Here is a 115,343-nt window from a genome sequence, read left to right as displayed (position 1 = left end):
CTTGCCAAGGCATTTAACAAATGCGGATTTGAAGTCCACGCACATGATATAAATCAAAATTCAATTGAAAAGGCAATAAAAGAAGGTATTGTAAAAGAGAAAATAGAGGATTTAGAAGATGTAGAAGATGAATATGCCTTTAGTTTCATATGTGTGCCTGTATTGGAAAGTATTGGTGTTTTAGAAAAACTATCGTCAAAGATAAAAAAAGGAATTATCACAGATGTTGGCAGCACAAAAGCTCAGATTTGTGAGTTTGCTTTGAAAAATAGAATTTCTAACTTTATTGGCGGTCATCCAATGGCTGGTACAGAAAAAATAGGATATGAGTACTCTTTTGAGACTCTCTTTAAAGGTGCTTACTATTTTATAACACCGCTTGATATAAATGAAAAAACCAATGTTCAGAAATTAAAAGATCTTTTGAACATAATCGGGTGCAGAGTTGAGGAAATTGACTATAGCCTTCATGATACAATAACAGGAGTAATTTCTCACCTTCCTCACATTGTGTCTGCTGCGCTTGTGAATATGTTAAATGAAAATAGCATCTTTTGCAAATTTGCTGGAGGGGGTTTTAAAGACATCACCCGTATCTCCTCCTCCAGCCCTAAGATGTGGGCAGATATATCCTTTTCAAACAAAAAGGTTTTGCTTGAACTGATAGATAAGTATATAGACTTATTGATAAACTTTAAATCAAATCTTGAAAGTGACAACTACAACGATATTTACTCATACTTTGAACAAGCAAAATCAATAAGAGATAAGATTGTGAGTGATAGTAAATGAATGTAAAAATTGAAGGCAGAAGAAAGATAAGAGCAAAAGTCGCTATACCATCTGACAAATCTATTTCACATAGAAGTATAATGATTGGAAGCTTAGCAAGAGGAACAACCGAGATAGAAAACTTTTTGTTTGCTGAGGACTGTTTAAGCACAATAAACTGCTTCAAAAAACTTGGCGCTGAGATAGAAATAAAAAATGACAAAGTTATTGTAAAAGGAAAAAATTATAGTTTATACGTCCCTCAACAGGTATTAGATTGCGGTAATTCTGGAACAACTACAAGATTGCTACTTGGGATTTTGTCAACTCAAGAGTTTGAGGCAGTTTTAGATGGCGACAGTTCTCTTCGAAAAAGACCTATGAAAAGAGTAACACAGCCCTTGAGCCAGATGGGTGCAAGCTTTGAATTTTTAGAAAAAGAGGATTGTCTTCCAATAAAGGTAAAAGGCAAAAAGAATTTAAAACCCATTGATTACACATTGCCAGTTTCAAGTGCACAGGTAAAATCAGCACTTATTTTTGCAGCTTTGAAAGCAGAAGGGAAAAGCGTTATAAAAGAGCTACCTATGTCAAGAGACCACACAGAACTTATGTTAAAATCTGCCGGAGCAGATATTGCTACTTGTTTTGAAAATGGTTTTTACAAGATAGAGGTTATGCCAAGCAATTTAGAGGCGCTTAAGATAAAAGTTCCTTCGGATATATCTTCTGCTGCATTTTTTATTGTGCTTGCTCTTATATGTGAAGATAGTGAAGTAATAATCGAGAATTGCATTTTAAACCCTACGCGGACAGGTATAATTGATATTCTAAAACAAATGGGTGCTGACATTGAAATTGGGAACGTTGAGATTCAAAACGGTGAGCTTGTTGGAACAATTGTTGCAAGAAGTAGCAATTTAAAAGGGGTTGTGGTTGACAAAAATGATATTCCCCGGATTATAGATGAGATACCAATCTTGGCTGTTGCTGCAGCTTTTGCTGATGGAAAGACCATTATAGACAATGCTTCAGAGCTCAGGGTCAAGGAAAGTGATAGGATAAAAACAACTCTTGAAATGTTAAGAAATTTTGGAGCTGAATGTTATGAGCTTGAAAATGGATTAGAAATTGTTGGTTCAAGAGATAATCTAAAAGCTGGCATTGTTAATTCATACAACGACCACAGAATTGCCATGGCAGCATCTATTTTGGCATGTGCAGTTGAGGGAGAAAGCACAATTTTAAATGCAGAGTGTGCATCAATATCCTTCCCCAACTTTTATGAGATTCTTCTTGGGCACAGCAAAAAGGTATAAAATGTTCTTTGCCTTTTCACTGTGCCCTTTTTCATTTTATTTATTTATTTTATTTAACAAGGCTTTTATTTTGTTTATAAACCCTAAAAACACAACGCCTGGCTCTTCAAGCTCAGAGAACCATCTTTTTACCCATTCCAGCGAAATATACCCTGTATAATTATCCTTGATTAACAAATTAATAGCTTTATCGATTGGAACATTACCTTCTCCAATCATCTTAAACACAAGTTTACCATTTTCTATTTTTGAATCTTTTACATGAACATGTTTTATATACTCCTTTAAATTACTATATGTGTACCCTACATCTTCATTAAAAAATCTATACGGATGATGAATATCCCAAACAACTCCAACATTCTGATATGGCACCTTTTCAAGCAAAGCTGCAAGCTTTTGAGAATTTGCCCAAATGCCATTTGTTTCAATCAAAACATCAACATCATAACTTTTTGCTATCTCACACAGCATGCATAGCATCTCTTTTACAAATTCCTCATCTACATTTTCCCCTGGTGTTATCCACTCATCTCCCAAGACTCTTATGTATTTGCAGCCAAGCTCTTTTGCTAACCTCATATGTTTTTCCGCTGCCTCAATCGTGGCATCTTTGGCTTTTTTGTCAAAGAGATAACAAGATGTTGATATACAAGAAATCTCCAGATTTAGGTCATCTAATCTCTTTTTTGTCAACCTCAAATTATCACCAGTAAAAGGAGATGCTCTATAAACCTCAAGCTCATCACATATCCCTCTAAGTTCAATTCCATCATATCCAAAGTCTTTAGCAGTTGCAATTATCTCATCCCAGGTAAAATTTGGGCACCCAACAGTTGAAAAACTAATCTTCATTTAAAGTTTAATCCTCCCCAAAAAAGTGCTGTTTTTAATATTCTACACTATTGTTATTGACATGAAAAGTAAAGCTAATTTTTCTTATTGACATTTGAATTTGAAGAAATTTATAATTAAACTAAAGTCATTTTTTAGGAGTGAAATATATTGAAGGACATCTTCATAGACGATTTCCAATATGTGGTAGATGAATTGCTAATAAGAAACAAAAGTATACTTGATAGCCTCACAAAATTTGCCGAATCCGCAGCGAGGGTCAACAGGAGTATAGTCAAGTCTGTCACAAACTGTGGATGTATAAGAATAAATGCTAAAAAACAAGAGATTCCAATAGATGTGAGCTTGAAAGAGGCAAAAAAGTATTTAAAGACTCATGTAGAAGGTCAGCTTTGTGAAAATTGCAGAGACTTGATTGAAAAAGAGATTGGAAGTACACTATTTTATTTAGCTTCCATTTGTAACACCTTGGATTTGAACTTATATGACATTGTATTAAAAGAAATCGAAAGAATGAAAACACTTGGTGAGTTCAATCTAAGATAACTTCGAGAAAAATTTCAGAAAAATACAAAAGCCGCCGTATTTTTTGTACAAAAATATGGCGGCTTTAAAAGTAAAAGGAGTGAAATAAAGAATGTCTGATGAGTACAATGAAATACACACCCTTGCCCAAAACAAGCTCATCATCCTATTTTTCCTAAATAAAATTAGCATTCCTATTTCAACTCAGCAGCTTGATGAGTTCATTCTCTCAACAAAGTACATGAACTTTTTTGAATACCAGCAATACCTTAAAGAACTGGAGGCTCAAAAGCTTATACATAGATACGATGATGAGCTCAGAACATACATTGAAATCTCACAAAGTGGTAAGGATGTATTAGAGATATTGTTAAACTTAATTCCAAAGCTTACACTTGAAGAAATAGAAGAATACATAAAGAAAAACTATAGGAAAATAAAACTAAATACTGAAATTTATTCAGACTACAAGATACTTAACCAAAACGAATACTTAGTTGTGTGCTCTTTGCGTGAAGGAAATAGTATACTATTTGAGGTAAAAGTAAATGTCCCTCATGTAGAAATCGCCAAGAGAATTTGCCGAAACTGGAACAAAAACGCTGAAACGGTTTATAGACTTCTTTTTGAGAATTTAGCTAAAAACCATGAAGAACCTTCCCAATAATACACAAAAAATAAAAGCGAGTCTTCTCTGACTCGCTTATTATTTTTGAAATTGGTGGGCCCTTAGGGATTCGAACCCCAGACCAACCGGTTATGAGCCGGCCGCTCTACCAGCTGAGCTAAAGGCCCTTAAAAAATTGGCTCCCCGGGTAGGATTCGAACCTACGACCCTCCGGTTAACAGCCGGATGCTCCACCGCTGAGCTACCGAGGAACCTCTTATTCATTTATTCTTCTTGTTTTCGGCACCTTTTCTCTTGCGCCGTCGACATTATTTATTATACCTATAAAAGATTTTTTGTCAATAGCCTTTTTAAAAAATTTTTTATTGGTATTATTTGGATTTTAACCTTACCTTTTAAAATCTTTGTTCACCTTTTTTAACTTCTTTGAAAGAAGTATAATTAAAATAACACATAGCAAAAATGTAAATACGGAAAGATATCTTGAACATAAAGGTGAAACTGCATGATAAGATGTGCAAAATTTTCTGACCTTCCGCAGATTGCCGAGATTTTCAGAGAAGCGTTCAGTGACAGCATAGAGTTTTATTTCAACAACAGAATTAAAAACTCTGCTATAGAGGACATATTCAAAGTGGTCCTTCTTGCCGAACCTCATGGTTTTTTAGTGTACGAAGACAAAGAAAATAAAAAGATTGCAGGATATATCTGTGTGGTAAAAGACATCAAAAAGGTGTGGTTAGCGGCTGTAGCGTCATTATCCATCTTCAAATGGGTTGTCAAGTGGATATTAGGCCTTTATGGATTTGGTATAAAACCAATCTGGAAGATTCTTTCTAACAAGCTTGACTTTTTTAAATTCCATACAAAACATGGAAGTGGAATATGCGCTCAAATTTTATCAATTGCTACACGCAAGTCATATAGAGGGAAAAACATTGGAACAAAGCTTGTTGAAGCAGGACTAAATTTTCTGAAATCAAAAGGAGTAAAACAAGTCAAGTTAGAGGTAAGACCAGATAACTTACCCGCTATAAAGCTTTATAAGAAATTTGGATTTTACCAGATAGGAATGTCACGAGATCCGCAAGGAAAATGGATTGTTATGAAAAAAGACTTTTAGAAACCAGCAAGGGGCCGCCGTTAAAATCTTTTCGGTCAGCCCCTTATCAGGTGTTAGATTCTTTTACATTGAAACCATCTGAACATTATTTTGAATTGTCTGAATATCTCTTTGTGCTTTTGTTATATCATCCTGTTTTGCCATCTCAACAGGATACCAACCTTTCTGAGATAAAAAATCAAATATTTGCTTTTGATGATCAAACATTCTGTTTAAGATTGACATAGTTTCTTTTCTAAGTGCATTGTTGGAACTTTCCAAAATCAAGTTTGTAAGTGCCATTGCCTGAAGCTTCATAGCATTCAAAAGTGAAAAAGCAATGTCTCTATCTGACAAGGTCTTCATACTAATTTCACTCCTTTCTCTGTTATTGAATGCTTGGATTTTCAATAAACCTTGACAAAATAGCTATGTCACTTTTGCAGTGGGTTACACACTGCTGGCAAAGGTTTTTGAGTGAGATGTCTGTAATTTGGTCAGAAACACCTGCGATGAAATTGATTGAATTTTGCATCATCTTAATATTGTCTTCTAAAAACATAAGCTCTTTTGAACTGATATTGGCCACGTATTCCTACCTCCTTTCTTTAATGAGAAGAATTTAAATTTTTATTAAGCTACATAATTTATTTTTGTTATAACGAGATTTTTTTATTCAAACAAGAAAAATCCCATTTTTTTTAATAAGTAAGGAGTTATCTTATTTGTCATTGGTAACCCATTTTTCTTTTGAAAAAGATTTATAGCTGCTTCCATTGCAAGACCATACTTTCCGTCAACTTCACCATGATAAAAGCCAAGTTCTTTAAGCCGCCTTTGGACAGCCATCACATCTTCGCCTGTGTCTCCTGGAAAAATTGTTCTAAAACCATTTCTAAATTCACCATATGCACCTTCTGAGATAATAACAGTAGTGCCAATAGGTATGTACGAAAATAATTCCTTTATATCATTATTTCGCATCCTCACACAACCATGGCTCACATGCGCACCAATATAGTTTTCGTATATAGTTCCATGAATACCATATTTTCCGTATCTAACATTCAAACCCATCCATCTTCCACCAAAACCGTCGCCCCAGTATGCTTTTGAGATTATTCTAAATGTGCCCACAGGAGTTGGTGTAGAAGGCTTTCCGGGAGAAATTGGATATGATTTATAGAGAATTCCATTTTTGAATACATATAGCTTACTATCATCAATTGAGACAAAGATTAAGTATGGATTTGAAAAATGCTGAGAAAATACTGAAATCAGGATAAAACAAATTGATATTACTATTATTGAAAGTATTACCATTAATTTTTTATTTACTATTTTTCTTTTCATCCTGCCTGCAAAAAACTTTATCATTTCAGTAAATATAGTATATGCTTATTGCCGTTATAATATTAAAAGGTGGAGCACAAAACTTCCTTGATTTTTTTTGCTTGTGCTCCACCTTTAAAATCTTTTGTTTTAGCACAGACACTCTGAGTGTTCTTCTTTGTTTGAAAGTTTTACAATCTTATTATTGTCATCTACAAATACAATCTTTGGCATGTGAGTTTTGTATTCCTCCATTGTAAGCAAACAATAAGCCATTATAATCACTTTGTCTCCAACCTGCACAAGACGAGCAGCTGCCCCATTTAAGCAAATTGTTCCACTTCCCCTCTCGCCTTTGATGACATATGTCTCAAACCTCTCACCATTGTTTATATTTACAACCTGAACTTTCTCATTTTCCAATATTCCAGCTGCTTCCATAAGTTCTTCATCAATTGTGATACTTCCAACATAATTTAAATTGGCCTCTGTAACAGTTGCTCTGTGTATCTTTGATTTTAAAACCTCAATCAGCATCCTTTCTATCATACCTCCATAACTATATTATCGATAAGTCTGGTTGTTCCAACAAACACTGCCAAGGTTATTAATACTTTACCTTCAACCTTTGAAATTGGTTCAAATGTATCATAATTGACAAATTCAATATAATCAATCCTTGTATACTTTTCCCTTAAAATCAAATCTTCCATTGCCTTTTTTAGCTTTGAAACATCCCTTTCGCCTTTTTCGATCAAATCTTTTGCTAAACTCAATGCTCTATATAAAACTGTTGCTGATTTTCTCTCATCATCAGAAAGATATGTGTTTCGTGAACTCATTGCAAGTCCATCCTCTTCACGCACAATTGGGCATGGAACAATCTCAACATCCAAATTCAGGTCCTTTACCATCTGCTTTATAACAGCAAGCTGCTGTGCATCCTTTTGCCCAAAATATGCTCTATCAGGATTTATAATGTTAAAAAGCTTTAGGACAACAGTTGCAACACCATCAAAATGCCCTGGTCTTGACTTGCCACACATAATATCTGTTATCTTCTTGACGGATACAACTGTTTTAAAGTCATCTGGATACATTTCTTTTACTGAGGGATAGAAGACATAATCTACCCCTTCTTTCTCAGCCAAATTTTTGTCTCTCTCAAAATCACGAGGATACCTGTCATAGTCCTCATTTGGTCCAAATTGAATTTGATTTACAAAAATGCTTATAATTGTTATGTCATTTTGGCTTTTTGATTTTCTAACCAAGCTCAAATGTCCTTCATGCAAATATCCCATTGTTGGAACAAATCCTATTGTCTTCCCTTCCTTTTTAAGTTTTTTGACAATATCTTTCATTTCTTGAATTTTCTCAACCACAACCATCAGTAGCTATGCTCCTTTCCTGGGAATTCTCCTCTTTTAACCTCATTAATATACTTAGAAACAGCATCCTTAATTATACTGCCAACTTCAGCATACCTTTTCACAAATTTAGGTTTGAAGTCTTCATACATTCCAAGCATGTCATAGCATACAAGCACCTGCCCATCGCAATAAGGGCCTGCACCAATGCCAATTATTGGTGCTTTCACACTTTCTTGAACCTGTTTTGCAACCATTGCAGGAACCTTTTCAAGCACAATTGCAAAAACACCCACCTCTTCAAGCTTTTTTGCATCTTCTATTAACTTTTTTGCTTCTTCTTCCTCTTTTGCACGAAGTTCATACCCACCAAATACATTTACAGACTGAGGAGTAAGTCCCAAGTGCCCCATAACAGGAATCTGAGCTTTAATAACAGCTTCTATCTTGTCAATAACGTCATCGCACCCTTCCATCTTAACTGCATATGCACCTGCTCTAATTAATCTTCCAGCGTTTTTTACAGCTTCCTCAGGTGTTGTATGATAGGACAAAAATGGCATATCTGCAACAACCATTGCGTACTTTGTTCCTCTTGCAACAGCCCTTACATGGTGTTCCACATCCTCCATAGTAACTGGAATTGTCGAATCATATCCAAGTATTACCATACCAAGTGAATCGCCAACAAGCAAGATGTCAACCATACAGCTGTCAAATAACTTTGCAAAGGTGTAGTCATAGGCTGTGAGCATGGTGATCTTTTCGCCCTTTTGTTTTTTTTCGAATAGTGTCTTTGTTGTAACCTTGTTCATAACTAATTCCCACCTTTCGATTTAATAAAATCTTGCAATTTCTCGCAAGTATCAAATTGACCTCTTTCTCTTATGAGTTCCAACGTCAGTTTCAACAGTTCCAAAAATGTACTCTTTTGGCTATCTGGAAGTACCATATAATGTTTTTCCAAAGTTGAGATATCTCCTCTTGAAGCAGGGCCAGTTAAAGAATTCAATCTATCTTTCAAAAAGTTTTCTAATGAGGCCTTTGCAAGAGGACCTATCATTGAGAATATAATGTCGTCAGATAGTTTTAGATCTTTATAAATGCTGTATGAAAAATTTAAAAGTCCAATTAAATAGTTCGAAGCAATCGTTGCGGCAAGATGATATTTTACTTTATCTTCTTTTTTAAGCTCTATATATTTATTCCCCATTTTTTGAAGTATTATCTTACCAACTTCTTTCCCTTTTTCATCACCTTCCAAAGAAAACATTGCATTGCTTAACTTTTGAACATCTTCTATCTGACCCCTTAATGTCTGCACCGGGTGCAGAGAAAATTTTCCTCTGCAAGACACTTTTATTGCACTCGACAACAGCGCCCCAGAAAGATGAGCAAAAACTTTGTTTTTAGAAAGTTCTTGAGGAAGATTTTTAGAAACTTCTTCAATAGCAGAGTCAGATATGCTAAGAAAAATTACATCACATGATTCAATCAATTCTTCTACAGTTTGAAAAACCCTTGTATTTGTCAAATTGGCAGCTTCTTTTGCTTTTTCATATGTGCGATTGTAAAATCCTGTAACCTCAATGCCCTTGCTCATAAGATAAAAACACATAGAAACTCCTGCTCTTGATGCTCCATAAAAACCGATTTTCATAAAAATTACCTCCTAAAAAATTAAAAAAGGCAGAACAGAGTCTGCCTTTCTTTGCAAAATGTTATTAAAACGTAGAACAAAGCCCTTTAGCAGTCCCTGTTCTTTTAAAAATCAGGGCAGCTTTCTATTTAATTTTTTAAACAGAAGATAACCTAAATGGATATAGTATGGCTCGACATTCTTGTCGATGCCACCTTATATTAATTATACCACAATATCCGAAAAAAAATAGTGTTAGTTTTTTTGTTTAGAGGGTAAGAATAACTATGAAAAAATATTTAAAAAAGAGGTGTAATTGTTCGATGAAAAATCAAAAGATAATCGACATGTTAAATGAACAGCTGAACAAAGAATTGTTTTCTGCTTATTTTTACACAGCCATGGAAGCTTATTTTTCTTCTCAGAATTTAGATGGTTTTGCTCACTTTTTCATGGTTCAAACAAAAGAGGAATTAGACCATGCAAGACTGATTTTTAACTATATTAACAAAATTGGTGGAAGGGTTATTCTAAAGGAATTAAAACAGCCAAAAATAGATTACACATCACCTACAGAAGTATTTGAACTGGCACTTGCTCACGAACAGTTCATAACATCTTCTATTCATGAAATAGCAAAAACTGCTCTTGAAGAAAAGGACCTCACAACTCACAGCTTCTTGCAATGGTTTATAAATGAACAGGCAGAAGAAGAGGAGACAATGGACAAGATCTTGAGAAAACTAAAATTTATCAAAGAAGACCCAAGCGGACTTTTGTTTTTGGACAAAGAGCTTTCAACAAGAGTTTACGCACCACCTTCGATAATGCAAGCAGAGTAATAAATTAGTATTTGAATTTGTATTATTTTCTGCTATACTATTTGAGTAGAAAAATAATAACCTACACGAAGGTGACCTGTGATGCTTTACACATATATCTGCAATAGCTGTGAAGAAGTCTTTGAAGTTAAAGCATCTATATCAGAGATTTCAAATGGTCTTAAAGTAAGCTGTCCAAAATGTGCATCAGAGGATGTAAGAAGAGATTACTCTCGAATAAACTTTGGAACATCAGCAGGAAATGGTTCAAAAGGTGAGAGTTGTAGTACCTGTTCAGGTAATAGAGGCTGTTGCGGGAGTTAAAATTCAAAAAAGGTTATTGACAAAGTTGAGAGAGCTTTTTATAATATATATTGCAACGTGAGTGAGGTGCCGAGATGGTGGAATTGGCAGACACGCTACTTTGAGGGGGTAGTGGGCGTCAAGCCCGTGCGAGTTCGAGTCTCGCTCTCGGCACCAATTAAAAAAGCAAATAAGGCCCTGGGAAAAAGGGCTTTATTTTTTATGCAAAAATAAAAATGATAAAAATTGCGCGCCCATAGCTCAATTGGATAGAGCATCAGACTACGGATCTGAGGGTTGGGGGTTCGAGTCCTCCTGGGCGCGCCATATGCTTTCAAGGATTTTGAGAGAGAGGAAAATTTGCAAATACCATTTATTATAGACTCTGTCGTCAGTTGTCGCATATTCAAAAACTGTACAATTATGGTCAAAGCAAGTAACAACACAATCCTCATCGAAAATTTTACATTTATTTTGAAAGTTTGAGCTACAATTCTGTTGCTCTTTCTTACTTTTACTATGTAGAAGCAAATTTTCTTTATTTACTTTTCTACAGAATTAAGAAAAAAATCTCATCTTTTAGAGTCACTCCATTCTATAAAATGAAAGGCGGTATTCACTACAGCTGAAAACAAAAGCATTAGCGGATGTTTGGCTACATTGAATAATCTTCTCAAGATAGGGGAAGTGGAATAGAATTTTCTGCGAAGCCAATCATGACCTGCCTGAAGCTCTTCAGGTGTCATACGTGCTGGTTGATATGTCACATGCTCTCCATCATATAGTTCCCAGTCATATGTAAGTATTCGCCCAGCCTGTTCCATTTCTTTGAAAAATTCTGTTCCAGGATATGGTGTGAGAATTTTAAAACTGACAAGATCCACTCCTATGTCCCTCAACATTTCAAATGTTTGAGGAAAAATAGAGGTATCTTCGTTATCAAATCCTGTTACCATTCCTGCTTCTACCAGAATCCCATGTTTATGAAAAGTAGAGATAACCCCTCGGTAACGTGCAACCTGATTTTGATATTTATTAGCTTCTTGAAGACTTGACTGAGATACAGACTCTATCCCAACAAACACCCCTTTGCACCCACTTTGTTGGGCAAGGCCAAGAAGCTCAGAATCATAAGCCATATTAATACTTGCCTATGCAATCCACCATTTTTTCAAGGGAATCATTGCTCGGAAGAGTTCTTGGGCGTACTCAGGATTACCGACTACATTGTCATCAGTGAAAAATATAATTTAGTTGGTGCATTCTTAATATCGGCAATTACTTCTTCTATAGGTTTGTGTCTCACCCCTCGGCCGTACATGTAACGTACCATACAGAAATTGCAAGCAAATGGACAGCCTCGTGATGTTTCCACAGCAGTTATTAGAAGGTACCTTTTGCCTTTAAGTAAATCTAAGCGAGGTGGAGGAAGATGCTCAAGAGAAGGTTTTGCTGGTGCTTGGTACACTCTCTTGAGTTGACCACGTCTGGCATCTTCAATTATCTGTCCAAAGATTTCTTCACATTCGCCTATGGCTACAGCATCTACATGCTGAAGAGTTTCTTTGGACATTAAGGTAGCATGAGACCTACCATGATAACAGGTATGCCTCGTCGTCAGAATTCAGTAGCAATCTCATAAGCTCTTGGTGCATGAGGTGTCTCTCCGGTAAGTCCTACAAGATCTACTGGTTCATCATAGGAAATATCCTCTATTTGGTCATCCACAATCTTGACTTCTATATTAGGTGGACACAATGCAGCCAGTCGAGGTAAGGTAAGAGCAAAGTTGAGAGTGGAAAAGTTAAGTATCCCTTTTTTCATCTGGCGCAACGCACGTCCTGCAGGAGCAATAAGAAGTAATCGCATTTTTCTTCATTTCCTTAAAATCTGGATATGAGTTAATAACCTTTAATCTTCTTTTTGGTTCTAAAAAGTTCAATTTTATTTTATCACAAATTTAAAAATGGGGTATTCAAAACTTGTCTGATTTAAATGTTGATTGAAAGGTCAAAATTATAAAGAATATTAGGAAATTTTACAACATTGCTAAAGATACTAATATGCAGCTAAACAAACAACGAACTTGTAATTTTGTTTCATTACTTAATAGATTACTCTGCGAAATGTTGAAAAAGTAAATAGCTTTTTCGTAAGTAATTCACAATAACTGACAATAAAAAGAAGAAATGCAGCTTTGAGACAAGTTTTCATAATAACAAAAAATGATAAAACTACATCATCAAGCTAAAGTTATGAAAATAAATGGTGGGGATAATAGGACTCGAACCTATGACCTCTTGCATGTGAAGCAAGCGCTCTAACCAACTGAGCTATATCCCCACCACTTAAGGTAACTATATTCCTTTTTTATTTTATTATACCACATGTCTTATAAGATGCAACACCAAGTGAAGATGAGGATAGTGTCAAGAATTTATAGGAAAATTTTTTATATAATGTATTTTCTTGAGGAATATAGAAAAAATGGAGTACATATTCTTAAAAAATGTAGTTACAATATATTACAGCTCTACAATATACGCTATGAAATGGAATCACAAAAATCTTGACAGGTCTCCTGCAAGCTTAAAAATTCTTTCACTTCTAAAAGTTTACTTTTCTACAGTACCTTGCTCTGGTTTTGTTACACACAGCTTGTCCTGTTGGTTCAAAATACTTTTCAAATGTACTCAAATCACTATTCATTTTAGTTGTGGTTCCTCGCTTTATTCTGCTGTGAAATAGTACTTGCATTTCTGCCTAATTTTCTTGCTATTTCTCTTATGCCCAGACTAACCTCTATCAGTTTTTCTATCGCTCCTCTTTCGAATCTACTTGTGTGTTTAAATTTCCTTCTCCTTTTGGTATTATTATCAATAGGGCATAATTTCAAATCTCCTGTTTATGTGTTTGGAATTTTCAACTAATATCATACGCAGTTTGAAGCTATGGCTTCAATATTTTTTTCACCTGTTGCATTTAATTTTACAACAAACAAATGGTTAGAGGAAAGAATAAAAGAAACTTTTTTTAAGAAATAAAAAAACAAAATTATTACTCTATATCACCATTCTAATTTTCTTTTTTCAGCCTCTTCATCTTCCCGTCTGGCTTCAAGCTCATAACTCTCCGCAATTCTTTTTAATATAGATGCCGTTTTCGGAAAAGCAGTATTCTGTTTTTCTGCATATTTCCTATATTGTTCTGCCAACGCACGTTCTTGAGTTCCTCCCTCAAATAGAGATTTAGTAATAATCCCCCTTTGATTATATATTCCGATTTTAAAACCACTTTCTAATTCTTTACTTCGTATCTCATCAATTATTCTGCACACTGCTTCTGGAGGCCAGTTACCATCTTCATCTGGCACTGCATATGCTAACACTTGACCAATATGTTTATCACAAGATTCCAATCTATTCAGCTTCATACATATATCCCGTGTTTTATCCACCCACGACTTTAGCTTTTTATAGTCTATCCTGCCGCTACTATCACTCCCAGGTACAGTTTTCCAGGTATTAAGCAATTGCCAAGCAAGATGTGCTCGCTGTTTTTTTAACTCTTGTGGTAATTCTTCTCTTTCTTCATCTATGCTTTCGTTTTTTGGTTTATATACGAACCTAATTACTTCTGCAAAAAATTCAGGATTGTTTGATAACTCTTGATGTAGCATTTTAGGAGGTCTTCCACTTCCCACCCTTGCAAGAATGGGTAAGTATAACCACTCTAACTCCGCGATTTTATCTTTCCCTATTTCTCTAGACAGATCGAGCGTTTCAAATAGTTCTTCAATATCCCAAGGATCAACAATACGAAAATCATCAATACTCTTTTCTAAAGCAGCTTTTTTAAGTAAGTCGGCTATCATCTTTGGAGGAATTTCTTTTGCAAACATAGCAGCAGTATCTAAAGCGGTGAAGTACCTTTTTACACTTATCAACTTTTCCAATGCATAAATTTTGTCCTCCATAGGTAGATCAAAAAACCTTGGCGGAATTTTCACCCAGTATTCTTGTTGTATTTGTGGATTAAATTTTTCCAATAAATTCCAGATACTTCTATTTTGTGGTAATGATAGAAAAAATTTGATTATCTTCTCAGAAGACTTTTGCCTTGACAATACTGTATTTATAACTTTTTTTAACCCATATATTTCCATATTTAAGCGATTTTTGCCGTACGTAACCTTGGACAAATGTAACTTGTTTATCCTCAGCATCGAGCAATGAAAGTAAGAATTCTTCCTCATTGTCTGTCAAAGGCAATTCTGCAGCTATAGTGCCTACAATTTGCGGATTTTTGCTCTGTTCAGCAAGTCTAATTAAGCCTTCAAGACCTAACTTAGCTTTAATATCTTGAATTGCTTTGATTCTCTTCTGAGTGACAATTTTTTTAAATTGTTCATAGTCACTCATTTTTTCTCCTTCTGGAAGATTAGGCCAGTAATCGTCAAAAAGCCAAACATAGCGCTGTATTATGTCATAAGGCTCAAGTTTATTATAAATCTTTTCAATTTTCTTTAATTCTTCTTCGGGCAGTGCCCATTCAGCTTCAGGAAATGATCGATGATGAGATAGTATTTCTCTAAGCTTATTCCAGAGATCAATCTGACCATCTTCAATTGGATCAATACAATTGGATAATTTCTTGAGAACCTTTTCTCTTTCCTGAGGTGGCAAAGAGGAGTAGTGTTCCATAATTTCTATCCATTTTTTACTACTTTTATCAACATTTGAAAGTATTCTATCTACTATCCCACTAATACTTTCTGCATACTCCTTAATTGTAATTTTGTTATCTGTTTTTTCTGAGAACTGACGCCATCGAGGCTTATTTGTAGGAATACAAAAATCATGATTTCGTGGCATTAAGCTAATTAATAATTTCCAGCCAATTTCTGGTTCTCGTTCAATCAGCACATCTAAAGCTTTTAATCTCTGCTCTAAAGTTGCAAAAGTGTGAGGGAGCCACAGAAGAAAAATAGTGCGCAAACTATCAATGGGTCTATTGGCTAGCTTCCCTCCTGGGTCCAACATTGCGAGTTTTCCTAGTATAATAGTTACTCTTCCAAGTAATTTAGGGTCCCATGCTAAACCTTCTAACGCCCAAAGTAAACTTGGATGAGCACTATGTGAAATTAAAGTATCGCCAGTTTCGGAAAATATACCCATGATTGGAGACAATTCCTGTGAAAGTGAATCTTCAACAGCATCGAGAAATGATGAAGGAGAAGCCTCGGCAATAAGAGGCAATACATCAGATAAAGAGTGCCAGAGTTTCCAATCAGCATTATCTAATAGTTCACGAATTACACAATCCACCCAAGTTTGTGGAGGGTAAGAATAAGGAAGGTCTAATTCTTTTACATAATCACCAAAAACAGCAATTAAGACAAGTGTTTGAGCAATTCCTTCTCTTAATGTTTTTGAATACTTGGCTTCTTTTCCATACACCGGAGCCATCCATCTTTTTTCAGGATCAAGGTCAAGTGAGGGATCTATTTCTCGCAGAACTTTAAGAGAAACTTCCTTCAACTTCTCAAAATCACCGCTTATCAGAAAAGGAGACAAGGCAAAAAACGCATCTAACGGAGAAGTAAGACGCCATATTTTACCGATTTTTAATATAGGAGGGTCTGGTTGATAAAGCCACTTTTTGAGATTACCAATAAACTCATTGTATGGAAGCCCTGCAATCTCATTTATTATCTCTTTATCTCCTGGTTTGCTTTCATCCCATTTTCCAACTAATAGAGCTGGAAGAATTTCTCTGGCTTTCTCTCGTTGTGCCCATTCAGGTTGGCTAATGACGGAACCTAAGCGTCTTCTGAGAACTGTTAAGCTTCTTGCTGTATCTCTTGAAAGCTTTTCAGCGTCTTCTTCACCTATTCCCATTTTTTTTAAGGCAGAAACAAATTCATCTCTTTCAAGCCTTGGAAGTACAATTTTATCTCTTGTGACAGTATTATCAGGATTTAATGGAACAAAAATATAATGATTGGGTTGGGAAGTTACATTTTCTATTCCTTCTTCAAATTTAGGTACTAATAATAATCCGTTTTTGCAAGTAGTCGTTATATGTCTAAAGGCTTCTATATCGGAAACAACAATGGCTTTAGATAAAAAGTACTCTCTTTCCTCTTCTGGTAATGTTAAAATAACTGCTGATAAGAATGCTAAAGCCTCATCTTTTGTAGAGGCCTGTACTTTTAAAAGTGAAGATTCAGAATTTAGCCAATTCTTGACTCTCTCTATCTGTTCTTTCCTACCTGCAAGCACTAATTCTGGGGTAAGAGGTGGGCGTGTTACTTGACTCCATTCATTCCACCAGCCCTCGAGTGATTGAACATTTTGTTGGGGATATTTACCTATATGCTTGGATAGCCAAATTCCAACTGCAGGGGCTTGTTCAAGCCATTCTTCTAAATCTCTTGCATCATAAACCCTTACATCATTCCAGAACTTTTCTTTCTTCCTTTCTTCTACCTATTCATCCTTTTTTGTCCATATCCTTGGAGTAACAAAAATAAATGTTGCCTCAGACGGATTTGGTATTAAAGGGTTTTCTTTTCGAGTCTGATAAACTCTCTTTGCTTTTTCCCCAATACTCTTTTCTGTGCTGAGCTCCCATAAAGATAAACCCCTTGGTATGTATTCTGTCTCCTCCTTGGATTCTAATATGCCATCCCACCCTGGATAGACGATGCTGTCTCCTGCAGGAAAAGAGATAGATTTAATTTGGTTTACTGTAGCCCGGATTAGCCGTCGAATAACCAACGGTAGATACTCTTCAGAATCTCGCCTTGAGGCCCAGTTTTTTAAATCTGTAGAGTTAATCCACTTCATAGTAACCTCCCTCTCTAATTACACAAATTGAAGTAACTTCAAGGATTGTTATTTTAAAAAAAACTTTTCCTCATAAGTAGTTTAACTCTTTCTTGTCCGCCAAAGATTATCAGAGTTTAACACTGTATGATTAATATTAAGCAAAACAAAGCAAAAAGTCAAGTAAGCTAAGAAAAGGGATAGTGTTAAGAGTTTTTAGGGAAATTTTTTTATTAAAATACCACTGCATTTAGGAAATCTCCAGAACTTGTGCTTCTCAATACTCTAAACAACAAATCAACTTTTCCTCTCTCCAGAATTGGTATATTACTCCTTGTCTCCTCAACCTGTTTCTTTACCCTCTAAATACTTTTTTTCATAATCTCTTTCACACTTTCGTTTCTCTTTTCTGCTTTCCGACAAATCTCATTTAAATATGCCTCTCTTAAGTTTATACCATTATACTTCAAGCTCAATAACTTTACCATTACCTCTGCTCCTTCTTTGCTCCATCCTCCTTGCCTTGAACCCATCCTATCAGTTAATACATGGGTTACATGCCCTTCAGTACTACATCCTTTTGTAATTCTATTATCTAACTCTAATACTATATTATCCTAGTGATTGGCTATATAGGAAGTTAAAATAAAATTGTGTCCACTGTATAATTAGTGTTGAAATAATCACCAAAGGGAGCTCACAATAATGGAGAAAAATGAAATTTTTGAAACCGCTAAAAATATGGCTATTGGACAAGTGTTAAACATGTATTGTTCAAAAGACAATCCTACTCGTCCAGCCTTAAAACAGCTCTTAGAAAATTTGCTCGAATCCTTAATGTTGTCAGAAAGAAATATTTACCTTGCTAAAAACTAAAATGACAAAGGTAATGAATTTTATGATAGTCTTTAGCCCCAAATGGTTACTCGGAAATCCTACTTCTTCAAACTTTGAAAACCATGAATCTACTTTGTTCTGAAAATGAAATCTTAAAAATCAAAGAGGACCTTAAAAACGAACTTCAGTTATTTAAACAAAGAAAACTACCTACAAGCACTTTTGCACTTATCATCGATGGCTATCATTGCGAAGTTAAAAGACAATTCTAAAGTTAAACAAACTACTTGCTATGCCGTGCTTGGTATCGATTTGGAGCTAAAAAAGACATCTTTGGAGTTTACACCATTTTCAGTAAAGAAAATAAAACCGATTGTATAAAAGTATTTGAAGACTTAATTTACAACAGGTCTTAAAGAAGTTTTAATTGTTGAAAGCGATGACTTTCCTGGTATTACAGAAGCTATAAAACTTGCTTACCTGCTTGCTGATCATAAGCTTTTCTTTGTTCACCTCCAACGTAATGTCAGAAAACATACGGCAAAAGAAGATGCTTCAGCTTTTAATAAAAGTTTGGACAAAATCAGAAAAGGAATATTTGAAAAAGCAGAGTTTTATCTTGCCCACATGAAATATCCTAAAGATTTGAGAAAACATGTCTATACTACAAATGCAGTTGAAAATGTCAATAGTATGATTGATAAAATCAGAATAAACTCTAGTGGATATTTTCAGTCTGTAGATGTTTTAGAAATAAAATACTTACTTACAATGTGAGAACCTGTGTCGTACAAAATGGAAAAAAATGAGTACCTGGCATTAAAAAATGTTACTTTGCAATATAATACAGCTCTACAACTTGCGTTATAAATTGAAAACATAAAATTCTTGACAGGTCTCCCTGTCGTTTTTGTTTGCCGCTCTCATCTCTTCCTATGGTGGTTTGACCGCACCAAAGCCCATCTTTTATTCTGTATATGCTGCCTTCATTATTTCCTCTCTTTTTTGGTCTTGGCAGGCATTTTATAGTACCTCTTTGATTTGTGCAAAGTCTATTATAAGGTCTTCAAAGATACCAACTTTGACTTTATCATTGAATGTGTAAATTACTGGCGGCAAGTAATCTTCTTTGTCCTTGAGTCAATATATCAAAATTATTTGGTTGTTGGGATTGACAATCCAATACTCCTTGACTTTATACTGATTATACAGGTTTAGTTTTCTAACATAGTCGTGAGATGGATTATATTCTGACACAATCTCAATTATCATCTCAGGAGCTCCAACGCAGCCTCTTTCAGTGAGTTTTTTCTTATTGCATATGACTGATATGTCGGGCTGGACAACGTTTATTGCTTTGCTTTCATCCTGTCCTTCCTTTACAAGAACAACATCAAATGAGGCTGCGTAAAGTTCACAAGGTTTTTATTTTGTTTAATATAACTTCCAAAAATCAAAAAGTCAATTCCAAAGATAATCTTCTGGTGTACCCTTGAAGGTGCAGGGTTCATATCATAAATGACACCATCAATAAGTCCTACTCTTGCGTCTTCTGGAAACCCAAGATAGTCTGCATATGTGTAAACCTTAGGTATTCTTTCTTCCATCTAAATCACCTTCTTTGTTGTATTATGTGGGGTTCTGTAATAAACTTGACAAGCCATAAATGAATTCCGGTTAATGTTAATAATGTTTCCTTTTCGCATATTATACATTAAATAAATTTATTAAATAAGTATAAGCAAAACTCTTTTTTGATTTCTCAGATTTGAAGAGCTATTAATTTAGAATTTCAAATTCAAATATAGTACAACAATAAAGGGGCTCGTTATGAGACACCTAACAAGCCCCTGATGGTTATTTTTGAAATTGTTGTAATCCTTACAAACCTAAATATGCCAAATACTTTTTAGTGTTATTTATCATCTCATCAAAAAGCTGCTCAGCTTTGTTCTGTGGTAGTCTTTCAACTGCAGGGTCATTTAAGAATACTCTTTTTGCAAGGTTCAAATCCTTTTCTAAAGCAGCTTTAACTATAAGCTCTTGATTGCTGATATGCCTTGTCATTATGCTTGCCAAATCTGAAGGCAGCTTTCCTGCATAAACAGGTCTGACGTCATCATGAGTAAACACTGCATTTGTCTCAACTATAGCTCCTATTGGAAGATTCGGTATTTGACCCATATTTGGCAAATTCACGTTTGTCACCAACGTATCCAAACCTAAAATAGCTTTCACCTGCATAACTCCTTCTTCTCCAGAAGGATTCAATGGGACATCTTTTTGGCCGGTTGCATATTCTTTGCTAAGTCTAATCAACTCTTCTCTATGTTTAATTCTCCATTCGACAGGTGTTAAGTTGAATTTCCATTTATAAACTGTCTCTTTGTCTCTAAGATAAATGTAGGGGACAAATTCAGCCAAGTGTCTATCACCTGCTGCAGCAATAAGTCCAAAGCGTTTAAACAAATCAAACTTTACTCTGTTTGCAGAAGCAAAATAATCTTTTTCCCACAATCCTTTTGTTTTTTCATACCCTTCTTCATAATATTTGTTCACAAATTCTTTGTAAAGAGGGAATAAATCATAAGTTTTGTATGATGCTTTGTCAAACCACGTAAAATGATTTATACCAAGAACATTTACCTTGATTTCTCTTCTTGAGATTTCTTTTTCTTCTCCTAAAAATTCTCTTACAACCTCCGTCAAAAGCTTTTGTGTACCAAAAACTTCATGACAGCAGCCAAAAGCCTTTATTTTAGGAAATACCTCATATAGTGCTTTCAGACATATGGCCATTGGATTCGTGTAATTGATAACCCAAGCATCTGGACAATTTCTCTTTATAGTTTCTGCAAATTCAACATACATAGGAACAGTTCTAAGCCCTCTGATAAGACCACCTGGCCCTGTTGTGTCACCTACAGACTGGTATATACCATATTTCTCAGGAGCATGGACATCCGAATACATCTCTTCAAATGTCCCAGGCAAAATCGAAATGATAACAAAATCTGCACCATATAAAGCTTCATCTAAGCTCTTTACAGCAACATATTTCCACTTCCCTACTACCTCAGGCTTGCTTGAAAGCTTATTACCTATTACTTCATTTGTCTTGGCAGCTTCAAAATCAATGTCGTAAAGTCTCACAGTACCACTCAAGTCCTTCTCTAAAGCTAAATCAGTCATCAACCTCCATGCCCAGCCGCGTGAACCCCCACCAATGTATGCTATATTGATTTGTTTCTGTTGTTCTGATGTGGTATTCAACATTACTCCCTCCTATAATAATTGCAAATTTCAAATAAATTATATCATAAAATTCACTCAAAACCAAACCATTAATATCCTGTATTTTTATTTTATTCTATTGATGTTTGAAACATCATTAGAAATTTAAAATTTCTCTATGTCCTTAAGCTAAAAAAGATATTGACAACCTTATAGTTGGTGCCTTATAATAAAAGAGGTGTAGGGGCGTAGCTCAATTGGTAGAGTAGCGGTCTCCAAAACCGTTGGCTGGGGGTTCGAGTCCCTCCGCCCCTGCCATTAAAGGTTAATATCGAAATTAGGACATGAAATAAATGAACGGGGAACGAAATATTTTATTAAAACCAAAATACAAAAGGGGCTGTAACTTATTGTCTATTAGTTAACAGCCCCTTTAGTTTTTGTTTAAAAAATTGAACTATCTCAATTTTATTCTTCCAAAATTCTCTCTGCCTCCTCTCTGTACGCATCCATTACGTATGGAATACCTGATATCTTAGCAGCATCTTCTGTGAGTGCAATCAAATCCTTTCTTGAGATTGTAGAGATTCTGAAGTTCCTTGACCCTGCCATAAGCTGCTGCAAACCTGTTTTGAATTTCTGTACAAATGTGTAAATACCAATTGCACCAAGAGGAATATTCTTTATTTCATCACCATACTTTTCTTTAAGCTCTTCATATGTGATAAATATCTCTTCTGGTGTTGTACCATACTTGGAAACTGTCTTTGGCAAATTACCTTCTTTGAGCCACTTTTCAATGTTTTTGCCTACCATTCCTGGTATCATTAGTGCTCTTCCCATACAAACAGCTTTTACATATGGTGCACCCATTGCAATTGCCTTGAATACACCATCTTCGGTTGAAAATCCGCCTGCAATTGCAAGGTCAGGAACTCTGAAACCTCTTTTAGTAAGCTTCTCTGCAAACTGATATGCCAATGCTTCTAAGTAAAATGTTGGAATTCCCCATTCATTCATCATTGGCCACGGGCTCATGCCTGTGCCACCTGGTGCACCATCAATTGTTATCAAATCAAGTTTTGCCTCAGCACCAAACCTCAGTGCCATTGCAAGTTCAACAGCTGAATATGCCCCAGTTTTTAAAGTAATTCTTTTAAATCCAAGACTTCTAAGTCTTTCTATCTCTTTCAAAAAGCTTTCTTTCTCAACAAAACCAAGTCTTGAATGTCTTTCAAATTCTCTTAGGACACCTTTCTTGAACGCCTCTTGCACTTCTTTCAAAGTTGGGTCAGGAAGAACTACATAACCTCTTTTTTTCAGTTCAAGAGCTCTTTCAAGGCTTTTTACCTTAATCTCACCACCAATACATTTTGCGCCTTGGCCCCATTTGAGCTCGATTGTGTCAAGCCCATGCTTTTCAATGACATACTCTGCAACACCAAGACGTGTATCTTCAACATTCATCTGAACAAGTATCTCACCCCAGCCCTCGTAAAACCTCTTGTATGTAGTAATTCTCCTGTCCATTTCAGGAGATTTCTTGACCTTGCCATCTGAAGTAAGTTCAAGCTCTGGATCAACACCACAGACATTTTCACCACAGACAAGAGTAATGCCTGAAATAGCGGCACCAATCGCAAAATGTTCCCAGTTTTTGCGTGCAATCTCTGTTGACCCCAGCGCACCTGTGAATATTGGAACCTTCATTTTTACCTTCTTTTCCCAACCGTATTCAGTTGTTGTGTCAACGTTTGAGAAGATTGCTGTGTCAGGATTTGCCTCAACCCCTTCAGGAAGGCCCTTTGCACCAACTGCATAACCTTGGATGTTTAAATGTGAATAGTCGACAGGATAATTTTTGTTAGCTCCTGCTGTCACTTCACCAAATGGCCCAGGATATAGAACCTCTCTTCCTCTAAATGATGCTAAAAAGATTTCACAGCCTCCTTGGCAGCCATCAACACACCTTGTACAAAGTCCCGACATAGGAACAACATCTCTTGAACGGTTAAACGTACCTGTTGCCTCGTTCGCATTTGGCCTTCTTAGGTTCACTTTAACCATCCTCCCTTCCTGCATTGTTGAGTTAGATAACATTAATAAGTAGTTGTATTAAATCATAGATCTATACTAAGTAAAGCTAACATTGTTGCGCCAATTTTTACCAACGGTAAAAGTGTTCTCATAATGGGATTTTGTATTCTCTGATTGTATATCTTATTTTGCCTGAGGGTCCAGTTGGAATCTCATTTACATAATCAACCTTTATGGAAATGTCGCCAAACTTATTTTTTATACTCTTTACAAATTGTTCTACTTCTCTTTCATCAAATCTTTTTCCTTTTACAATCTTAAGTGTCATATTATCTAAATCATGCTGAATGAGCTGATACTGTAGCACTCCTTCCATCTCTCTTGCTAATATGTTAAAGAAATGACTATCATAAATTTCACCGCTTTTTGCCACAAAAATCTCGTCTATCCTACCATCTATTTCCTTGATAGTAGGAAAACCTATCCCACAGTCGCACATCTCGTCATCCAAAGTTACAACATCTCCAAGCCGATACCTCAGCCTTGGCATTACATAATTGTGAAGGTCTGTAACTAAAATAGCTTTTTTGTTTTTATCTTCCACACCTTCAATGTCGACAAACTCATAATAGCCTGTTAGAGTCATCAAATGCATCTTACCTTTTCTGCATTGATAGGCAATAATACCTCCATCTCTTGCACCATATTCATTTATCACAGGACATCTGAAAACCTCTTCTATCAAATTTTTCTGGTATTCATATAAATTCTCGGCTGTTGTAACAACACCTTTTAGTTTTAATTTGAGCTCTATCTTATTCTCCTTAATAAGGCTTGCAAGTTTATAAGCAGCCGAAGGATAAGCGTATATAAAGGAAGGTTTGTATTTTTGAATCTTCTTTGCTATATTCTTTATATTTCTTTCATTTATCTCCCAGGATGAGATTATCAGTCTATTTTTCAACACAAGCTCTTTAAATTTGTCTTTCAAACTCTTTGTATTTTCAATATCATTTAAGGACGCCCAAAGCATAAGACACCTGTCGCCAATATTAATCCCCCACCATGAAAGTCCCAAATATCTTGCTGCCTCGTACCACTCAACTGTCTCCCTGTCTATGTAAAACTTCACAGGCTCACCTGTAGAACCACCTGTTTTGTTGAGAATACAGTGTGATAAATTTGCTTTGTCAGACAAATACAAATCTCTATTTTGGTTGAACTCTTTTTTCTCTAAGATAGGAAATTCAAGCAAAGCGTTTTCTGGTTCGGTCATAATCTTTTCTCTCAAATATTCAAACTTTTTGTACGCTGGAACATGCTCCAAACAAAAAAGAAGTAGTTTTTTTAACTCTTCCTTCTGGATGTTTTTTATCTCCAATTTATTTTTTGATTGATTGTTTTTCAAAATATTCAATTTTCTTCTAATTCTATTTCCTTTGAATAATTCCATTAAAGGAAAGAATACATTTCTAATTAGTATTGCAAATATATCCATGGTACAACTCCCAACTTGAGTGTTTTTTACTATTCAAATTATATCATATTGTTTCAAAGACTAACAATAGATTAAAAACTTTTAATCTAAATTTTATTCAAAGTAGACAAAAAAGCCTCTTAACCATTTGTCAAAAATAGTTAAGAGGCCCCATCTTTATTTACATTTTTTCTGGAGCATCAACACCCAAAAGTGTCAGCACATTTTTAGTTACAATCCTTACACATTCGACAAGTGAAAGTCTTGTATGCATTAGCTCTTCGTTTTCATTTTTTACCCTACATGCATTGTAAAAAGCATGAAAAATTGAGGCCAAATCTAAAAGGTACTTTGTAACCCTGCTAACATCTAAATTGCGTGCTGCAATCTCTATCTCTTCTGGAAGCTCCAAAAGTTTTTTGAGAAGCTCAAGCTCTTCCTCTTGCTGCAAGAGCTCAAGTTTTATTTTATCTCTATTTAATACAATCTCCTCTTCAGAAAGAGCCCTTAATATTCCACAAGTTCTCGCATGAGCATACTGCACATAGAATACAGGATTGTCAAGGGTTTGCTGTGTTACAAGGTCTAAATCTATTTCAATGTGCGTGTCAGCTGACTTTGTGTTGAACATAAACCTTGCAGCATCCTTGCCAATTTCTTCTATTAATTCAATAAGTGTAATAGCTTTACCTGTCCTTTTTGACATTCTCACTACTTCTTTGCCACGAACAAGCCGTACAAGCTGCATAAGGATTATAACAAGTCTTTCAGGGTCAATTCCAAGCGCTTTCATTGCAGCCTTCATCCTTGGGACATGTCCGTGATGGTCTGCTCCCCAAATATCAATTACAATGTCAAACCCTCGTTTCTCAAACTTGTTCCTGTGGTAAGCAATGTCAGCTGCAAAATACGTGGGTATTCCATTTGTTCTTATCAAAACCTCATCTTTTAAATTTTCATCCAACTTTGATGCAGCAAACCAAACAGCTCCGTCTTTTTCATAAGTAAAACCTCTTCTTTTCAAATCCTCAACTGTCTCGTAAACCTCACCACTTTCGTAAAGACTGCTTTCATGAAACCAAACATCATATTCAATACCATATTTTTGCAGGTGTTCCTTCATAAGAGCAATATTTCTTTTTAACGCAAACTCCACAAGTTTTCTTCTTCTCTCTTCAGATGGCAAACCTTCCAAGTCATCTCTATTTTCATTTAAATACTCCTTTACTCTTTCGATTATATCATCACCATGATAACAGTCCTCTGGAAGCTCAATATTTTCACCTTTTAGCTGTCTATATCTTATCTCAAGGCTCTGTCCAAATTTTTCTATCTGGTTGCCCGCATCGTTTACATAAAACTCTTTTGTAACTTTATACCCTGCCCATTTTAAAAGGTTTGCAAGACAGTCGCCAAGCGCACCACCTCGCGCATTTCCCATGTGCATAGGTCCTGTTGGATTTGCCGAAACAAACTCGACCATTACCTTTTTGCCATTTCCAATATCTACCCTACCGTAACCATCACCTTCAGAAAGTATAACATCTACAACTTTGTAAAGCCATTCTTTTTTGAAAAAGAAATTGATAAAGCCTGGCCCTGCAATTTCTACTTTTTCAATCAAAGTGTTTGTCAGGTCAATATTATCTACAATGTTCTGAGCTATTTCACGTGGGTTTTTTTTGAGTTTTCTCGTAAGCTCCATTGCAATGTTGGTTGCAAAATCGCCATGAACTTTTTCTTTTGGTTTTTCGATCATTATTGGAGGAACAACATCGTTTAGCTGAAATATGCCCTTTTCAACGCAAGTATTTATAGCCTTTTCAATGGTGTCTTTTATCTGGTCTTTTGCAAGTTTTACTAAATTCAATTTTTTACACCTGCCTCTTTTATTTTGAGTAAAAAGTCGTTCTCAGACATCATATGCGAATCTAAATCTATGGCATACTCAACAAAAACTTCTCCACCATTCTCTGTTAAATCAACTTTCATCTTTTTTGTGTACACACCTATCATTATCACACCGTCTTCAGTGATATATGTTGATATATGCCTTTTACCCGGCTCAAAAATAAGGGTTGACGTAACATCACCATAGCGAATTAATGTTATATGGTTTGGCTGAATCTTAAATGTAGTAGTTGTACCTTCAAGCCCAGTAAGCTCGCTTTCTTTATATGTCACATAAAAGCTTTCACCTTTTTTATAAAACGTGCCTTCTGTGAAAAACTCTATGCTATTCTCAAGGCTATTTATGGGGTATTCTTGGGTGCCCTTGACAAAAATCAAAACGTCTTTTTTCATACTTTCACCCCAAAAACATTGGTTTTAATATTTTTCTATATCAATCTTTTCTTCACATTTTATCTTTTCATTTAAGAATATTGAAGCAACTGCTTCGAACTTTTTCAAATTGTCACTTGCATAAAAATAATAAGTTGGCTCCTCCTCTGAGGTATTTAACATATTATTTTTTTTTAGAACCTCATATGTTTGTTTTGCTGTCTCAAGTGCAGGGTTTATCAAACTCACTTCTGGTAAAATTTTCTTTATGACATTTTGTAAAAATGGATAGTGTGTACACCCTAAAACAAGGGTATCTATTCCTTTTTCTTTAAACTCTTCTAAATATTCTTTTGCAACAAGGTATGTTACCTCTTTATCAATCCATCCTTCCTCAACAAGCGGCACAAACAGAGGACAGGGCTTTGAAAACACCTTTATATCAGGGTCGAACTCTAAAATCTTTTTCTCAAAAGAACCGCTTGCAATTGTCCCCTCTGTTCCAATTACACCGACCTTTTTATTCTTCGTTGCCAAAGCTGCAGCTCTTGCCCCTGGTTCAATAACAGCAATTATAGGAATATCAAATTGGCCTTTCAAAAACTCATATGCATAGGCAGAGGCTGTATTACAAGCCACAACTACAATCTTGATATTTTTTGAAAGTAAAAACCTTGTATTTTGCATTGCAAACTTCGTCACTGTCTCTTTGGACTTAGATCCATATGGGATTCTCGCTGTATCACCAAAATATACAATGCTCTCATTTGGCATGAGATTTACAATCTCTTTGAATACTGTAAGCCCGCCAAGGCCTGAGTCAAATATCCCAATTGGTCTTGTATCCATAGGCTTTAACCCTCTTTGCTATATTTTATGCTTTGTTTTTGTTGGTTCTTTTCAATTGCAAGTTGTATGAGTTTGTCAAGAAGCTGAGGATATGGTATACCGCTGTACTCCATCAGTTTTGGATACATAGAAATACTTGTAAAGCCAGGAATTGTATTTACTTCATTGAAATACACCTTGTTAGTTTCTTTGTCAACAAAAAAGTCTATTCTTGCCATACCACTACACTCAAAAAGCTTGTAAATCTTAACAGCAAGCTCCTTAATCTCATCCTCTACCTGCTTTTCAAGTTTCGCAGGAATGATCAATTCTGATGAACCATCTATATACTTTGCTTCATATGAATAAAACTCTCGCGACGGTACTATCTCACCCAGGGCCGATACGAGAATTTCGCTATTGCCAAGCACTGCACACTCAATCTCACGTGCATTTATAGCCTGTTCGATCAAAATCTTGGTATCATACAAAAATGCCTCGTGGATTGCCAAAATCAGCTCGTCTTTGTCTTTTGCCTTTGAAATTCCAACTGAGGAGCCCGAATTTGCAGGCTTTACAAATACAGGATACGAAAACTCGCTTTCAATCCGTCTGATGAAATATTCCTTTTTGGAAAGATACTCATCTTTGTAAATCACTAAAAAATGGCCCTGTGGAATCCCCTCTAAAAGAGCAAGTTTTTTAGCAAAAGCTTTGTCCATGCATAGCGCTGATGACAACACTCCACATCCAACATATGGAATACCAGAGAGTTCTAAAAGGCCTTGTACAGTACCATCCTCACCATTTAATCCATGCAATACAGGAAATACAACGTCAATGTCAATAAAGGTAGCTTCACTATCTTTTATCTTCACAAGCGCTTTTTTAGTCCTGTCTGGTGAGATAAAACATTCAATTGAATACATTGTCCATTTGCTGTCTAAATCTTCTATCTTGCCTGTGTACAAAAGCCATTTTCCTTCTTTTGTAATACCAATTGGTATTATTTCGTATTTTTCCTTGTCAAGGTTTTGCATAACCGATTTTGCAGAGATTATCGAAACTTCATGCTCTGTGGAAACTCCACCGAACAAAACTGCAACCTTTAATTTGGTCATCTACGAATTACCTCCACAAATGTGCTTTTTGCAAATTTATAATATTCATATTCATAGATTCTTCAATTTTATTACACTTAAGCAATAAGCAATCCTGTATAAAAAACTACAAACCCAGATATTCTTTTACCTCAGAAAGTATATTTTCAAGAGTCTTTGCATCCTTGCTTTCTGCATATATTCTAATCAAATCCTCTGTACCAGAGGCTCTTACCAGAAACCATGACTCGTCCTCTAAAATAACCTTTAGTCCATCTCTTGTCCTGTACTCTAAACATTTAAGTCCGGCTATACTGTCTTTTCCAAAATTTTTTACTCTTTCCAATGCTTCTTGTTTTTTGCTATGTGTGGTTCTAACATCAATTCTTTTATTATATAGCTTTCCATACTCAGATTCAATTCTATCTAAAATCTCTCTTGGAGATTTTTGAAGTTTTGCAACCGCCTCTGCCACCAAAAGGTCAGCTAAAATCCCATCCTTTTCTGGTACATGCCCTTTTATAGAAAGTCCACCTGATTCCTCACCACCAATTAAAGCATCCTCTTTCATTAGACACTCTGCAATGTACTTAAACCCAACTGGTGTTTCAATACATCTCATACCATGTTTTTGAGCAATCTTGTCAATCATAGATGTTGTTGCAACAGTTCTGGCAACAGACGAAGCCTTGCCTCTTGTGTTAATTAAATAATCTGTTAACATAAATATCACTTCATTTGCTGATATAAACTGGCCATCAGGATTTACAACACCGAATCTATCTGCATCGCCATCTGTTGCAAGTCCTAAATCAAATTCTTCTGTCTTTATAATCTCAAGCAAATCTTTCATGTTTTCTAAGTTTGGTTCAGGTAAATGACCGCCAAAAAGTGGGTCACGCCAGTTGTTTATTACTTTTACGTCACATCCAAGCCTTCTTAGCGCCTCGTCAATATATCCTATCCCACAACCATACATAGGATTTACAAGCACTTTTAGTTTTTTGTCCTCAAACGCTTTTTTGTCTATCAGACTTAATATGTCTTTCAAATACTCTTCCTTGTAGTCAAAATACTCAATGAGATCTTTGTCAGGATTTATATCTTTCAGCCCTTCTTTTTGGATTCTCTCAACATTTTTTATTATCTTGTCAGTAATTTGTGTATTTGCTGGACCACCATAATGAGGTATGAACTTTATTCCATTGTAATAATACGGGTTGTGACTTGCAGTTATCATAATTGCACCGCTTGCTCCTTTTTTCACAACTGCATGTGCAACAGCAGGTGTTGGAATTGGATTATTTGAAAAAAGTACATGGATAGCATTTGCACTCAAAATATCAGCACAAATCTTTGCAACGTTCTCTGAATGGAATCTATAGTCATAACCAATGATTATTTTCGGATTTTCGTAAGTTTCCAGGACATAATCTGAAATAGCTTGAGCAACAATTTTTACGTTGTCAAATGTAAAGTCGTCTGCAATAACCCCACGCCAACCATCTGTTCCAAAGGTTATTTTTTTCATTTTCATTTTGGCCCCCTTTTTAAAAAAATTGGACAACTATATTATAATATAGTTTAAAATTTTTACAACAAACAAAAAAGATGGCCTGCGCAAGCCTATCTCCCAACTTTGCTGCAGCCATCTTCCTAAAACTCTCCTTTTGTCCTTTTCAAAGTTTACATCTCTTATTCAGAAGTATTTAAATACTTTTCAATCTTCTTTTTTACACGTTGAAGAGCATTGTCAATTGATTTCACATCTTTGTGAATCATCTCGGCAATTTCTTGATAGCTCCTTCCTTCAAGGTATAGGTTTAGAACCTTGTACTCAAATGGACTTAGACACCCTGTGATGACATTTAAGGCGTTTTCAAACTCCTCCTTTGTAATCATAACCTCTTCCGGATCAGAGATAAAAGAGTTAGCAATTGTGTCAAGCAAAGTCCTCTCGTCATTCTCTTCATAAACGGGTTTGTTTAGTGATATGTACGTGTTAAGAGGTATATGCTTTTGCCTACTTGCTGTCTTTATTGCAGTTATCACCTGCCTTGTTATACAGAGCTCTGCAAATAACTTAAAGGCAGGATACTTGGTCTCATCAAAATCACGTACAGCTTTAAAAAGCCCTATCATGCCTTCTTGATAAATGTCATCCTTTTCAGCACCAATTAAAAAGTACATTCTACACTTTGCCTTTACAAGGTTTTGATACCTATTTAAAAGCTCTTCTGTAGCCTCTTTGATACCCTCGCGCGAATACTTTACAAGTTCTTCATCTGTACACTCTTTGAAATTTAAAAGTTGTTTTTGTGATGTCAAGGCAAAATGCCTCCTTAATTTTTTAAGCCTTTTTTGTCATATGTTCACACGCAAGATATCTTCCCACATCATAATTATATATTATCACTAAAGGTGTATCAAGCTTGGTCTAATCTTTTTTTGAATTTCTCTAACTTTTCAAGAATGCTACTATCAAGCGTATCTTCAAGTCTGTCTTTTCTCATTATCTTTTCATTCGTCTTCTTCTCAAGCTCCTTTTTGTAATTCTCAATCTCATATATAAGCTCTCTTGGAGGCATTCTAACAGCTCCATTCCCTAAAATCATAAGCTGTTCTAAGTAATCAGATGTCACAACTGCTATTGATTCATACTTTGCATTTTCATAGACATACTTTTCTATGTAGTTATCAGCTGTTTCACCTTCTTTAGTAAATACCACTTCTATGTCATTTATAACTTCTTTTCTCCGCTGAGCACCTCTTACCAAATGTGAGTCAAAAACAACTGTTATTCTATACCCTTTATACCCCGAAAAGTCAGCCAAAATATCTATAAGTTTTTTTCGTGCTACTTCTAAATCATCTTTAGCAATCTCTTTTAACTTGCTCCAAGCGTTTATAAAGTTGTAGCCGTCAACCATCAAGTGCACCTTTTCTTTCTCCTTCTTCGATTCTTTGTTTTAAAACCTCAAAGAATATAATCCCTGCTGCAACAGAAGCATTGTAAGAATTGACTTTGCCTTTCTGAGGAATTTTAACTAAAAAATCAGCTCCTTCTTTTACAAGCCTCGAAACTCCTTTACCTTCAGAGCCAATCACAATACACATTGGAATCTTAAAATCACAATCATACAAAAGCTTTGTGGCATTGTTGTCTGCTGCGTACACCCAAATACCCTTTTGCTTAAGCTCATCTATTGTTCTTCTTAAGTTAACAACTCTTGCTACTTTAATGTGTTCAATTGCACCAGCTGAAGCTTTTTCAACAGTAGGGGTGATCGGACATGAATTCCTTGCCTCAATAATAATACCATGTGCACCACATAAATGTGCAGACCTTATAATTGAACCAAAATTATGTGGGTCAGTAATCTCGTCTAATAACACTAAAAAAGGCTTTTCGCCTTTATTTGCTGCTTCAAGCAAAAGGTCATCTATATCCCAGTACTTATATTCCTGAGCAATAGCAATTACCCCCTGTGGATTTTTCGTCTTTGACATCCTGTCAATCTTGCTTTTATCAACAAACTTCACAACAATGCCTTTTTGTTTGCAAAGGTTTATAATCTCAGAGATGTTCTTGTCCTTTGCAGTGTTTGATATATATACTTCTGTTATTTGAGTGCTGCTATTTAGTGCCTCTTTTACTGGATTTTTGCCTTCAATTGTCCTCATCTTTTTCCCTCTTTCCAAGGTATTTTTGTCTGACCTTATCATACTCCCCACAAGAAAACTTGCCTTCTGGACAATAGCCGAGCTTTATACATTTGGGACCTGCAAATTTGAATAAATTTGGCGCAATACCTTTTACTATCTCCAAAATTTTATCAGCAACACTTCTTATCTCCCACTGAGCTCTGTTGCAACATCGCTCATTAAAAAAATGTAAAAGTTCTCTTGCGTTCATTGTCATGATTATCTTTGTCTCACACGCATTGGGAAGAACATACCTTGCATCTTCTATTGCCATCTTCTCTGCTTTCTTCAAAGCCTCTTTTTCACTTAAACCCTTGCTAACAAGAACTTTTTTGTGTTTTTCCTGCAACTTTTCTGTCAAAAGTCTATAGGTTTTTGCAATCTCATTCATTGTGTCTATGAATATATTTTTAAGCTCTTGGTCTTCTTCTATACTTGGCGGGATTACATAGTCAAACCCATCAAGCCTTACATACCTTTGGGACTGCTGAGAATATGAAGCAATCCTGTGCCTGACAAGCTGGTGTGTAAAGCTCCTGCTAACACCCTCAATCCCAAACGTAAAGCTCACATGCTCAAGCGGAGATTCATGACCAACATCAATCAAGAGATTTAAAAAGTTTTTAACTGCTTCGCTATCGAGCTTATCATAAATATTTTCAACTGATGTATTTGAGTAACAAAGCTTTGCAGCTGTTGCTACAACCTTTTCAGGGTCGGGTGTATGCGACAAAAGAACAACCTTAAAGCTCATTTTTATCCTCCATCTTCTTTTATTGACTTTTATTGGTATAAAAATAAAGATGATTTTGTGATAAAATTATTTTATCACAAAAAGGGGGCATTTTTATATATGCTAAAGGTCTTTATTCAACAAAAGGTTCAAAATTTTGTTGTAATCACTTATGACTTTATTAAAAACCATATGCCTTTTTCTGACGGGGAGTTCGTAAAGGTATACATATACTTAAAGTTCTTGCTTCAAAACAAAGTGGAAACTATTGAGATAAACAAGATAGCACATGACCTAAACCTTCTTGAGAGTGATGTAATCAAAGCTCTTGAATTTTGGTCAGAAAGAAGACTGATAAAGCTTACAAAAGACGCAGATGGAAATATAACAATTGATTTTTTGGACGAAAAGCTTGAGTTTGAAAAGCCTGAAAATGCACCTACACCCCCTGTGTACACAACTGAAGACTTATCAAGGTTTTACGAAACAGACGAAAAATTCAGGGGACTTCTTGAATTTGCTCAAAAGCAATACTGCAGGACTTTCAATAAAAACGATATAGACGTACTTCTTGAGATTTATGATTGGTTAAAGCTCCCTATTGAGGTAATATATCTTCTCATCAACTATGTGACAATTAATAAGAATAATAAGAATCTTAAATACCTTGAACAAATGGCAATTAAGTGGAAAGAGCTGAATATAGATAGTATCGAAAAAGCTGAGGAGTACATAAGGTCACAAGAGGACACAAGTAGAATAAAGAGGCTTGTACTTCAAAACCTTGGAATATATCACAGAGCTCCAACTAAGGTCGAAGATGAGATTATGAACGTTTGGATAAATGATTGGAAGATGCCTGAAGAGGTCATAATGTATGCTCTAACTCTTACAAAAAATGTAAACAACCCAACTGTAAACTATGTAAATGGTATAATAAAGCGATGGTATGAAGCAGGACTAAGAAGTTTAGAGTCAATCAAAAAGTTTGAGCTTGAAAATGCACAAAAGAGGGAGAAGAACAAAAAACAGTCAAGTTCTAAGAAAGCTTTATACGAGGAAAGAGATCCATCTACATATACAGCTCTTGAAGAACTTTATAAAAAAGCATTGAGAGGGAATAGAGATGACGATGATGACGAATAAAAAGAAGATAATTGAGATGATAAACAGGATATATCAGCAACGTCGTCAAAATGCAGAAATTGCAAGAGAAAGAAAGATTGCTCAGCTTTCTTCCAAGTCAAAAGATTTTGCTATATTAAGTGAAAAGATAACAAAGGCAGGCCTAAAACTTTCACAAGCCTCTCTTTCTCAAAACCAAGCTGAGATAGAAAAGTACTCAAAGATACTTGATAGCTTACTTCAGAAGCGGACAAAACTTTTGATTGAGCTTGGACTTGGAAGTAATTATTTAGAGCCTGAGTACTCATGCCAAGCATGCCATGACACTGGTTTTATTGTAAGTGAAAACGGGATTGAAGTTTGCAGATGTAGAACACAGCTTTTTATAGAGATTTTGTATGAACAAAGCAAATTAAAAGATATTTTAAAAGAGCATAACTTTAAAAATTTTAACTTAGAATATTATTCAAAAGAGATAGACCCACAGGAAGGTATATCCCCCTATGAAAATATGTTAAACATCATAAAAGAAGTAAAAAAATTTGTAAAAAACTTTGACAAACCCTCTCAAAAAGGACTACTTTTTTACGGTAGTACTGGGCTTGGAAAGACCTTTTTAGCCCACTGTATTGCCAAAGAGATTATTGACAAGAAAAAAACTGTAATATTTCTTGACAGCATTGCATTTTTCGAGATTTTAAAAGAAAAATATTCCAAAATGGTAAGGTTATACGATGAGGTAGATGATGAAGAGTACAAAAGTCTTGAAGAGGTAGACCTTTTGATTATAGACGACCTTGGGAATGAGGGAAAAAGCCCAGACTTTTGTCATGGTGTATTCCAAAGCCTTTTGGATAAACGCTACATGACAAATAAAAAGACGGTTATTACAACAAACTATAATATTGACGGTTTGCTAAAGCTCTATTCAGACAAAACAATGGGAAGACTTCATGAGTATTTCATGTTTTTGCACTTTTTTGGTGACGATATAAGAGTGTTAAAAGCAAAAAGCCAATTAGAAAGGAGAGCTACTTAATTGCAAACAGTAGCTCTCCTTCGCAAACAACTTCACCTTCAACATAAGCAGTTGCCTTTGCTTTCCCAATATACCCTTTTAGAGAAATCAGCTCTGTTTCAATCAAAAGCACATCTCCCGGTCTTACAACTTTTTTAAATCTCACCTTATCAACTCCTGCAAAAAATGGTGTTTTGCCCTTAAACTCTTCCTTTGAGAGTATAGCAACAGCCCCAACCTGTGCCATTGCCTCAACAATTAAAACACCTGGCATAACAGGGTTTCCCGGAAAGTGTCCTTGGAAAAATGGCTCATTTATTGTCACATTTTTAATGCCTTTTGCCTTTTTTCCCTCTTCTACCTCAATTATTCTGTCAACAAGCAAAAATGGGTACCTGTGTGGTAAAATCTGCAATATACCGGTAACATCGTACATTAGCCACATCTTCCCTTCATAAGTTTTTAAAATTTTTTACAGTTTAATTATAAACACCAAAACAAAATATACAGCCATCAAAACCAAACCTATCGGAACTCCAATCCTTGCCCACTCTTTACTTTTAATCTTGAACTTTCCTGCAGAGATTATATTTGGTATATTTCCGGGAATTAACATTCCTCCACTTATAATCATTCCAAGAATAATTGCTCGGACCTGTTCATCTGTCATTTCTCTTGAAATCTCTGCAGCTGCCAGGGTAGCATTATCCACTATTGCAGAAATCATGTTTACCCAGTAAAGAATTTGGGCATCTAACTTTATAATGTACAAATCTATCAAGGGTTTAAAAGCAGTCCCTAACAGTTCAAGTGCAAATACGAATACAAAAACCTTAAAAGCTCTTAAAAAAACATCTTTAATGCTCTCTGCACTTTCTGTAAATTCATCTTTATCTACTTTACTTGCCTTTTTAACAACAAGAGCTGCTAAAAAAGCCATTAACAGTATTGTGATAAAAATTTCTAACCCAACTGCTCTTGCTAAATAGAAAAAGTCTGCTTTAAGCTTTGAAATAGTAATTGTTGCTAATGGTTCACCAACTGGTGTCAATGCCGCTCCAAATCCAATTGCAAAGCACGCCAATACAATAGCCTTTACCTTGGTGTTTCTGTCAAGTGGCATGTGATGCATTATTTCGGTTAATAAAAGTGACGCAATTATGGCAGTAATAAAACTTGAACTTAATCCCAAAATAACAATTACAACAAATACAAAAAATTGAATTGAAATTCTATGAGTTAGTAATTCTATCATTGTGTTTATCCTATTTCTAAAGAAGAAAAACAACATCCCTGCTATCAAAACAGCAAAAGTTATATAATAAAGCAAATGATTTTTAAGAATATGTTCAAATAAATCTAAGCTCATTTGCTTTGAAATAATAACGCCTATAATACCCATTATAAACAAAAAATACTCTAAATTATGTTCTACTGCCTTAACAAAAAAAGGCAAAAATAAAATAATCAAAAGAAGAACTATTAACCCGCCGATCATTTTTTATCAACTCCTCCAAGACTAATAGCAAAATTAGTTATTCTCCCCTATTTGTTGCTCTTGTGTTATTATTTCATATACTTGAGAAAGAATATACTCTAATCTTTCAGTATTGTTTTCTAAATACAAATAACCAATCAATGTTTCAAGTGCCGTAGCATATTTATAATCACTTAACTTTGCATTCTTAGGAACAGTTTTACTCTTTGCGTTTCTACCTCTTTTCACAATTCTCTTTTCATTTTCATCAAGCATTTCATACAACTTTTTTATGGCTATTGCTTGACTTGAAGCTCTTACATACTTAGTAGTTTTCAAATAATAATGATAAGGAGTCAAATCAGGATTTTCGGATATCACTTTATTTCTTACATATAATTCATACACTGCATCACCGATATAAGCATATACTAAAGGACTAAGCAATTTATCAACACTCTCTCTTGAATGAGTTTTAAAAGTCACTTACTCACATGACTTTTCTCAATCAGCGGTACCTAAAACTCTAATTGTATTGACATACGGGTCAGCAGTACCTTGAAGCTGACAGTCCTCTTCTTTCAGGAGTTTAATATAGTCAACAAGGTCTTTTGTTATTCTCTCACCAGGCAAAATAAGTGGTATTCCAGGTGGATACGCCATGACCATCTCGCCAGAAATCTCACCGACTGCATTGTCAAGCTCAACAACCTTCTTTGAGCTATAAAAAGCATCACGTGGCGAAACAATAACCTGTGGTGAGTGAAGCACTATTGTTGGAGTCTTTACATCTTTTACACCAAGCTTCTTTGCCATATCTCTAAGTGCTTCAATTAGCTTTTCTACACTTTCTTGTGTGTCACCCAACGAGATTATTGCCAAAATATTGTAAAGGTCAGACATCTCTATCTGGATGTTGTACTCATCTCTCAGGATTCTCTCTGCTTCATAACCAGTGATACCAAGCCTTCGAACGTTGATTCCAAGTTTTGTTTCGTCAAAATCATATACGCCAGGTGTTCCAATCAGCTCTTTTCCAAATGCATAAAGTCCTTCAATCTTGTTTATCTCTTCCCTTGCCATTCTGGCAAGTCTCAAAGTCTCTTCTAACATCTCTTCACCATACATAGCAAGCTGTTTTCGTGCAACGTCAATTGAACACATCAAGATATAGGATGAACTTGTTGTCATAGTAAGGTTCAAAACCTGTTTTACTGTCTCTGGTTGAATCCTGTGACCTCGCAAAAGAAGTACAGAACTTTGAGTAAGTGACCCACCTGTCTTGTGTGTTGACACAGCACTCATATCAGCACCAACTTCCATGGCAGTCAGTGGAAAATCGTTGTGAAAGCCCATATGAGCACCATGTGCCTCATCAACTAAAACTGCCATGCCAAATTTGTGTGCAGTTCGAGTTATAGACTTTAAATCACTCGCTATACCATAGTATGTTGGATTAATAACAAATACAGCTTTTGCATGAGGATGTTTTAATATAGCTTTTTTCACATTCTCAATTGTCACGCCCATTGTAATCCCAAGCTCTTCATTTACCTCTGGCTGTACATACACTGGAATTGCCCCGCTCAAGATTATTCCGCCAAACGCGCTCTTGTGCGCATTTCGAGGCAGTATTATCTCATCCCCAGGTTCGCATGCTGACATTATCATTGTCTGGACACCAGATGTTGTACCGTTTACTAAAAAGTATGCATATTGAGCACCAAATGCACTTGCAAAAAGCTTTTCAGCCTCGTAGATAACTCCAATCGGGTTGTTTGCATTGTCCAAATCTTCCATACCATTTAGGTCCATTAGCATGACATTCTGCCCGACAAAATCAGTAAACTCCTTCAAGCCTCTACCATACTTGTGACCTGGCACATGAAATGGGATGATGTTTTTCTCAATGTGTCTTTTTACAGCATCAAAAAGGGGTGTTCTGCTCTGGTCCTCCTTTGTCACCTTATTCTGCCCTGCCTCCATCCATTATATTTTTTAATTTTCTGAATGATAATTATACCACACTACAATTTTTTTAAAAGTATTTTTTATTCAAAAGTTACGCGGCTCACACCTTCAACCAAATATAAATCCGTAATAAGCTGGTTTATATTGCTATCTGGTAGAACTAAAGCTTTATAAAACACTTTTTCAGACTCTTCATGCATAAATTTAATATCCTTTATAGTTACTGAGTGTGAAGTCAAAATTGAATCTATCTTTTGAATAGAACTTCTTAGATTGTGACCCTCAACAATAATTGTCCTCAAAATTCCTTTTGAAACAAATCTTACTTCAAACTTTTTTAATAGAATCAAAGTAAGATACACTGCTGCAGTTGCCAAAAAAGCTCCTTTGTAATACCCGATTCCAATTGCAAGACCAATACATGCAACAGCCCACAAAGTTGCAGCAGTTGTCAAACCCTTTACAGTCGCACCATCTTTTATAATTGTCCCTGCACCCAAAAAACCAATACCCGAGATAACTTGAGCACCAAGCCTCGCAACATCTATGTTTGCGTGGCCCTTGTAGTATACATTGAAAATATACTGTGATGTCATCATCACAAGAGTAGAGCCCACACAGACTAAAATATGAGTTCTAAAACCTGCCGGTCTGTGAACATTTTCTCTCTCAATACCAATAAGCCCACCTGCTAAGATCGCAAAGATAATTTTTAGTACATCCTCTAACATTCTCAAATCCCTCAATTTAAGAAGAGAATATTAATTATTTTATACTACAAATTATGACAAAATAAAAGGGCTGCCCCATCTTCAGACAGCCCCTTTCACAATCCACAATTTTTAAAATAACATCAATTTAATTATTTTGTCCACAGTTCAATATTTTGCTTGATTCTCTTTGTGTAATACTCTTCAACCTTGCTATTGCCAAGTTTCTCAAACCCAGCCAGAAAATCGTTCCATACCTTATCAAAATCCTTTTCTTTTGCCATAACAACCTTTGGAATTGTTGATAGTGTATAATTCCAAATCTTATCGTTAATAGTCTTGATATTCGGATCGTCAATGGATATCATCCATAAATAACCCCATGTCTTTTCAGGATACTCATTAGCTTTTGGGAACAAATCTTTCCAAATTTCTGCCTTATATGCTGACAATACTTTCTTCTCAACATCACTATAGTTCTTTCTTATATCTTCTTTTCTTGTGTCAGGCGCAATTGGATTGCCTGTCGAATCAATATACGTATTGGGCAGTCTTGGGAATGGATAAACATATGCACCTATACCAGTCTTCTTAGAAAATGTTGGATCTGTTTTTCTCATCTGGTCAATCTTTGGCAAAAATACCCTCTTGCCCTTTACATATGTGTGATGAACACCTTCAATACCCCACTGTCTTAAGATATTAGCATCTTCTGTGCACATCCAGTCAAGGAATTTAATTGCTCTTACCTTATCTTTGCACTTTACTGTTATAGCAACACCCCAACCACCTGTATATCCAACTTTTACATCAGGTGGACATTGTTTTATTTTTTCATTAACTGTAACAGGATAATAACCATATGTGTATTCGTACTTACCTGCCTTCTTGAGAGCAGTAATTGGTTCACCTACCGCCCAACCCGCGTCAATTAAAGCAAGAACTCTTCCAGAAGCAATTTTTGCTTTATACTGGTCGTCTTTCTGGACAAATGTCTCTCTATCAAGGATTCCTGCGTTCCACAAGTGATTTAACCATTTGAAATATTCTTTTTCAATTGGACGTTTATAATGTCTTATTACTTTCAAAGTTTTTGGATCAACATAAAACTCTCCATCATCTGGTGCGCCTGTTGCCTGAAAAGCTGGATTTGTAACCGATATAACAGTTCGCCAGTCATCAGCAGAAAGTGTGAGCGGAATTGTTGGAAGTCCATCTGTAGTAGGATGTTTCTTCCAGTACTTGACTATTGCATTTTCAAAGTCTTTGATTGTTCTTATTCTTGGGTACTTTTGTTCAATTACTACTCTGTGCTGAATCATAAAACCGCCATTAACATCCAAAGTTGCGTCATTGTCTGTTGTAATTCCCAAACAGTAAATATGTGGGTCCTGTGGACTCCATCTGAGTCTTTTAAGGTTTTTGCCATATGCTTTTTTGATATTAGGACCGTACTTTTCAATTAAACTGTCTAACTGTACAATACCACCAGCATTCTTAAGAAGTTGCAAGTCTCCTTTTGCATATACCAGGTCTGGATAATCACCACTTGCAGCCATGAGTTGAAGTTTCTGTTGACCAGCACCCTGAGCTATTGCATACTCAATCTTTAATGTAACGCCTGTAAGTTCTTTTATCTTCTGTGCAACTGGTGACTTAAAACCATCATCATTTGGGTTTGTTTCAGCACTATACATAGTGAGTGTAATTGGCTTTTTCGCCTCGGGTGTTGGCTTGAGAGGCTTTACAAGTTTTGAACTCCCAGCATTACCAACTAAACAAATACCTAAGACAAAGCTAATTATAACAACTACCGAAATAACTGCAAAAAATCTTTTTGAGATTCTCATAGTTTTTCAAAACCTCCCCTTTTTTATGTTTTTAGTTTATTTTAAGCTGGAGTAACCAGCTTAAAACCAAAATTCTAACAACTTTTTTGACATTTAGCTTTTTACTGCACCAATTGTCATACCATGTATAAAATATCTCTGAATAAATGGATACACAAGCAATATGGGAAGTGTTACAATTATTGTCATTGCCATTCTCAATGAATGTGGTGTGACTTTCATGGTCCTGTTAGGATCAAGATTACTATAATAATCTACTTGAGAAGATGCGGTTGCGTTAGACAAAATCTTTTGAAGTTCATATTGTAAGGTGGTAAGCTTTGGTTCACTTGAGCAATACAGATATGTATCAAACCAAGAGTTCCAATGTCCAACTGCAATAAACAAACTAATTGTTGCAATAACAGGAGCGCAAAGCGGTAAAATTATTTTCCAAAATATCAAAAAATCATTTGCACCATCTATCATTGCCGATTCTTCCAAATCCGGTGGAATCCCTTCCATATATGATTTTATAACAATAACGTTAAAAGGACTTATAAGACCGGGAAGTATATACACCAAAAAGTTATTCATAAGTCCAAGTCCTCTTATTAGCATGTAATCAGGAATCAAGCCTCCACCAACATACATAGTAATAATAAACATTATTGCAACTGGTTTTCGTGCAATAAAATCCTTCCTGTTTATAACATAAGCAACCATAGCAGTTGACAAAACACCAACAAAAGTTCCAATAACTGTTCTCAGCACAGTTATCAATACTGCCCACGGAATTTGGGGATAGTTTAATGTTTCTATATAATTTATCAACGTAAACTTTCGTGGAAATATAGTAATTCCACCCTTTACTGTATCATAAGGGTCATTAAGTGATACAGCTAAAACGTGTAAAAAAGGATAGAGAGTGACCACTGCCAAAATTATCATTAGTAGGTAATTAAATACTTCAAAGACCAAATCTCCTGCTGTTTTCTTTTTCACTTTAAAATGCCCCCTTGAGTCAAGTTTTTTTTACATCATGCGATAGCCAGTTGTCTTTTTAGAAAACCAGTTAGCAAAAACAAGTAGTACCAAACTTACAACTGATTTGAAAACACCTGCAGCTGTTCCAAAAGAGTATCTGCCTGTTCCAATACCATATGTAAGTATGTAAAGGTCGATGACATCAGCAACATCTCTTGTTGCCGCTGTTCTTAAAAGAAATTGTTTTTCAAAACCTATGTTTATTATGTTTCCAATACTTAAAATTAAAAGAACTATAACTGTGGGCATTATTCCTGGAAGGGTTATGCTTATCATCTTTCTGAATCTTCCCGCACCATCAACTGTTGCAGCTTCATACAGTTCAGGATTTATTGATGTGATTGCTGCCAAGAATATAATTGTGTTCCATCCAAGTTCTTTCCAAATATCAGAAAATGTAACTATCCACCAGAAGTAACGTGGCTCTGCCATAAACATAATTGGGTAATTTGTGAGATGAAGCTTTTGTAAAATTTGATTTATCACACCGCTTGGTGATAGAATTTCGCTTACTAAGCTTGCCACAACAACCCATGAAACAAAGTGTGGAAGATATGAAATTGTCTGGACCGTTCTTTTAAATGCTATATTTTTTATTTCATTTAAAAGCAAAGCTAAGATTATCGGTAGTGGAAAGCCAAAGATCAAACCCATAAAACTCATTATTAATGTATTTCTCATAGCTTTGTAAAAGTCAGGGTCCTGAAACATCTCAACAAACCACTTAAATCCAACCCATTCTTGATTCCAAATAGGTTTACCAGGTTTATAATCTTGAAAAGCCATAATCCAACCCCATAGTGGGACATACCTAAAAATAATAAGCCATATGATAAAAGGAAAAATCATTAAAATTAGATATCTTTGCCGCCACAGTTTTTTGGAAAGTTTTGCTCTATTCATTTTAAAGCCTCCAAAAATATATTTCACCTTGTTGCCTATTGTTCAGACATAAACAATTTTAAAGAGAAAAATAAAATTACAATACCCTATTTTTTTGACATCTTATACCCTACAGTTTAGACATTTAAAAAACAAAAAAAGAAGCCATTTTTTGTAGCTTCTTTTCTGATATATTTATCAATTTTTTAATTTCTCTTTATACTCCTTTGGTGAAAGTCCTACATATTTTTTGAATTTTGAACAAAAATAATCAACATCTTCAAAACCAACTTTTTTGCATGTCTCAGATACCTTACATCCTTCTTTTAAAAAGACTTTAGCCTTCTCTACCCGTATTCTATCTAAATACACTGTGAAGTTCTCTCCAAATATCTTTTTAAAGAGCTTACTAAAATAAGAGCTATTGTATCCAAAAGCATTGGCAATTGTATCTAATTTTATATCTGCAAAATAGTTTCTCTCTATAAAGTCTGCAATCTTCTGTTTTAGGCTATCAGGACTTAATTTATTAATCTCATCTGCAAGAGATACAAAGTAGAATTTTATCAAACCTTTTAATTCTGTTAAGGTAGGCTGAATGTAAAAACTCTTTAAAATCTCTTGGCTAAGATATTTTTCAACAAGAGGTTTATAAAGCTCATTTTGCGACAATTTATATAAAGTCTCAATATAAAAGTTTGAGAAATTTATCTTTATATCCTCTTCAGACATTCTACTGTATAAAAGTTGTTCACTCTTTTCTTCAACTATCCGATTAATGCTCTCAAACCCATTTAGTGCAATAGCCATTGCTAATTTTTCAGTACACTCTTTATTATCAAAGTTGATTTTTTTACCTTCAATATTTTCCACATACTCACCTATGTAAACAATTCCTTTATATCCTAATAGAAATCGCTTTTCAAGCAATTCTATTGCTTCTTTAAACGACTCTTTGATAAGAGTGTAATCATCTACTTCACTACCAATTGAAATTACCACTTGGTTGCCAACTATTTTTATTAGGTTTTCCTTTAATATGTTAATACTTTTGCTATTGAAGGGATACCAAAAATCTTTGAAGAGAATACATATATTATGATTAATAATTGTTGAATATCCACAACAATTTCTTTTTAAAAACAAATCTACCTCTCTTTTTAATTGAAATATCTTTTCTTCTATAACCTTTTGATTATTCTTGCTACAAAACGTTACTATAGCAACCTGATATTTATTCCATGGAAGCAAGAGCCCATAAAAACTACTGATATAATTTATTTCATGCTCATCAAATGCCCCCAGCAAAAGTTTTTCTATTACTTTTTCCAAACCGATTTCTTGAGTGGTCCGCACTACTTTTTGCAGTTCAATTTCTTGACTGATCTTTTGTTTCACTTTCTCTAACTTCTGCTCAAGCATATGCGGGTCAACAGGCTTTAGCAAATAACTTTCAACACCAAGCTCAATTGCTTCTTTTGCATACTCAAACTCAGAATACCCTGAAAGGATTATAACTTTGGTATTCACACCTTCCTCTTTTAACTTTTTTATAAGCAGAAGCCCATCTATTCCAGGTATTCTGATATCAACTAAAGCAACTTCAGGTTTAAATTTCTTTATCTTTTCTAATCCTTCTATTCCATCTTGAGCGGTGGCAATAATCTCAAATCCCAATGCTTTCCAATCAATAATTTTTTGAAGACCCTCTAATATTATAGGCTCATCGTCAATCAAAATTGCTTTTAGCAAAACCTCTTCACCTCTTTGGAATTTGAATTTCAATACTTGTGCCTTTGCCAAGTTCACTATTTATAAAAATCTTTGCCTCTTCCCCATAAAATAGTTTTAGTCTATGATAAACATTTTTCAGTCCCACATGGCTTTTGTCTTTGCTATCTAACGACTGTAAGACCTCCTCAAACTTTTCCTTAGGCATTCCAGCACCATTGTCTGTAACAATTATCTTTATTGTTCCATCTTTTTCAAATACCTTAATTTCAATGGTTCCTTTTCCTATCATTGGTTCAATACCATGCCTAATTGAATTTTCCACAAGTGGCTGGATAATAAACGGAAGTACTTTTGATGAAAGAAGGTCATCTTGAACTTCAATTTTGTAATCTATTTTATCTCCAAATCGGAACTTTTGAATTTCTAAAAATTCTTTAACAATCTCAACTTCTTTTTCCAAAGTTATCAAATCTATTGTCATCTCTATACTTTTCCTGAGCAAATTACTCAGCAAATAAACAACTTGAGCTATTTCATACTGACCGGTGCAAAAAGCCTTCATCCTGATAGCTTCAAGAGTATTGAATAAAAAATGAGGATTTATTTGACTACAAAGCATCTCAAACTGGATTTCTCTTTGTTTAGCAATTATTTGTTGTTTTTGTACCTCTGCCAAATACACCTGGTCAATCAGGTTTTTGATATTTTTAGCCATTGTTTTTATATTCTCTGTGAGCTGTCCAATCTCATCGTTGCCTAAAATATTTATCTGTGCATCTAAATTGCCATGCGAAATTTCATTCACTTTTTTGTTCAAGATTGCAATTCTGTCAGTTATCAGTTTAGAGAATAAGAGCATAAGAAGAAGTGATACTAAAGAATTAACAAGTATAAGCACAAACGTTATAAAAGTTATTTTGTTGACCCTTTTAAATATCTCTTTCTTCGAGAAAAAGGAAATGACTTTGAGAAAGCTACTTCCGCTTTCACTTGCACTAATTGTACCTAAAATTGCCATTGTTCTTTGACCATCAATATTGACGTTTTCAATAAGTTTGCCATCCTGAGAGGAAAAATTAAAATTCAGTTTCTTACCAACAAGATCTTTGTCTTTTGCAGCAACAATTATTCCTTTGTTGGTAATAACTAATGTGTTTAAGTGCAATGACAATACTTCCTCAAGCTTTTCTTTCTTTATGTAAATTACCATTACACCTATTCTTTCACCATAAGAGTTTTTTATAAGCCTTATCAAGCTAAAATAATACTGTGGTCGAAATGGATTATTGTCAAACACAAGCTCCCATAAAATCTTCCCATCGCCCTCTATGGCTTCTTTAAACCATTCCTGATTTTTCGTATAATCGTCAACCTTTACAATTTCACCTGTATCAAGTAAAGTGGGATTAAAGGCATAAATTTTTATTGCATGAATATTTTTGTTGTAAATAGACATGAGATTGGAAAGCTCTGTATATGAAATATAATCATCGTATATTTTGGATACATCTTTGTACTCTGTTGAAAGTATATTCAGAAGTTTTTTATCAAGATATAATTTATTAGAAATATCAACAGCATTCTGTACAATATCCATAAGTTTGATTTTTACATCCTCAACATTTTTCCTTGTGTCTTTGATAGCATTTTCCAAAGCAATTGCTCTGAGGTTTAAAAAAAGAATAATCCCCAAAATAGTTTGGGGAATTAAAGCAGAAATCACAAAAGCTAATATGAATTTTTTCTTTATTTTTAAATTTGTAAAAAAAAGTTTCATTTTTTTCTCACCCATTAGATTTCTTTAATTCTAATTATAACTCTGTTTTTTCAACACTCAACAGTGCTTTTTTACTTGCTGATTCTAAAACTACTTCACATCCATCTTCTTTTTTACTAACTAAAGCATTAAATTGAGATCTTAAGTTAAGTCCATGGAAAATAAGCTTCCAAGGCTTTTGAGTATCCTTTAATACATTTATTGATATATTATCTTTCTCTCTTATTACTTCTAACTCAAGTTCTGTCTCGCCATTTGTATTCTTTACAGCTACAGAAACAGTATTCCCATCCTCCAATTCATATACATTCAATGTTACATTTTGAGCATAGTCATAATCAGGCTTTGTGTCACAACTTCCTATTGGAATTATAGAATTTGGCCTTGCCAAAAGCGGCAAGCTAAAATAATCATGTTTTTCCTTTCTCCACCTGCCACCAACAATCTTTTCACCTGTCAATATGTTTGTCCACACGCCTTCTGGAACATAATACTGAACCTCGCCATCTGGTGAGAAGATTGGAGCAACTAAGAGGCTACTTCCTAACATATACTGTCTATCAAGGTACTCGCATGCTGGGTCATCTGGAAACTCTAATACCATGGGTCTCAAAACTGGAATTCCTTTCTCTACTGCCTCTACAGCCGCTGAAAAGATGTATGGCATAAGTTTGCATTTTAATTTCGTAAAGAATCTAAGTACATCAACTGCTTCCTCGTCATAAAGCCAAGGAACTTTATATGCAGAATTCCCATGAAGTCTGCTGTGTGAAGAAAGTAGCCCAAATGCTACCCATCTCTTGTAAAGATCTGGTGTTGCTGTACTCTCAAACCCCCCTATGTCATGACTCCAAAAACCAAACCCGCAAAGTGAAAGTGAAAGGCCACCCCTGAGTGTCTCTGCCATAGACTCATATGAAGCTAAACAGTCTCCGCCCCAGTGCACAGGAAATTTCTGGCTTCCTGCTGTCGCTGACCTTGCAAACACAACTGCATTTCCCTTGCCAAACGTTTCTTGAAGCGTTTCATATACTGTCTTGTTGTAAAGATAGGTGTAGTAATTGTGCATCTTTTGAGGGTCTGAACCATCAAAATAAACAACATCTGTTGGAATTCTTTCACCAAAATCTGTCTTAAAACAGTCAACTCCCATTTTAATTAGCTCTTTGAGCTTTTCTGAATACCACCTGCACGCCTCAGGGTTTGTAAAATCAACAATTGCCATGCCGGGCTGCCAATCATCTGTCTGCCATACATCACCATTTGGCTTTTTCAAAAAATACCCTTTTTCTTTTCCCTCATCAAAAAGTTTTGAAAACTGAGACACGTAAGGATTTATCCAAACACATATTTTTACTCCCTTTTCTTTTAGACGCTTTAGCATCTGTGATGGTTCAGGAAAAACCCTTCTGTCCCATTCAAAGTCAACCCAGTGCATATCCTTCATCCAGAAACAGTCAAAATGAAATACATGAAGTGGAATATCTTTTTGAATCATTCCATCTATAAAGTTTGTAACTGTTTTTTCATCATAGTTTGTAGTAAATGAGGTTGTAAGCCAAAGTCCAAAAGACCATGCAGGAGGAAGCTGCGGTCTTCCTGTCAGCTTTGTGTAATTTTCTAAAACATTTTTCATGCTGCTGCCACCAATTATGAAATACTCTAAATATTCACCTTCCACAGAAAACTGGACTCTTTCCACATTCTCAGTGGCAACTTCAAATGATACACGCCCTGGATCATTCACAAAAACACCATAATCACGGTTTGTGATGTAAAAAGGAATGTTTTTGTAAGCAAGCTCAGAGATTGTACCACCATCTTCGTTCCACATATCAACCACTTGTCCGTTTTTAACAAAAGGGGTAAACCTCTCACCCAGCCCATAAACACATTCGCCAACACTCAAAGAAAGCTGTTCTCTCATGTAAGTATTATTATCAGCCATGATTGCATAACCAAGATATTTATAACCGTTTTTTGTGAGATATTTATCTTCATAGTAATATTCTACTTTCCATTCATCTTTTTTATTAATAACAGCTCTGAGCTTTCCACTTGTTATTACAATATTATCTGAAAAATCTTCTATGCAAGGACAATATCCTTCTTCTTTATAAAATTCAAAATAAGGCTTTTTGCTTTTTTGACCCTTGTAGTGCCAAATTTGTACTCTTATAACATCTTTAAAAGGTGACGAAAAGCGTATAGTGAAAACAGGACCCTGCAGAGTTTGTCCTCTGTTTGTAATGAAGTGAGCTGGGGCAAAAACTATAACTGAATCTTTCGAAATTTCGTAGTCATATACATGGGCTGGATGATACAACTTAACTCCATCTTTTACACGCCAAAGGCCCTCTGTAAATTTCATTTTGTAAATTTCCTCCCTTACTTGGTTTGAAACGATTATTTATTTATAAAAGAGGTCCAAAACAATCAAGTTTTATTATACAAAACCCCTTTTTTTACTTCTCATACTTTTTTGCAAAAAAGTATAAATACTTTGCTCTAATCAATATAAAAAATTTGAACTTCGATACTCAAAAAACTAATCCAATAAAAATGATTGCTTTTATAAAAGAAATGCAACTATTGGTAGGAAAAGTGAAATGAAAATTATATTAACACAAGATATTTTTTTTGTATCTGAATGGAGTAACACCCACATACTCTTTAAATACTTTTATAAAATAGCTCACATTATTAAAACCTACTTCAAATGCAATTTCAGAAATACTCATGTTTGTGTTTTTAATAAGCTCAATTGCTTTTTCAACCCTGAACTTATTTATGTAATCAACTGGTGTAAGATGAGTAATCTCCTTAAAAAGACGACAAAAATAGAATTTGCTCAGGTTTGCAAGCTTTGCGAGTAGGTCAATATCTATATCAGATGAATAGTTGGAATTGATGAAATCAAGCGCGGACTTTATTTTTTCAAGTTTTAAATCAAGCTCTCTGTCAGTAGAATTTGCTGTCACATATCTTTTATTAAAAAGATAATAAAATATAACAAATAAATAGCCTTTAACCAAAAGCTCATAACCTTTTGGCTTTTCTTTCCACACTGTGATTATGTTCGAAATTAGTTCTCTTGTATGTTCATCCTCAAAACTATTTTGAACAAGTAGTTTTCTTTCTGAAACAGACTGCAAATACTTACTTTTGCATATATCCGGACCTTCGGAAAATAGCATGCTCAAATTAAATACAATTGCATAAGGTTCGGGATTATCCTCTGCTTTTCCACCATGAATTGACCCACAGTTGACAAATAAAAACTGTTTTGGTCCTAAAAAATATTCTTTGCCATCAACTCTAAAACTTGCCGTTCCCTTTTCAAGATAGACTATCTCAAATTCATCATGCCAGTGAGGTAGAAGAGTATTGTTTTCGTGAACAAATATTTTTTCATATACATTTATAGGAAACACCGCACTGCCATGCTGAACCTTTTCTTTGAGTCTCAACCTCTCATCCATTGCAATTTCCCCACTTTTTTGTATGTTTTCAACAAATGCAATGTATTTATCTCTAATAAATTTTACCACAAGCTCAACAAAATAAAAAGCTGCCGCAGACCAAAATTTGCGGCAGCATTTCACCTATTGAATAATATTTTATCTTTTCATCTTCATAACCTCTTTTGCTTTATTTACAATCTCCTCTGCTGTAAGCTTGTAGTATTTCAAAACATCCTCAGGCTTTCCTGACCTTCCAAACTCATCATTTACTCCAACCATCTTAACAGGTATAGGATAATTTTGAATTAAAACCTCAGACACAGCACTTCCAAAACCACCCAAGATATTGTGCTCTTCTGCTGTGACAATACAGCCAGTCATTTTTGCAACATCTAAAATCAAATCAATATCAATTGGCTTTATGCATGGCATATCAACAAGATATACCGAAATTCCCTCATCCTGGAGCATCTTTGCAGCTTTTATAGCTTCATGGACCATCAGCCCTGTTGCCAAAATTCCAACGTCAGTGCCTTTTTGCAGAACAATACCTTTACCAAGAGAAAGATTCAACTCTCCTTTTTTGTAAATCTCTTCAACACCAAGCCTGCCAAGTCTAATATAAACAGGGCCTTCATGTTCGATTGCAAGCCTTACACATTCATACGTGGATACTGCATCAGAAGGAGAGAGCACTACCATACCAGGAATTACTCTCATCAATGCTATATCTTCAAGCATTTGGTGAGATGCACCGTCCTCGCCAATTGACACACCAGCATGTGATGCTCCAATCTTGACATTAAGATGTGGATAGCCAATGGAGTTTCTCACCTGGTCATACGCTCTTCCTGCTGCAAAGACAGCAAATGTGCTTGCAAAAGGAATCTTGCCACATGTTGCAAGTCCCGCTGCTGTTGCCATAAGGTCTTGCTCTGCTATTCCTATATTGAAAAATCTATCAGGAAACTTCTTTTTGAAAATCTCTGTCCTTGTGGATTTTGAAAGGTCTGCATCAAGTACAACAATGTCTTTGTACACTTCACCAAACTCAGCCAGTGCTTGACCATATGCTTCCCTTGTTGCTATTTTTGCCATCTTATCCTTGCACCTCCAAAGCTTCATACTGCTTTTGTAATTCCTCTAAAGCTTTTTGAGCTTGCTCTTTATTAGGAGCTGTACCATGCCAGCCTACTTCATTTTCCATAAATGATACACCCTTGCCTTTTACTGTTTCAGCAATAATGATTGTGGGTTTCCCTTTTATTGTCTTTGCTTCGTTTACAGCCTTTTCAATCTGGTTAAAATCATGCCCATCAATTTTTATAACATGCCAGCCAAATGCCCTGAATTTCTCATCAACAGGCTCGGGTGACATGACCTCTGTGATTTTACCATCTATCTGAAGCCCATTGTGGTCTAAAAATGCTGTGAGATTGTCAAGTTTGTAATGTGCAGCTGTCATTGCAGCTTCCCAAATCTGACCCTCCTGAATCTCACCATCACCAAGCAGAACATAAACTCTGTAGTTTTTCCCATCCAGTTTTCCAGCAAGTGCCATACCATTTGCAACAGAAAGCCCTTGACCTAATGACCCTGTTGACATTTCCACCCCGGGCACTTTCTTCATATCAGGATGCCCTTGGAGATTTGAATAGATCTGCCTAAAACCTTTTAGCTCCTCCTTGCTTATGAAACCCTTTTCAGCCAAAACTGCGTACAAAAGCGGGGATGCATGACCTTTGGAAAGAACAAACCTGTCTCTATTCGGGTCTTTTGGATTTTTCGGGTCAATGTTCATTTCAACAAAGTAAAGATATGTCAAAATTTCAACGCCAGAAAGTGAACCGCCAGGGTGACCAGAACCAGCTTCAGCTGTTTGAATAATTATGCTCTTTCTTATTTCAGTTGCTATCTTTTTGAGCTCAAGCTCCTTTGCCTTGTCCATCTTGTACCTTGAACCTCCCTTACGAAATTTGGATTCTCATTTACCAATTAACTGATGGTTTACTTCTTTTTTCTTTATATTATACCATTAAATCATTTTTAACTCAAACAGAAAAACCTTCACCTAAAACCTCACGAACATCTGTTAAAATGACAAAAGCTTTCTGATCAATGCTCTTGACGAGGTTCTTTACACGGCTTACCTCATGTCTTTTCACAACACAAAGCAGTACGTTTTTTTCTGTCTTTGTCCACATGCCAATGCCATGAAGACCTGTCACACCTCTGTCAAGCTCTTTTAGAATCTTCTCTGCGATTATGTCTGATTTGTCAGAGATTATTATAAGTGCTTTTGCAAAGTTGACACCTTCTAAGATAGCATCCATTACTTTTGAACATGCAAAAAGGGTCAAAACTGCCCAAAGTCCAAGTTCATAGTTTTTAAATACTATTGAAGCCATTGCAATTACAGCAACATCAAGCCCTAAAAGAATCTGTCCAACTGAGATAAAGGAGATAAACCTATGAATTATTCTTGCAAGCATCTCAGTTCCACCAGTTGTTGCCCCGTACAAAAGCACAATAGCAAGTCCCAGCCCCATTAGTGCTCCACCAAAAACTGAAGCTAATAGCTTATCATATGTAATACAGGGCAAGAAAGCTGTCAGGTCTGTCAAAACTGAAAGGGCTATTGTACCGTACACACTCTTGACTCCAAAATCTACTCCAATTGTCTTCACGCCCCAAATAAAAGCAGGAATGTTCAAAGCAAGCATTGTCATACCAACAGGAAGTTTAAAACGAGAGACATAATACACAACGGTTGCAATACCAGAAAATCCACCTGCTGCAATCTTGTTTGGAACAAGAAAGAGGTTTAAAGACAGTGCAACCAAAAGTGAACCAAATGTTATAGCAGCATATTCGTATATAACTCTGAAAATCTTTTTTAGCATCTATCTTCCCCCAAATAGTTTAGTTTTCAAAACAACAAATATAAACTTGGGCAATGCAAGCATTCTTTTAAATCTCCAAGGCTGGGTAATAAGCCTATAAAACCACTCAAGTCCAAGCTTTTGGAAAATCTTTGGCGCTCTTTTGACCTCACCTGAGAGTACATCCAAACTTCCACCAACTCCCATGATGAGTTTGCAATTTAGCTTCTTTTTATTTTTGTAAATCCACTCTTCTTGCTTTTTCATGCCCATTGCAACAAAGACTACGTCTGCTTTTGAAGAGTTTATAAGCTCTATCACCTTTTCGTTTTCTTCTTGTGAAAAATAACCATGGTGTGTACCACAGATACTTAAGTTTTTAAAAATCTTTAAAAGATTTTCTTTTGCCTTTTCAGCAACTGAAGGCTTTGCACCAAGTAAAAACACCCTTTTTTGATGTCTTTCAAGCTCTGGCATCAATTCCATCATCAGGTCAAAGCCAGTAACCCTCTCATACAGTTTTTCACCAAAATATTTTGATGCCCATACAACCCCAATTCCATCTGGAACATTTAAATCGCTTGAGTTTAGAATCTTTTTAAACTTTTCATCCTTTTGTGCAAGCATAATCATTTCTACATTTGGAGTAAAAACAATATGGGGTGATGAGGAATTTAAAAACTCAAGACACTTTTCTTTTGCCTTTTTAAAGTTCACACAGTCAATCCTCACACCTAAGATGTTTATGCTATCTTTCTTCTTAATATTATTCAAAGCCTCTCTTAATATTTCAAAAGCCTTTTCAGCTTTCTGGGTCATGTTCTTTGTAATCTCATCAATTTTCTTTGTTACTTTCCCATCAGATAGCATATATTGAACGCTAATTAGCACATTATTTTCATCGAAACTGTCTACATACCCTGCAGGTTTAAACCCATATATCTTTAGAAAACTGTCAATCTTTGGGTCATAGGAAATACCAATGAATTTAACACCCATCTTTGCTGCAAACACAAGAGCGTGAAGCCTCATCCCAACTACTAAATCCAATTTCTTAAAAATCCCTAAAAGCTCATGAGCAGATAATTTTTCACTTAGCACATACGGCCTATTTTTCATCTTTGAGACAATCTCATTTATCTTGATTATGTCCCACTTGCCCTGAAAAGGGATAAATATAACATTGTACCCTTCATTTTCTATAAGAATGTCAGCAATCTCTGCAATTTTGTCAGTCATATTCTTTTCTTTTTTCCATTTCCTTACCACAATGCCCACTGTTTTTTTGCTAAAATCAATATCATACTCTTCTAAAAGTTTTTGAATTTTTTGATCACAACACGGATTCAGTAAAAAGGCAGGGTCTGCTGAAAGTTCAACCTCTTTATTTATCTTTAGCTTATGCAAAAAATCAAATGAGTCATAGTCTCTTACTGTAATATAATCTGCAAGTTTTATTACATGTTTGAAAAGAAGTATATTATACCATCTTTTAATGGGTCCAATTCCCTGAGAAAAAATAAAAACCTTTTTGCCAAAAAGCTTTGCAACGAGTATCTGAAAAAGGTAATAATAAAGGCTTCTGTTACTCGTCTCATTTTGAAAAAGACTTCCCCCGCCAGAAATAAAAATATCACATCTTTTAATTGCCTTTATAACAGAAGGAATCTTTTTCCTGTTGACAGATTCCACATTATAAAGCCTTGCTGTCAGTTCTGGTCTTGAAGATAATACAACTATATTTAAGCTACTGTTGCTCTCTCTTTCATATTCTTTCAGTCTGTCAACTAAAACCCTCAGAATTGCCTCATCACCAGTATTTAATTGTCCGTAATATCCCGATATAACAATATTTTTCATTTGCTTTTCTCACCCAAAATTAAAAATATTGGTTTTGAATAAAGTTCAAATTATTTGCAGAGAATAACCTATGGAAAACTTAAAAATCACATCAATATTGGAGGTATATAAGATGCCAGATAGAATCACCTGTAATGTCTCTGATTGCATGTACTGGGACAACAAAAGATGTACAGCTCCATCAATTGAAGTCTCAGTTGATGGTGGTGGTTCAACAGCTCACGGCACAAAAGAAAAAACAAATTGTCACACATACACTTTAAGAAGATAAAATTCCTATCTTTTGACCTCATTTCCGTAAGGACAGACCCTCATGCATATACCACAAACCTGGCCACGCCCTATATACTTAAACTTTTCCTTCATGTAAGTGCTACATGCATGGGGGTCTATCATCTCATTTCTATCAATGCCAAAGTACCATGTACTTCCACGAAGTGCCTGTGCTGGGCAGCTTATAATACAGAGATTGCACTGTCCACATTGAGGCTCTATTATATGGTTTTCTATTTTTTCTTCTGGTTCATATGTTGTAAGTATTGTTCCAAGCCTTACTCTCGGACCAAATCTATTGTGAACAAAAAGGTTGTTTTTCCCTATAAACCCCATGCCAGACAAAACTGCTCCTATCTTGTGAGATAAAACTCCTGAAAAACCGTTGTCTTTGCCATGGACACTCTGTGATGCTGCAACGCTCATTGCAAAATATCCTTTTGATTCTAAAAATAATACTCCTTTTAAAGTCAAAAGGTCAATGAGGTTATTTACTGCCTTGTAATGGTGGTAATATGTAAATGTGGGTGAATCCACAATTTCATTTACGATAGCGTCAGAAAGTCTTACAGCTACAGTTATGCAGGTTTTAAACATTTTTAGTTCAGCTGGAAGGTATTCATGTATATTTGAAATACCAACGTCACTTGCGCCTTCTTTAATTAGCATTTCTTTTAATTCTTTTAAGATCATATTGAAAATCACTCTCTTTTTTAGAATATAAAATCAAATACTTCTTCTATATTTGACATTGCATATATCTTCATTCCAAAATCTGAAGACAAATTTTCTGAATTCCTCTTTGGAATTATTGCCCTTTCAAAGCCCAGTTTTTTAGCCTCATTTAGCCTTTTTTCAATGCTATTTACTGCTCTAATCTCGCCGGTTAAACCCACTTCACCTATTAATACATTATCTCCAATCGGCACGCCCTTATAACTTGAGGCAATTGCACACACAATTGCAAGGTCTGCCGCAGGTTCTGTAACCTTAAATCCACCTGCAACATTTACATATATATCCTGAACATTCAAAGGAAGACCAACCTTTTTTTCAAGTACTGCACAAAGCATTACACATCTGTTATAGTCAATTCCGGTCACAGTCCTTCGTGGAGTACCAAAAGAAGTTGGGGTAGTCAGTGCCTGGATCTCCAATAAAATAGCGCGTGTTCCTTCAATCGCAGAGTAAATAGCAACTCCCTCTACATTGTAGCTACTCTCTAAAAAGAGACTTGAAGGATTTTTTACCTCAACAAGCCCGCTATCGGTCATCTCAAATATCCCAAGCTGGTTTGTTGGTCCAAATCGATTCTTGTAAGCTCTTATAATTCTAAATGTATTAAATCGCTCACCTTCAAAATATAAAACACAGTCAACCATATGCTCTAAAACCCTTGGCCCGGCAATAAGTCCGTCTTTTGTAACATGTCCAACAATTACAATTGTAATTTTTAAGCTTTTTGCCAGTTTCAAAAGTTTCATTGTCACATCTCTAACCTGTGTAACACTTCCCGGAGCTGATTGATTATCCGGAAGATACATTGTTTGAATTGAATCTATTATGATAAACTCTGGTTTTAGTTCCAAAATCAGTTTTTCAACAAGGTCAAAGTTTGTCTCACATAAAATATCAATATCACCATCTATTTTTAGCCTCTGGGCTCGTAGTTTTAACTGGTTTGCCCCTTCTTCACCTGAGACATACAATACCTTCATCCTCTTGCTCAATATACTTCCAACCTGCAAAAGCAAAGTTGACTTCCCTATCCCTGGCTCACCGCCAAGCAAAATCAGCTCACCTTTGACAAAACCTCCACCAAGGACACTGTCAAGCTCATCAATTCCACATAAAAACCTCTCTTCTTCTGTTGCGACATCTGAGAGCTTTAAAGGTCTCAAATTACTCTGTTGAGGTTTTGTAATCTCTTTTTTCTTATCCTCTACGTATTCTCCCACAAACGTGTCCCAACTTGAGCAATTTGGACATCTTCCAAGCCACTTTGAAGTCTTGTAGCCACATTCTTGACAGACATAAACCATTTTCAATTCAAATCACCTTTTCTTCAAATCCATACGATATATTTTTATCATATTTTCACCTATTAATAAAGAGTTATGATATAATCTAATTGATGGGTATGGTAAAAATGAGGAGGTTTGTTTTTAGAAAATGAAGGTCTTGCATTTAATAAGCGGTGGGGATACTGGGGGCGCAAAAACACATATTATAAATCTCTGTTCAAAATTGAAAAATCTGGTTAAACTAAAAATAATTTGCTTTATGTATGGACCGTTTTATGATGAGGTAAAAAACGCCTCAATTGACATAGATGTTATACCGCAGCGTTCACGATTTGATTTGAGTGTTGTTGACAAGCTTTATCATCTTATAGAAGAGGAAGGATATGATATAATTCACTGCCATGGGGCGAGGGCAAACTTTATCGGAATGTTTCTCAAAAGGAAGGTCAAAAACATACCTTTTATAACAACAATACATAGTGACTTTGACTTGGATTTTCAGGACGTGTTTTATAAAAGGATTATTTTTTCGTACTTGAACAAGGTCTCACTAAAAAGGTTTGACTATTTTATTTCTGTTGGATCTGCCTTAATCAGCAAGATTAAAAGTTTAGGAATAGATGAAGAAAGAATCTTTCTTTTATATAACGGATTTGACTTTGCCAAAGAGATAAGTTTTGAAGAAAAAGATACGTTTTTGACAAGATACATCGACAAATCCCTGTATCAATCTAAAACAATTGTGGGAAACTTAAGTAGGTTATACAAAGTAAAGGGATTGGACGTTTTTATCAAAGCTGCACACTTGGTAGTAAAAAACAATCCTGATGTAATATTCTTAATTGGCGGTAGCGGACCTCAAAAAGAGTTTCTTGAAGATATGATAAATAAGTTTAAATTAAACAACAAGGTTTTTTTGCTTGGGAATATAAAAAATCCATATGATTTTTTCAATGCAATAGATATAAATGTAATTAGTTCATATTCAGAGACATTCCCATACTCAATCTTAGAGGCAACAGCTCTCGAAAAATGCTGTATCTCAAGTAGAGTAGGTTCTGTCCCTGACTTGATTGAAGATGGTGAAAATGGCTTTTTGTTCGAGGTAGGAGATTATAAAGAACTTTCTAAAAAAATAGAAACTCTTTTAAATAACAAAGAACTTATTACAACTTTTGGCAAAAGACTTTCTCAAAAAGCAAAAGAAAAGTTTTCTGCTGAGAACATGGCAAAAACGCAATTTGAGATTTACAAAAAGATTATACAAAAAATTTAAAGGGCTACCTTTGCAAAAAAATTTTTTATCAGAGAGGTAGCCCTTTTGATTTTTGGTGTTTTTAAAAACCTCTAAATCCTTACATTTCTTTCTTTGCTGCTAATTCTGATAACCTCACTTACCTCTGAGACAAATATCTTACCATCACCTGGGTTGCCAGTTGAGCAGCACTCCAGAATAATGTCAATAACCTTTTCAAACTTCTCATCGCTTACAACAATCATCACAAGAACTTTCGGAAGAAGATCAACGGTATAGCTTCCAGCTCTCCACTGCAGGGTAATACCACGCTGTATACCTCTTCCTTTTACTCTCATAACTGTCATGCCATAGATTCCTTCTTTTTCTAAGCACTCCTTGAGGTCATTGAGTTTTTCTTCCCTGATAATAGCTTCAATCTTTTTCATTTCAAAACACCCCCAAAATTAAATTCCGCCATAAGCTTCTTCGCCATGCTGGGATATGTCAAGACCAACTGTCTCCTCTTCATATGTCACAGCAAGCCCAACTGTCTTGTCAAGAATTTTCGCTATTATAAATGTAATTACAAATGAAAAAGCCCACACAACAGCTACAGAAAGTATCTGTACCACAAATAACTGAAAGTTTCCAAATATCAAACCATCATTTCCGCCAGGGTTTACCGCCTTGCTTGCAAATATGCCTGTCGCAAGCGCCCCCCAAGTTCCACCCATGCCATGGCATGCCCATACATCCAAAGTCTCATCAAGCTTTAATCTTTCGCGAAGTCTTATAAAGTAGAATGAGATTACAGATGCAACTGCACCTATTACAATTGCTGAAAGAGCATTTACATAACCTGATGCAGGTGTTATTGCAACAAGTCCAACAATCGCACCTGTTGCAATTCCAATTGCACTTGGTTTTTTGTAAAGCCAGCTTATAATCATCCAGGAAACTGCTGCAGAAGCAGCAGCTACATTTGTTACAACAAATGCATTGACACCAATCTCGTTTGCAGCAAGGCTGCTACCACCATTGAACCCAAACCATCCAAACCAGAGCAAAAACGCCCCAAGTAATGTAAGTGGCACATTATTTGGTTCCATCTGAACTTTACCAAAATCTTTCCTGGGTCTTAGTACAAGTGATAGTCCTAAAGCTGACACACCAGCAGTAATATGCACAACAGTGCCGCCTGCAAAATCCAAAGCGCCCAAGTTTTTGAGCCATCCACCTTTTGCCCACACCCAGTGTGCAACAGGGTTGTAGACAAACAGAGCCCATAGTAATGTAAAGAGTATATAGCTGCTAAATTTGATTCTTTCTACATATGCTCCCACAATCAGGGCTGGAGTAATAACAGCAAACATCATTTGAAATGCCATAAACAAAAGGTGTGGGATTGTGGCCGCATAGTCAGGATTTGGTTTATACCCCACATTCCTCAGCCCTGCCCAATCTAAGGTGCCAATCAAACCAAACCTGTCAGGGCCAAACGCCATGCTGTAGCCAACCAGTACCCATTCAATGCTAATTATCCCCAAAGTCAACGCTGACATGGTAATTGTTGAAAGAAGGTTTTTTCTTCTGACCATACCACCGTAAAAAAGACCTACCGCTGGTGTCATCAGCATAACCAGAGCTGTTGAAATGAGTACCCATACAATATCAGCATAATTCATCCAAAACACCCCCAAATTTTATTTTGAAAGTCTATATCCGCCTAAAATGCAAAATGGGGACATACCATTTCTGGTATGCCCCCATTGGCAACTACAATTTTATTATATCCAGCTTTTGAGATGATGTCAATAGGTGAAATTTTAAATTGGTGAAATTGCAAAAATAAAAGCTCCTTTTTGGAAAAGGAGCTGCAAAAACTTTTTATCTTTTTGAAAACTGGGGTGCTCTTCTTGCTTTCTTGAGACCGTATTTCTTCCTCTCCACCATACGTGGGTCTCTTGTGAGAAATCCTGCTTTTTTCAAAACAGGTCTTAGGGTTGGGTCTGCAAGCACTAAAGCTCTTGCAATACCATGCCTTACAGCACCTGCTTGACCAGAAAGACCGCCACCTTTAACCTTTGCAATTACATCATATTTGTTGAGTGTTTCAGTAAGTGTCAATGGCTGCTTTACAATAATTCTCAATGTCTCAAGAGGAAAATACTCTTCCATGTTCTTATCGTTCACAATAATCTTACCATTTCCAGGTGAAAGCCAAACCTTAGCAACAGAAGTTTTCCTTCTACCAGTTGCATAGTATTTTATCTGTGCCACTTTCATATCCTCCCCTTAAAACTAAATTTCCAGCACTTCTGGCTTTTGTGCAGCATGTGGATGATTTGGTCCTCTGTAAACTTTGAGCTTTCTCATAAACCTATCTCTCAGCCTATTTTTAGGAAGCATTCCGCGCACTGCAATCTCAATTGCCTTTTCTGGATGCTTTTCAAGAAGTCTGCGATATGGTATGAATTTAAGTCCACCTGGATACTTTGTATGATATCTGTATCCATCCTTGTCAAGCTTTTTACCTGTTAAAACAACCTTCTCAGCATTTACCACAATTACATAGTCTCCAGTGTCAACATTAGGTGTAAACTGGGGTTTATGTTTTCCTCTCAAAATCACAGCAATTTTAGCTGCAAGCCTTCCAAGCGGTTTTCCTGTTGCATCTATCACATACCACTTCTTTGGAACTTCATTTGGCTTTGCAAGGTATGTCTTCATCGCTCTCGTTTTCACTCCTTTTGAAATTTTGTTTTCTGAAAATCTATGTTATCAACTCATACTCGGGGCCTTATTTTAAAACATTAAATATTCTAATACATTATATTGTTAATGTCAATTGCTTGGATAACGATTTTAATAAGCATAAGTAAATACTTTTATTTTAAAAATGCAAGGTATTTGACAAGAATTTTGGTAAAATATAAATGTAAACTTCGCATTGGTAAGATTGACAAGAAAGGAGGAAATGTTATTGAAATATTTGGTTGCACCGGATAAATATAAAGGGTCGTTTGACGCTTCAGTTGCATCTGAGATAATAAAAGAAGCTATTATTGAGGTTGACAAAAGCGCAGAAGTTTTCCAGCTTCCGCTTGCCGACGGTGGAGAAGGAACTCTGACAGCTCTGTCTAAAATCTTCGGTGCCAAAATAGAAGAGGTTGAGGTAAGTGACCCTCTTTTTAGGAAGATAAAAAGCAGGATAGGATTTTTTGAAGACAAAGCAATTATTGAAATGGCAGAATGTTCAGGACTTCTTCTTTTAAAAGATGTAGAAAGAAATCCCTTTTACACAACAACATACGGTGTTGGTGAGCTCATTAAATACGCAATTTCAAAGAAAGTGAAAGAAATCATCATTGGCATTGGTGGGTCTGCAACAAATGATGCAGGAGTTGGGATGCTAAATAGCCTTGGTATGAAATTTCTGGACGAAAATGGAGAAGAGTTAAAACCAATTGGGCAAAACTTGGTAAAAATAAAAAAGATTGATGATTCAGAATTTTTGAAAGATGCTCTCAAGATAAAATTCACAGTTTTGTGTGATGTGACAAATCCGCTTTATGGAGAAAACGGTGCAGCGTATGTGTTTGCACCTCAAAAAGGGGCAGACGAAAATGCTGTAAAGCTTCTTGATATGGGACTTAGGAATTTTGCAAATGTTGCCAAAGAGTATCTCGGAAAAGATTTATCGCTTTCAAGCGGAGCTGGTGCTGCAGGGGGATTAGGATTTGCACTTTTGGCTTTTTTGAACGCTCAATACGTATCAGGAATAGATTATATACTCAGCGCTTCAAATGCAGAAGAACATGTCAAATGGGCAGACATTATTATCACAGGTGAAGGAAGATTTGACAGGCAAAGCTTATCTGGAAAATCTACAATTGGAATTGCAAGACTTGGGGCAAAGTTCAGCAAGATGGTAATTGTTATTTCAGGGTCTATTGATTGTCCTTTTGAAGAATATTCAAAAGAAGGCATAACTTCAATTTTCTCTATCGTTGATATGGCATCATCGCTTGACAGATGTCTCAAAGAAGCACCACGGCTTTTGAAAGAAACTACAAAGAGTATTGTGAATTTGATTTTAAGATCAAAAAATCTTTAAAAAGCAGATAAAACCATCAGGGCTATTCCGCCTTTTTTTGGAATAGCCCTGAAAAAGGAAAGTTTTTACTTTATGCAAAAACAGTGTGGATACCCTGTGCTGCAGTACTTTTCTGGCAATTTGATTATCAGTGCGTTATCGAGCTGTTCAAATTCAAGCTTATCTTCAAAACCCAAAAGTTTTACCTCTTTGACAGAGATACCGCTTGACAGTCCCAAACTTTTGATGATTGCTCTGTTATCTTCTGGCCATTTCATTTGAAAAGCAAAAATTTTCCCTTCTTTTTGTGTAAATCTAAAATCTTCTTTTGTCCACTCGAGTTTTTTCTCCTGGAAAGCTCCACCTTGACCTTTTGTCGGACCTTCTCCATATCTTATCCATGGACGTGTTGCATATATGGCTTCTGCATTTACTTTCATCCATTTTGCAATCTCATCAAGAATATAAAGACACTCATCATCCAATGTGCCATCTGGTTTTTGTGGAATGTTTAAAAGAAGGTTTCCACCTTTGCTGACAATATCAACAAGCATTTCAATTACCTGTTGCGGGGTTTTATATACAGCTCTTACATCATAAAACCAACCACCTACACATGTATCTGTTTGCCATGGATGAGGTAGAATATCTTCGGCTGCTCCACGTTCAATGTCCAAAACACCAATTTTATACACATCCGGATTTGTGTCTTTTTGAGTGTACACTGCTTGATTTATACCACTGTGATTCTTGGCACTTGTATTGTAAAGATGCGCAACTATACTCAACCCAATCTCACCAAATGGAACACCACCATCTGAATACAAAAAGTCTGGTTCATACTGGTCGATTAAATCTTTTATTCTTAAAAACCATTTCATATGCCACTGTGCACTTTGCGAGTACCAATTGACAATCTTTCCATGCTGTTTTTCTAACTCATACTCGTCCCTATTTGGGTGATAAAAATCCTCATAGGCAGGGTCATTTCCATCATATGGAACACCCTTATATGGTCCTCTTGAATCACATCCTTTGCTTGGTGCAAACCATGAAAAGCTTGCTGCTAAATGTTCTGATACACCAAACGGAAGACCTCTTTCCCTTGCAGCCTTTGCCCACATCCCAACAATATCTTTTTTGGGACCCATATTTACTGCATTCCACCTATGGTATCGGGAATTCCAGTTATCAAAGTTATCGTGGTGAACAGCCTGAGCAACAAAATATTTTGCCCCTGCTTTTATATACAGATCAATTAATTCCTCTGGATTAAACTTTTCGGCCTTCCACATCTGAACAATGTCTTTGTAACCAACCTTTGAAGGATGCCCATACTTTCGCCAATGGTAGTAATACTGTGGCTCTCCTTCTCTATAAATATTGCGTGCATACCAGTCACCATACATAGGAACCGATTGAGGCCCCCAGTGCGCCCAAATACCAAACTTGGCATCTAAAAACCATTGAGGACATTTGAACTGCCTTAAAGATTCCCATGTTGGTGAGAATGGACCTTGTTGGATGGTTTTTAAATACTCCTCCATGTATAAGACCTCCTTGTGTACAAATTATTTCTTATAAAGTGGCCCAAAATTTTTGCATGCTCTAAAATCTGCACCTTCTAAGTCATCTGTTCCAAACGCACTCCAAGCACTTGGTCTGAAGATTCTCTCTTCTTCTACATTATGCATGCACACTGGAATCCTTAACATAGATGCCAATGTGATAAACAAATCACCTACATGTCCATAGGTTATTGCACAGTGATTTGCTCCCCAGTTTTCCATCACAGAGTATACGCTCTTAAACGCTCCCTTGCCAGTTAGTTTTGGAACAAACCATGTGGTTGGCCATGTTGGGTCTGTTCTTCTATCAAGGATCTCATGAACATTTGCAGGAAGTTCTACTGTCCAGCCTTCTGCAATCTGAAGAACAGGTCCCAACCCTTTAATAATATTTAATCTTGAGATTGTAACAGGCATACCACCCCTTGTCACAAATTTTGTTGAAAATCCGCCACCTCTAAAATAGCCCAAATTTGCATAACAGAATCTTGTTGCTTCTAAACACTTTCTAACTTCTTCTTCAGTGATTTCCCAGAAAGGTTTTATAGCAGGCTTGCCGTCAATCTCTTGCTGACCTGTTCCGTCCAGTGCTGCTGAACCTGAATTTATAAGATGAATAACCCCATTTTGAGCAAGTCCTTCTGGTTTCCATCCAGTGACTCTATAAATAGCACCTTCGCTCCAATATGTTCGAACGTCTGCAAAAATTTGAGCCGTATTTGTAAGAAGATGCCCAAATAACATACATACACCATTTAAGCTATCATTTTCAGTTGCAAGTATGTAGGGCTGTCTTAGTCCATTCCAGTCAAATGAGGAGTTGAGAATTGTTTCCATAAAGTCACCGTTTGGGAAATGATCTGTCCACTGCCGCTGTCCTTGAAATCCTGCTAAAATTGCATTATGTCCAAGTGCTTCTTCGGGATAACCTAATGCTTCAAGCTTTTTGTTACCAATCATTAAATCTCTTGTTATTATAGCCATCTTGACCACAAATTCCCATACCTCATCCTTCTTTTTTCTGTCAACTCTTTTCTCTGGTGGATTAGGATCTTCTCCTTCCTTACAATTATTCCTCACCCACTGTATTGCCCTTTCAAATTCTTCTTGGTCGTATATTTTTTCTTCTATTCGCCTTATTATCTCTGACATGTCAACATACTCAACTCTCATCCCAAGATAATCCTCAAAAAAGTCAGGGTCAACAATAGAACCTGCGATTCCCATCGATACGTTTCCAATTGAAAGATAGGACTTATTTTTCATTATAGAAACTGCTAAAGCACTTTTTACAAACTTTAAAATCTTTTCTTGGACATCTTGAGGAATTGAAAAATCATCTTTGTCTTGAACATCCTTTCCATATATCTTAAAGACAGGTAACCCTTTTTGATTGTGAGCGGCCGACACTGCAGCAAGATATACAGCACCCGGTCTTTCTGTACCATTAAATCCCCATACAGCTTTTGGAATATCCAGTGTCATCTCCATTGTTTCTGAACCATAACACCAGCAAGGCGTGACTGTTATAGAAAGGCCAACTCCCTCTTTTTTGAAAAGTTCATCTGCCATTCTTGCCTCAACAACACCACCAATACACCGAGGAGGGAGTACACACTTTACCTTCTCGCCATTTGGCAAATAAACATTCTTTTCAATAAATTCTGCTACCGATTTTGCTAATCTCCATGTCTGCTCTTCTAAAGACTCTCTTACTCCACCATATCTTCCATCTATAGTTGGTCTTATACCCACCTTGGGGTAATCTTCAACAAATCTTTTTTCACCTATGAAAACATTCAATCTTTCATTTGACATTTTTGCTATTTCTCCTTTCTTTCAGTTTTTGAGATGCAAAACTACATTGGTGAAATGGAATGAAAGTATGTGAAACGTTTAGCTTTTGTTTTACAAAAATAATTATAACGCCATTTATTCTGTTTCTAGTATACACTCTTTTTCACAACTTGTCAATATATTTGCCTAATTTTTTCGCTATAAACTTTTACATAATTGTCCTTTAGTCACAATTGTATATCACATTTTTCTATTTACTCTAAAAATAGAGAGTCAATCATCATTAAAACTCTCTCACCATATGCTAAACGTTTCACATCGCACGACAAAATAAAAATTCTATTTTTGATTTTATTATATTCTTTGATACATTCCTTGTCAATAACAAATAATTTAAATAAAAAATAAGCTAAAAAACTTTAAATCATCTCAAAACCAATAAAATCAACATTTAATCTCTCTTATAGACTTTTTTATCAAAAGTTGTGCATCCAACTTTTTAAAGAGAGGGAAATCGCTTTTATCACCTTTTAGTCTCTTTAAAATAAGTTCAGCCGCAGCTTTGCCAATTTCCTCTGTTGGTTGTAGCACTAAAGATAGAGGTGGTTTTACCATTCTTGCTATTTCAATGCTGTCAAATCCAATAACAGAAAGTTCATCGGGAATTTTAACATCCTTTTCATTCATAGCAATTACACTTCCAACAGTCATATCGTAATTTGTAATAAATACTGCAGTGGGAGGGTTATCTTTCTCTAAAAGTTCCATCATCCTCTTAAATCCTGATTCCATACTGTGATAATCACTAAATTTTATATATCCTTCGTCTATTTCCACGTTATAATTCTTGTGTGCTTCAATGTAACCTCTCAGCCTTTCCTTTGCTGTATAAATATTTTGCGGGCCGCATATTATGCCAATTTTTCTATGTCCCATGGTGATAAGTTTTTCCACCGCTTTGTATGAAATTTCAAAATTGTTTACAACAATTGTATCACACTCATAATCTGGAATTGGCCTATCAATTGCTATTATTGGAATATCTCTTTTTACAATTTTTCTTATATCACAGCCCCTCAAAGAAGTGGGAACAACTACAAGAGCATCTACTCTTTTTTTATAAAGAAAATCAAATCTCTCCTTTTCCAATTTTTCGTCATCTTTATAGTCGCACACAACAACGCTATAGCCTGTTTCAAGCAAGATTGTTTCTAAGCTTGAAATAATAGTGCTGAAGAATTGCTCAAATACAGGGATAAGCACACCCACAGTCATAGTCTTGTTTGTCCTCAAGCCTCTTGCAATCTCATTCACTTCAAAATCCAAGGCTTTTATGGCTTCTTCAATCAATATTCTATTTTTTTCAAGCACATTTCCTCCATTTAAGTATTTTGAAATTGTTGCAATTGACAAGCCTGTGTAGCGAGCAATGTCTTTGATGGTGGCTGGAATTTTTATCACCCTCTTTTGGGTAACTATTTTGCTATTATTTTATCACTATAAAGTTTTTTAAATCAACAATTTTACAACATGTATAATAGTGTCAAGCAGAATGCTAAAAATAAATTTTGCTTTTTGAAAAACTATGCGAAAAACTTTTTGAGTAGCTTATTGATGTTTTAAATACAAAATTTATGTTACAAAAAGGTAGTTTATAATTTAGAAAACTGCACACAAAGCAAAAAGCCTCTATGCCATGTCTCAGGCATAGAGGCTTGTAGTATTTATTCAACTATAAACGGCAAAAGTGCCAAGATTCTTGCTCTTTTAATTGCCCTTGTTAGCTGTCTTTGATGTCTTGCACAGTTTCCTGTTGTTCTTCTTGGCATAATCTTGCCTCTTTCAGTGAGGAACTTTTTCAATCTATTTACATCCTTGTAGTCTATGTCATATATTCTTTCAACACAAAAAGAGCAAACTCTTTTCTTTTTCTTCTGTCTTGAGCTTACCTTTTCTACAGTCTGAGTAGTCTGGGTTTGGCTCTGATTTTGATTTGTCAACCAACTTCCCTCCTTTTTCAGTTTTTTACTTTTATTTAAAACGGCAAATCATCTTCTGGATTTTCGTCAAGATCCAGTTTCGAAGAGGTACCTATATCCTCCTCAAAGAAGTTTTCAAGTTCACTGTCAAGTATCTCTTCGTCTAAGTCTGGCAGGATATCTTCCTCTTTTACATCTGCCTCAGCCTCTGCTGGAACATCTTTGGGCTTTGGTTCTGCAAAGTATATCTCCTCTGCAATTACCTCTGTAATATAATGTCGACGATTTGATTCATCATCCCATGTTCTAAGCTGCAGTCTTCCTATTACAACTACCTGCCTACCTTTTTTCAAGTAATTCTTTGAAAACTCAGCAAGCCTGCTCCATGCAACAATAGGAATAAAATCTGCATCTTGGTCGTTTTCTCTTTTGAACCTTCTGCTGACTGCTAATGTAAAATTAGCAACGGGGGTATTGTTTGCGGTTAATCTAAATTCGGGGTCGCGTGTCAAGCGCCCCATTAAAATAACTTTATTCAAAAAAGCCGCCCCCTCTTACTTTTCGAGCTTTACAATCAAAAACCTGATAACCCCATCTGTAATTCTGTAAACCCTCTCAAGCTCGCGAGGGAAGTCAGGCTTGCTTATAAACTGCATAAGCACATAATATCCTTCTGCATGCTTGTTAATCTTGTATGCAAGCCTTCTTTTTCCCCACTCTTCTACTGTAAGAAGCTGCCCATTGCTTGAGATAAGGTTCTTGAACTTTTCGACAAGAGCTGCTCTTGCCTCATCGTCAAGTGTGGGGCTTATTATAAACACTGTTTCATACTTTCTTTCAACCACAAGCTTTCACCTCCCTTTTAGACTTAAAGGCCCCCAAATCACTTTTTGGGAGCAAGGGAAGAGGTAATTTTTCTTCCCACAACATGCAGTATTTTATCACAAAATGCACTTTAAAGTAAATAATCTATTTCTACTTTGAAAAATAAGCTGCAACTTCTTTCAAAAGCTTTCTAATTGGCAGATTTTGTGGACATTTTGTTTCACATACGCCACATTCTATGCAGTTTTCAGCTCTCTCTTTTTCCTTCTTTAAATAGTCATTCTTCATCTCTTCAAACATGTTATACATGCCAGCCTGATTGTAAATGCTAAAATTCCAAGGAATATCAACACCCTGTGGACATGGCATACAGTATTTGCACTCTGTACAGTTGACTTTTCTTAGATCATTGTACCTTTGCGCAACCTTTTCCACAAGCTCAAGTTCTTCGGCTGTAAGACACCCTATATCATATTTGCTTGCATATTCGATATTTTGCTTTACCTGTTCCAATGTGCTCATACCACTTAAAACAACTGATACTTCCTTCTGATTCCAAAGCCATGCCAAAGCCCACTCAACAGGTGTTCTTTTAACAGCTGCCTTATCCCAAAGCTTTTTAATCTCTTCCGGCGGCTCTTTTGCAAGCCTTCCACCCAAAAGAGGCTCCATAATGACAACTGCTAACCCCTTTGACGCAGCATACTTTAATCCTTCTTCACCCGCTTGATAGTTTCTGTTTAGAATATTATACTGAATCTGGCAGAATGTCCAGTTGTAGCTATCTACTATTTCTTTGAATGTGTTCAAATCATCATGGAATGAAAATCCTATATACTTTATCTTCCCTTCAGAGATCACTTTTTCAACCCATTTAAATATGTTAATACCTTTTAACTTTTTCCAATGGTCCTTGTTAAGAGCATGTAAAAGGTAAAAGTCAATGTAAGTTGTATCAAGTCTTTTTAGCTGCTCATCTAAAATCCTATCAGCATCATCAAAATTATTTACCTGCCAAACAGGAAGCTTTGTTGCAATCTTGACCTTTTCTCTATATCCCCCTTTCAAAGCTTTACCAACCACAACTTCACTGTTTCCTCCATGATACACATATGCTGTGTCAATGTAATTGATTCCATGGTCAATTGCATATTGTAGCATCTCAATTGCCTTTTCCTCATCAATCTTTGAATAGTCACTGTCTAAAATAGGAAGTCGCATTGCGCCAAAACCAAGAGCTGATACTTTGAAATCGGTCCTTCCAAAGGGCCTATAATTCATTTAAAAACCCCTCCCCAGTAACCGTTTATTTAGAGTGTGTGATGTTTATATTTTACCTTACCTTTTTGAAAATATAAATACAAAAAAGCTGCAGAAAATTTTCTGCAGCTTTTAGATATTTTCACATATGATTTTTCCCATCTGCTTTGTTCCAACAAGCTTACAATTTTCTGTGTAGACATCCTTTGTCCGATACCCTTCTTTGAGAGCAATCTTCACAGCATTCTCTATAGCCTTTGCAGCATCTTCCATGTCAAAGCTGTAACGCAGCATCATTGCAGCAGACAAAATTGTTGCGATTGGGTTTGCTAAATCTTGCCCTGCAATGTCTGGGGCAGTGCCATGAATTGGCTCGTAAAGTCCCACACTGCCCTCGCCAAGTGAAGCTGAGGCAAGCATCCCAATTGAACCTACAATCATTGATGCTTCATCTGACAAGATATCTCCAAACATATTAGAAGTAAGTATCACATCAAATTGTGATGGGTCTTTCACAAGCTGCATTGACGCATTGTCAACATACATGTGAGAAAGCTCCACATCCGGATAATCTTTTGCAACCTCTTCAACAGTTTCTCTCCAGAGCCTTGAAGACTCCAGGATGTTTGCCTTGTCAACAGAGGTTACTTTTTTCTTTCTCTTTCTGGCAGCTTCGAACGCAACCTTTGCAATTCTTCTAACTTCACTTTTTGAATACACCTCTGTGTCATAAGCTACTTCATCGCCATCTTTTACTTCTCTTCCTTTTGGACCAAAGTACATACCACCAATTAACTCTCTGACAACCAGAATATCAATGCCCTTGTCTACAATCTCTTTTTTGAGTGGGGATGAGTCTTTTAGCTCATCATACAGCACAGCAGGCCTCAGGTTTGCATAAACTTTTAGTCCCCCTCTGAGCTTCAAAAGAGCTTGTTCAGGTCTCAAATTTCCGGGAAGACCATCCCACTTTGGTCCACCAACAGCACCCAATAATGTTGCCTCACATTTTTTAACAAGTTCCAAATCTTCCTCTCTAATTGGTACACCATACTTGTCGATTGCACATCCGCCAGCGTCAATAAAAATGTACTCAAATTTAACCCCAAACTTTGAAGACACTTTGTCAAGAACAAGAAGTGCCTGCTCGATGACTTCAGGACCTATTCCATCACCAGGAATTACAGCTATCCCATGCATCTTTTTTCAACTCTCCTTTTACAAACTCTATAAGCCCGCCTGCTTTCATGATATTTTGCATAAACTCAGGAAATGGTTTTGCTTTAAATTCCTTGTTTTTTGTAAGGTTTTTTATAATACCTTTTACAAGGTCAACCTCAACCTCATCTCCAGCTTCTATACCATCTACTGCCTCTTCGCACTCAACAATTGGAAGGCCAATATTTATGGCATTCCTGTAAAATATCCTTGCAAAAGATTTAGCAATAACACATGAAACTCCACACGCTTTTATTGCAATTGGCGCATGCTCTCTTGACGAACCACAGCCAAAGTTTCTACCTGCAACCAAGATATCCCCTTTTTTGACCTTGTTCACAAATTCTTTATCCAAATCTTCCAAACAGTGTTTTGCAAGTTCAGCCGGGTCAGATGTGTTAAGATATCTTGCAGGAATAATAACGTCTGTATCAATGTTATCATAATACTTGTGAGCTTTCCCTTTAAAAATCATCTATTCTTCATCTCCTTTCATTCCAAGCTCTTCAGGTGATCCGATATAGCCAAGTACTGCTGATGCTGCTGCAATTGCAGGTGATGATAGATAAACTTCACTATTGGGGTGACCCATTCTGCCAACAAAGTTCCTGTTTGTTGTAGCTAAAGCTCTCTCGCCTTCTGCCAAAATTCCCATGTGTCCTCCAAGACAAGGCCCACATGTTGGAGTTGAAACAACACAACCTGCATCAATGAAGATTTCAATAAGCCCTTCTTTTAATGCCTGCTTATAGATATTCTGTGTTGCTGGGAAGATGATACAACGTAGACCCTTTTTGACCTTTCTACCTTTTAAAATCTTTGCTGCAATCCTCAAATCTTCAATTCTGCCATTTGTACAGGAGCCAATTACAACCTGGTCAATATAAATCTTTTCTGTTATCTCATCAATTGTCTTTGTGTTCTCAGGAAGATGTGGAAATGCAACTGTTGGCCTTATCTTTGAGATGTCAATCTCGTAAACTTCTGAATACTCTGCATCTTCATCTGCCTTGAAAATTTTATAAGGCTTTGTAGAGTGCTGTTTTACATACTCAATTGTCTTTTCATCAACCTCAAATATACCATTTTTTGCACCTGCTTCAATTGCCATGTTAGCAATTGTAAACCTGTCATCCATAGACAAAGATTTTAATCCCTCACCTGTATACTCCATTGATTTATAAAGTGCACCATCAACACCTATCATACCAATAATGTGAAGGATAATATCTTTGCCTGATGTCCAGCCAGTTTTTTTGCCGTAGAGGACAAACTTGATGGCTTCTGGAACTTTGAACCAGCACTTTCCTGTTGCCATTGCACATGCCATGTCAGTAGAACCAATTCCTGTTGAAAAAGCACCCAATGCCCCATATGTGCATGTATGAGAGTCTGCACCAATTACCAAATCACCCGGCACAACCAGGCCTTTTTCGGGCAAGAGTGCATGTTCAATACCCATCTCGCCAACTTCAAAATAATTTGTAATGTCATATTTTTTAGCAAATTCTCTCACCATTTTGCACTGCTGAGCAGACTTTATATCTTTATTAGGTGTGAAATGATCTGGAACTATTGTAATTTTGTCCTTGTCAAAAACCTTATCAACACCTATCTTTTCAAATTCTTTTATTGCCACAGGTGTTGTGACATCATTTCCTAAAACTAAGTCAACATTTGCAAATATCAAATCGCCTGGCTCAACATATTCTTTGCCTGCATGGTATGCCAAAATCTTTTGGGACATTGTCATCGGCTTTGACATTTATAATTATCACCCCTGCATTTAGTTTTTCTATAATTATAAACATTGCTTAAATCATTTTCATCATAAAAATTTGTTTTCTTTGCGTATTAATTAATGTTTTTTTCAACGTAGTCAAATGTACATTCGATTTGTATATCAATATTTTTCCCCTTTTGCGTATCAATTTTTAGAGTTCCTTTCAACACAGATGCAAAAGGAGTGAGAGAAAGCAAATATAAAAGTAGCTTTTCTTCTATTTTTGTTGGAATCGAAATTATTATAATTAATTTACTATCAATACAGTCAATGCTTATAACGGCAAAGGCATCTAAGTCAAATTGAATTATAACCATCATAATCTCAATTAAGGTAAATAGCAATACACCGTAAAATCCTTCAAAAGTGTATTCTTTGGTCTCATCTTTTACTTCTATTTTGATATTGCTATTTCCCTCAAATCTTTCTTCTATAGTTTTACTTAGATCTCTCACTAACTTCTCTACGTTAAACTTTATTGGATAGATTGGTAGCATCGAAATGTAATTTGAAATAGTTCTCTTCATATTCTCAAGCAAAAAGATAACAATATCTTTCTTTCTGTCCGCTTTTAAAAGCTGAATAATATATGAATCCTGGTAGGAAATAATATCCCTTAAAACGTCAAAGTTTTGCTTTAGCTCCTTAAATTTTTTTTCAGTAGCTCTCAAAACATTGACATACATCTCATTTCTTTTTTCAAGAGTTTTTGTCAGCTGCTCTTTCTCTTCTTGAATTACATAGTACTCTAATGCTTGATTTATGACTATTTTGAGTTCTTCTTCCACATTCCATGGCTTTGTGATAAATCTAAAGATTCCTGCTTGGTTGATAGCAGCCAAAACTTGAGGAAGCTGTGTAAATCCTGATAATACAACTCTAACTATCTTAGGATATTTTTGTTTTACAATTTTGAGTAGAGTAAGCCCATCCATTTCTGGCATTTTCATGTCAGCAACTATAACTTGAACATTTTCCTTTTCTAATATCTTCAATGCTTCATCCCCACTTTTTGCAAAAAGACACCTATATTCCTCATCTATCAAAGCCCTTTTTAAAGCACTCAATATGTTTTCTTCATCATCAACAAATAATACTGTGTATTTCTTCATTTTTCTCAATCTCCTGTTTTCAAATTATTCTTTTTTATAGTGATTATTTAAAAACCATGCTTTAATTTCCTCACAAATATATTCATCAAGATTTAAATATTTGATAGAGTAAAGTGGATACTCTTGCAAACTATGAATTCCTAAAATATCCCATGCGCAATAACATGCAATATTAACCGCACAAACCAACTCTTTGTGAATAATCCTCTCATCATAGGGCTGGTGATGAAAAAGAGCAGCTTCTACTACAGGATATGGTATATCCCACCAATTTAACAATACTGCTCCTAACTCCGGATGGGAAATGCCAAATAATTCAAGTTCAAATTTTTGATGATCAATTGGTCCCTTTTCTTCTTTTATGACAGAAAGATACTCTATGTATTTTTTAGGATATGTTTTAAGCAAAATCAATTGTCCAATTCCATGAAGTAAACCTGCAGAGGCGTAAGAGTCATGTACTCTTTTTTTCATAATATTATCATACAAGTAATAAAATACATTATTTGCGATATTAGCATGTTGCCATAACAATGATTTGGTACTTCCATCTTGTAAACACTCGAAAATAGTTGTATTCAAAATTATATTCCTAACATTTACTAACCCCAAACAGACTACAGCTTGTTTTACAGAGGCAGTTTTTAAATTGTAAAAAGCTGAATTGGCAACCTGTAATATTTTGGAGGAGATTGCAGGGTCTTCTTCAATAGCACTTATAATATTGTCTATACCTAATTCCTCTTCTATCGTCTTTGTAATTTTGAGATATAAGTTCTTCAATGTAGGAATATAATCAATGTTGTTTACTATTTCTAAGCATTTCTTAGCTTTCATTAAATCTTCTAACTCGAATATATTTTTAATTATTTGTTTAAGTCTTTCATTATCCCATGGTTTTAGAATATAAAGCTTTGCTATGTTTGTTTGAAGAGCCCTAAAAACGAGATTTTCGTCAGCATATCCACTTAAAATTATACGAATTGTACCTGGATATCTTTGTTTAACTATTTTTAGCAGTTCAAACCCAGAAACGCTTGGCATCCTCATGTCAGCTACTATTAAATTTATGTAATTTTCTTCCATAATTTTTAATGCTTCTTCAGCGTTCTGTGCAAAAAATAGTTCATAGTCCTCATCCAAAAATGCTCTATTAAGAGCCTTTAATATATTTATCTCATCATCAACGAACAGAATTGATTTTGACATGGCTTATCCCACCACTTTTCAAATTTGATTTTCCAATAATTTTGACCTTATAGGAAGTTTAAACACAAAAGTAGCACCACTCCCCTCTTCACTTTCAGCCCAGATATCTCCTCCATGTTTGTTAACAATAATGTCATATGAAATGCTAAGCCCAAGCCCTGTTCCTTTTCCAACATCCTTTGTGGTAAAGAAGGGTTCAAAAATCTTATTCAAGTATATCCTTTTTATACCAGGTCCATCATCTTTTATAGAGCAATATACAAAGTCTGAATCCTCCCATGTTTTTATCCAGATATGACCTTTTTGTGTTCTATTTGGCTGTGATTTTATAGCCTGAGCAGCATTGATTAAAATATTTAGTATCACCTGACCTATTTCACCGCGGTTACAGTAAATTTGTCTTATTTCCCCATATTCTTTTATAACCTCAATATCATATTTTAGTTCGTTTCTTGCAATTAAAAGAGTTTCCTCTATAATATCATTTAAATCTTCATAGCTTGCCTGACCATCCAAACCACTTCGTGCAAACCTTTTTAAACTCTGAACAATGTGTGAAACTCTCCTCAGTCCATCCATAGTTTCATCCAAAAGTTGGTCTATATCTTTCACCATGAAGTCAAATTTAAGTTGCTTTTTTAATTCACTAATCCTTTTGCAATTCTCAATAACACCCTCCATACCTATCTGATTGTCACTACAAATACTTTTGCTAACTTTATCGTACTCTTCTATTATCTTTTTAAATTTCTCAATATATTTCCCTAATGTTTCAATATTAGTTATTACAAATCCTAATGGATTGTTAATTTCATGTGCAATACCTGCAGCTAATTGACCAATTGCAGACATTTTTTCGTTTTGGATTAAAACATCTTGAGTTTCTTTTAGCTTTTTTGTCAGTTCTATTAATTCCTTATTTTTCTCTTGTAAATCGTTTAGAGCAGATTTGTAGAGATACTGATAGTTTCTGAGTCTGACAGCAGCTCTTAGTCGATAGGTTAGCTCTACCTGATTAATTGGCTTTCTTATAAAATCATTTGCACCCAAGGAAAAGCTTTCTTTTATAACTTCATCATCGTCAAGCGATGTCATAACAATCACATAAACATCCCCATACTCTTTTATTCTCCTTACAAATTTTAAAACATCAAATCCACTTATACCTGGAAGAACAATATCTAAAAATACTATATCAATATCATTTTTATCAATTAATTCAATTGCCTTCTCACCGGTATCAACCGTCCAAATTTCCCAATTCATCTCCATTGAATTTATGATCTCGTTAATTTGTCTGCAAATAAGTGGGGAATCATCAACAATCAATATTCTCATGATATAAAATTCACCACCTATTAATCTATAAAAAAATTAGAGTAAGGATATTATTCCTTACTCTATATATACCCAATTCAAACATCGATTTAATTGTTAATATATTTTCCAATCTCTTCTTCCTCATCCATTGTAAGCACATTCTTCAGGTCAAGTATAATAATCATGTCATCGCCAACTCTTGCGATTGAATCAATAAATTTGCGTTTGATACCTTTTATGCTCTCGTTTGCCTTCTCAATCTTGTCATCTTCAATTTTGAGTATCTCAGAGACATCGTCCACCAAAAATCCAAGCTGGAATTTGGAAAGCTGTACAATAATAATCTTCTGCGTCTCTGCTTTTGATTCAATCTCGAGTCGCTTTGCAAGGTTGTAAACAGGAACAGATGTGCCTCTTACATCAATAATACCTTCTACATATTGTGGTGCACTTGGAAGTTTTACAATCTTTGTAGGTTTTATAATCTCAACAATCTCAAGTATGTCAACCCCAAAGCTGTAATCTCCAACATTGAAAATTACAAATTGCTTCACGCTACTTCCTCCTCATTCCTGAATTTTTTGAGGTAAGCGTTTATAAAAACATCTATCTCACCGTCCATTACTGCCTCAACATTGCCAACTTCCGCATCTGTCCTGTGGTCTTTTACCAAAGTGTATGGGCAAAATACATATGACCGAATTTGGTTACCCCAACCAATCTCTGTCTGCTCACCCTTGAGTTTTTGGATCTTCTCCCTTCGCTCTTTTTCTCTGAGCTCTAAAAGCTTTGCTTTTAAAATTTTAAGGGCGATCTCTCTATTTTTGTGCTGGGAGCGCTCGTTCTGGCAAGTGACAACAATTCCTGTTGGAATATGTTTTATTCTTACAGCTGATTCTGTTTTATTTACATGCTGACCACCTGCTCCAGATGCTCTGAAGGTGTCTATCTCAAGGTCCTCTTCCTTTATCTCAATGTCTGTATCATCCTCAACCTCGGGCAGGACCTCTACCGCTGCAAAAGATGTATGTCTTCTTCCAGCTGCATCAAATGGTGAGATTCTTACAAGCCTGTGAACTCCTTTTTCTGCTTTCAAATACCCATAAGCATTCTCACCAACTATGCGAACTGTGACATTTTTAATACCTGCCTCTTCACCAGGCAGAATATCCAAGGTTTCAACCTTGTAACCTTTTTTTGCTGCCCAGCGCGTATACATCCTAAGTAACATCTCTGCCCAGTCCTGCGCTTCTGTACCACCTGCACCAGCGTGGATTGACAAGATCGCATTGTTCTTGTCATATGGACCGTTTAGAAGTATCTCAAGCTTGAACTCCTCTATCTTTTTTTCTAAATCTATTAGTTCTTTTTCAAGTTCATCAGACATTTCAATATTGCTTTCTTCAATACTCAGCTGTGTCAAAACTTTCAAATCTTCCCATTGAGAATAAAGTTTCTGATACCTTTCAATCTTGTCTTTTAACCTCTTAATTTGCTGCAAAACTTTCTGTGAATTTTCCAAATCTGCCCAAAAATTTGGGTCTGATGTCTTGTTTTCAAGTTCTTTTAGCTCTGTTTCTAACCTACCTATGTCAAAGAGAAACCCTCATTTCTTTTAAATCTTCTTCAACCTTTTCCAACCTTTGTAAAATCTCTTCAAGCAAAAGCATGGTCACAAATCACTCCTTTACCAAAATTTTCGCTGTGTTACCTTTTTACACCGCACCACAACATTTTTTGTACTTTTTGCCACTGCCACAAGGGCATGGGTCATTTCTTCCAACTTTTTGAGTTTTGACAACAGGTTTTCTTACAGGGCTATCGGAAGGAGAGTTTTCATACATCTCTTTTACAACTCTTTCTCTTTGAGGCATATTTTCAACATTTGCATGGAGAATAATTTTTATCGTATCCTCTTGGATTCTCTTTATCATCTGGTCAAACATCTCAAAAGCTTCAAATCTGAACTCAATTATAGGGTCTTTTTGACCAATTGCTCGAAGTGAGATACCTTCTCTCAGCTGGTCAACAGCATCAATATGATCCATCCAATGCATATCAACAACTCTCAAGAGCACAACCCTTTCAAGCTCGCGCATAAGCTCGCCAACTTCTTGTTCTTTCTTCAAATACTTCTCTTTTGCAATTGAGATTAACTTTTCTTTTAGCTCATCCTTTGTCATGTTCTTCGCATCTTGCTCAAAAAGCTCATTGTCCAAGAATATGAACTTGAGGTCCTGTATCAGTCCTTTTATATCCCAATCATCAGGATATGGACTTTCGCCTGTGTACACTTTTATCTTGTAATCAACAAGCTCATCTATCATGTTCAAAATAGAGTCCCTTAAATTCTCGCCCTCTAAGACTTTTCTTCTCTGCGAATATATTATCTCCCTTTGCTTGTTTAAAACATCGTCAAACTGTAAAAGGTGTTTTCGTATTTCAAAGTTTCGGGCCTCTACCCTCTTTTGTGCCTTTTCAATGGCATCAGATAATAGCTTGTGTTCAATTGGCTGGTCATCAGGAAGTCCTAATGACTCAACAAGTCTTTTGATTCTCTCAGAACCAAAAAGTCTCATCAAATCATCTTCTAACGAGACGTAAAACCTTGACTCACCAGGATCACCCTGACGGCCGGCTCTTCCTCGAAGCTGATTGTCTATTCGCCTGCTCTCATGCCTTTCTGTGCCAATCACTTTGAGGCCCCCAAGTTCTGCAACACCTTCACCCAAAACAATGTCAGTACCACGGCCTGCCATATTTGTTGCAATTGTTACAGCACCTTTTTGGCCAGCCTTTGCAATTATCATAGCCTCTTTTTCATGGTGTTTTGCATTTAACACCTCATGCTTAATTCCACGCTTTTTTAGCATTTCGCTTAACATTTCAGATTTTTCTATGGACACTGTACCTACTAAAACAGGTTGACCTTTCTTATGAGTCTCAACAATCTCCTCAACAATTGCCTCGAATTTTGCCTTTTCTGTCTTGTAAACCTTGTCCGGATGGTCAATTCTTATCATTGGTTTGTGAGTTGGTATCTCAATTACATCAAGCTTGTAGATTTCTCTAAACTCTTGTTCTTCTGTCTTTGCAGTACCAGTCATGCCAGCAAGTTTTTTGTATAGTCTAAAATAATTCTGGAATGTAATGGTTGCCAGGGTCCTGCTTTCTCTTTCTATCCTCACACCTTCTTTTGCCTCAATTGCCTGGTGCAATCCTTCAGAGAATCTTCTGCCGTACATCAGTCTTCCTGTAAACTCATCGACAATTATAACCTGACCATCTTTGACAACATAGTCTCTATCTCGTTTCATAAGCCCATGAGCTTTTAAGGCTTGAATTATATGATGGTGCAGTGTTGCATTTTCTGGGTCAGCTAAGTTCGTAACACCAAAATATTTTTCTGCCTTCTTGATTCCTTCTTCTGTTAGAGCAACTGTGTGTCTTTTTTCATTTACTATATAGTCATAGCCAGTCGTATCTGGCATTTGTTTATCATCATCACTGTTGTAGTAAAGAGGTTTTAATCTTCTGACAAAGTTGTCTGCTCTTTTGTAAAGGTCTGTTGACTTTTCGGCCGGCCCTGATATGATAAGAGGCGTTCTTGCCTCATCAATCAAGATTGAGTCAACCTCGTCTATGATTGCATAGTTTAGCTCTCTTTGCACAAGCTCTTCTTTGTAAATTGCCATATTATCACGCAGATAGTCAAAACCAAACTCATTGTTTGTCCCATAGGTAACATCACAATTGTATGCCTTTCTTCTCTCTTCACTTGTCAAACCATGTACTATCACACCAACTGAAAGGCCAAGGAAATTGTAAATAGGGCCCATCCACTCGGCATCTCTTTTTGCCAAGTAGTCATTTACAGTTACTATATGAACACCCTTCCCCTCCAAAGCATTGAGGTATGCTGGAAGGGTTGCAACCAGAGTCTTTCCTTCACCTGTCTTCATCTCGGCAATTCTTCCTTGATGCAAAACTATGCCACCTATCAATTGGACTCTGAAGTGGCGCATCTTCAGGGTTCGCCATGCAGCCTCTCTAACAGCTGCAAATGCCTCTGGCAATATATCATCCAATGTCTCGCCATCTTTTAGTCTTTGTTTGAATATATCTGTTTTTTGCCTCAGCTCTGCATCTGTTAACCTTTCATACTCCGGTGCAAGTGACTCAATTTTGTCTACAATTGGAAGTATCTTTTTTATCTCTCTTTCGCTGTAGCTACCAATTAGCTTTTCGATAATTTTTAGCATCCTTTTTCTCCCTCGATTTTTTGAATTTTTAGATGTTCAAGTTATAATTTTATCACTAATTGAATCTATATTCAAACAAAAATCCGCTCAAGACAATTTTTGTCTTGAGCGGGGGCAGTGATGTCTCATCAATTTTTTCTTTTGTCACTTATTTTTTTAATATTCTGGTTCAATCAGACCATATGCGCCGTCATTTCGCTTGTACACCACATTGACTTTATCAGTGTCCTGATTTAGGAAGACAAAAAAGCTGTGTCCCAAAAGGTTCATCTGCAGAATTGCCTCATCAACGCTCATAGGCTTTATTGGAAACCTCTTTGTCTTTGCAATCTTAAACTCACCATTTTCCTCTTGATTTGTCTCTTGCTGAGCTTCTTCTTCAAACGTCATATATCTTAAAGACTCTGCATCCTTTGCCCTTTTTGCAATCTTTGTTTTAAACTTTCTTATCTGCCTCTCTAAACTGTCAACAACCAAATCTATTGCACTGTACATGTCATTACTCGCTTCTTCAGCTCTTAAAATCATGCCATAAAATGGTATTGTCACCTCAACAATGTGCCTAATCTTCTCAACGCTCAATGTCACATGCACATCACAGTTCATTTTAACATACCTTTCAAGTTTTGAAAGTTTCTTCTCAATCCTATCTTTTAGTGCATCTGTTACCTCTATGTTCTTGCCGCTAATTATAAAGTTCATCATATTGACCATCCTTTCTATGTAGAAAGTTTTGTTTTGTTATTATATATATACCACCCATTTTGAATTTTCTACACAAAAATTTTATCCACAAAAATGTACACAATCCACAACAGCCAAATATCCTTTCTGTTAAAAATATCCTTGTGGATAATGTGGATAACTCTGTGGATAGTATATTTCCCAAAGGATATAACCTGTTGAAAAAGTGACTAAAAACAATAAAAGCGCATACCTTCTTTTTGGCATGCGCATTTTTTACTCTTAAATCTTGCTTTTTATAAACTGGACAATCTCAGTTGATTTCGGCGGGCAGCCTGAAATTGAAATATCAAAATTTTTCGTGCAGCTTCCAATTCCAATTCCATCGATGCCTTTTCCCTTAAAACCTTGGCCTATGCAAAGTTTTTTCTCAATCTTTCTAAGATATCCTTCTTCATCTAATCTCATAAGTGCACTTATCAAGTTTGCATAGCAAACAGAACATGCATCCCTCTCATCAATGTACTTTGCATACTTGCCGACAATAGATGATTTTCTTGAAGCTAAGCGTGGCTTTTTTTCAGGATTTATTTCTATCAGATTATAACCTGTTGTCTTACCAATTCCTAATTTTTCAGCAAGCTTTATGTATTCTATATCATAAGGATTGTATCCCAAATTTTCTGCAGCAAAACTGTCGATGAGAACTGGGTCAAAACCAAGCGCAATAAAATCCTTTTCAACAGGGTTCCCACCTTCTTCAAAGTCAGGGTCTGGCATGAGGCTATCTACAATGATCAAATGTGTTTTTATAGCCTTATTAAGATATGCAATTGGTTTGTGAAGCCCCAACGTGTGAAATCGTCTCTTTTCACTGTCTGGAATCAGTCCTTTTAAGTTCTTGAGCGCACATGTAAGTTTTGTCTGACAATGACCTTTTAAAAGAGGAACATTAATTAAGTAGTCATATTCAAATACACTTTTACACACATTCAATTCATACCCATCAACATTTACCTTTTTAACTTGGTCATCTTTTGTGTCAATTAGCTTTACACCATATTTTTTTGAAATCTCGCTATACCCACATACCTCAAACGCTCTTTTTGTAGATGCTCCAAGCCACGCACCTTCTAAAATTGTAATATTGTCATGTCCATTTTCTTTTAAGTACTCAATTATCCCTTCAACTATCTGAGGATTTGTTGTCGCACCAGAGGTATATGGTTTTGCAACCACTAAGTTCGGTTTTATTGCAATTTTTGAATTTCTTGGAATGTATTTATTTACATCAACGTACTTTAGTAGGTCCTTTGTCATTGACTTTGCATCTTTGCCGTAAATGATATAAATGTTATTGTTCAACCTATTTCCTCTCCTTATTCTTTTATAGTAATCTCTGTATCAGGGAAGATACTTTTGAGCTTGTTCATAATCTCTTCATCAGATTGAGGTTCTTGTTTAGCTTTAGAACTGTTACTATTTACCTCTACTTCAACCTCGCCATCATACCCAACAACCTTTTTTAGAACAGACTTGAAATAATCAAGGTTCCTTTTTAGAAGCTCTGCAAAGACGCTGTCTTCTTCTTTAAAACAGATTTTAAGGCCATTTTCAAACTTAATGCTTGCACTTTGCAAAACCTGCGAAAGTCCAGGCTTTTCTTCCTTTACTGCTTCTTTTACTTCAGCCCATCTTTCTAAAACTTCAGAAACATCTGCATCTGGAAGGAGCATTTTCTCTTTGTTGACTTCAGAGGACCCTGATTTCTCACCCGCTGCTGTGGATAATGAAAGAGTTTTTTCTGTTTTTAAACTTTGAAGTAGACTCGGATTTTCTAAAATCTGTGAAAGTTTTATTTCAAGTTTTTTTACCCTTTCATTTAGTCCTTCAAATGATGTGTCCATCTGCATATCACAAAGCTTAATTGTGTTTATTTCAAGCAAGACCTTTGGAAACCTTGTCCATCTTATCTGGTTTGCAGTGTCAATTAATATCTTTATAACAGACACGATTCTATTTGAATCAAGGAGGTTAGAAAGGTTTGTTACAAAGCTCTTGTCTTCATCCATCATGTCAAGCAAAACGTTCTGGGCACCTAAACGCAAAATCAAAGCATTTCTCAGTATTTTTATGCTCTCTTCTAAAAATGTATTGACATCCATTCCCTCGTCCCAAAGTCTGTTTACCACTCTCAAACCCTTGTTAGAGTCATTCTCGACAATTGCATTCAAATACTCTTTCACAATTTCTGTTGAGGTAACGCCCAGTAAGTTTGCAACAAACTTGTATGATATATGCTCATCAGAGGTGTTCACACATCTCTCTAAAATTGTAAGGGCATCTCTTAATGCTCCCTCTGCTTTTTGAGAAATAAGATATAGTGCTTGGTCGTCAATTGAGATTTTTTCAAGCTCAACAACCTTTTTGAGCCTTTCATATATATCCTTTACAGAGATTCTCTTGAAATCAAATCTCTGGCAGCGAGATAAAATCGTAGCTGGTACCTTTTGTATATCTGTTGTTGCTAAAATGAAAAGAGCATGGGCTGGGGGCTCTTCAAGCGTTTTTAAAAGTGCGTTGAAAGCCCCTGTTGAGAGCATATGAACCTCATCTATTATATACACTCTTCTTTTGCACATTGACGGTGGGTATCTGACCTCATCCCTTATCTGTCTTACATCGTTTACACTTGTGTTGGATGCTGCGTCTATTTCCAAAACATCAAGTGTTTTTTCATTTAGGATGCTCTGGCACACTTCACACTCATTACAAGGATTGCCGTCTTTAGGGTTAAGACAGTTTACTGCCCTTGCCATTATCTTAGCGGTGGTTGTCTTGCCAGTGCCACGCGGCCCTGTAAAGATATATGCATGGGCAACCTTGTCTTGTTTTATTTGATTTTTCAGTGTCTTTGTTATATGCTCCTGGGCAACAACATCCTCAAACACTTTTGGTCTGTATTTTCTATATAGCGCTATATGCATAAGCCTTCACCCTTGTCATAATTGATTTTTCAAAAATTCTTTTCTCAGACAATTGTAAACTCTATCTGCCTCAAAGCTATATTTGCGGAAATTACCCTTACTTTTACCTTGTCTCCTATCTTATATACCTTTTTTGATTTTTCTCCTATTAGCTGATATGTCTTCTCGTTAAAGACATAATAATCATCCTCTAAAGAACTCACTCTTACAAGTCCTTCTATAGTGTTTTCAAGCTCAACAAAAAAGCCAAAAGGTGTGACATTTGAAATAATACCTTCAAAAACCTGACCGATCTTGTCTGTCATAAACTCTACTTTCTTGAGTTCAACTGTTTCTCTTTCTGCCTCTTCAGCTATCTGCTCTCGCTGTGATGTCCACTTTGCTATCTCAGGCATCTTACGGCGAAGTCTTTCTGCTTTCTTTTCTGTCATCTTTCCTTTTAGAACATCTTTCATAATCCTGTGAATTACAAGGTCAGGATACCTTCTAATAGGTGATGTGAAATGGCAGTAATAATCTGTTGAAAGACCAAAGTGTCCAAGATTTTCTTCACAATATCTTGCTTTTTTAAGTGAGCGAAGACAAAGTGTGTGAATCACCCTTTCTTCTGGTGTGCCCCTGCTTTGCTCTAAGATTGCCTGCAGCGCTTTTGGGTGAATCTTGTTGGAAATTCCTTTTAGAACATACCCCATGTTGTATATAAACTCAGCAAACTGGTAAATCTTTTCTATGTCTGGCTCTTCATGAACCCTGTACAAAAATGGAACATTTAGCCAGAAGAAGTGATTTGCAACTGTCTCATTGCAGATAAGCATAAACTCTTCAATTATTTTGTTTGAGATTGTGAGCTCATACCTTCTGATATCAATTGGTCTGCCATTTTTGTCAAGGATTACCTTTGTTTCGTCAAAGTCAAAGTCCAAAGCCCCTCGTTTCATGCGCTTTTCACGCAAAATTAGTGCAAGTTCGCGCATCAGCTCCAAGTCTTCTCTTATGTGTTCATACCTTTTTAGAAGGTCTTTGTCCTCTTCTTTAAGTATCTTTGTAACATTTGTGTATGTCATTCTCTCCTTGCTTCTTATAACACTTTCAAATATATCGTGCTTTACCACATTGCCATTTTTGTCTATTTCCATTAGAACAGAAAAGGTAAGCCTATCCACATTTGGGTTGAGAGAGCAAATCCCGTTTGACAGCTTGAAAGGAAGCATTGGAATTACCCTGTCAACAAGGTAGACGCTTGTACCACGTCTGAAAGCTTCTCTGTCAAGGTGCGTATTTGGCTTTACATAATGACTGACATCTGCAATGTGAACACCTAGTAGATAGTTGCCGTTTGGAAGTTTTTTGATTGACACTGCATCGTCAAAGTCCTTTGCATCCTCACCGTCAATTGTAAAGATTGTCCAGTCTCTTAAATCAACTCTTCCTTCAATTTCCTCTTCTAAGACAACATCTGGGATATTTTCAACCTCTTTCAAGACTTCTTTTGGAAATTCTTCTTCTAATTCGTACTTTTTGATGATTGATAGTATATCTACTCCTTTTGCATTTTCATATCCCAAAATCTCAATGATTCTTCCTTCAGGGTTCCTTCTCTTTTCAGGATATCTTGTAATTTCAACTACAACCTTTTGACCTGTCTTTGCTTTGTTTTTCCCGCTCTTTGGAATATAGATGTCATAAGTTATTCGCTGGTCATCTGGAATAACAAATCCAAAGTTTTTACTATCCTCATACCTTCCAACAACCTTTGTAATTCCTCTTTTTAAAATTCTTTCCACATATCCCTCAATTCTTTTGCCTTCAACAGGTAAAGAAAGTGCTTTGACAAGTACTCTATCGCCATGCATAGCCCCGTTCATGTTCTCTGCTGAGATATAGATGTCAGGGATATTAGGATTGTCAGGAACCAAAAATCCAAACCCGCGCGGATTTACTTCTAATACACCAACAAAAAGGTTCATCTCCTCAGCAAGGCCATATCTTCCGCGCTTTGTCCTGACAATTTTCCCTTCCTGTTCAAGCTCATCAAGAATTCTCTTCAGTAAAAGTTCGTCTTTTTCATTCCAACCTAAGATATCTAAAATTTCAGAAAACGTCATTGGATGATAGCTTTCTTCGCGGATTAAACCCCAAATCTCTTGTTTTTTCTCTTCAAATCTTGCTTTTTTCACAGAACATCTCACATCCTCTTTTTTTAAAAAGTTTATTCTACAGCCCAAGCTCTACACTTATTTTCTGCATGGCATCCAAAGATATTCTTAAAAACTCCTCAAGCTCAAGCCCAAGCTCAGAACATGCCTTCATCTGGCTTCTATTTGCCCCTTTTGCAAAGCTTTTCTCATTAAACCTGTTCATTAAAAATGGTACTGTCACATCAGAGAGCTTTTTTGATGGTAGAATCAACGCACCTGCAACAATAAACCCTGAAGTTGGGTCAACACAGTAAAGCGCTTTATCCATAAGACTTAAACGGGGAAGACCATGTGCGTCGTTGTGAACTTTTACTGCATACACAATGTCTTTGTCAAACCCTAAATCCTCTAATATTTTTGCACCAACTATACTGTGTGAGCTTGGGTCATTTTTTGTCTCCTCATAATCTATGTCATGGACAAGCCCGCATATTCCCCATTTATCCATATCCTCTTCAAAATAGCATGCAAGCCCTCTCATAATAGCCTCACATGCCAAGCAATGTTTAAGCAGGTTTGGTGTTTTAATTCTCTTCTTAACCTCTTCAAGTGCAATATCGCGTGTTATGCTCATAATAAAATTTTCCTGGTCAACCAAACTGTGCAAAATTGCACGAGTTTGGCGGCTGGGGTATTTGTAGTCCGCCTTTCAGGCTTTCCCAGCCCCAGCAGGCGGTATTTGGGAAAGCCATAGCCCCTGTCCCAAGAAACAGGAACTCGCGCCCTTACAGGTCTTCCCCACTTGCCCTGAAATCAAAAGCAATTTCAAGATAGACATATCACGCAGGACTCTGTCAGGGGAGAGTGGCGTTACCACCGCTACCCTGAGAACTCGCCAGGGATTGTGGTTTTTGCCACGACTACCCGCACTTGTTCCATCCAGAGGCACGGATAGCCTCCCTGACTCACTCCCAGAGCTTTGTACCATCCGCATCACATTCTCAATCTCCTTTATCTGCTTCCTCCTCAAAATTACATTCTTCACCATTTTGCTTACATACTCTTTTAATTCTTCTAAACTACTATCGAGCAATCTCAAAAACTCCATATAGTTTGACGGTATCCTCTCATTTAACCCAAGCCCTCTTCTTGCTACTACGTATGCTGCAGCTATATCCTTTGTCACCATAAACTGCGGTGCGTACTTCAAAATCCCTATTACAGAACTGTATGCGGGGTCTACTTCTATAACCTCTATCCCTTCTCTCTTTGCTAAAAGTTTTACCTTCTCCAAAAGTGACCTGTACCCAAAATAATGCCTTATCCGTCTTGATTTTCTGCCTGAAAAGTCTCCTCTTCTTCCCCTGTCTTTCATGTTCAGTCTTTCAATCACAACAGCTTTTCTCTTATTCTTTTGCTATTTTTACAATCTCATGAGCATACTGCCACCTGTAATACTCTCTTTTATCAAAGCTGCCACTTTCAAGCTTCTCAAGTGGTATCCTGCCATATCCCAGAAACTGTCCGTGCTCATCTGTTTCTACCCATGCAACATTCTTTGGATATGCGTTAGTGTCTATCCCTATAACTCCATTCGCTCTCGTTATTGCAGGTTTTGGGAAAACTTCCTCAATAGCAAAGTAGGCATATACTATACCACTTTTAAGTTTCAGCTCAGCAGAATAAGGCTGTCCAGAAATACTTATCGCCTCAAGAAGTTGATTTCTATCAATGTACCTTCCATCTTTTATCTTCCATCCAGGCTGTATTCTCGCATATACATACTCCCTTTCTCCTACGTTGATTCTAAGTCTTGTACAATTTTCATCTGTCTCAATCCTTGTATTGAGATTACCTTCTTGCTCCTGTCTCCTCTTGAATACAGGTTCCCCTTCCTTTTCTCCTGCCACTTAAGTTGAAGTTTCCTATATTGTTCGCCGTTTATATGTCGCTTCCTTAGTTTTTCAAAAAGCTGCCTGCCACCAAAATGACCTTCCTAGGATTTTCGCCTCTTTCTTTGCATGAGGTCAAAATACTTTTTGCTTTCATTATTGCATCATCCACGTATCGGGAATTAAGATTGAAAATCCCCTGCAGCTCTCTTTTGAGTTCATTCCTTTTATGCCCTTCAAGTAACCTCTTGTATGCATACCTCATGCATGATGACCATCTTCTCATAAGGTCCAGGACTTTTTGTTTATCTTCCCTGCTTTCAAAAATTAGCTTGGCCTGAACTGTTATCATGCTTTTTTGCACCTCTGTTACCATAAATCCTTGCTGCAAAAGATGTTACTATCGCTATTAAATCCTCTGCCAGTTCCTTGTTTATGTCTTCTTCGTTTTCTTGACCGTTTAGCACTATGAGTTCTACTCCATAGCTTTCCATAAAAAATTTGAGATATTCAAACCCAAACCTTGCAAGTCTGTCAGGATTCTCCACTACAACTTTTTCAACTTCTCCTCTCTTAATCTTGTTCAAAAGTTTCAACAGTCCCCTTCTGTTCTCGTTCACCCCACTCGCTATCTCAAATATAGTCTCATATTGCCACCCTTGAGAATTGGCATATTCTTCAAGTCTTCTTATCTGATTTTTAAGGTACTCTTCTTGCTTTTTTGTTGATACCCTTGCATACAAAACAACAGTTGGTTTTGGTTTTTCCTCTATCATACCCAGTAGTTTTTCTATGTCTTCTTTTTTATACCTTCTTCTACCCTTTGGGGTTCTAACAGGGGTAATTAACCCCTCTTTCTCCCAGTTTATAAGTGTCCTTCGACTGATTGAGTATATTTCTTTTACTTTTTGCATACTTAATAACATCTATCATCACCTAATTAAAATTATACCCTTTTGCATAACTATTTTCAACTGTTGCTGCCTTCTTTTGTAATTTAATTGTAAAAATATACCACGTATGATGGTTAAAATAAAAACCCAAGGTCGGCTACCAACCTTAGGTTTACTTTATTACTAAGAATAAAAGTATTGATACAACAAAGAAAGCCGCTGCAATTATCCATGTGTATCTTCCAAGCATAGCATCAAGTGTTCTTCCCTTGTACTTTCCAAAAAATGTCTCAGCACCACCTGCAATTGACCCAGAAAGCCCTGCGCTCTTGCCTGACTGCAAAAGCACAACAATTATAAGTGCAATTGCTAAAAGAAGCTCTAAAATGGTTAGAATTATTTTGGCCATCGTGCTTTAAAACCTCCTAAAAAATTTTGTATTGACTTGTAAAAATTACAGGTTAAATTATAAATCCACTTCTCTGCATTTTGTCTCAACAAGTTTAATTTGACCTTCCTTGTCCTCACCTAAAAGCAAGTCGCACATCTCTTTTGCCTTAGCGTTTGTGAGAAAGATATCTTCTACTTTTCTTCCATCTTTGTATTCAATCTTAACATAGAAGACTTTCAATACATTCACCTTCCTTGCAAAAAGCCATAAAAACCATATTAAAATTATACCACAAGATAAGAAAAATTCAATCAAAATGATGAGCTTTTATCTTTTACTCTTTATTCAGCAAAAAGTCATACCTGGCATCAGCGGATTTTAAGAAGTAAATAACCTAAAAATTCTAAATTACCATCGTGTATTGATTTAACATTAGGATCAATTAATATATTTCCTTTCGAGTGAACTACCCATGACTGAAGTTGCAGGCTTCCTGCTTCATCGACCAGACTTGCTACTGGGATTGTATCCCCAGTAGTAAAGGACAGATCTCAGCAGGCATCGCCTTTATCGGCTTGGGTCGTCCCAACCCTACTACATTGCCTATACACTTACTACCATTCCTAACTGGAGTAATCCCTGTTTCAGAATGTTTTTGGCTGCGTTCCCATCCCTATCATGTTTCTGTCCACAACATGGACATTGCCATGTCCTTATTTTTAAGTCCTTTAGCTCTTCATTCCTAGGTTATGAATAGTGTTTAAAGTATTAAAAACTATTTAAAATTTTGCTAAACACTATTTTTCGTCAGGCTACATTCAGCCTAACTGGGTGTAACCCCACACCCTCTATCCCCTTAGCAAATGCTTCGGGGAATACTTTTTTGATTATATTATATGCACTGTTAACATCGGCATTTATTAATATTCCTTTATTGCTTCTAAATAAGCCTCTCTTTATTCTTCGACGTGGATCATAATTTATTTCATTGATTTCTTCTCCATCTAAAAAACTGCAGCCACTTGTGTAACTTTCTTCTGTAATTATTATGTTAATTCCTTCTTCTTCACACTTATACTTAAGCATATTTACAAACTGATTAAATGGTATAGAAGCAAAATTTTGATTATTTACTTTGCCAAGCTCTATCCCCTGCTTCCAGTTTGGATTATATCCAACAACAATAGTGTCTATTTCGTGTTGCTTACACCAGTTGACTATAAAACGGCTTGCTTTGTGCATAAAATCCTTAATCTTGTTGTTCCTCTTTAAAGTCAACTTCTCTATTCTTTTGCTACTTCCTCTATTGCCTACATAACTCATAAGCTGTGCTCTTTTCTTGTTGTAATACTGATTTATTGACTTAATAACTTTGCCATTAATAACAATAGGCTTTATGCCTATGTTATTTACCAGAGTTACAAAGTTATTAAGCCCTAAATCTATACCTGCTATCCTCTTTGGTGGTCTTTGTATCTTTGCTATTTCCTTTTCATAAACTATTTCAACTACATAAATGCTTCCTTTTGGTATTATCCTGACTTCTTTTAATTTGTCTGTTATCCTTGTCTTTAGCTTTAATTCTGTTTTAGGAAATGTCAAATAACCATTTTTAATCTTGCACTGCTGATTTGTAAAAATAGAAATAGCCCTGCCATCTTTTTTCTTATACTTTGGTAATTTAGGTCTGCCCAAAAATTTACTTCTATCTTTGTCCCATTCTTTCATTGCTTTAAAAAATGCTTTCCAGTTCCTCTCAAGAAGTCTTAGCACTTGCTGTAATGTCTGAGCTGGCAAGTTCTTATAACTCTCATGTTCTTTTAACATTTTGTCAAGTTCTCTGTATCTTATCCATCTGCCATTGTGTATAAATATTCCTGTCTTAAAACGTAGTTAGCAAAGTTGTATAAGCTCTTTGCTGCAAAACATATTTCATCACAATAAGACTATAATTCATGGTTCTTGTTTATCTGTATTTGCTCTGTCCTCTTGACTATTATCTTCAAACACCTCACTTTCTAAAAGCTTTCTTATTTTTTGAATTTTTCTTTTGCTGTTAAATTTCATACTGTAACAGTGCAGCAAACTTATAATTTCTTCAATTATTTCCTGAGAATCAAGCTTCTCACTTCCAACTTCCGATAAAACAACTATTTCAGTGTTAAATTTTCTAAATAAGCGTTTAAACAATTCAAATCCCACTCTGCTTAACCTGTCTTTATAGGCTATAACAACCCTTTGTACCTTACCTGCAAGAACATCATCTAACATTTTAAAAAATTCATTTCTTTTTTCAAAGCTAATTCCACTTGCTATGTCAGAAAATACTCCGTGTATTTTATAGCCATTACTAAAGCAAAACTGTTTTAACATTTCTATCTGATTTTCTAAATCTTTTTTCTGTTTTGGAGTTGAAACCCTTGCATAAATATATGTTTTTCTTTCAACACCTTTCATAAAAATTTTGTATACGTCTTCTTGGTTGTAATCATAAAATCCATTTGGCATAACCGTTACTCTTATTTTCCCTTATTTTACATATTTAGTTAGGGTTGGTCTTGATATTTTTAATAATTCCAAAACTTCTTTTGCTTTCATATTTATATCACCCATAAATATTACAGCACAATTTAGAAGCCAGGCAAATATATTTTATTAAAAAAAAATTTCAATATATTTAAAACCGTTCATTAATTTTTGCCACTATATTCTTGCCCTTCTCCTTTTGCTATGCCCTTACTCATATCTGAAGACACAAATGTGCGGGCATTTACTTCATCAATTATATTATTCTCTACTTTGGTTTGTATTTCCTTCTTATTCTCCCTATTTTCTTGATTATTTTATGCTATTTTTTCTTTTTTACCAATAGGGGCGTCTTTTTCCCATCTTAAACTCCACAAAAATTTTACGTCAAGTATAAAAGTATGACTCTATTGTTTAGACTTTCTATATGAAGATGTAAAAATTTATGCAATTTGCCTATTGCGTTTTTTTTTTTTTTTTTTTTTTTTTTTTGATATAAGTATTTATAGCTATTTTATCCATTGAAAGGAGTTGATAACTATCATTATGCTTAACACCTCTTAAATACTTTAATCCTATTTATTTTGTTAGGAGGTTCTAATTTGTTGCACAAACACAAGAAGCTTTTTTTACTGTCAGGTGCTATCTTTGCAATATTATCATCAATACTTGCTGCCAACCTCTACATGAGTAATAATCCTTCTACTCAAAACCCTCAACAAGTCTATAAAAAGCAAATTATTCCATGGAGCTACAAGAAACTTGGTATCACAAAAATATGGAAATTTACAAGAGGCAAAAATGTTAAAATTGCTATTCTGGATTCTGGTATTGACCTGAACCATCCTGATTTAAAACATGCAAATATCATCAAAACTATTAACTTTATAGAACCAAACAAACCTGCCGTGGATGAAACAGGACATGGAACTTTTATCGCTGGTATAATCGCAGCTCAAAATAATAACTTTGGTATTGTTGGCATTGCACCTGAAGCTGAAATCTACATCTTAAAAATCTTAAATAAAAAACTTGAAGGAAAAGTTGATCTCGTTGTACGTGCTCTTGATTTTTGTATAAAAAACAAGATTAACATTGTTAACATGAGTTTTTCCACCTCATCTGATAATCCAAAACTCAGAAAAGCTGTTTTAAAAGCAACAAAACATGGAATAATCATTGTTGCCTCGGCAAGAAATTCATTCGGTTCAAAAGCAGGCTTTCCTGCATCATACCCCGAAGTTATTTCTGTTGCTTCTGTCAACTACAAAAAACAAATATCGCAGTTTTCTTCTCAAGGCAAAATTGATTTTTGCTCTTTTGGTGAAAATATTTTGTCCACAGCTCCAAACAATAGCTACAAACTCTCAAGTGGAAACTCTGTGGCTGCTGCACACCTGACAGCAATTATCGCTCTTATCTTAAGCAAACCAGAAAAGTGGGGCTTGCTACCTAAACACAGCATAAACAAAGATAAAATCTATAATATACTCCTAAAACTTTCTGAAGACCTCGGTGAAAAAGGTAAAGATAATATATTTGGCTTTGGTCTTGTTAAATTTAAATGAAAAATAGTTCGGAGGGGTGTTCAAAATGAAAAGTAAAATGAAAAGAATATTAGCTATCATTGTTTGTATTAGTTTTATATTAACCTTTTTGCCTATCAATTCTGTCAGCTTTGCAAAGCCAAGATATGATGCTTGGAAAGATAAAATAAAGGTCTATGATGTTGACAAAAAAATTAAAGCAGCAGAAGCTGAGTATGAAGGATACAAGTATATTGCTACGCTTGACAAAGATACAAATGAGATAAAATTAAAAGTTAAGCCTATTGATTCTAAAAAGTATGATAAAAGTTTGGATAGCTCAAGCCTAAATGAAGAGAGAAACTTTTCTGTAAAAGTAGAATACTTTGATGGTGAGAATTTAAAAGCAAAATTGATTGATGAGAAAACAAAAGAAGAGTATAATATTGGTGATTCGGACACTGTCTCTGCACAGTTTGCTATAGCTTTGCCTATTGCATTGGGATTAAGTGAGGCATTAATTTCTGCTCTTTTAGCAATCTTACATGCAATAGTAATTGGTGGAATAACATGTGTAATCGTTACAGATATAGTCGAAAAGATTAAAAACAGCAGTTATGACTATTATGAAGCATATATATACAATGGAAACGTGTATATTGGTAGAGCTATAGATTTTTTCACAGCAAAAGAAAGAGTTCAAGCAGCTGATTTTGAAAGAGATGATAATAAGGCTAAATTTAATTACAATGTCTTTTGCAAAAATTATGAACTTGCAGAAAAATTAGCACTAACTGCCACACGTGTGTATGGTATGATAGAACATCATTCAGCTCACAAAGAATCTCCCAATTATTATCCTCATTTTCATACGGTAATTAGCAATCAGTGGATAAAAATACTTGGTTCTGCTCATATATTCCACCCATAGATTAATTAAAACCAACCGAATAGAGGCACCTATTTTTATATTTTAAGCACTACTTAAAATTTTATTTTTTAAAAATAGGTGCCTCTATGCCAATATACTGAATATTATAAGGAGGTTAACCAATTGAAGAAAATTTGCTTATTTGATAGTTTAAAAGAATATTTATCAAATTATAATACTAGAGAATTTTCAAACTTTTGTCTTTACAAAAATAATAAAATTTTTTGTTGGACTTATAAACATCCATTTAAATTATATCAGACGGGAGTATTTTATATTGATACTAAAAAATATAAATCTAAATACTTTAAAGTTTCCAACGATGTTAAAATTTTATATAATGATATGTGCGAAGATATATTTACAATTCATAGCTCTTTTACTTCTTGTCTCAAACTCCATATAAAAAAACTGAACTCTGAGTTAGAAGAAGAGGATATAATAGACATTCCTCTCCTTTTAGAATTGGAAGACTTTGATAACAGCCTTTTTTGTAAAACTAAATATTCAATACATGCAAAATTATTAGATAAAAGATATATCTTTGTGAAATTAATGCCACATTTTGACAAAAAAGGCCAATTAGAGAGGCTTGAACCATTGTTTGTTTTTATTGACATTATAGCAAAAAAATATTATCTATTGTCTTCTCGATTATCAAAAAAAATAAAACATATCGACGTGGTCCAAGTACATTTGTTTGATTCTAAATACTTATTTTTTGAAATTAGCAACCTTGGAAATTCCGAAAAACATGATCTCCTTGTCAATAATAAAGAAGGAAGTGATATTGTTTCAACCGATCATTTTACTCAAAAGCACATAATATATCCTATTGAACAATTAAAAGTTGATATTTTAAAAGATTCAGTAGATTTCGAAAAATACACTTTTACATGTACTCAATTCGATGCTGTTTTACCCTTTTATTTCATTGAGAATGATAACTATTATTATCTTAAAACATATGTTAATGAAAATAAATCTGAATTTTACAAAATTAATCTTCTTGAGAAGAATAATTCTTCACATCTTATTTGTACCACCAGGGAAAAAATATTAGAAAATTCCAGTTATACTAATTACAAAATTATTAAAGTAAAGAAGATCGATAAAAAAGATGCTCTTTACATTGCAAGAGAAATACTTGAAAATCAAGAAATAAGTATTATAGAAGCTCTCTATTTAGGAGAAAAAATAGTTACTAAGAATTACAACACATTTAAGTTTAACAAAAAAGAAAGATGTATAGATATTTGTGAAAGTGATGGCTACCTTGTAACAATGGAATATTTGCAGCCTAATAACACCATTTTTAAGTTTTTTTCGCTTTATGATAAAAGATTACTACTACAAACCGAACCTTGTTCAAATATTTTGTATTTTAATAATCCTCTAAATAATGAGGAAATTTTGGTTGTACCATATTGATATAGAATTTTTAATCATTAATATTTTTTGAACTACAGGCATTTTCCAGTTGCCAAAAGGGTTTGGGACAATAATAAAAATAATGTATGCAAAATAAGCTTGTTACGCCAAAAAGTCAAAAATAGAAATATTAATTGAGGTGTAAAAAGACATATTCATTTGATACTGGTAAGCTTGCGTATGAATTCAGTACAAAATATCCTCTTTTTGAGCCCTTTTCTCTTTTAGTTAAAAAAAGTGAATTCAAAGATAAACTATTTCTTGACTTTGTCAGTTTGAAACTCAAAAAGCTTGGGAGGACTGGGATTGACAAAATATGGACCTCAATTTTGTCACTACATCATTTGCTAATACCAATAAATTCTAAGCCTTCCTCATATGTGATGAAATTTTTCGGCCCCTTTATCTTCATCACATTCAGTATATCTCCAGCTCCTTCTTCTGTCCTTTGCTTTATCAAATATTTCTTCCCTTTTATCTCTATTTCAAAAAAGTTCATTGAATCTATTGCTTCCATTATCCTTTCACTACTTATTCCTTTACCTTTTTTCCTCAAAATATATTCCAATGTCCTCTGTAATAAAAATGCCAAAAAACATATCACAAAATGTCCTTTTATTCTGCTTTCTGTAAAGTGATATATCGGTCGTACTTCTAAACAGCTTTTCATTACTCTGAATGACTGTTCTATCTTCCATAAATCGTGATATGCTCCTAAAACTTCTTCTACATCCATATCCTTTTTACTCGTTTGTATTGCATAGTAACCGTCAAACTTCTCATCTCGTTTTATCGCTTCCTCATCCAATACATATTCTTCTGACTTTGATTTCCTCTTCAAATATTTCCTCGCACCTTTTTTCTCTAAGGCTGTTATACTTCCTTTGTTCTCTAAAAGCTCTTTGGCTTTTGATACCAATCTCTCTCTGTCTTCTTTGTCTTTCTTAGCTCTCTTGCTTGAATACGTTATTATCAGTCTCTCTTCTATTTTAAACTCTTTACCCTCTTCATCCTTGATAACATTTGTTCTTTCCAATACCTTATATTTGAATTCATCCCCATAAATTTCTTCAGCATTCAAACAACTTTTTCCATCAAGCCTTTTATATCCTTCTTGCTCAAATACTTCATCTAAAACTTCTTTACTTGCATTCTTTAATCTGCTTGCTACTATATAATCGTATCCCGCTTCTTTTATCATCTTTAAATTTAATCTGCTGTTGAGCCCTTTGTCTGCTACTATCACTATCTTATCTATACTAAATTTTTCCTTCAGTTTCCTCAGTATCTTTACCATTGTCTTGCTATCTATTGTATTGCCAGGAAAAAGTTCATAACCTATCGGCCTGCCTTCTTTGTCTACCAAAAGCCCTAACACAACCTGTACTTCATTTATCTTGTTGTCTTTGCTAAAACCAAAATTTTTAAGTTCATCGGCTCTACAACTCTCAAAGTATATTGTCGTCACGTCATAAAAAACTACATCAACTACCATCTTAAATAAATCCCTATTTTTCTGATACAGATACGTCTCTAAATCCTCTTTTATACTGTCAAGAAAATCTAAACACCTGTACAACTGATTTAAATCTATATCCTCTTCAAATCCAAAATATTTATTTCTCTGATGATAAGTTCTTAGTTTGCTCATAGGTTCTATCAATCTCTGTATGGTCATTAAAAAACTTACTTTGTCTACATCAAATTTTATCTTTCTCCCTTTTGTTGCTTTCTCTTTTAAAAACTTATCTATTTCAAGTTCTTCCCATAACTTTCTGAATACAATGTATCCCCAATTTTTTATAACTGCATCCGATACATCCTCTTCAGATTCAATAGTAACAGCTTCTGTATTCTCAGTAGTTGTTCTTTCAACAATATCAGATAGTTTTTTTACAATGTTTTTAAAAGCAGGATCACTTTTGAGAAGATCAAGTCTGCCAAAATTAAATAACACTCTTTGTTTTTCCTTGGCATTTTCACGATAGTTTTCGACTAATCTAACATACTGGTAACCGCCAGCATTAGTTATTTTGATAAACATATGGTAAATCCTCGAAGGTATTTTAGGTAATTAAACCACAAAATATTCAAAATGTCAAGTATTTATAGCACATTTCAGACTCTAATTTGCCACTACAATTTTTAAAATTTTTTATTTTTCTATTCTCAAAACCCGCATAAATTAAGACTTTGTTATTTTTTGTTAGCTCAAAAACTCCTCCTAACTGACAAAGTCAAGATAAAAGTTCGGACACATCAAGCCCAGAAGAAAGAAACTTTTCTGTAAAAGTAGAATACTTTGATGGTGAGAATTTAAAAGCAAAACTAATTGATGAAAAAACAAAAAAGGAGTATAATATTGGTGATTCTGATACTGTTTCGGCACAGTTTGCCATTGCCATCCCAATAGCCTTAGGACTTGCAGAAGCTTTAATAGCTTCTCTTTTGCTAAGTGGTAAAGTAATTGAATTATTTGGAGAAAAATACGTAGAGGCAAGTGAAGTAATTGAAAATGTTAAAAACAGAAACTATGATTATTATAAAGCAGCAATAAAAAATGGTATTCTTTATATCGGTCCAGCAATAGATTATTCAGAAGCTTATATGAGAGTATATAATTGGTTAGATGTTTTCTGTAAATATAAAATCAAGGCTAAAAATCTTGCTGATTCAGTAGCAAAAAATTATATCACATTTGGTGGATATGTTTATGGACCAGAAATTCATGGAAGCATGCCTAATTATTTTTATCATTATCATATTTATATGAATAAGGATACTAAAATTCCTGCTCATATTTTTTATCTTTTATATTGAAATTTTTCAAATAGCTTTCTTGAGGGTTGTCATTATTAAATACTTCTGGCAACCCTCATTGCCAAAAATAATTGAAAATTAGGAGGGAATTTTTAAAATAATGTTTGAAATTCCTGTATATGATTTATCAGAAATGTTAAACAATTATCATAAAATTACATATAATCATTATAATTTTTTTGCTAATAAAGACATGTTATCTTTTCATCCTATTTATCAAAGTTGTAATAATATACTGTTTGTTATGGAAAAGAACGATATACTTGGAAGTATTATTGAATCTATTATAGTTTTATCCTTTAAAAATGGCAAGGTCGAACAAACTATTAGTTATAAACTCAAAAATAAAATATCTCAAATAATTTTTTTTGATGAGGAGAAATTTACTCTAACTGGTTACACAATAACCTCAACTAGTACTAAAGTTAGTGAAATTAGAATATTTAGTGTAGATTTAGCAAAAAAAGAGGAGAGCTTGTTGTTCAGTTTTATTATGGAGTTTTCTGAAGAAAATGAAAACAAAGATATGCTTATTCCATCTACAACTCACGTATTGGCATTAAATGAAAGATATATAATGCTCATAAATAATTGTGAAAATTTTAAAGATAAATTTGTTCTGATTATTGACCTATATAATAAATCTGAATTTTATCTTGATGCATTTATAACAGATAACCACTATATTTGCGAAATTTCATTCGCAGAAATAAAAAAATTCAAAAACAGAAATTATCTATTTATTAAAACTGGTAGAATTAGCTCAGATGAAAAAAGATACTATTTTAATTTAGGTGAAGATATAATTAATAAGATTGAAACTTTACTGATTATTCCTTGTGAAGAGTTAATTCAAGATTTAATCAGCGGTGTAATGCCTGCGTTATCTAAATATATAATTGATAAAGTTGAGTATTCTGAAACATTAAGTTTTTTAAACTATGGAAAACCTAATTATGGCTTTTTTTACAGTATAAAAAGTCATTCTCTTTATATCGATTCTCCATTTATACCTTATGTAAAAGAAAATTTTTTGACAAAAAGAACCGACATCTTTACTTACAATCTAGAAACGAAAAAAAGAGCTTTTATAGGGTCCCTACCTTTTCCCTCAGAAAAAATACGTCCAGTATATATAGAAGAGAATAGATACTTTTTATTATATCGTCCTTTCCATACTTATTTACTACCAATTAAAAATTTTTTTATAAAACATTATATAGGAACCAATGAAATTTCCTTCTTCGAACTACCAATTAATATTCCATATAAAGAACAAATTGAAGAGTTTTATCTTTTAAAAAACTGTTCCATTTTTGTCACAGTTAATCCAGAGGAAAAATATACATATATTTATTTAAACGATAATGAGTTAATAAGAAAGATATCATATATGGAAGAATTTTTCTCATTAATTGTAAATTCTGAAACAGAAGAACTAAATGCTATTATAATATATCCAAGATTTTTAATAAAACATGACTCTTGAGTTTATTGTCCTTAATAGTTTTTATAAAAGTTTTAGTTAAAAAAAATATAATTATTAAGTACAAATTACCTAGAAAATAAATTTAAAATATCCCATGCGATAAAATTTAAAACTGTTTGTTACAGAAAATGAATTGAAAGAAAACAAAAGAAAAAAAACAAGACCTTTAGCATTGGAATTTACTTATGCTAATGAGTGTAATATCCAAAAGATAAAACTTTTGCAGAGGATATAGGTCTATGGGGGCTGAGATTTTAATAGTAAATGTATGATATACCAGCCATGGTAAAATATACATTATACAAGTTTTAATATATAACATCAAGCTTTGTATATAAATTACCATGTCATATTTTCTTCCCGTAAGATAACTCTGTAGGGTTGTTGTAATTAAAACTACAACAACCCTATGTCTTATGTTGAAAACAAAATAAGGAATGGAGTGAGCATAGCAATATGTCTAAAATTATCGTATACAATTTAAATGAATTATTTAATATTTTTGGAAACTCTACTAATTTTTATATTTCTTCATTATTAGCAAAAAACATTAATAATGTAAGTGTCATTTATCAGAGTAATAGTTACGTGTTATTTACCATTAGCGATTGTTATGATACCTATAATATACAATCAATTATAATTGTGGCATTAGAAAATAACAATATTAAAGCGACTTTTACTCATATCATAAAAAACGAAATTTCAGAAATAATTTATTTTGATGAAGAAAAATTAAGCTTGCTTGGTTATTCAGTAAAAGCCATCTCATCAAATTTAGTCGAATTGAAAATATTTCAAATTGATTTAATTAAGAATGAAGAAAAAATAGTTTACAGATATACTTTAGATTATTGTGAAGAGAATGCAAATTTAATAAACCACATACCCATCCATGTATGTGCTATAAATAATAGATATATTATGGTAATAATTCCAAATATTGATCATTTTAAAAATAAAATTGCTTTAGTTTTTGACATCATAGGAAAACAACAGATTTTTATCGATCCTTACATTATAGATGAGCACTACATTTATGAATTATTAGACATGTCCGTTGTAAGCATTAATGGCAAAAAAAATATATTAATCAAAACTGGACAAATATGTTCATTTGATAAAAGAGTATTTTTCTATTCAAAAAAGCAATATTTTGTAAACTCAACAGAAACTATTATAATTATACCCTGTGAAGAATTAATTCAGAATTTAGTTAATGGAAAATTTAAGTTTACTAAATACATAGTAGATAAAGCTGAGTGTTGTGAAACATTAGATTTCCCAATTAAAGTACGTATTTATAATCCATATTATGCAAACGACAAATCCTACTCAATCATATACTATAAAGAAAATTTCATAACTAAAAAAACAGATATCATTTTATACAATCTGGAGACTAAAAAGAGCTCTTATATTGGTTCTTTGCCATTCCCGTTAGAAAAAATACCTCCAATATATAAAGAAAAAGATAAACACTTTATTATGTACATTCCTTTTTACCCTCATGCAATTGGAGGAATACCGAGTAAATACTTTATAAAACATTATATTGAATCTAACCAACTTTCTTTTATTGAATTACCAATTTCAATTTCATCAAATGATATTTTAAATGAAGTGGTGTTTTTTAACAATGATACAATTATTGAAACAAAAAACTTTGAGTCAGGACAAAATCTTATATATTCAGTAAATAATGATATGCTTATTGCAAAAATAGGCTTTGGAGAATATTACTTATTTGTTGTAAACCCTAAAACAAATGATCTTAATGCGATTATGGTTTATCCTCGATTTTTAAAAAAAAGTTAAAAAGTTGTCGAATAAAAGATATAACCATTGTAAGTAAAAATATACATTAGGAGAAATAAAAAAATATTCTCCTTATTTAATCTTTTCTATATTACGAAATATCCCGAGTATCAAATGTTTTATTAAAAATATTAAAGGTGTCGAAAAAAAAGAAATTATCTGCAGACTTAAGGAAAGAATTATAAGTGACTCATTTTTTGTAAAGGAAAGAATATTAGATTATGGAAAATCAATTGATAAAAGTTTATTCTATGTTGTAACAGTTAATAGAATGAATCTATATTGTTCTAAAATTTCAATCTTATACATTGGAAAATGGATTAACAAAAAAGATTATTATTTTGAATTTGAAGAAAAAGAAAACGTTATTAAAATAAATATTTTTGAAAACTATATGATTACTTGCAAAATGTGCTTTGATGAAGAAGATATATACACAAATCCCGACAATCTCCATTTAGCTTATAAATGCTATAGTTTCCCTGACAAACAATTTATTTATTCCGTAGATGGTATTCACATGTTATACAAAGAGTTAATTTTTGAAAATCCTTTTGATAAAACTGAAACACTTTTTTACTTTCACTAAAGGAAAGCTGGTAAGCACTTGCAATTAATTTAAAAAAATAGAATTTGCAAAAAATTTGGTCTTCCAAAATTACTAAAGGGTTTTGATGAGGAGTTTACAACAGGTTGGTTTTAATAGCAAAGCTTACAGATTATGAGGAACTTAATATTAAAACTTTGACAACTTTATTCATGCGATTTTTATCTGGTAATCTCGACGCATTTTTATACGCCTAATATCAACATATAAAAAAATCTCCCTTTCTTGGCATTAGCTTTTACTAATAACCTGCATGCAGCCAAGATAAGGGAGCTTTTTTCTTGTAATTTCTAAAAATAATCTTTAATCCAAATACTCCCCAACAAAAACCTCCTCAGCAGAGCCGGTCATGAAGACTGTATCATCATCCTGCCACTGTATCTCAAGAGTTCCAAAATAAAGGTGGACATTTGCTTTTCTTTCTGTAAGTCCATTCAAGTTTGCTGCTATCACAGATGCACAAGATCCAGTGCCGCATGCAAATGTTGCACCTGCTCCTCTTTCCCAGGTTCTCACCTTTATATTATTCTTGTCAATCACCTGAACAAAGTTGACATTTGTCTTTCTTGGAAAAGCATCATGCTTTTCTATTTTTGGTCCTAAAGTATAAATGTCCACCTTTTCAACATCATCAACAAACAAAATAGTGTGCGGAACACCCATCAAAAGAGATGTAATTCTGTATTCATTGCCATCAACTACAATAGATGTATTTATGGCATCACTTTCTGGGTCGCCTTGCATTGGTATATCTTTTCTTTTAAAGCTGGGCTTTCCCATATTCACTTTAACTTTATCAACAAGGCCATATTCGTTTACAAAAAGCTCTGGCTCAATTATGCCTGCCAATGTCTCAACTTTGAATTTAGTGGCTTTCACAATTCCTCTTTCATATACATATTTTGCAAAACACCTGATGCCATTTCCACACATCTCAGCTTCAGACCCATCAGAATTGATAATTCTCATCCTGATGTCAGCAATATCTGAATTTAATACAAGCAGCAGACCATCTGCACCAACTCCAATGTGTCGATGACACATCCTCTTTGCAAGCAAGTTATAATCTATATCCTCTTTACCTCTTGTATCTATCACAATAAAGTCATTTCCAAGCCCGTGCATTTTTGAAAAAAGCATAACATTTGCTACCTCCTTTTAAAAACTTTTAGTTTCTCAGCGAAATTACAGGTGGTGGAACTCTTCCTCCACGTTCAATTAGCCTTTTTGGTGAACTTCTGTTGATACTCATCACCTTTGATCTTCCCAAAAGCCCACCAAAGTTAACCTCATCTCCTTCTTTTTTACCATAGGCAGGAATTACGCGCACAGCAGTTGTTTTGTTGTTGTAAATGCCTATGGCAATCTCATCTGCAATCATTGCAGAGATAACTTCAGCTTCTACATCACCTGGCACAACTATCATATCAAGACCAACAGAGCATACACTTGTCATTGCCTCAAGTTTTTCTAAAGAGAGTGCCCCTGCCTCTACTCCCTTTACCATTCCAGAGTCTTCTGATACAGGAATAAATGCCCCTGAAAGTCCACCTGTGAAACTTGCCGCCATAGCGCCACCTTTTTTCACAGCATCGTTCAAAAGTGCTAAAGCAAATGTTGTGCCATACCCGCCAACCTTTTCAATCCCTATCTCTTCAAGTATCTCTGCAATGCTATCACCAACTTTTGGTGTTGGTGCAAGCGACAAATCTACAATCCCGGCTGGAATTTGGAGCTTTTTGCTTGCATACTGCAAAACAAGCTGACCAGCCCTTGTTATCTTAAATGCCATCTTTTTTATTGTCTCATAGACCTCATCAATTGAAGCATCTTTTTTTCCTTCTAAAGCCCTTTTTACAACACCAGGGCCTGAGATTCCTACATTTATTGCGCTATCTCCCTCGCCAGTCCCATGAAACGCACCTGCCATAAATGGATTGTCATCTGGTGCGTTTGCAAACACAACAAACCTTGCGCAGCCGAAACTGTCTTTGTCCTTTGTTTTTTGTGCAATATCTTTTATTATAAACCCAAGATGGGCAATCACATCAAGGTTAATACCCGACCTTGTTGTGCCAACGTCAACCGAAGAACATAGTCTATCTGTTGAGGCCAATGCATCTGGGATAGAAGATATGAATTTTTTAGTATTTTCATCATAGTTTTTGTGAACAGCCGCAGAGTAACCACCTATCAGATCAACCTCAAGCTCTTTGGCAATCTCATCAATGGCAATCGCAACCTTTAAAAGGTCTTCATATGAATAAGAAAAGGTCAAAAGAGAAATAGGTGTAAGAGCTACCCTTCTGTTGACAATTGGAAGTCCAAACATATCCTCAATCTCATTTGCCACATTTTTGAGATTCCCCGCATATTTTATAATCTTTTTCTTCATGTTATCAATAAATCTTTGTGGAACATCTGAACAGCAATCAAAAAGACTAATACCTATTGTAATTGTTCTGATATCTAAATTGCTCTGCTTTACCATATTAATAGTTTCAATTATCTCCTGTGATGTGAACATTCTGCTTTCATCTCCTCAAAAAGAAAAATTATTATATTCTGTTTATGCTATTGAAAAGGTCTTCGTGCTGCATATTTACATCAACGCCTATTTCCTCTCCTTTTTTTATGAGAAGATCTTTCAGTTCAGAAAACTTCAATTTGCAATCTTTAAGGTCAACAAGCATTATCATCGTAAAAAATCCTTGCATGATCGTCTGGCTTATATCAAGTATATTTACATTGTTCTGGGCAAGTAAGCTCGAGATTGCCGCAATTATACCAACCTTATCTTTACCAACAACCGTTATTATTGCTCTCATCATTCTTTCCCCCAAAAGTTTTTATAATAAAGTTTTTTGGACTTCAAAGCCTTTCTAAAACCCAACTGTACTCAGGAATTGCGGGAATAGCACCTTTTTTGGTCGCACACAGAGCCCCTGCTATGTTTGCCTTTCTTACAATTTTAACAATTTCATCTTCTGATAAATTTTCAATTGGCAAAGATTTTGAAATTTCATACAAAACCATACCAACAAAACAGTCTCCACAACCAGTTGTGTCAACAACATCAACCTTTATTGTATCAACAAAATATGACTTTCCTTTAAAGAAAACCATGCTACCCTTTTCGCCAAATGTTACAAGAAAAATCTTTACCTTGTCTTTTATTCTATTATAAAAGTTATTTACATCCTTTTCATATAGCAAAACCTCTTCCTCAGACATCTTCAGAATATCAACAAACCCATTTTCAACAGGCTCAATCATGGTATCCAAAGCCTTTTTTTGGCTTTCCCACAGGCTACTTCGGTAATTTGGGTCATATGAGATTGTGCTGCCACTTTGTCTTGCAATCTTTAAAAGCTCAAAGGTGGTTCTTTTGTTTTGTTCATATGTCATTGAAAGCGAGCCAAAGTGAAATATATCAGCTGATTTTATAACATTAACATCAATATCCTCTACCTTTAAGTAAACATCTGCACCATGTTTTCTTGAGAAGGAAAAAGATCTCTCACCACGGCTGTCAAGCTTTACAAACGCAAGAGTTGTAAAATACTCATCTGTCATTTTAATATTTGAAATATCAACACCACAGGTAGAAAGGCTATCTATAATCATTTGCCCAAACATATCATTTCCAACCTGTGAGATTAAACAGGATTCCCCTCCAAACTTTGCAACTGCTGCTGCAACATTTGCAGGAGCACCGCCCGGGTTTGCTTCAAACAGGTTATCTTTTACATTCAAAAAATCTATCAAAACCTCGCCGTAGCAGACAACTTTCAAAAACCAATAGCCCCCTTTTCTTTGAGTATAACATTATTATAGAACATTTAATATTCACAAGTGAATAAGATATAGAGGGATAAATAAACCTTGTGAGAAACCTTTTAATATACTCTTAAGCATACTTTTTAAAAGTTCTTTACAGAAGAAGTGTCAAAATTTTTTATAGCATATTAAAAAATAAGGGGCTCTTCTGCCCCTCTCAAAAGTCCTCAATATCATTAAACACTAATATCATGCACACTCTTAATACTTATATTCTTTACCTTCTCCTTCTCAAACACATCCTTTACCCTCTTTGTAACTATTAAAGATATACCATCAAGCAGGTTAAAATCACTGCCGTCCCAGTCCTCAGGCTCAAAATACCATCCAAACTTCCTTATCTTCTTAGTCCCATCCAGCCTCTCCTCTACTATCTCGCGATATAAATCCCACCTGTTTCTCAATATATTACTCACAACACTTATTCCCCAGTAACCTTCGCTTATTACACCCTTCCTCTCATCCTTTATCACTACCTTAAATTTCCTCCAACCCGTAAGTCCATACCTCTCCAAAATCTCTATCACCCTGATCGACACTATCAGTATGTCACTTCCTGTGGTAAGAACATCTGATAACCTTTTATTCCTTATCCTCCAAAACTCTATCGCCCCTTCTTTTTCCACTATCTCATGCCCTCGTCTTAATATCTCTAAATATTTACCACTTAAATAGTCTTCCTGTCGCAATTCTACTTGCATTGAGCGCCAATCAGATCTAAGATGATAAAAATTATCATAAAAGCTAAAATCTAACCCTTGTGAACCCATATCTATCCGCTATCTCCCTTCCTTTTTCTATCACTTCAATTATATCAATATCCTCTATCCGATCTCCATGTTTTCTCAGCAACTTCCTCATTTCCTCTAACCATTCTCTATTATAATCATACTTTTTCTTCAAATGGTCCTTTGCATCCCACAGCCCCAAAAACCTCACATCGTGGACATTCAACCCCGCTCTTTTAAATATCGATTCATAAAGACCACCTTCCCCAAATAAACTCTGTGGAAATATGTGGTGAACTTGATATGCCTTGTTTGCCAAATCCTTTATGTTATCTATACCCAGATATTTATACAAACAATCTCGATAGTTGGATTCTTTGAAAGCACTCACACCCAGCGACTTTGCCAGCTCATCGCCGCTATTTATAAAATATACTAAATCTTCTTTATTTTTTATCTCTCTTGTATTTTTAAAAATCACAGCCAGTCTTCTTTCGGCATTCTCCAACCCCTCGTGAATGCTCAAATAAACTGCCTCTCTGCCATACTCTTCTGATAATTCCATCAGTTTTTTGTAATGTGAGTCTATATAGATATTTAATCCTTGGGTAAAAAATTCGCCTATCTTATTATACAGTCTTCCTGCCGCTGATATTTCAGAATTCGACAATTTCCTGCAAATTTTTTCGGCAAACTCAGGTGAATATTTCGCAACAGAGTCCCTGAATTCTTTACTTGAATTTTTCTCTATTTCATCCAAATATTTAAGCCACTTTTCAATATCATCTGCTCTTCTTATATCATTAGCATTTAAAGTTAAAAACAGTAACCTTTCAACTTTCTCGATACCTGGAATCTCTTCGCCAGTTATGATGTCTTCGCCTGCTAATATTTCTATGATATCTTTAATACCACAAGGATCTAATAATCCTAAAATAGCTGAAAATAGAGTTTCGCTTGTTGATGCTCCCTCAAATTTTACGATAGGCTCTATGGTTTCTAAAAACCGTGTATGTCTATCTACAATAACCTTAGGATTTACTTGGCGTAAAATTGAGCAATATTTGTGCCCTTCAAATACACAATCATTTATAAATACTATTGTTTTGTGATAATAAGCATGTATTCCAATGCTATTGTTTCTAAATGCACAGGATAAAAATAGAATGTTTTTTGAGCCTCTTTGCAGTGTTCTAAATGCCGGTTCATCTTTGCTGTTATTGCAGTTTTCGAATATACATTCATCAAACCTCAAATTTGCATCCTTGCTGTCAACTATAACAGGGGCACTATAAAATATGCTCTTATTTATCCTGACAGGTTTGATATTTGCGCAAAGCCACAGCCCGGCTGTTGAGCAGCTATGGAATGTGGTATTTGAAATCAAAAGCTGGGAACCCTGCGGAGAACAAACCGGGCTTACATATACACCCATCTTCACATTCTTAAGTGTGCAACCATCTATCTTAACATATCCCTTGTGTCCTATGCTTAAAAAACCCGCAAATGAAGAAAGCTCTATATTCGTAATTTCGCATCTGGGTTGGTTACCACACTCCATTGGGGCTACTACCGCAAAAATGGTCATTCTTGAAGTATATTCTCTAATTGCTTTGAGTGTATTGGACTTTGATGAATTATTTGGATTTCCTATTTTCACATAAGTTTTTTTGTTAGGTCCACCTATTTTTAAAGAGCCGTAAACTTTAAACAATTCAGGGTATTTGCTGTTAACATAAATAGTTGAGCCCTCACAAATTATTAACTCTTCATCCGGTTCAATCAGAAGTTTTTCATCATTTCTTGAGCAAAAAACTATGTTTTTATTCAACATTGTAACTTTGCTTCTTTTTCTGGAATTATTTAAAGTTTGCTGCTTTTTGTAAAGAGAGTATGTTGTTGTTAAGATTACATCCTCAACTGTGTTTCTTTTCACATAAAGCGGAAGCTCTTCTCTTAAATAGAGGAGTGCTTCTTCATAGTCACATCCCCACAAAGTTGTTTCAGTGTTAGGATCAAAAGCTTCATCACCAGGAAATAGATAAAACTCAACACTATCACTCAAACCATCTTCATCGCTATCAACAACAACCGGATTTGTCCCTGCTTCTATTTCCTCAAGATCGCTCAAAAGGTTGCAGTCGGTATCAAAATCGATAGGAGATGTTTTGTATTTAAGTACCTCATCGTAATCTGAAAGTCCATCCTCATCACTATCAACTTTGGTAGGATAGCTTACAAAATCCCAAATTTCTAAATTTTCCAGCAATCCACCCCATGGAAGTTCCAGTGTTATTTTCTGGGAGTTCTTTAGCTCCTCAGAGTCAGCAAGTCCATCTCCATCAGTGTCGGTAACACTGTCGTTTAAATCTGGAGCTTTTTTAAGTTTGATTATATCCAGATTGGACAAAACAATCCAGCTGCCATCATTGACATATTGGTTTGCTAAATCAATTAACTTTTCAAGTGTTGAAGAAAAGTCAGAATAGATGTCTGCAAAAATACCTTTTGTTTGGCTGGAAAAAGCAAAATACAATTCTTCAAACGACGTAGGACTTACAACTGAAACAATAATATTATCACTTTTGAGTCTTTCTATTATCTCATCTGCTGACTTTATTCCAAACCTGTTCTCAAGCTTATAGTTGGCATCTGTTAAAACAACTATGAATTTTGTGCTGTTTTCTCTAAAGCCAAGCAACCTTGCAGTTTCAAGAGCATCAATCAGCGTCTCAGGTGTATCGCCACCACCATCAACTTTTATACTTCCGAGTGCATTTTTGAAGTCATCTGCTGATGAGAAAAATCCATGACCTACTGTTGAATTTAGACCATCACATGTTATATCTTTGTATGTTACAAGCCCTAAATTTACACTAATATCTTTTGTATTTAGCTTATCTACAAAATTGTTAATGTTTCGCTTGACAGCATCTATTTCGTCTGACATTGAACCTGTTGTGTCTATAACAAACACAATATCAGCCTGCCCGGAAGGTGAAACAGTCCCACTTTTTAAGCCAGTTATATCTAAATACTTCTTAAGATTTATAAGATAGTATACACTGAAATGATTTGTTTCAACAGTAATAGTTTTTGAACTCTCATTATATGTTGCCTTTGGTAAGCTAAACTTGCCGCCTTTGGTATCATAGCACACAACCGCAAAATGGCTCAGCTGATCTCCCTCTAAAACAGTGTCATTTAACCTAAATTGAAGCTGGGCTACTTCAAACGGTTCAAAACATTCAATTTTAAAAGGTTCTCCTACTATAAAGCCATTTGCAAAAAATGTGGATGAATTGTAAACTTTTTGGACAACAACACTGTTGACTATTTCACCCTTTGCTTTTATCTTGAGTCCAAAGACAACCTGTTCATTTTGATTAACACTTCTTAGCCTTTCGCCTGACACAACTTGGTAGATACTTTCTTCTCCATCAATCACGCCATTGCCGTCACTGTCTTTGCTAAGTGGATTTAAACCACTATCTACTTCTGTTTTATCAAACAAACCATCTTCGTCAGTATCTACTTTTATTGGATTTGTTTTTGAGATAAATATTTCATCATAATCACTAATTCCATCAAAATCTGTGTCTGCAAAAATTGAAGATGTAAAAGTCTTTTCTTCAGACAAATTATCAAGCTTATCATTGTCAAAATCTTCTTTGGAATCAATAATGCCATCACTGTCAGAATCAGAAATGAGTGGGTCTGTTTTCGAAATTTCAAGTTCAAAATAATCACTCAGTCCGTCATTATCAGAATCCTTAGAAAGTGGATTTGTGCCAAGCTCTGCTTCATAACTATCTTCAAGCCCATCTCGGTCACTATCCTGCACTTTGGGGTTCAAACCCTGCATGCTCTCTTTCTTGTCATTTATGCCATCAAAATCGCTGTCGAGGTTGCGAACATCTACTATTTCTTCGTTTGAATGACTCTCTCCAAAGCTGTTGTAAGCATACACCACGTAATAATATCTGCCATCTTCATAACATGTTGTATCTACAAAACTTGTATTTTTTGTCTTTGCTATTTCCTTGTAATTCTCTTCAGTTTCTGCTTTTCTCTTTACAACATAATATTCAGCATTGCAAACTTCATCCCATTCAAGATAAACATCTCCATAGACACTGTCTGCCATAAGAACAAATGGATACGGATACTTGTCGTGGACAACAATCCTGCAAACATCAAAACTTCCTGTCTCAGGCAGATTTGCCTTAACCCTTGTCTCTCCTACTGAAACTCCTTTTACATTGCCCTGTGAGTCCACCTCAGCAATATCAGGATTTAAGCTAATCCACTCAATCTTGCCTTTATACCCTACAGGTTCAATTATATATTCTATCTTTCTGCTTTTGCCAATCTCCACATCCAAACGAGTCTTTGCAAAAGAAATCTGATAAGGCACACCAGACTCTACAACAGTGACTTTACATACAGCCTTATATCCTCCATCCTTAGTTTGGGCAATTATATTTGTGGTTCCGGCTGCAACTCCTGTTACCATACCTTTTTTGGTCTACTTCGGCAATTGAAGGGTTTTCGCTGCTAAAAATTACTTCTTGATTATCCGCCCACTCTGGAATAACTTTAGCAAATAAATATAAACTCTCACCTATTTCAATTTCCATTTCCTTCGGCTCTAAGCTGATGCCACAAACTTTTTTTGAGAATATCTGTATGTAATTTAAAACTGTTTTTGAATTACCGTGAAAAGATGTGCTGAGTGTAAGGTATTCATCATTTAAAATTACTTTCTTTTTTATCTGCTGAAATTCACCTCTTTTGAGTTTCAAATTTAAACAGAACTCCTGCCCTTCCACAATAACTGTGTTACATGTGTCCTTATTTGCACTCCCCACACTTATTACAACATCATAAGCTCCATTGGGAAGTTTTATCTGCCATTTATTGTTATGTTCTAATATCACGCCGGTACAAACAAGAGGGTCTTTGCAGGCATTATCCCTGAAGGTTTTCGCCTTCTTTTCAAATCCAAAATCAAGCCCGAATTGATTTGAAAAAACTTCACCACTGTCTGGTATAAAACCTTCTGTTAAAATATTATTTTGTCCTTTTATATACGGCTGAAAATTAATGGATATAAGAGAAGAGTTAAAATCTAAATTTACAGCCTCTTTGTAAGCTATAGCCCTTTTTTTTTTCCCGAAATGTTTTTTATCTCCCAAATCACCCTGTCACCAGTAAATAATGTTGAAAAAGCAGTTGCATGTTTCCCCGGTTCGAATCTGTAAATACAGTCATCTTTTTTGATATCCCCAAGCAGTTTAGAGTGCCCTTTCGGAAGTATTATTGTATTCTTATTCGGATTTTCATATCCCCATGTTGCTTTATACTGGTTATTGTCAAGCCTCTCAACTTTTGTCACAAATATTGAGATGTCTTTTAGAACTTTATCTGAATACGAAAAAGCTTGATAGGAAAGCAAAATTGAAATTAAAAAAGACAAAAGCATAACAAAAGATATTACTCTTTTTGGCATCCTCTATCCTCCACTATTTTTTTTTATTTTTATAATATCATATCCAGTTTATTTTTGTAAACATAGCTTGAAACAAATTAAAACTTAAGGTATGATAAAAATATGTAAATATTCGAAAGAGGTGAAAATAAATAATACATGCTTTTTGATGTTTTCTTCCAAAAATATGTTGAGGTTTTATCTGGGAAAAAATATAATAACGGTTTGTTCTATGCTGAGTTTCTTGAAAAAGAAATAGAAAATACTCAGCTGGAAATTTACCAAAAAGTATATTATGGTTCTGTAAATAAAGTTTTAGGATATTACATTCCTGACAAGCAGATAGGTTTTTTAAGAATTAAAATTGAAGCAGTTTTGCAGTTAATGCTTGAAATTTTAAAACTTGTTTACCAAAATGGTTTCACAATAAGTTCAGAAAAAGAACTTGCCCAAGTTGTTTATATTATTTTAAAAACTATTTATTCTCGCTTCGAATTTTACCACTTCTGCGATGTTTTTGCCAGAATAAATAACTGTAGTCGAATATGGCAGAAAGAAGAAGCTTTTGCTATTGCTTATTCTTATAATTTGATTATGGAAGAGAAAAAGAGTATTAAATTTCTGAAAAGAATGAACAAAAATCTTTTTGAATTTTTGATTGACAAGCTGTTCAATTACAGACCTGTAGAAAGCAATTACGACTGGTATGGATATACTAACAAAAATACTTTTGACAGTGCTTTCAGAAATTATATATATAGTGACAATCCGCATGCAAAAACAGTGGCAGTTAATTTATTCTTCCCTGATTCCTTTTATGGTTTATGCGCTGGTATGAGAAGAAAACGAATAGAAATATGGAGCCCTAATGAAGTCTTTTTACTTGCTTGTAAAGAAATTAACAAAGTTTTGAAAGAATCCCCAGTGACCTTTGAAATTTCTTATTTGAATACGTTTTTTAAAGAGTTTGCTCGTTCTTATCTGGGTGAAAATATGTTTAAATGGCAAGATGAAGGATTTATTATTGATAAAAAGAACGGTTATTTAATTATCGACCCTGCTTCGATTGCTCTTTATTTTCAACTTCCAATTGAGATATTTAACAAGGTTAAATATGATAGTTTCTGTTATGCGAGAGCAAGAGTAGACTTAAATAGTGAAGAAGTGAAAGACAGTAAATATCTTTATTTTGTATTTATGTTAATACGAAAAGCTTCCACTTTGCACTATATCAAAGTTTTGTCACACAGTCTTTATGAAGTTGAAAAAAGGAAACATAAAAATTGAGAATAAGAAAATTATTTGCCTTTCGAAGTATTAATATTCTAATGTCCTGAATTTAACTTTTTTGGTAAAATTTAATATTGTTAAAGGCCATTTTGTTTTGGCAATTAGAGGAAATTGACAGGTGTTAATAGTTAAACGAAATTAAAAACTTTGGACAATACCTCTGTTTCTCGAAAAGTAGTTTGCTGTTGATGTCATGTTTTTTTCATTTTCGACACTTTAAGTTTTCAGAATTCCAAGTTTAGTAAATCTAAAAAAATTGGTGCACAGAAAGTCTTATCTGTGCACCGAAAATATTTTTATTTAAGTAAAGGGGGTCTTTCAGTTAAATATTTTTCCCTTTTTGTATTCTTTCATACATCAAAAACCTCAAAATGTAATACAATTTAAACAAGG

101 protein-coding genes, 6 tRNA genes and 7 pseudogenes (1 of these 114 running past the window's edge) are annotated in these 115,343 nt (G+C 35.1%); 23 read left to right on the top strand and 91 right to left on the bottom strand.

Annotated elements, in window-relative coordinates; all coding sequences use genetic code 11:
- On the top strand, positions 1-792 hold the 3' portion of the coding sequence (locus tag PGC14_RS02685) for a prephenate dehydrogenase (protein WP_039764210.1). The gene continues 48 nt to the left of window position 1, outside the view; only the last 792 of its 840 coding nucleotides appear in the window; its start codon lies beyond the left edge, outside the window; the stop codon is at positions 790-792.
- Positions 789-2,090, top strand: a complete 1,302-nt coding sequence (gene aroA / locus PGC14_RS02680; protein WP_039764208.1) for a 3-phosphoshikimate 1-carboxyvinyltransferase — start codon at positions 789-791, stop codon at positions 2,088-2,090. The genes PGC14_RS02685 and aroA overlap by 4 nt, the downstream gene beginning before the upstream one ends.
- 36 nt (positions 2,091-2,126) lie before the next feature.
- Here aroA and PGC14_RS02675 read toward each other — a convergent pair whose 3' ends face one another.
- The gene (locus PGC14_RS02675) at positions 2,127-2,945 is read right to left on the bottom strand and encodes a sugar phosphate isomerase/epimerase family protein (RefSeq protein ID WP_039764206.1); all 819 of its coding nucleotides are present in this window, start codon (positions 2,943-2,945) and stop codon (positions 2,127-2,129) included.
- Between the two features lie 150 nt (positions 2,946-3,095).
- Here PGC14_RS02675 and PGC14_RS02670 point away from each other — a divergent pair, with 150 nt between their 5' ends.
- Together PGC14_RS02670 and PGC14_RS02665 are read left to right on the top strand one after the other, a co-directional pair.
- The gene (locus PGC14_RS02670) at positions 3,096-3,491 is read left to right on the top strand and encodes a hypothetical protein (protein WP_011918187.1); all 396 of its coding nucleotides are present in this window, start codon (positions 3,096-3,098) and stop codon (positions 3,489-3,491) included.
- Between the two features lie 91 nt (positions 3,492-3,582).
- A complete protein-coding gene (locus PGC14_RS02665; RefSeq protein ID WP_271629445.1) occupies positions 3,583-4,137 on the top strand; it encodes a DUF4364 family protein in 555 nt (184 codons plus the stop codon).
- A gap of 52 nt (positions 4,138-4,189) precedes the next feature.
- On the opposite strand, the gene PGC14_RS02660 is transcribed toward PGC14_RS02665, so the two are convergent.
- Positions 4,190-4,265: transfer RNA gene (locus tag PGC14_RS02660), tRNA-Ile, on the bottom strand.
- Positions 4,266-4,274: 9 nt separating this feature from the next.
- A tRNA-Asn gene (locus PGC14_RS02655) sits at positions 4,275-4,349 on the bottom strand.
- Positions 4,350-4,603: 254 nt separating this feature from the next.
- On the opposite strand from PGC14_RS02655, the gene PGC14_RS02650 reads away from it, so the two are divergent.
- Entirely contained in the window at positions 4,604-5,221 is a 618-nt protein-coding gene (locus PGC14_RS02650) for a GNAT family N-acetyltransferase (protein ID WP_039764203.1), read from the top strand.
- Positions 5,222-5,284: 63 nt separating this feature from the next.
- Here the strand turns inward: PGC14_RS02650 and PGC14_RS02645 are convergent, their stop codons facing one another.
- The 7 genes from PGC14_RS02645 to PGC14_RS02615 form a co-directional block, all read right to left on the bottom strand.
- Positions 5,285-5,566 (bottom strand): spore coat protein, encoded by a 282-nt coding sequence (locus PGC14_RS02645; RefSeq protein WP_011918191.1) that lies wholly within the window; start codon positions 5,564-5,566, stop codon positions 5,285-5,287.
- A 22-nt stretch (positions 5,567-5,588) separates the two neighbouring features.
- On the bottom strand, positions 5,589-5,789 hold the full coding sequence (locus PGC14_RS02640; RefSeq protein WP_011918192.1) for a hypothetical protein: 201 nt from the start codon (positions 5,787-5,789) through the stop codon (positions 5,589-5,591).
- Between the two features lie 83 nt (positions 5,790-5,872).
- Positions 5,873-6,553, bottom strand: a complete 681-nt coding sequence (locus tag PGC14_RS02635) for a L,D-transpeptidase family protein (RefSeq protein WP_271629444.1) — start codon at positions 6,551-6,553, stop codon at positions 5,873-5,875.
- A gap of 129 nt (positions 6,554-6,682) precedes the next feature.
- On the bottom strand, positions 6,683-7,069 hold the full coding sequence (gene panD, locus PGC14_RS02630) for an aspartate 1-decarboxylase (RefSeq protein ID WP_011918194.1): 387 nt from the start codon (positions 7,067-7,069) through the stop codon (positions 6,683-6,685).
- Between the two features lie 8 nt (positions 7,070-7,077).
- Positions 7,078-7,923, bottom strand: a complete 846-nt coding sequence (gene panC / locus PGC14_RS02625; protein WP_271629443.1) for a pantoate--beta-alanine ligase — start codon at positions 7,921-7,923, stop codon at positions 7,078-7,080.
- Positions 7,923-8,717, bottom strand: a complete 795-nt coding sequence (panB, locus tag PGC14_RS02620; protein ID WP_271629442.1) for a 3-methyl-2-oxobutanoate hydroxymethyltransferase — start codon at positions 8,715-8,717, stop codon at positions 7,923-7,925. The genes panC and panB overlap by 1 nt, the downstream gene beginning before the upstream one ends.
- A 2-nt stretch (positions 8,718-8,719) precedes the next feature.
- Entirely contained in the window at positions 8,720-9,562 is an 843-nt protein-coding gene (locus PGC14_RS02615; RefSeq protein ID WP_271629441.1) for a Rossmann-like and DUF2520 domain-containing protein, read from the bottom strand.
- Positions 9,563-9,864: 302 nt separating this feature from the next.
- On the opposite strand from PGC14_RS02615, the gene PGC14_RS02610 reads away from it, so the two are divergent.
- The 4 genes from PGC14_RS02610 to PGC14_RS02595 all read left to right on the top strand — a co-directional run bounded on the left by PGC14_RS02610 (position 9,865) and on the right by PGC14_RS02595 (position 10,992).
- Positions 9,865-10,383, top strand: a complete 519-nt coding sequence (locus tag PGC14_RS02610; RefSeq protein ID WP_011918198.1) for a ferritin — start codon at positions 9,865-9,867, stop codon at positions 10,381-10,383.
- A gap of 81 nt (positions 10,384-10,464) precedes the next feature.
- Positions 10,465-10,686: an FmdB family zinc ribbon protein gene (locus PGC14_RS02605; RefSeq protein WP_011918199.1), complete on the top strand. Its 222-nt coding sequence runs from the start codon at positions 10,465-10,467 to the stop codon at positions 10,684-10,686.
- Positions 10,687-10,754: 68 nt separating this feature from the next.
- A tRNA-Leu gene (locus PGC14_RS02600) sits at positions 10,755-10,842 on the top strand.
- A 73-nt stretch (positions 10,843-10,915) separates the two neighbouring features.
- Positions 10,916-10,992: transfer RNA gene (locus PGC14_RS02595), tRNA-Arg, on the top strand.
- A 245-nt stretch (positions 10,993-11,237) separates the two neighbouring features.
- Here the strand turns inward: PGC14_RS02595 and PGC14_RS02590 are convergent.
- From PGC14_RS02590 to PGC14_RS02550, 9 genes and pseudogenes are all read right to left on the bottom strand, one after another.
- The gene (locus tag PGC14_RS02590; protein WP_271629440.1) at positions 11,238-11,804 is read right to left on the bottom strand and encodes a B12-binding domain-containing radical SAM protein; all 567 of its coding nucleotides are present in this window, start codon (positions 11,802-11,804) and stop codon (positions 11,238-11,240) included.
- An 83-nt stretch (positions 11,805-11,887) separates the two neighbouring features.
- A complete protein-coding gene (locus tag PGC14_RS02585) occupies positions 11,888-12,238 on the bottom strand; it encodes a B12-binding domain-containing radical SAM protein (protein ID WP_051109288.1) in 351 nt (116 codons plus the stop codon).
- A gap of 44 nt (positions 12,239-12,282) precedes the next feature.
- On the bottom strand, positions 12,283-12,534 hold the full coding sequence (locus PGC14_RS02580; RefSeq protein WP_237738169.1) for a hypothetical protein: 252 nt from the start codon (positions 12,532-12,534) through the stop codon (positions 12,283-12,285).
- Between the two features lie 397 nt (positions 12,535-12,931).
- A tRNA-Val gene (locus PGC14_RS02575) sits at positions 12,932-13,008 on the bottom strand.
- A 367-nt stretch (positions 13,009-13,375) separates the two neighbouring features.
- Positions 13,376-13,561 carry a helix-turn-helix domain-containing protein gene (locus PGC14_RS02570; RefSeq protein ID WP_039764331.1) on the bottom strand — a complete coding sequence of 62 codons (186 nt, stop codon included), beginning with the start codon at positions 13,559-13,561 and terminating at the stop codon, positions 13,376-13,378.
- 171 nt (positions 13,562-13,732) lie between these two features.
- Positions 13,733-14,620: a hypothetical protein gene (locus PGC14_RS02565; protein ID WP_271629439.1), complete on the bottom strand. Its 888-nt coding sequence runs from the start codon at positions 14,618-14,620 to the stop codon at positions 13,733-13,735.
- Between the two features lie 148 nt (positions 14,621-14,768).
- Entirely contained in the window at positions 14,769-16,949 is a 2,181-nt protein-coding gene (locus tag PGC14_RS02560) for a hypothetical protein (protein WP_271629438.1), read from the bottom strand.
- Positions 16,950-17,156: 207 nt separating this feature from the next.
- A complete protein-coding gene (locus PGC14_RS02555; protein WP_271629437.1) occupies positions 17,157-17,516 on the bottom strand; it encodes a hypothetical protein in 360 nt (119 codons plus the stop codon).
- Positions 17,517-17,728: 212 nt separating this feature from the next.
- A pseudogene (locus PGC14_RS02550) lies at positions 17,729-18,130 on the bottom strand (UPF0236 family transposase-like protein); the annotation flags it as partial.
- Between the two features lie 70 nt (positions 18,131-18,200).
- Here PGC14_RS02550 and PGC14_RS02545 point away from each other — a divergent pair.
- Positions 18,201-19,215, top strand: a pseudogene (locus PGC14_RS02545) (transposase).
- A 140-nt stretch (positions 19,216-19,355) separates the two neighbouring features.
- Here the strand turns inward: PGC14_RS02545 and PGC14_RS02540 are convergent.
- Together PGC14_RS02540 and PGC14_RS02535 are read right to left on the bottom strand one after the other, a co-directional pair.
- A pseudogene (locus PGC14_RS02540) lies at positions 19,356-19,939 on the bottom strand (Uma2 family endonuclease).
- A gap of 274 nt (positions 19,940-20,213) precedes the next feature.
- Complete coding sequence (locus PGC14_RS02535) at positions 20,214-21,608, bottom strand: alpha-glucosidase/alpha-galactosidase (RefSeq protein WP_039765141.1); 1,395 nt, start codon at positions 21,606-21,608, stop codon at positions 20,214-20,216.
- Between the two features lie 200 nt (positions 21,609-21,808).
- Between PGC14_RS02535 and PGC14_RS02530 the strand changes: the two genes are divergently transcribed.
- Positions 21,809-21,884, top strand: a tRNA-Trp gene (locus tag PGC14_RS02530).
- Positions 21,885-22,034: 150 nt separating this feature from the next.
- On the opposite strand, the gene PGC14_RS02525 is transcribed toward PGC14_RS02530, so the two are convergent.
- The 11 genes from PGC14_RS02525 to thyX form a co-directional block, all read right to left on the bottom strand.
- Positions 22,035-23,624 carry a glutamate synthase-related protein gene (locus PGC14_RS02525; protein ID WP_039765138.1) on the bottom strand — a complete coding sequence of 530 codons (1,590 nt, stop codon included), beginning with the start codon at positions 23,622-23,624 and terminating at the stop codon, positions 22,035-22,037.
- A 127-nt stretch (positions 23,625-23,751) separates the two neighbouring features.
- Positions 23,752-25,101 carry a phenylacetate--CoA ligase family protein gene (locus PGC14_RS02520; RefSeq protein ID WP_039765136.1) on the bottom strand — a complete coding sequence of 450 codons (1,350 nt, stop codon included), beginning with the start codon at positions 25,099-25,101 and terminating at the stop codon, positions 23,752-23,754.
- Between the two features lie 160 nt (positions 25,102-25,261).
- Complete coding sequence (gene argS / locus PGC14_RS02515; protein WP_039765134.1) at positions 25,262-26,950, bottom strand: arginine--tRNA ligase; 1,689 nt, start codon at positions 26,948-26,950, stop codon at positions 25,262-25,264.
- Positions 26,947-27,384 (bottom strand): DUF1934 domain-containing protein, encoded by a 438-nt coding sequence (locus PGC14_RS02510; RefSeq protein ID WP_039765133.1) that lies wholly within the window; start codon positions 27,382-27,384, stop codon positions 26,947-26,949. The genes argS and PGC14_RS02510 overlap by 4 nt, the downstream gene beginning before the upstream one ends.
- A 24-nt stretch (positions 27,385-27,408) precedes the next feature.
- On the bottom strand, positions 27,409-28,212 hold the full coding sequence (murI, locus tag PGC14_RS02505) for a glutamate racemase (protein WP_271629436.1): 804 nt from the start codon (positions 28,210-28,212) through the stop codon (positions 27,409-27,411).
- A 5-nt stretch (positions 28,213-28,217) separates the two neighbouring features.
- Positions 28,218-29,312, bottom strand: a complete 1,095-nt coding sequence (locus PGC14_RS02500; protein WP_039765127.1) for a D-alanine--D-alanine ligase family protein — start codon at positions 29,310-29,312, stop codon at positions 28,218-28,220.
- A 106-nt stretch (positions 29,313-29,418) separates the two neighbouring features.
- Entirely contained in the window at positions 29,419-30,822 is a 1,404-nt protein-coding gene (locus PGC14_RS02495; RefSeq protein WP_271629435.1) for a phosphoglucomutase/phosphomannomutase family protein, read from the bottom strand.
- Positions 30,823-30,986: 164 nt separating this feature from the next.
- Complete coding sequence (locus PGC14_RS02490) at positions 30,987-31,619, bottom strand: RNA polymerase sporulation sigma factor SigH (protein ID WP_011916908.1); 633 nt, start codon at positions 31,617-31,619, stop codon at positions 30,987-30,989.
- A gap of 98 nt (positions 31,620-31,717) precedes the next feature.
- Positions 31,718-32,221: an NYN domain-containing protein gene (locus tag PGC14_RS02485; RefSeq protein ID WP_307189055.1), complete on the bottom strand. Its 504-nt coding sequence runs from the start codon at positions 32,219-32,221 to the stop codon at positions 31,718-31,720.
- Entirely contained in the window at positions 32,214-32,975 is a 762-nt protein-coding gene (gene rlmB / locus PGC14_RS02480; protein WP_271629434.1) for a 23S rRNA (guanosine(2251)-2'-O)-methyltransferase RlmB, read from the bottom strand. Before rlmB ends, PGC14_RS02485 begins: the two co-directional genes overlap by 8 nt.
- Positions 32,962-33,750 (bottom strand): FAD-dependent thymidylate synthase, encoded by a 789-nt coding sequence (thyX, locus tag PGC14_RS02475; RefSeq protein ID WP_039765120.1) that lies wholly within the window; start codon positions 33,748-33,750, stop codon positions 32,962-32,964. Before thyX ends, rlmB begins: the two co-directional genes overlap by 14 nt.
- A 99-nt stretch (positions 33,751-33,849) precedes the next feature.
- Here thyX and PGC14_RS02470 point away from each other — a divergent pair, with 99 nt between their 5' ends.
- Positions 33,850-34,875 (top strand): DnaD domain protein, encoded by a 1,026-nt coding sequence (locus tag PGC14_RS02470; RefSeq protein ID WP_039765147.1) that lies wholly within the window; start codon positions 33,850-33,852, stop codon positions 34,873-34,875.
- Complete coding sequence (locus PGC14_RS02465) at positions 34,862-35,893, top strand: ATP-binding protein (protein ID WP_307742504.1); 1,032 nt, start codon at positions 34,862-34,864, stop codon at positions 35,891-35,893. The genes PGC14_RS02470 and PGC14_RS02465 overlap by 14 nt, the downstream gene beginning before the upstream one ends.
- Here PGC14_RS02465 and fabZ read toward each other — a convergent pair.
- The 16 genes from fabZ to csaB all read right to left on the bottom strand — a co-directional run bounded on the left by fabZ (position 35,886) and on the right by csaB (position 55,505).
- Positions 35,886-36,308: a 3-hydroxyacyl-ACP dehydratase FabZ gene (gene fabZ / locus PGC14_RS02460; protein ID WP_271629432.1), complete on the bottom strand. Its 423-nt coding sequence runs from the start codon at positions 36,306-36,308 to the stop codon at positions 35,886-35,888. The genes PGC14_RS02465 and fabZ overlap by 8 nt on opposite strands.
- Before the next feature lie 36 nt (positions 36,309-36,344).
- Entirely contained in the window at positions 36,345-37,370 is a 1,026-nt protein-coding gene (locus PGC14_RS02455; protein WP_271629431.1) for a DUF1646 family protein, read from the bottom strand.
- Positions 37,371-37,403: 33 nt separating this feature from the next.
- Positions 37,404-37,796, bottom strand: a complete 393-nt coding sequence (locus PGC14_RS02450) for a Mini-ribonuclease 3 (protein WP_193353813.1) — start codon at positions 37,794-37,796, stop codon at positions 37,404-37,406.
- Positions 37,797-37,853: 57 nt separating this feature from the next.
- Positions 37,854-39,335 (bottom strand): aminotransferase class I/II-fold pyridoxal phosphate-dependent enzyme, encoded by a 1,482-nt coding sequence (locus tag PGC14_RS02445; protein ID WP_039765107.1) that lies wholly within the window; start codon positions 39,333-39,335, stop codon positions 37,854-37,856.
- 65 nt (positions 39,336-39,400) lie between these two features.
- The gene (locus PGC14_RS02440) at positions 39,401-40,051 is read right to left on the bottom strand and encodes an MgtC/SapB family protein (protein WP_127351444.1); all 651 of its coding nucleotides are present in this window, start codon (positions 40,049-40,051) and stop codon (positions 39,401-39,403) included.
- Between the two features lie 131 nt (positions 40,052-40,182).
- A complete protein-coding gene (locus PGC14_RS02435; RefSeq protein ID WP_271629430.1) occupies positions 40,183-41,880 on the bottom strand; it encodes an ABC transporter substrate-binding protein in 1,698 nt (565 codons plus the stop codon).
- Between the two features lie 93 nt (positions 41,881-41,973).
- The gene (locus tag PGC14_RS02430) at positions 41,974-42,864 is read right to left on the bottom strand and encodes a carbohydrate ABC transporter permease (protein WP_039765096.1); all 891 of its coding nucleotides are present in this window, start codon (positions 42,862-42,864) and stop codon (positions 41,974-41,976) included.
- Positions 42,865-42,894: 30 nt separating this feature from the next.
- Positions 42,895-43,809, bottom strand: coding sequence for an ABC transporter permease (locus tag PGC14_RS02425; RefSeq protein ID WP_039765094.1), 915 nt, complete (start codon positions 43,807-43,809; stop codon positions 42,895-42,897).
- Between the two features lie 177 nt (positions 43,810-43,986).
- On the bottom strand, positions 43,987-45,540 hold the full coding sequence (locus tag PGC14_RS02420) for a response regulator transcription factor (protein ID WP_039765145.1): 1,554 nt from the start codon (positions 45,538-45,540) through the stop codon (positions 43,987-43,989).
- Between the two features lie 7 nt (positions 45,541-45,547).
- Complete coding sequence (locus tag PGC14_RS02415; RefSeq protein ID WP_039765092.1) at positions 45,548-47,299, bottom strand: sensor histidine kinase; 1,752 nt, start codon at positions 47,297-47,299, stop codon at positions 45,548-45,550.
- A 34-nt stretch (positions 47,300-47,333) separates the two neighbouring features.
- A complete protein-coding gene (gene yicI / locus PGC14_RS02410) occupies positions 47,334-49,670 on the bottom strand; it encodes an alpha-xylosidase (RefSeq protein WP_271629429.1) in 2,337 nt (778 codons plus the stop codon).
- Between the two features lie 250 nt (positions 49,671-49,920).
- Positions 49,921-50,781, bottom strand: a complete 861-nt coding sequence (locus PGC14_RS02405; protein WP_127351437.1) for an AraC family transcriptional regulator — start codon at positions 50,779-50,781, stop codon at positions 49,921-49,923.
- Between the two features lie 138 nt (positions 50,782-50,919).
- The gene (locus PGC14_RS02400) at positions 50,920-51,861 is read right to left on the bottom strand and encodes a transketolase family protein (RefSeq protein WP_039765088.1); all 942 of its coding nucleotides are present in this window, start codon (positions 51,859-51,861) and stop codon (positions 50,920-50,922) included.
- Position 51,862: 1 nt separating this feature from the next.
- A complete protein-coding gene (locus tag PGC14_RS02395; protein WP_039765086.1) occupies positions 51,863-52,711 on the bottom strand; it encodes a transketolase in 849 nt (282 codons plus the stop codon).
- Between the two features lie 103 nt (positions 52,712-52,814).
- Positions 52,815-53,666, bottom strand: coding sequence for a YitT family protein (locus tag PGC14_RS02390; protein WP_039765084.1), 852 nt, complete (start codon positions 53,664-53,666; stop codon positions 52,815-52,817).
- On the bottom strand, positions 53,667-55,505 hold the full coding sequence (gene csaB / locus PGC14_RS02385) for a polysaccharide pyruvyl transferase CsaB (RefSeq protein ID WP_011916887.1): 1,839 nt from the start codon (positions 55,503-55,505) through the stop codon (positions 53,667-53,669).
- 112 nt (positions 55,506-55,617) lie between these two features.
- On the opposite strand from csaB, the gene PGC14_RS02380 reads away from it, so the two are divergent.
- Positions 55,618-55,776 carry a DUF1540 domain-containing protein gene (locus PGC14_RS02380; RefSeq protein ID WP_011916886.1) on the top strand — a complete coding sequence of 53 codons (159 nt, stop codon included), beginning with the start codon at positions 55,618-55,620 and terminating at the stop codon, positions 55,774-55,776.
- Positions 55,777-55,781: 5 nt separating this feature from the next.
- Here PGC14_RS02380 and PGC14_RS02375 read toward each other — a convergent pair whose 3' ends face one another.
- Together PGC14_RS02375 and radA are read right to left on the bottom strand one after the other, a co-directional pair.
- Entirely contained in the window at positions 55,782-56,471 is a 690-nt protein-coding gene (locus tag PGC14_RS02375; RefSeq protein WP_271629428.1) for a 4Fe-4S double cluster binding domain-containing protein, read from the bottom strand.
- 20 nt (positions 56,472-56,491) lie between these two features.
- Positions 56,492-57,820, bottom strand: coding sequence for a DNA repair protein RadA (radA, locus tag PGC14_RS02370; protein ID WP_271629427.1), 1,329 nt, complete (start codon positions 57,818-57,820; stop codon positions 56,492-56,494).
- A 130-nt stretch (positions 57,821-57,950) separates the two neighbouring features.
- On the opposite strand from radA, the gene PGC14_RS02365 reads away from it, so the two are divergent.
- Entirely contained in the window at positions 57,951-59,078 is a 1,128-nt protein-coding gene (locus PGC14_RS02365) for a glycosyltransferase (RefSeq protein ID WP_271629426.1), read from the top strand.
- A 71-nt stretch (positions 59,079-59,149) separates the two neighbouring features.
- Here the strand turns inward: PGC14_RS02365 and PGC14_RS02360 are convergent, their stop codons facing one another.
- From PGC14_RS02360 to rplM, 4 genes are all read right to left on the bottom strand, one after another.
- Positions 59,150-59,485 carry a P-II family nitrogen regulator gene (locus PGC14_RS02360; RefSeq protein WP_011916882.1) on the bottom strand — a complete coding sequence of 112 codons (336 nt, stop codon included), beginning with the start codon at positions 59,483-59,485 and terminating at the stop codon, positions 59,150-59,152.
- Between the two features lie 18 nt (positions 59,486-59,503).
- The gene (locus PGC14_RS02355) at positions 59,504-60,724 is read right to left on the bottom strand and encodes an ammonium transporter (protein WP_271629425.1); all 1,221 of its coding nucleotides are present in this window, start codon (positions 60,722-60,724) and stop codon (positions 59,504-59,506) included.
- A 202-nt stretch (positions 60,725-60,926) separates the two neighbouring features.
- Positions 60,927-61,319 carry a 30S ribosomal protein S9 gene (gene rpsI / locus PGC14_RS02350; RefSeq protein ID WP_045165221.1) on the bottom strand — a complete coding sequence of 131 codons (393 nt, stop codon included), beginning with the start codon at positions 61,317-61,319 and terminating at the stop codon, positions 60,927-60,929.
- A gap of 21 nt (positions 61,320-61,340) precedes the next feature.
- Positions 61,341-61,769, bottom strand: a complete 429-nt coding sequence (rplM, locus tag PGC14_RS02345; protein ID WP_011916879.1) for a 50S ribosomal protein L13 — start codon at positions 61,767-61,769, stop codon at positions 61,341-61,343.
- Between the two features lie 253 nt (positions 61,770-62,022).
- Between rplM and PGC14_RS02340 the strand changes: the two genes are divergently transcribed.
- Positions 62,023-63,156 carry a glycerate kinase gene (locus PGC14_RS02340; RefSeq protein WP_271629424.1) on the top strand — a complete coding sequence of 378 codons (1,134 nt, stop codon included), beginning with the start codon at positions 62,023-62,025 and terminating at the stop codon, positions 63,154-63,156.
- A 65-nt stretch (positions 63,157-63,221) separates the two neighbouring features.
- On the opposite strand, the gene PGC14_RS02335 is transcribed toward PGC14_RS02340, so the two are convergent.
- From PGC14_RS02335 to PGC14_RS02200, 28 genes and pseudogenes are all read right to left on the bottom strand, one after another.
- Positions 63,222-64,682, bottom strand: a complete 1,461-nt coding sequence (locus PGC14_RS02335; protein WP_271629423.1) for an alpha-L-fucosidase — start codon at positions 64,680-64,682, stop codon at positions 63,222-63,224.
- A 24-nt stretch (positions 64,683-64,706) separates the two neighbouring features.
- The gene (locus tag PGC14_RS02330; protein ID WP_271629422.1) at positions 64,707-66,521 is read right to left on the bottom strand and encodes an L-fucose isomerase; all 1,815 of its coding nucleotides are present in this window, start codon (positions 66,519-66,521) and stop codon (positions 64,707-64,709) included.
- A 423-nt stretch (positions 66,522-66,944) separates the two neighbouring features.
- Positions 66,945-67,961 (bottom strand): LacI family DNA-binding transcriptional regulator, encoded by a 1,017-nt coding sequence (locus PGC14_RS02325; protein ID WP_271629421.1) that lies wholly within the window; start codon positions 67,959-67,961, stop codon positions 66,945-66,947.
- Positions 67,962-68,224: 263 nt separating this feature from the next.
- A complete protein-coding gene (gene rpsR / locus PGC14_RS02320) occupies positions 68,225-68,500 on the bottom strand; it encodes a 30S ribosomal protein S18 (RefSeq protein WP_011916874.1) in 276 nt (91 codons plus the stop codon).
- Between the two features lie 35 nt (positions 68,501-68,535).
- A complete protein-coding gene (locus PGC14_RS02315) occupies positions 68,536-69,018 on the bottom strand; it encodes a single-stranded DNA-binding protein (RefSeq protein WP_039765209.1) in 483 nt (160 codons plus the stop codon).
- 15 nt (positions 69,019-69,033) lie between these two features.
- Entirely contained in the window at positions 69,034-69,324 is a 291-nt protein-coding gene (gene rpsF, locus PGC14_RS02310; protein WP_039765206.1) for a 30S ribosomal protein S6, read from the bottom strand.
- 130 nt (positions 69,325-69,454) lie between these two features.
- The gene (locus PGC14_RS02305) at positions 69,455-70,585 is read right to left on the bottom strand and encodes an aldo/keto reductase (RefSeq protein WP_271629420.1); all 1,131 of its coding nucleotides are present in this window, start codon (positions 70,583-70,585) and stop codon (positions 69,455-69,457) included.
- A 111-nt stretch (positions 70,586-70,696) separates the two neighbouring features.
- On the bottom strand, positions 70,697-71,764 hold the full coding sequence (gene leuB, locus PGC14_RS02300; protein WP_039765201.1) for a 3-isopropylmalate dehydrogenase: 1,068 nt from the start codon (positions 71,762-71,764) through the stop codon (positions 70,697-70,699).
- Positions 71,736-72,257: a 3-isopropylmalate dehydratase small subunit gene (leuD, locus tag PGC14_RS02295; RefSeq protein ID WP_011916869.1), complete on the bottom strand. Its 522-nt coding sequence runs from the start codon at positions 72,255-72,257 to the stop codon at positions 71,736-71,738. Before leuD ends, leuB begins: the two co-directional genes overlap by 29 nt.
- Positions 72,258-73,547: a 3-isopropylmalate dehydratase large subunit gene (leuC, locus tag PGC14_RS02290; protein ID WP_011916868.1), complete on the bottom strand. Its 1,290-nt coding sequence runs from the start codon at positions 73,545-73,547 to the stop codon at positions 72,258-72,260.
- A gap of 89 nt (positions 73,548-73,636) precedes the next feature.
- The gene (locus PGC14_RS02285) at positions 73,637-74,677 is read right to left on the bottom strand and encodes a response regulator (RefSeq protein ID WP_011916867.1); all 1,041 of its coding nucleotides are present in this window, start codon (positions 74,675-74,677) and stop codon (positions 73,637-73,639) included.
- 24 nt (positions 74,678-74,701) lie between these two features.
- The gene (locus PGC14_RS02280) at positions 74,702-75,886 is read right to left on the bottom strand and encodes an HDOD domain-containing protein (RefSeq protein ID WP_011916866.1); all 1,185 of its coding nucleotides are present in this window, start codon (positions 75,884-75,886) and stop codon (positions 74,702-74,704) included.
- An 18-nt stretch (positions 75,887-75,904) separates the two neighbouring features.
- A complete protein-coding gene (locus PGC14_RS02275) occupies positions 75,905-77,224 on the bottom strand; it encodes a response regulator (protein ID WP_271629419.1) in 1,320 nt (439 codons plus the stop codon).
- 89 nt (positions 77,225-77,313) lie between these two features.
- Complete coding sequence (locus PGC14_RS02270) at positions 77,314-77,760, bottom strand: chemotaxis protein CheW (RefSeq protein ID WP_011916864.1); 447 nt, start codon at positions 77,758-77,760, stop codon at positions 77,314-77,316.
- A protein-coding gene (gene prfB / locus PGC14_RS02265; RefSeq protein ID WP_156823662.1) for a peptide chain release factor 2 occupies positions 77,757-78,876 on the bottom strand; the annotation gives its coding sequence in 2 pieces (ribosomal slippage) (positions 77,757-78,800 and positions 78,802-78,876; 1,119 coding nt in all). The genes PGC14_RS02270 and prfB overlap by 4 nt, the downstream gene beginning before the upstream one ends.
- A gap of 45 nt (positions 78,877-78,921) precedes the next feature.
- Positions 78,922-81,468, bottom strand: coding sequence for a preprotein translocase subunit SecA (gene secA / locus PGC14_RS02260; RefSeq protein ID WP_039765192.1), 2,547 nt, complete (start codon positions 81,466-81,468; stop codon positions 78,922-78,924).
- A gap of 156 nt (positions 81,469-81,624) precedes the next feature.
- On the bottom strand, positions 81,625-82,170 hold the full coding sequence (gene hpf / locus PGC14_RS02255) for a ribosome hibernation-promoting factor, HPF/YfiA family (RefSeq protein WP_011916861.1): 546 nt from the start codon (positions 82,168-82,170) through the stop codon (positions 81,625-81,627).
- Between the two features lie 264 nt (positions 82,171-82,434).
- Positions 82,435-83,517, bottom strand: coding sequence for a DUF362 domain-containing protein (locus PGC14_RS02250; RefSeq protein WP_011916860.1), 1,083 nt, complete (start codon positions 83,515-83,517; stop codon positions 82,435-82,437).
- Positions 83,518-83,531: 14 nt separating this feature from the next.
- Positions 83,532-85,139 carry a DNA polymerase III subunit gamma/tau gene (dnaX, locus tag PGC14_RS02245; protein WP_271629418.1) on the bottom strand — a complete coding sequence of 536 codons (1,608 nt, stop codon included), beginning with the start codon at positions 85,137-85,139 and terminating at the stop codon, positions 83,532-83,534.
- Between the two features lie 44 nt (positions 85,140-85,183).
- Positions 85,184-87,316: a ribonuclease R gene (gene rnr / locus PGC14_RS02240; RefSeq protein WP_011916858.1), complete on the bottom strand. Its 2,133-nt coding sequence runs from the start codon at positions 87,314-87,316 to the stop codon at positions 85,184-85,186.
- Between the two features lie 37 nt (positions 87,317-87,353).
- Positions 87,354-87,911, bottom strand: a complete 558-nt coding sequence (locus PGC14_RS02235; RefSeq protein ID WP_011916857.1) for an HDIG domain-containing metalloprotein — start codon at positions 87,909-87,911, stop codon at positions 87,354-87,356.
- A 75-nt stretch (positions 87,912-87,986) separates the two neighbouring features.
- Positions 87,987-89,521 (bottom strand): annotated as a pseudogene (locus tag PGC14_RS02230) (IS200/IS605 family accessory protein TnpB-related protein).
- Positions 89,490-90,095, bottom strand: a complete 606-nt coding sequence (locus tag PGC14_RS02225; RefSeq protein ID WP_271629417.1) for an IS607 family transposase — start codon at positions 90,093-90,095, stop codon at positions 89,490-89,492. Before PGC14_RS02225 ends, PGC14_RS02230 begins: the two are co-directional and overlap by 32 nt.
- 139 nt (positions 90,096-90,234) lie before the next feature.
- The gene (secG, locus tag PGC14_RS02220) at positions 90,235-90,471 is read right to left on the bottom strand and encodes a preprotein translocase subunit SecG (RefSeq protein WP_271629416.1); all 237 of its coding nucleotides are present in this window, start codon (positions 90,469-90,471) and stop codon (positions 90,235-90,237) included.
- 57 nt (positions 90,472-90,528) lie between these two features.
- A complete protein-coding gene (locus PGC14_RS02215; protein ID WP_238480644.1) occupies positions 90,529-90,693 on the bottom strand; it encodes a hypothetical protein in 165 nt (54 codons plus the stop codon).
- A gap of 363 nt (positions 90,694-91,056) precedes the next feature.
- A pseudogene (locus PGC14_RS02210) lies at positions 91,057-91,197 on the bottom strand (zinc ribbon domain-containing protein); the annotation flags it as partial.
- Between the two features lie 63 nt (positions 91,198-91,260).
- A pseudogene (locus PGC14_RS02205) lies at positions 91,261-92,384 on the bottom strand (RNA-guided endonuclease InsQ/TnpB family protein).
- 22 nt (positions 92,385-92,406) lie between these two features.
- Positions 92,407-93,051 (bottom strand): annotated as a pseudogene (locus tag PGC14_RS02200) (IS607 family transposase).
- A 533-nt stretch (positions 93,052-93,584) separates the two neighbouring features.
- Here PGC14_RS02200 and PGC14_RS02195 point away from each other — a divergent pair.
- The 3 genes from PGC14_RS02195 (at position 93,585) to PGC14_RS02185 (ending at position 96,867) form a co-directional block, all read left to right on the top strand.
- Positions 93,585-94,547 (top strand): S8 family peptidase, encoded by a 963-nt coding sequence (locus PGC14_RS02195; RefSeq protein WP_271629415.1) that lies wholly within the window; start codon positions 93,585-93,587, stop codon positions 94,545-94,547.
- Positions 94,548-94,572: 25 nt separating this feature from the next.
- Positions 94,573-95,436: a hypothetical protein gene (locus PGC14_RS02190; RefSeq protein WP_271629414.1), complete on the top strand. Its 864-nt coding sequence runs from the start codon at positions 94,573-94,575 to the stop codon at positions 95,434-95,436.
- Positions 95,437-95,559: 123 nt separating this feature from the next.
- Positions 95,560-96,867 carry a hypothetical protein gene (locus PGC14_RS02185; RefSeq protein ID WP_271629413.1) on the top strand — a complete coding sequence of 436 codons (1,308 nt, stop codon included), beginning with the start codon at positions 95,560-95,562 and terminating at the stop codon, positions 96,865-96,867.
- 340 nt (positions 96,868-97,207) lie between these two features.
- Here the strand turns inward: PGC14_RS02185 and PGC14_RS02180 are convergent, their stop codons facing one another.
- The gene (locus tag PGC14_RS02180) at positions 97,208-98,911 is read right to left on the bottom strand and encodes an IS1634-like element ISCsa8 family transposase (RefSeq protein ID WP_271629412.1); all 1,704 of its coding nucleotides are present in this window, start codon (positions 98,909-98,911) and stop codon (positions 97,208-97,210) included.
- Between the two features lie 404 nt (positions 98,912-99,315).
- Between PGC14_RS02180 and PGC14_RS02175 the strand changes: the two genes are divergently transcribed.
- From PGC14_RS02175 to PGC14_RS02165, 3 genes are all read left to right on the top strand, one after another.
- Positions 99,316-99,687: a hypothetical protein gene (locus PGC14_RS02175; protein ID WP_271629411.1), complete on the top strand. Its 372-nt coding sequence runs from the start codon at positions 99,316-99,318 to the stop codon at positions 99,685-99,687.
- A 100-nt stretch (positions 99,688-99,787) separates the two neighbouring features.
- The gene (locus PGC14_RS02170) at positions 99,788-101,176 is read left to right on the top strand and encodes a hypothetical protein (RefSeq protein ID WP_039765061.1); all 1,389 of its coding nucleotides are present in this window, start codon (positions 99,788-99,790) and stop codon (positions 101,174-101,176) included.
- A gap of 456 nt (positions 101,177-101,632) precedes the next feature.
- Positions 101,633-102,994, top strand: coding sequence for a hypothetical protein (locus PGC14_RS02165; RefSeq protein WP_271629410.1), 1,362 nt, complete (start codon positions 101,633-101,635; stop codon positions 102,992-102,994).
- A gap of 910 nt (positions 102,995-103,904) precedes the next feature.
- Here the strand turns inward: PGC14_RS02165 and dapF are convergent.
- The 8 genes from dapF to PGC14_RS02125 all read right to left on the bottom strand — a co-directional run bounded on the left by dapF (position 103,905) and on the right by PGC14_RS02125 (position 113,681).
- Positions 103,905-104,741 (bottom strand): diaminopimelate epimerase, encoded by an 837-nt coding sequence (dapF, locus tag PGC14_RS02160; RefSeq protein ID WP_271629409.1) that lies wholly within the window; start codon positions 104,739-104,741, stop codon positions 103,905-103,907.
- A gap of 28 nt (positions 104,742-104,769) precedes the next feature.
- Positions 104,770-106,128, bottom strand: coding sequence for a PFL family protein (locus PGC14_RS02155; protein ID WP_271629408.1), 1,359 nt, complete (start codon positions 106,126-106,128; stop codon positions 104,770-104,772).
- Positions 106,129-106,159: 31 nt separating this feature from the next.
- On the bottom strand, positions 106,160-106,429 hold the full coding sequence (locus tag PGC14_RS02150) for an ACT domain-containing protein (protein ID WP_013412665.1): 270 nt from the start codon (positions 106,427-106,429) through the stop codon (positions 106,160-106,162).
- Positions 106,430-106,472: 43 nt separating this feature from the next.
- Positions 106,473-107,396 carry a carbohydrate kinase family protein gene (locus tag PGC14_RS02145; RefSeq protein WP_271629407.1) on the bottom strand — a complete coding sequence of 308 codons (924 nt, stop codon included), beginning with the start codon at positions 107,394-107,396 and terminating at the stop codon, positions 106,473-106,475.
- A 221-nt stretch (positions 107,397-107,617) separates the two neighbouring features.
- A complete protein-coding gene (locus PGC14_RS02140; RefSeq protein WP_014043027.1) occupies positions 107,618-108,211 on the bottom strand; it encodes a hypothetical protein in 594 nt (197 codons plus the stop codon).
- Positions 108,186-112,685: a VWA domain-containing protein gene (locus PGC14_RS02135; protein WP_271629406.1), complete on the bottom strand. Its 4,500-nt coding sequence runs from the start codon at positions 112,683-112,685 to the stop codon at positions 108,186-108,188. Before PGC14_RS02135 ends, PGC14_RS02140 begins: the two co-directional genes overlap by 26 nt.
- On the bottom strand, positions 112,636-113,367 hold the full coding sequence (locus PGC14_RS02130) for an Ig-like domain-containing protein (RefSeq protein ID WP_271629405.1): 732 nt from the start codon (positions 113,365-113,367) through the stop codon (positions 112,636-112,638). The genes PGC14_RS02135 and PGC14_RS02130 overlap by 50 nt, the downstream gene beginning before the upstream one ends.
- Positions 113,325-113,681, bottom strand: coding sequence for a hypothetical protein (locus PGC14_RS02125; protein WP_271629404.1), 357 nt, complete (start codon positions 113,679-113,681; stop codon positions 113,325-113,327). Before PGC14_RS02125 ends, PGC14_RS02130 begins: the two co-directional genes overlap by 43 nt.
- A 138-nt stretch (positions 113,682-113,819) precedes the next feature.
- On the opposite strand from PGC14_RS02125, the gene PGC14_RS02120 reads away from it, so the two are divergent.
- Positions 113,820-114,947 (top strand): hypothetical protein, encoded by a 1,128-nt coding sequence (locus PGC14_RS02120; protein WP_271629403.1) that lies wholly within the window; start codon positions 113,820-113,822, stop codon positions 114,945-114,947.
- The last annotated feature ends 396 nt before the right edge of the window (positions 114,948-115,343 follow it).

Origin of the sequence: Caldicellulosiruptor sp. DIB 104C (assembly GCF_028198085.1) — a bacterium.
Lineage (GTDB): Bacteria > Bacillota > Thermoanaerobacteria > Caldicellulosiruptorales > Caldicellulosiruptoraceae > Caldicellulosiruptor > Caldicellulosiruptor saccharolyticus.
The sequence above is the reverse complement of the archived record's forward strand: the minus strand, read 5'-3'. Positions and strand labels throughout refer to the sequence as shown.

Coding starts and splice junctions, on each gene's coding strand:
- aroA (WP_039764208.1), top strand. CDS start 789: ATGAATGTAAAAATTGAAGGCAGAAGAAAGATAAGAGCAAAAGTCGCT.
- PGC14_RS02675 (WP_039764206.1), bottom strand. CDS start 2,945: ATGAAGATTAGTTTTTCAACTGTTGGGTGCCCAAATTTTACCTGGGAT.
- PGC14_RS02665 (WP_271629445.1), top strand. CDS start 3,583: ATGTCTGATGAGTACAATGAAATACACACCCTTGCCCAAAACAAGCTC.
- PGC14_RS02650 (WP_039764203.1), top strand. CDS start 4,604: ATGATAAGATGTGCAAAATTTTCTGACCTTCCGCAGATTGCCGAGATT.
- PGC14_RS02645 (WP_011918191.1), bottom strand. CDS start 5,566: ATGAAGACCTTGTCAGATAGAGACATTGCTTTTTCACTTTTGAATGCT.
- PGC14_RS02635 (WP_271629444.1), bottom strand. CDS start 6,553: ATGAAAAGAAAAATAGTAAATAAAAAATTAATGGTAATACTTTCAATA.
- panD (WP_011918194.1), bottom strand. CDS start 7,069: ATGCTGATTGAGGTTTTAAAATCAAAGATACACAGAGCAACTGTTACA.
- panC (WP_271629443.1), bottom strand. CDS start 7,923: ATGGTTGTGGTTGAGAAAATTCAAGAAATGAAAGATATTGTCAAAAAA.
- panB (WP_271629442.1), bottom strand. CDS start 8,717: ATGAACAAGGTTACAACAAAGACACTATTCGAAAAAAAACAAAAGGGC.
- PGC14_RS02615 (WP_271629441.1), bottom strand. CDS start 9,562: ATGAAAATCGGTTTTTATGGAGCATCAAGAGCAGGAGTTTCTATGTGT.
- PGC14_RS02610 (WP_011918198.1), top strand. CDS start 9,865: ATGAAAAATCAAAAGATAATCGACATGTTAAATGAACAGCTGAACAAA.
- PGC14_RS02605 (WP_011918199.1), top strand. CDS start 10,465: ATGCTTTACACATATATCTGCAATAGCTGTGAAGAAGTCTTTGAAGTT.
- PGC14_RS02590 (WP_271629440.1), bottom strand. CDS start 11,804: ATGGCTTATGATTCTGAGCTTCTTGGCCTTGCCCAACAAAGTGGGTGC.
- PGC14_RS02585 (WP_051109288.1), bottom strand. CDS start 12,238: ATGTCCAAAGAAACTCTTCAGCATGTAGATGCTGTAGCCATAGGCGAA.
- PGC14_RS02580 (WP_237738169.1), bottom strand. CDS start 12,534: ATGCGATTACTTCTTATTGCTCCTGCAGGACGTGCGTTGCGCCAGATG.
- PGC14_RS02555 (WP_271629437.1), bottom strand. CDS start 17,516: ATGAAGTGGATTAACTCTACAGATTTAAAAAACTGGGCCTCAAGGCGA.
- PGC14_RS02535 (WP_039765141.1), bottom strand. CDS start 21,608: ATGTTGAATACCACATCAGAACAACAGAAACAAATCAATATAGCATAC.
- PGC14_RS02520 (WP_039765136.1), bottom strand. CDS start 25,101: ATGGATATATTTGCAATACTAATTAGAAATGTATTCTTTCCTTTAATG.
- PGC14_RS02510 (WP_039765133.1), bottom strand. CDS start 27,384: ATGAAAAAAGACGTTTTGATTTTTGTCAAGGGCACCCAAGAATACCCC.
- murI (WP_271629436.1), bottom strand. CDS start 28,212: ATGGATACAAGACCAATTGGGATATTTGACTCAGGCCTTGGCGGGCTT.
- PGC14_RS02500 (WP_039765127.1), bottom strand. CDS start 29,312: ATGACCAAATTAAAGGTTGCAGTTTTGTTCGGTGGAGTTTCCACAGAG.
- PGC14_RS02495 (WP_271629435.1), bottom strand. CDS start 30,822: ATGAAAAAAATAACCTTTGGAACAGATGGTTGGCGTGGGGTTATTGCA.
- PGC14_RS02485 (WP_307189055.1), bottom strand. CDS start 32,221: ATGGTTGACGGCTACAACTTTATAAACGCTTGGAGCAAGTTAAAAGAG.
- rlmB (WP_271629434.1), bottom strand. CDS start 32,975: ATGAGGACAATTGAAGGCAAAAATCCAGTAAAAGAGGCACTAAATAGC.
- thyX (WP_039765120.1), bottom strand. CDS start 33,750: ATGAGCTTTAAGGTTGTTCTTTTGTCGCATACACCCGACCCTGAAAAG.
- PGC14_RS02470 (WP_039765147.1), top strand. CDS start 33,850: ATGCTAAAGGTCTTTATTCAACAAAAGGTTCAAAATTTTGTTGTAATC.
- PGC14_RS02465 (WP_307742504.1), top strand. CDS start 34,862: ATGATGACGAATAAAAAGAAGATAATTGAGATGATAAACAGGATATAT.
- fabZ (WP_271629432.1), bottom strand. CDS start 36,308: ATGTACGATGTTACCGGTATATTGCAGATTTTACCACACAGGTACCCA.
- PGC14_RS02455 (WP_271629431.1), bottom strand. CDS start 37,370: ATGATCGGCGGGTTAATAGTTCTTCTTTTGATTATTTTATTTTTGCCT.
- PGC14_RS02445 (WP_039765107.1), bottom strand. CDS start 39,335: ATGGAGGCAGGGCAGAATAAGGTGACAAAGGAGGACCAGAGCAGAACA.
- PGC14_RS02440 (WP_127351444.1), bottom strand. CDS start 40,051: ATGTTAGAGGATGTACTAAAAATTATCTTTGCGATCTTAGCAGGTGGG.
- PGC14_RS02435 (WP_271629430.1), bottom strand. CDS start 41,880: ATGAGAATCTCAAAAAGATTTTTTGCAGTTATTTCGGTAGTTGTTATA.
- PGC14_RS02425 (WP_039765094.1), bottom strand. CDS start 43,809: ATGAATAGAGCAAAACTTTCCAAAAAACTGTGGCGGCAAAGATATCTA.
- PGC14_RS02415 (WP_039765092.1), bottom strand. CDS start 47,299: ATGAAACTTTTTTTTACAAATTTAAAAATAAAGAAAAAATTCATATTA.
- yicI (WP_271629429.1), bottom strand. CDS start 49,670: ATGAAATTTACAGAGGGCCTTTGGCGTGTAAAAGATGGAGTTAAGTTG.
- PGC14_RS02405 (WP_127351437.1), bottom strand. CDS start 50,781: ATGGATGAGAGGTTGAGACTCAAAGAAAAGGTTCAGCATGGCAGTGCG.
- PGC14_RS02400 (WP_039765088.1), bottom strand. CDS start 51,861: ATGGCAAAAATAGCAACAAGGGAAGCATATGGTCAAGCACTGGCTGAG.
- PGC14_RS02395 (WP_039765086.1), bottom strand. CDS start 52,711: ATGGACAAGGCAAAGGAGCTTGAGCTCAAAAAGATAGCAACTGAAATA.
- PGC14_RS02390 (WP_039765084.1), bottom strand. CDS start 53,666: ATGCTAAAAAAGATTTTCAGAGTTATATACGAATATGCTGCTATAACA.
- csaB (WP_011916887.1), bottom strand. CDS start 55,505: ATGAAAAATATTGTTATATCGGGATATTACGGACAATTAAATACTGGT.
- PGC14_RS02380 (WP_011916886.1), top strand. CDS start 55,618: ATGCCAGATAGAATCACCTGTAATGTCTCTGATTGCATGTACTGGGAC.
- PGC14_RS02375 (WP_271629428.1), bottom strand. CDS start 56,471: ATGATCTTAAAAGAATTAAAAGAAATGCTAATTAAAGAAGGCGCAAGT.
- radA (WP_271629427.1), bottom strand. CDS start 57,820: ATGGTTTATGTCTGTCAAGAATGTGGCTACAAGACTTCAAAGTGGCTT.
- PGC14_RS02365 (WP_271629426.1), top strand. CDS start 57,951: ATGAAGGTCTTGCATTTAATAAGCGGTGGGGATACTGGGGGCGCAAAA.
- PGC14_RS02360 (WP_011916882.1), bottom strand. CDS start 59,485: ATGAAAAAGATTGAAGCTATTATCAGGGAAGAAAAACTCAATGACCTC.
- PGC14_RS02355 (WP_271629425.1), bottom strand. CDS start 60,724: ATGAATTATGCTGATATTGTATGGGTACTCATTTCAACAGCTCTGGTT.
- rplM (WP_011916879.1), bottom strand. CDS start 61,769: ATGAAGACATACCTTGCAAAGCCAAATGAAGTTCCAAAGAAGTGGTAT.
- PGC14_RS02335 (WP_271629423.1), bottom strand. CDS start 64,682: ATGGAGGAGTATTTAAAAACCATCCAACAAGGTCCATTCTCACCAACA.
- PGC14_RS02330 (WP_271629422.1), bottom strand. CDS start 66,521: ATGTCAAATGAAAGATTGAATGTTTTCATAGGTGAAAAAAGATTTGTT.
- PGC14_RS02305 (WP_271629420.1), bottom strand. CDS start 70,585: ATGAATTATAGGCCCTTTGGAAGGACCGATTTCAAAGTATCAGCTCTT.
- leuB (WP_039765201.1), bottom strand. CDS start 71,764: ATGCATGGGATAGCTGTAATTCCTGGTGATGGAATAGGTCCTGAAGTC.
- leuD (WP_011916869.1), bottom strand. CDS start 72,257: ATGATTTTTAAAGGGAAAGCTCACAAGTATTATGATAACATTGATACA.
- leuC (WP_011916868.1), bottom strand. CDS start 73,547: ATGTCAAAGCCGATGACAATGTCCCAAAAGATTTTGGCATACCATGCA.
- PGC14_RS02285 (WP_011916867.1), bottom strand. CDS start 74,677: ATGAAGAAATACACAGTATTATTTGTTGATGATGAAGAAAACATATTG.
- PGC14_RS02280 (WP_011916866.1), bottom strand. CDS start 75,886: ATGTCAAAATCAATTCTGTTCGTTGATGATGAGATAAATATATTAAAG.
- PGC14_RS02275 (WP_271629419.1), bottom strand. CDS start 77,224: ATGAGAATATTGATTGTTGATGATTCCCCACTTATTTGCAGACAAATT.
- secA (WP_039765192.1), bottom strand. CDS start 81,468: ATGCTAAAAATTATCGAAAAGCTAATTGGTAGCTACAGCGAAAGAGAG.
- hpf (WP_011916861.1), bottom strand. CDS start 82,170: ATGAACTTTATAATTAGCGGCAAGAACATAGAGGTAACAGATGCACTA.
- dnaX (WP_271629418.1), bottom strand. CDS start 85,139: ATGCATATAGCGCTATATAGAAAATACAGACCAAAAGTGTTTGAGGAT.
- PGC14_RS02235 (WP_011916857.1), bottom strand. CDS start 87,911: ATGAGCATAACACGCGATATTGCACTTGAAGAGGTTAAGAAGAGAATT.
- PGC14_RS02225 (WP_271629417.1), bottom strand. CDS start 90,095: ATGTTATTAAGTATGCAAAAAGTAAAAGAAATATACTCAATCAGTCGA.
- secG (WP_271629416.1), bottom strand. CDS start 90,471: ATGGCCAAAATAATTCTAACCATTTTAGAGCTTCTTTTAGCAATTGCA.
- PGC14_RS02190 (WP_271629414.1), top strand. CDS start 94,573: ATGAAAAGTAAAATGAAAAGAATATTAGCTATCATTGTTTGTATTAGT.
- PGC14_RS02180 (WP_271629412.1), bottom strand. CDS start 98,911: ATGTTTATCAAAATAACTAATGCTGGCGGTTACCAGTATGTTAGATTA.
- PGC14_RS02170 (WP_039765061.1), top strand. CDS start 99,788: ATGTTTGAAATTCCTGTATATGATTTATCAGAAATGTTAAACAATTAT.
- PGC14_RS02165 (WP_271629410.1), top strand. CDS start 101,633: ATGTCTAAAATTATCGTATACAATTTAAATGAATTATTTAATATTTTT.
- dapF (WP_271629409.1), bottom strand. CDS start 104,741: ATGCTTTTTTCAAAAATGCACGGGCTTGGAAATGACTTTATTGTGATA.
- PGC14_RS02155 (WP_271629408.1), bottom strand. CDS start 106,128: ATGTTCACATCACAGGAGATAATTGAAACTATTAATATGGTAAAGCAG.
- PGC14_RS02150 (WP_013412665.1), bottom strand. CDS start 106,429: ATGAGAGCAATAATAACGGTTGTTGGTAAAGATAAGGTTGGTATAATT.
- PGC14_RS02140 (WP_014043027.1), bottom strand. CDS start 108,211: ATGGGTTCACAAGGGTTAGATTTTAGCTTTTATGATAATTTTTATCAT.
- PGC14_RS02135 (WP_271629406.1), bottom strand. CDS start 112,685: ATGGTAACAGGAGTTGCAGCCGGAACCACAAATATAATTGCCCAAACT.
- PGC14_RS02125 (WP_271629404.1), bottom strand. CDS start 113,681: ATGCCAAAAAGAGTAATATCTTTTGTTATGCTTTTGTCTTTTTTAATT.
- PGC14_RS02120 (WP_271629403.1), top strand. CDS start 113,820: ATGCTTTTTGATGTTTTCTTCCAAAAATATGTTGAGGTTTTATCTGGG.